Below are 115,343 nucleotides of genomic sequence, written 5' to 3' on the forward strand. Positions count from 1 at the left end.
TGGAACACCCGTCATAATAACTTTTTCCGAGGGAGTCAAGCACCTTCCGCTCCAATCCACTCTGCGTTTTTTATCAATGTACGGATGCAAGAGGATCGAATCTCCCAAACCATCCCTTCTTTACAAACCTGCCACAAAAAAAGAGAATACTAGATGGGCACATCACGCATTTTATGAACCCTCTTGAAATCCATCGCTACGACCTCAACACCATCCATCTTGAAACCAACCCAATAACTGAATCGTAAATAAGGAAAAGCAGCCAGCGAAAGGAGCAGCCACGTGAAAAAGATCATCCGCTTCCTCACCTTCAACGGCGTCTTCTTCATCCCGGCCATCATCCTGAGCGTTATGCTCTGGAACGGATACAACGACTCCATCTCAGAAGGTAAGCTCAAACCGGACGACATCAGCCGGCTCTACACATTTGATGAAGGGAACCGTGTCATCAGCATCACATACGACCATGTGCCAACGACGCAAACGACCGCCAGCATATACGATACGAAAACCGATCAAAAACTCAGATCCTGGACTTCCGGAAGCTACTCATTCGATGAAATGTGGTCAACCATCCAAGGGAATCAGCTCCTACTTGCTTCCAAAAGTCCGACTGAAGACCTTGAAATCCATACCTATTATCCAAACGACGACCGTAAAGAACTGGTCAACAAAAGGCTGACCATCCCTTCCTTCTTGAACTCGAATACATACCAATGGAATGGGCGATTGATCTTCTCCGGCGGAAGTGAAGGGACCGCTCTCATACTCGGGGAACTGGAAGATGGAAGATTCCTTCTTCACAATCTGAATGAGGAAGACCTCCCGGCAAGACCCGCCAGGATTGAACCTGTCATGAATACCTTTAACGGCCAGACCCGCATCCCGATCTTTGAAGTCACGCTTAAAAATGATCAAAAGGCCTTTGTCAGCGCCATATCAGACGACAAAGATCACCTCAGTGTCTACGTTGCCGACGAAGAGGACCAGTTCCCCATCATGGGAGATGCGGTCGAGAAGCAAATGCAGCGCGACATCGGCCGGGAGCAGGAGATGGCCGTGGATGTAGAATGGGAATACCCCAACAGGGCCCGACTGGTGAAGGCTGACGGGGAACTCGGAAAAGTCGTACCGACACCAGAGCCGGTTTATCAAACAAAGGTGTACCAGCTGAACGACGAGGAAGTGCTGATTACAGGATCCACCGAAGAGGACGATGCGAAAGGAAAACTGACCGGGTTCATATACAACCACAACACAGGCAAAGCCGCCTCTGTAGACCCCATTTTCAACTCGTTATCCTTTAAGTACCTTGAAGACAGCGGGCTTTCGTTCCATAAAAACTTGGAGAGTACCTCCCTTTACTATGCATACAACAACCGATCCACAGGTGTATACAATATGGATTCTAAGAAAATGAACGAATGGACGGCGGCAGATATTGTTGCTATGGAAAACGCCGATCCTTCCCATGAAAAATCGTTCAATTCCTTCAAAGGCTATATACTCGAAGGAGGGGCACTCGTGCTGAACTGGGTGATCTGGATTGTCATCCCGCTTCTGCTTCTTGCTGTCGTGTTCATTCTTCCTCCTATTTTCAGGATCATCAGAAGGAAGAAGCTTTCAGAAGGTGAAACAATGACTGCCGAGATCATAGAAATAGAGGAGACGGGCAGCTATCTGAACGAGCAGCCGGTTGTGACAATCCAGCTCAGATTCATACATGAAGGGGAGCGGATCGAGAAGACGGTCAAAACCGTCGTTTCCTATGTTCAGATGCCACGTCCGGGACAGCAGATCCTGATCCACTATCACCAGAAAAAACAAAAGGTGACGCTGCTTAAAGAAGGGGATGAGATCAGGAAGACCCAACCGGAAATGATCAACGGGGCCGTGTTGCAAAAAGTGGAGTCCTACGGGATGGTCGGACGGGGACATGTCGTCCTGCTCACATTTGAAGACAATCGGAAAAGCTATCCCATCCCTGCCGTCCAGGCTCCCGGATTTGCGTTTAAAGAGGGAGAAAAAGCCGATTTGATGCGAATCAACGGTCAACTGAAGATGGTCGCTTACGGTGACGAAATCATGAACCGATCCGGAAAAGACGTCACCGTCACGGGGACCGTCCTCCGTGCCCAGACGTTCCCGATCGCCCTGCATGATCAGACCCCGGTCCTCCTGGATCTGACGATATCCTCCAGTGGAAAATCCGTTCAAAGGACCGTGAGTCAGTTCATCCCGAGTCATATTACGGTCGAACCTGGCACCACCATCCAGATTCAAACCAAACAAGAAGACCTGGATAAAGAGCTTGCCCTCGCAAACGAAAAACAAGGAAGCGCCACGATCACCAGTGTGTCCTTTATCGGCGTGGTAGGAAACCTTCCTCTCGCCACCATTCACGCTGATCGAAACGGCATACAGTATGAAATCAAGCAGACGATCGACCCGATCACGGGTGTCATGCCAGGCGATGAATGCTGGATTGCCTATAACGAAAGGACGCATCAAGCACTCATCATCAAATACGCGTCCATATAAAAAAAAGCGTTCCTCTTCTGGAGGAGCGCTTTTCACCTTTATGCACGTGTTTCAAACTTGCGGAGGACCCTGTCATAGATAAAATTCCCGAACGGGATGAAGGCGACCAACACTCCTGCCACGGACCACTTCAAATGCCAGCGCACTTTGAACGTCACGTAAGCGAGGATCAACAGATAGATCACGAACAAACCACCATGAAGTGAGCCGACAATCGTGACGGCCATGGGGATATCCGCCATATATTTAAGCGGCATGGCGATCAAAAGCAGAATCAAAAGCGACATTCCTTCAACAAAACCGGCCTGACGAAGCCGACCGATACTCGTTGTATGCTGCATACTCAAACCTCCCTGAGCTAAAGCTTGTTTTCCTCCTTCTAATATAAACGAAAGAAGTGAGGTACATGCCTGAATCGGTCAAAGATTCGAAATTTGTTCATGATTAAGGAATGAAATCCCTTGTCCTGATCGAAGCAGAAAAAAATCGGGAACAACCCGCGACTCCTGGTAGAGCGACCAAAACAATCCGCAAGCCTGTCAAATATTCAACATGGGTCCTTTGTAAGAGAGTAGGACAATCCCAAAACGTGTTATAATAGAGGTACACAACATATATGGGGGCAGCGGCTCACCCACTCCTGATTTCATTCGGAAGGGGGTGATACGCTTATGATAGCAATAGGTGATGTGCTTCATCTGATGATTGCGTTTGGTTCGCTTATTGTGGCGATTATCGCGGTTACCGAAAAAAAGAAGTAACCATCGTCCCCATGACCTTGAGGAAAATCAATGATTACTTCACTTTCGATTGACTCTTGTGAGCCGCTGCATTCATGCAGGTTATGTTGTGAAGGAGTCCCGATGGCAGTCGGGGCTCCTTGTTTTATTTTGGTTTCGTACTTCTATTATATACGCTAAGCCTGGATTTAGTAAAGAAATTACACAACATCAGCCGAATGAGACAAGCTTTTTCGCTTCATTTCTTCCCTCTTTTGTCACCGTGCATCCACGAGCCCCTTTATGGATGGTGATCCAGCCCCGCTCCTTGAGCTCTTGAATGATTGATTTCACTTTGGATTCTCCGATCGACATGCCCTTTTGCCTGAGCTGGTCGACCATTTTTCTCCGTCCTATTCCATATGTATGATAAATCGTGAGCAGCACCTGCTCTTCTTCGGAAAGGGCAGATGATGAAAATCCCCGGCCCTCAGCCTCCCTGATCAAATATGGAGGGAGATCAGGAAGCTCAATTCGTTCACCAGGGGGTCTGATATTGATGACGTACTCCACTACATTAGTCAGCTCCCGGATATTTCCCGGCCAGGGGTGCTGAACAAGGAACTGAAGGGCTTCCTCTGTAAACACCTCGTGCAGATGATAATGTTCTTCCTCTGAATAAACATTCAGATAGCTCAGCAATAATGAGGTGATGTCTTCCCTCCTCTGCCTCAAAGGATGTGTCTGCAGGGGAAGGACGTTCAAGCGGTAATAAAGATCCTCCCGAAAACTCCCCTCCGCCACTTTTTCCTCCAGATTGATATTCGTGGCCGCAATGACCCGGACGTCGATCGGTACAAGTTCTGTTCCTCCGACTCTCCTCACGACCCCTTCCTGAAGGACGCGAAGCAGCTTCACTTGGAGGGACAGCGGCGCATCCCCGATCTCGTCCATGAAGATGGTCCCCCCATGGGCTTCCTCGAACAGCCCATGTTTCCCTCCTTTTTTCGCACCAGTGTAGGCCCCTTCTACATAACCGAATAGCTCGCTCTCGAGTATCGACGGGGAAAGGGCAGCGAAATTCACCGGCACAAACGCCTGCCCCGCCCGTCCCGAACCGTTATGGATCGCTTGGGCCAGCAGCTCCTTCCCTGTCCCGCTTTCTCCCTGAATCAGGATGGTGGAGTTGCTTTTGGCCATACGCTTCGCCATGTCGATCATCCGAGTGACCTCAGGATTCTTCGATGACAGTTCGTCGAATACGTGTCGCGGAATGAACCTGTGATGCTGGATCTTAGACCTGAGGGCCGTATCCAGGCGCCTGAAGCTATCATAATTCCGACATTCCACCAAATAGCAGATGACTCCCTCCTGATTTTCAACCCGGTCGACGGAGACAATGAACAAATTGCCGCCGATCTCGACGATTTCTTCCTCCCCCAGCTGATCAAGAGGCGTTTCTTCACCCATCAAGTCCGAAATCTTCTCCCCGTCGAAGATCCACTTCATTTTTTCGTTGGCGTAGGTAATGGTTCCATGCGGATCACAGAACATCAGGGCTTTGGAGTATTTATCAAAGATCGTCGTCAGCAACAGATTGGAGCGGTCCAGCTTACGGTTGAGGGTGGAAAGGTAGCGCGTGAGATGCACAATCTCACTGACGAACTCTGAAGAAGCCAAGGCTCCTGCGTCTTCCAGGATCTCAAGCTGGGCCATGACCTCCGTAATGGTGGTGATATCCACTTGCCGATGACCGATGTTGATGACCTGCTTGACCCCTTCAGGAACAAGATGAGGTTCACCTGGTGTAATGGAGACATCGCAAGGTCGGTATTCCTTGATTCCCGGGTAATACGGATGGAAGTTGAACGAGTGGAATCCCTGGCTCTTCAGTTGTGATATCGATTCGATGCAGCTTTCCTCTGTATCATTCACAAGAAGGATATCGGTCGTCTCCTGAAGGGAAAAGACGGGTTCAATGAACTCATAGCTCATGGTCCTCCTTGCCACGATGAGCTTTTGTCCGGAAGAAAGGTTGTTTGATATCATCCTGCCGACCAGGTCGCTTGTCACCAGGATGAGGGGACAGGACCGGTCTGGCTCCATCCCCTTCTCCAGTGCAAACCCCTTTACCTGTACCCGATCGCCCAGGTAGCGGTTCAACTGTTCCATCATGCTGTTCAATGTATTCTCCCCAAGGGAGACCACCGCTAATTCCTTCATCCATTACACTCCTTCTTTACTCAAACACACCACGCTTCACCACGTCATACCCTTCTACAAATACCTCACCATTTATAAAGACGTCGCGTACGGCCAACGCATCATCAAGGAAGATGAAGTCAGCAGCTCCTCCCTCCACGAGCATCCCCCGCCCATGCTCAAGTCCAAGTCCTTTTGCAGGGTTGGCTGTGAAAGGTTTGATGGCCTCCTCCAATGAGAGTCCTTCTTCAACAACGAGCTCCTGAAGGGCAGTCAGATTCGGTTCGACTCCAGCCACTTTCAGTCCGATCAGCTGACCGTTTTCATCAAAGGTGGGCAGGCTCCCATTCGCATCGGAGCTGACAGTGATCGCATCGATTGAAACGCCTTTATCGAGAAGGTAGGTGACGCCCTGTGCAGGCGAAAGACTCCCAGCTGACGTCTTTGTCTGGATATTCGACGTCAGGTCGATCAGCCCGCCCCGACCTGCAAATTCAACTGACGCATCGAGCAGCTCGCTTGTACGGTTGATATGGGTCGGACTGAACAAGGAGATCGGTAAATCCGTCGACTCCAGTACGTCGTAAATCTGTTGGTACCGTCCTTTTCCCGAACCCATATGAAGGTGGATGAATCCTTTTTTCTTGGACAGCATCGATGCCACCCGGACATAGGAGGCGAGTCGTCTCAGTTCCTCGGTGGTCACGTAGGAAGCGCGGTGGTCTTCGATGGCCAGCTTCAACCCAAGTACTTCACTGAAGAACATGATGTCTTCCCGGATATCACCGGTGATCGAGTTCGGCGGATAGCCGTAGCCCCCCGTCAGCATGAAGGCGTTCATTCCCTCTTCCCGAAGTGACTTCACTTTGGACAGCAGACTTTTCGTGCTCCTACCCACGTCGTTGGTCCCCAACAGCCCCACCACGGATGTGATACCGTTCTTCACAAGGGAACTGAGTCGGACCTCCGGCGTGCTGGATGAAAATCCGCCTTCGCCTCCCCCTCCGGTCAGATGGACATGCCTGTCAACCAATCCTGGGATCATATGCATCCCGTTTGCTTCAATCACAGTATGATCAGTGGAGCCGAGGCTCAGGTCCGTTCCGATCTCGATGATCTTACCGCCCCCGACCAATACATCCCGGACTCCGGCGAATTGTGGTGTATATACGTTTGCTTGTTTAATCAATTTTAACATGAGTGATTTCCTTTCTGTCGTTGAACTTTAGATCGCTGATTTCTTAGGGTCTTCCAATGTCACAGGCTCGGTCTTTGCAATTCCAAACCCCGTATATCCATAGATGATGGCGAACACAAAGCCCATGTAACACATCACTGCCCAAGGAAGATAGTCGAGAACGGGTACGCCGAGCGTACTGGACATGTAGACGCCTGCCAGTGACCACGGGACGATTGGAACAATGACCGTTCCGGAATCCTCCAATGTACGGGATAGGTTCTTGGCATCCAGCCCCCTCTCCGCATAGACTTTACGGAACAGCTCACCAGGAATGAGGATGGACAGATAGGAGCTCCCGGTTGTCACCGCCATCGTGATACACGAGAGGACGGTAGCGAGGATGAGACTGCCAGTGGACTTCGCCTTTTGATTGATTTTCTCGAGAACCACCTCCAATGATCCTGTTTTACTCAGGATTCCGGCGAACGAGAAGGCACAGAAGGCAATCAGCGTCGTGCCCATCATGGAGCTCATGCCCCCTCGATTCAGAAGGTTGGCCACTTCGGGTGAAATCCCTTCCGATCCCGGAAGCATATCGACGTTGAACCCTGATACGGATGAGAGCAGGGCGTTTTCAAGGCTTGCTCCCTGTATGCCCACCCCCAGGATGATGGCGACAATCGAGGATCCAAGCATGACCGGTATGGTGGGGTATTTCATGATCGAGCCAAGCAGGACGATGAGGACGGGAATGACCAAAAGGATATTCCACCCGAACATGGACGTGAGGGCCGACATCATAGCCTCCAGCTTGGCCGGGTCTCCGGCACCTTCTGTCATGGCAGATTTACCGACGAACAGATAGATCACCATACCCACCAATGCAGCCGGGATGGTCGTGTACAGCATATGACGGATATGATCATACAGATTGCTCCCTGCGGCAGCAGGAGCGAGATTCGTCGTATCAGAAAGTGGGGAGATCTTGTCCCCGAAGTATCCACCTGCCACAATGGCCCCTGCTGTAACCGGGAGGGACACTCCCTGCACCATGGCAATCCCGATGACCGCCACTCCGATGGTCCCTACCGATCCCCAGGATGTACCGGTAAAGGTCGAGACCACGGCCGTTACCAGGAAGGCCGTGATGATCAGGTAATCAGGATTGATGAAACGGATACCGTAGTAGATCATCATCGGGATCGTCCCTGAAATCATCCATGTGCCGATCAGGATTCCGACCGTGATCAGAATGAGGATCGCAGGCATGGATTTAGCCACTTTCTCCACAATCCCCTCCTGCATCTCCTCCCACGATAGCCCTAAAGCAAGGCCGATCAAGCCGGCAATGATGGTGGCTGTTATCAACAATGGCTCTGCTTTCAAATGGAATACCCCGTATCCGACACCCAAAAGCACGAGCATAGAGACAATTGGTAGCAGTGCAAGTAACAAACCTGGTTTCTTTGTCATCTTTCATTCCCCCTCTTCTTTATTCTTTTCACAAGCAAGAACCGTGCCAACTTCTCTTTTTACTGATTTATCTGAATCATTAAGAAAAACGAATACAATACACACACTTCAAATGGAGTCGAAACGGGATGAATGGGATGATTGAACACCCATTTATGTTGTACTGCATGATTCTGAACATAAAAAAAACGTTCCGAGCACCCTCAGAACGTTTCCATTTCCTTTATTCATTTACATTAACTCCACGCCAAGGACCTCAATGAGCGAAGGTAAAAACAGGTACAATGATCAGGACCCATCCTGACACCTCATCATCCTATCCATCGTACCCTATAGGTTCAAAAAAGGCCTGGCACATCTCAAATCTCAATTCAATGCCTCTCTCAGCGGTTCCTCCAACGGTCCGGCAAGCGTTCTGGAGAACAAAGTCGAGATATGGTGATAATCGCGGTATACATACACATTCCCGACCACAGGAGGGCAAGATCCATCCTGACAGAAAGAATCTGAAAGATCAGCGAACGTTACATTGGAAGGTTTTTCTTCGAGACTCTCCCATGGGGCTTTAGGGGAAAGGACGTCAGAGCGTTGGGCACTGCATCCCTCTATTCCATTCTTCTCCACACAGGCGACCGGGTCACCTTCCATGGCAGGGTTATCACGTACGGCAAAGATGTCCGTCACCCCCTCAAGCTTTTTCCACTGATCCAGATAGCCCTGAGGGACCGTATCCCCACTGCCGACATTCGCCGTCGTGAACACAAGGTCCGGTGGATCTTTTTTGATCATCTTCACCACCGATCTGTTCCAGTCCATGCAGGAGCTGTTCAATGCCCCGTCAAAATCATCAGCGGAGAATCGGCAGGCATCTTTATTGTAAATGTCGATCTGGAGGTGAAGTTCATCTGCCAGCTCCTCCAGTGCAGGGAACCAATGGCCGGAGTGTGAGCCTCCTACAAGGGCAATCGTATGTTCCGGATTCTTCGTTTCCCCCATGGAACACCTCGTCACCCGGTCATCCTCCATGTTGGAGAAGCAGTCAGCCTGGTCGTAAAAGGCGGGCAAATCTTCTTTCACGACCGTAGGTGACGGAGCGGGGGCTTTCCCTTTTGCAGGAGCGATGCCTTCCGATACCGCCCTCGCTCCCGGATAATCCGCGATGGCATACGTTTCTTCCCCTTTTTGATGAACGTAGTAGCCCCAAGCCGTATTAGAACCCATTACAGTAAAGAGAAAGAGCGCCAGCGTGAAGATGAGTTTCTTCTTCGATGTCCGGACGCTCATCTTGCGGACGGGCTTCTCCATCATCCTGACTGATATCCATGCCAGAAGGCCGGCCGATATCATAATGGCGAGACCCGGAATAAAGGTGATCTTATCGGCACCCGTTTTGGCATAATAAAAAATCAACAGTGGCCAATGCCATAGATAAAAACCGTAGGAAATCGACCCGAACGCCTGAAACGGTTTGGATCCCAGAAGCTTTTCTGCTCCGAAGCGGCTTCCATTCTCTGCTGCGATGATGATCATGATGACACCGCCTGTGGGAAGAAGCGCTGCATATCCCGGGAATACCGTCGATACCGGAAGCAGGATCCCCGTCAAGCAGATGATGGAGAGACCGATCCATCCGAAAACAAATCCCATGGCTTTCGTGAAACGCAGATACGGAAGCAGAAGGGCGAGAATTCCACCAAGGCTGAACTCCCATGCCCTGGCGAACGTATCAAAGTATGCCCAAGGCTGTTCCACGGCCGTCCGGTAGATCGAGTACACCATGGATAGCGTGAACACGACAAGAAGGACCCCGAGAAGCGTTTTCCTTTGCGGCCTATTCCACACCTTCCGGGCAAGCCAAAAGGAAAACAGGATCACAAACGGCCATGTGAGGTAAAACTGTCCCTGAATGGACAGAGCCCAGAAGTGTTGCAACGGGCTTGCCTGATTCGTCTGGCCGAGATAGTCAACGGCACTGGTCGCGAGATACCAGTTCTGAGTATAGGTGCCTGAAGCGACGACCTCTCCAATGATCTGTTTCCACTGACTTTCCGGAACAAACAGGATTGATCCCACCACTACAAACAGAAGCACCGTGAAAGCAAGCGGGAATAATCGCCGCGCCAGACCGAGCCAATACTCTGCAAACTGGATCCTCCCCTCACGTTCCATCTTGGACACAAGTGAGGTGGTGATCAGATATCCAGAGACGATGAAAAATACATCCACCCCTCCGGAGACCGCTCCAATCCAAATGTGATAGACTGCCACTAACAAGGCGGCAACCGTCCGAACCCCCTCTAATTCCGGGCGGAACTTTTTCTCGGGTACTCGTAAATCCATCTTCCCCACTCCCTGAAGTCATGTTGCTTCGATCATAGATCATGTGTGTAAAGAGAAGGTATGGAGAGTGTTAGATCTTTGTAAAGGATCTCTCTCCCCCTACCGGTTTTATCTGCAAAGCATCCTCGCTTTTATTTTGTACTGCTCGTTCCACACCCTCCGTGGTAAACTTTAACAAAGGAGGAGATGGGATGATTAAGATGATCAAGCAGACCGACGAGGATACGTTTTATTGGGAGATCTGGGAGGAGGAAGAAAACCAGGAACTCTTGGAGCACTTCGGTATCGTGGGAGATCAGGGTGAGTCCCGGCGTTTTGCACTACCAACTGGAGAAGATGCGGAGGTATGGATGGAAGAAATCGCAGAGGAAAAAGAATCAGAAGGCTATGAATACCTCGACGAAGAAGAACTGCATGAACTGGTCATTCAATACAGCTATGAAGAAGAGCAGATCGAGGAAGCCCTCGAACGGAGACATGCAGTGGAGGACCTGATGAACGAATGTCTTGGATGGACGGGGAACGGTCACTGTGACGGAGGGGACATCGGGAGCGGAACGACCAATATCTTCACTTATGTGGTCCATGTAGAGCGAGCCGTCAAGTCGATCCTCGATGATCTTCAGGAAAACGACTTGATGGAGGGCGTCAAGCTGGCATACGCCAACCCGGATAACGAAGAGTATGAAGCCCTGTATCCAAAAGGAGCTCAATTCGAGCTCATCTAAAAAACAGAGCCCTATCCCCTGAAGCTTCTTCAGGGGGAGGAACGAAAATCACCAATATGCAGCAACCGTCATCAGGATCGTCACGAGAACTATTCCGAAGGTTGCAGCCATGAAAGGTGTGACAGGAAGGGATATGCCCTTGACATTCCTGTCTGCCGATGCGGAGCTCGATATGTATCGCCGCTGAACGGTTTCCGTATTCAGTACCGGCCTGGCAAGAAACGGAGCTACCACCGCCGGAAGCACCAAAAAGAAACTGGAGATGAACATCGTGTTGAGGAGCTGGAAGTGATACGTGTAGTTAATCGCCACCACTCCACTCAAAAGCAGGAAGAAGATTAGGCCCGACATCAAGGTGAACTGGCCCTTGTACCCCCACCTCCCGTCCAGCTTTTTGTAAAACCAGGATTCAAACTTCACCCATCCCTTCGAGAGCAAGAAGATCAGGACTATGAGAAGTACTACATTCAGCACTCCAATCCACAGCAATTGGAACCCCTCCTTTTTTTACCATTATACCAAATGAACCCAATAAATGGCGTAGGATTTGTCCTCACGCCATCAAAAGATGGATATGAGCTCTTTTGTGTAGGTCTCCCGATTTGGAGAGAAGATGTCCCCTCTGTGAAAGTTGTCCACCAGCCTTCCATCCTTCATGACCATGATGCGATCGCTCATCTCATGAAGAGCGGCCAGGTCATGAGAGATGAAAAGATAGGATAGACCCAGCTCTTCTTTCAAATCAGTCAGAAGATCGAGGATGGAGGCCTGGGATACGACATCGAGGCTTGCTGTCGGCTCATCAAGGACGAGGACATCCGGTTCGATGCTGATGGCTCTTGCGATATTGACCCGTTGCCGCTGTCCCCCGCTCAGTTCATGAGGATAGCGGGCGGCAAGTTCTCCCGGCAGCTCGACTGCATCCAGAAGTTCTTTGACAAGGAGGGATTCAGAAACGGCCGAAAAATGATGGAGTCGGACATGCTTTCCAAGAAATAAGTAGGGATCGAGGAGGGAATCGGCAATTTTCTTCTTCGGATTCAGTGCTGCTGCAGGGTTCTGGAGGACAAGCTGCAGTCTTTTCCTGAAAGGTCTCAGCTTTCGATCAGATAAATGATCGATGCGTTCCCCCATCAAGTGGATCGCCCCCTTGTCCACCCGCTGCATTCCCATGATACAGCGGGCGAGGGTACTCTTTCCGCTTCCACTCTCACCCATGAGGCCGAGACACTCCCCTTTTTCCAGTTCAAACGATACATCATTCAACACCGGACTCCCGTGGAACTGCTTAGTGACCCCTTTCACCAACATTGCATTCATACCGTTTCTCCCCCTTCCACGCCAGAACGAAGGCCGCGTCCCAATACCGGGGCCGATTCAATCAAGCGCTTTGTATAGTGATGGTGTGGATGATCGAGGATCCGATGTTTTCCACCCGTCTCCACGATGACCCCTTCTTTCATGACGGCAATCCGGTCGGCGTATCGCCGGACGGTACGCCAATCATGTGTGATGAAGAGGATGCCGCAGCCTGTCTCCTTTTGCCTCGAGGCGAGGAGCTGCAAGACCCGATGCCCCGTCACGCTGTCGAGTGCAGTCGTGATTTCGTCCGCAATGACCAGGCAGGGTGAAAGGAAGAGGGCGAGGGCAATGGCGATCCTTTGCAGCTGTCCACCACTCAGTTCCGAAGGATATCTGGATACCATGTCTGCAGTCAGCCCCACTGACTCCAGGGCTTCTCCCGTTTTCCACATACACTCTTCGCGTCTCAGGCCGTGAGCTTTACCGTACTCCTTAAAATGTGCCCCTATCGTCAGGAAGGGGGTGAACGAGCCATGATAATCCTGTGAAATATAGGCGATATCCCTGCCGAGCATCGACCTCATTTCACTCTTTGAAAGTGAGCCGAGATCACAGTCACCCAGCATCAGCCTCCCCGACACCTCCATTCCCCGGGGGAGTATTCGCCCGATTGCCTGGGATAACAGGCTCTTCCCGCTTCCGCTCTCTCCGACAAGAGCGAGCCACTCCCCTTGCTTGACCAGGAGGGAGACATCATCCACGATCTTCTTACCTCTACTGGTTATCGAGACCCGTTCCATCGTGAGCATCAGCTCTTCACCTCTCTTTTCACATCGTACAGATCCCTTACATGATCACCCAACAGATTCGTCACAAATACCGTGATGACGATGGCCATGCCAGGGGCGAGCATGAGCTGCGGCATCGATTGGAAATATGGCCTTGCTTCATTGAGCATCGCCCCCCACTCCGGCGCCGGCGGCTGGGCACCCAGTCCGATGTAGGAGAAGGCAGATAGGAGCAGGATGATCTTCCCAAGGTCCAGACTGGCAAGGACCACGACATTCCCTACGAGATGGGGGAGGAGATGCCTCCTCATGATGGCGCCTTGAGTCAGCCCATTGACCTTCGCCATCAGGACATAGTCTTTTCCTGACTCTGTGAGTACCGTACTCCTGACCAACCGGGCGTAATTCACCCATTTCACCAGCATGATCGAAAGGACGAGGTTCACGATGCCTGGACCCATCATCCCCGCCAATACGATGGCCACGATGGTATCAGGAAACGACAGGAAGCCATCAGCTATCCGCATGAAGATCCGGTCGACAAGTCCTCCTTTATATCCCGCATAGATCCCCACCGGAATCCCGATCAACAGGGCCGCTCCAAGGGCGAGCAGGCTGAAGCCCACTGTCGTCACCCCTCCCGACAGGATTCTCGATAATACATCCCGGCCAAGATGATCCGTACCAAGCAGATGATCCATGCTCATCCCCTTCAAGCGTCGAGCCAGATCCGCGTCATCCGGGGCATGGCCCAGGATGAGGAAGGTGTAGACAGACAAGGACCCGAGGACCATGAGGGCAAAAAGAATCAACAGCGCCGGCTTATGCCATCCTTTCATATCAAACCCCTCCCCCTGCACGTCTCCACTCCGGTCTCAGAAGCCGGTAGGAGAGATCGACCGCTGTATTGACGACGAATACAAATAATGCCATGACCATGATATAGCCCTGGATGAGGGGATAGTCCCGCTGCCGAATCGCATCCACTACCATCTTGCCGATCCCCGGATAAGCGAAAAGGACTTCGATCACGACGACGCCTCCGATCAAGCTCCCAAGACTCACACCGAAAACCGTGATCACAGGAGGAAGGCTATACCGCAGGGCATGGGCAAAGAACAGCCGGGTTTCTCCGATTCCCCTCGCCCTCCCGGACCGGATGAATTCCTGGCTGAGGGCGTCCGATAGATTGGATCGGAGGAGCCTGACGTACACGCTCGATATGGCGACACCAAGCGTCAAAGCAGGAAGGATCAACGTGGACAGCCCCTCCCTCCCCATCGTAGGGAACCATTGGAGACGCACTGCAAAAGCATCGATGAAGATCAATCCAAGCCAAAAGCTCGGTACCGCAGCACCGATCACAGAGAGGAATCGACTCAGGGAATCGATCCAGCTCCCTTGGTACAGGGCGGAAAGAGACCCTAAAGGCAAGGCGATGAAGAGCATCACAAAGAGTCCCCCAGCCGTCAGCTCAATCGTGGCGGGGAGCCCTGCTTTGATCATGCTCATCACTGGCTGTCCTGTTACATATGAAGTTCCTGCATCGAGCTGGACAAAACGGAGGAGCCACTGCCCGTATTGCACAAGCAGCGGCTTATCGAAGCCCATTTCCTCACGGAGGGACTCCACCTGTTCCTGACTGACAGACACCTCGTCGACATTGAGGATGGTCAACACGGGGTCTCCCGGCGCCAACCTGACAAAAGCAAAGCTTGCAAACGTGAGGAAGAGAAGGAACAAGCCCGTTTCAGCGAACTTCCTCCCTATGATGCGGATCATGGTTCCTTCACATCCAGTTCATTGGTGATCATATAGTACTCACTCTTGGTCGTCACCCAATTCTTCACACGATCACCGTTGTACGCCACGATGGTGGATGGGTGGAGGATAAAGGAGTTGATCATATGATCATGCACATAATCTGCAGCCGCTTCCGACAGCTCTGCCCGCTTCTCTTGATCCACAGTACGATTCAGTTCATCGATGATGGAGGTAAGCTCAGGCTCTTCTGCTCCGCTGAAGTTCAGCGCCCCTTTGGGATGATACGTCGCATTCAGGTAATACCCTGCATCTCCCCTGGGGGCCGTCAGATTACTGTAAGTGGCCAGATCCCAATCACGATTCCCCCCCATATAGTCTTCCGGCACATCGATCTGACGGATCTTCACCGCGATCCCGATCTTCTTTGCATCAGATTGGAACACCTGGGCAATCAACGGAAGATCTGCACGGGCAGAGTAGGTAAGTAGCGTCAATGTGAGGGGCTTCCCATCCTTCTGCATCACTCCATCTTTGATGGTATAGCCCGCTCTCTTCAAATAAGCCACAGCCTCCTCTTGTCCATCCTCTTCATACGAAGGAGCAAACGGCAGTGAAGGCAGGAATGGTCCGATGGCAGGCTCCCCATGTCCAAGCAGGATCGTATCGACGATTTCCTTACGGTCGATCAGCGCATCAATCCCGCGGCGGACGTTTACATCCTTCATTTCCTCCCGCTGCATATTCATCGTCAGCTGATGAACACGGAAGGTCGAAGTGGAATCCACGATCATCCCCTTTTCCGCTTTGAGGGAATCAAGACTTTCCACTTCAGGACGATAGACGACATCCACCTGACCCGATTTGAGGGCAAGGGTCCGTGCGGAGGCATCTTCATTGAAGGCAAACGTTACAGCATCCAACTTTGCCGCTCCGTCCCAATAGTCCTTATATCTCTCGACTTCAAGCTTGCTTCCTGGGGAAAAAGAAGACAGCTCGAACGGTCCCGTTCCCACAGGACGATTGATGATATCATCCTCTGACACATCGATGATCGCCGTGTTCGGGTTCACAAGCTCCGAGATGAATTCAGGGAATGGCTCCGTCGTTTGGATCTTCAAAATCTGACCAGCCGCTTTCATTTCTTTGATCTTCAGGGCATTCTTCACCGCTATGCTCTCTTTCACCGCTCGCGCCAACGAATCCTTGACGGCATCGGCATCAAGCTCTTTCCCATTATGGAATGTCACACCTTCACGAATATGTATCGTCCAGTTCTGACCGTCCTCCCCTTCAAAACTTTCGGCCAGCCATGGCGTGACCGTGAGCTTCTCTTCATCCAATTTCATCAGTGTTTCCGTAATACCTGCCCTCAAAGGGACATAGCTGGAATCCACATGGGGGTCCAATGAATTCGTGGCAAAATTATAGAGGAAGGATAGATGCTTCCCTTCTGTTTCTTCTCCCTTTGTCGCAGTGGCACCCTGACAGCCCGTCAACATGAGGGCTCCTGCCAGTAAACCAACCAGTATCATAGATTGAAATGTGCGCATAACATCGGTTCTCCTTAATACGTAATGATTTCGATTTAAATATATCGTAACCATTACGATTTATCAACAAGAAAATAAAAAAGACTCCTAGAATAGAAGTCTCTCTCCCTTTAAGCCCCTGCAGCCACAAGCAACCAGAAGCCGAATTTATACACAAACGTCACGATACCAAGAATCAAGCCGGTGTAGCTCATCCCCTTTGATTGATTCTGCCTGATGCCCACCGCACCGAATATAATCGCCAAGATCCACGCAGGCATAAAGAACCAGCCGATGATTGGGATAATACCGATCACAAATCCCACGATTCCCAACACCAGCGACGTCACGGCCATACCGTTATGATGCGGATCCTCCACCACTACTGCTTTTTCCGTCTCCATTCCATCACCCCCAATTCACTTTATGAGGATGACTTTTGGATTATTCGTTGGTTTTTCAGAATGACACAAAGGGACGGTTCCTGTGCGTCATTTTTTGACGCATCGGAACCGTCCCGTGCTTCACTTATTGTTTCTTCTTCCACTCATCGTACTGTTTCTGGATTTCATCGAGTACTTTTTCCATTCCGGCTTCTTTCAGCTTTTTATTGAAAGCTGGGAGATATTCTTCCGGATCAACCGCGCCTTTGAGAAGGGCTGGTGAGAATTCGCTTGTTACGTTGGAGATGGCTGCAATTTCTGTACGTACGGGATTGGAGTCAAAATAGAATCCAAGAGCCGGTGACGGGGTAGAGTTCTTGTTGAACTCCTCGAATTTTTCCCATTTGTCCTTCGGATCATCTTCGTACAGCTTCAGGATCAGCTGGTTTCCGATGGCGAAGCTTGGCATGTTGTAGTTTTCTACACGTGCGGGAAGATCTTTGATTGTACCATCTTCGTTTTCTTCGTAGTGGGTTCCTTTAATCCCTTTATCAAGAAGGTTCCGGAGGTATTCATCGGAGTTCAATAGATTCAGGAACATCATGGAACGTTCAGGATTCTTCGATGTGGCAGAGATGGCCTGCATGGAGCCTGTGACAGAGTTATTGAAGATATAAGGCTCGTGAAGCTCCCTTGTCACAATCTCATAACCGGCAGAGCGGGACCATACGTCTTCAGCATACGGTTGATAGATTTCTTTGCGAACGAACCAGTTCGGCGTTTCAAGCGGCCAGGAATCCGTGCTAGTGGCAGCATCTTTTTGGATATAGCCTTTTTTATAGTACTCATGCATGGTTTTTAATGTTTCCATGGTGATCTCTTCTTCATATTTGTTCACGACTTCATCTGTATCCCCATCTAAGCGGAAAGCAAACGGAAGCTCTTCTTGAAGAATGGAATCGAATGGCAGATAGGCATCGAATGTTGCGATCGGTGTGACATTCTTCTCTTTCTCTTTGATGACTTTTAAAAGAGGCTCGAGATCTGCAATCGAATTCACATTCGAGATATCAAGATTATGCTTTTTAACGAGTTCATTGTTAAAGGAAAGCACCGCCTGCTGACCCACCTCTTTGTTGGCCGGGACCGCATAGAGTTCTCCATCGATCTGAGCCCCTTCCAGGAAGGCCGGGTCGATGAGCTTCTTCATGTCCTTCCCATACTTGTCCATAAGATCGTTCAGGCCAAGGAAGGCGCCTTTTCTTGCATTGAGGGCATAGTTATTCGCCCATGAGCTTGTGAAGGCGATATCATAATTTTCCCCAGAGGTCGTGATGACCTGCATGCGATCATTGTATTCGCCCCAATCGAGCATTTTCATATCGATGGTGGCGTTGATTTTTTCCTTTGTATACTTGTTGACTTCCTTCATGACGTCTTTTGTATCCTTTTGAGGCGTACCAATCATATACCATGTAAGTTTCACTTCTTCATCAGTCGAGTCTCCCGATGATTTTTCACTTCCCCCTCCGCTACATGCAGCAAGGACACCAGTGAGCAGAAGCAAGACGAGCGACAGAATTCCGATTTTCTTCATGTTTCATCCCCCAATTCATAGTTTTGTTTCAAAAACATACAGAGGTGATCAGTCTTTCACACCGCCGATGGTCAATCCTTTAATGAAATATTTCTGGAAGAATGGATAAGACAAGGCGATCGGCAGGGTCGCAATGACGACCATGGCCATCCTTGCAGAATCCTGCGGTATCGACTTCAAAATGGCACTGTTCTGGTTGGAAAGCATGGCATTCTGCTTAATGAAGTCCATGTTATTCTCGATCCGCATCAATAGGGACTGAAGCGGGATCTTGTTGGGATCATCAATGAATAGCAGAGCATTGAACCAGTCATTCCAATACGCGAGCGTACTGAAAAGGGCGATGGTAGCAATACCCGGTATGGATAACGGCAGTACGATCGTGAGGAAGATCCTCATCTCTCCTGCACCATCAATTCTCGCTGATTCGAGAATGGCCTCCGGCACTGAACGAAGGAAGAATGTCCTCATGATGATAATGTAGAATGCATTCACGGCCATCGGAAGGATGAGGGCCCACATCGTATTCTTCAGATCAAGGAACTGAGTCATGACGATGTAGAACGGGACCATCCCCCCGCTGAACAGCATGGTGAAGAAGGCAATGAATGTAAACTGTTTACGGAACTTGAATTGCTTGCGCGAGATAGCGTAGGCATACATGGAGATGACCGTCACGCTGAGGAAGGTTCCCACTACGGTCACAAAGATGGTGACACCATAGGCCTGTAACACTTGGGCCTTCATATCCCATAGATACTTATATGCATCCAGGCTCCACTGCTCCGGAATGAGCTGATAGCCATTCTCCGCAAGGGATTGCTCATTGCTGATGGAGATAATGATGACGTACAGGAACGGGAAGATGCACATGAAAGCAAAGCTACCGAGCAGCACATGCATGAGGACGCTTGTCTTACCTGTGAATCCATAGGGGTTATACGATTTGGGCTTCTTGACGGCCGGCTTCCCCTTAAGTCCGACCTCCGTGGTCTTGGTCGTCGTTTCCACCTGACACACTCCTTTCGTTCAGATTAGAAGAGGGCATTGTCTTCGTCGATCTTCCTGACAATGTAGTTGGTAATCAATATGAGGACGAATCCGACAGTGGCCTGATAAAGACCTGCGGCTGTGCTCATCCCGATATCCCCCATGGTCATGAGTCCACGATAGACATATGTATCAATGACATTCGTAACGGAGTAAAGCGGTCCGGAATCACGTGGAATCTGATAGAACAACCCGAAATCGGCGCTGAAGATGCTTCCGATGTTCAAGATGGTCAGGATGACGATAAGCGGCATGATCATCGGGATCGTCACATGGCGGATTTGCTGCCACTTGTTCGCTCCATCGATCATGGCGGCTTCATAATGCGTCCGGTCAATACCTACAATGGCTGCCAAATACACGATCGAACTGAATCCGACCCCTTTCCACTGGCTGATGAAGGTGATGAAATACGGCCAGTATTTGGGCTCGTTATACCAGGAGACGGGCTCGATGTTGAAGTAACCGAGTACGCTGTTGAACAATCCCCTATCGACGCTCAGGAAGGCGAAGACGAAGTAGCTTACGACCACCCAGGAAAGGAAATGCGGGAAAAGCATGCCCGTCTGGTAGATTTTCGCCAGCTTCTGCTTTGTAATTTCACTAAGAATGATGGCTACTGCTACGGATAGGATAAGGCCGACGACGATGAAAAGAATGTTATAAAGCAGGGTGTTCCGTGTGATGACGAATGCGTCATTCGTGCTGAACAAAAATTTGAAGTTTTCGAATCCGACCCATTCACTCGTAAAGACGCTGGCAAAGAATCCGTCCGGGTGAAACCGGAAGTTTTTGAAGGCGATCACTTGACCGAACATGGGAATGTACTTCATGACGATCAGCCAGATGAGGCCTGGCAGGATCATTAAAAGCCAGATCCGGTTGTCGTATAGATCTTTGAAAAATTGTTTGACTCTGTTCATGTTTCTCCTCCCCTCGGTGCTATACTCTCATTATATGAAAACCCTTTCATTTGAAATAGTTGAGATATCTTAGATTTACTGGTCAAAGTAAATAGTTGTTTTTTTCAGTCAAAGGAATGGTGGATACGGCTTTTGGATTTGGAGGTTTTTTTGTAATGAGTGCATCTGTTAAACCGTTTATCTTCAGCGGTTTTAAAGCTTCCAATCTACTTTCCTGAATCAAAACGCAGGAGATAGCTGAGTGCTTTACAGTGGAAGAATTCTAACCAATCATCATCCCCCGATTCCCCTATAAAAAAATCCCTTTAATAAAAGGGATCAAACTCGCTGCTTTCTCCATTCTGAAGGAGTGGCGTTTTCGTATTTTTTAAACTGCTTATAGAAGTAGGTGGCGTCGGTATAGCCTACACGTTTACCGATTTGGCCAGCTTTCTCATGAGAGTTTAATAGGAGTTTCTTGGCCCGGTCAATGCGAAGTTTATTCAAGTACTTGGTGAAAGAGTCCCCGGCTTCCTTCTGGAAGAGCTGGCCAAGGTAGATAGGATTGATGTGGAAGCGATGGCCCAACGTTTTGAGGGACATATCCTCCGAATAATGTTGATGGATATACGTCAGGACCGTCTGGATGATCGGACTTCTCTTTTCTTCACCTTGACCTTCTCTTTCCATCCATTTCATACACGTGTCAAGAAGCCTCATCGCATCCTCCTCTCCTTCTATATGGAGGATCTCATGGATGATCTGGACATACTGACCGTATTCCAAAGATAAGAGGAAGCGCCCTTTCATCTGGAAGAAGGTATCAAGAAACACACTTTTCAATAGGAAGGGGTCAGAGGAGAGCTGAATGAAGACGTTGCCGAGTTCCTCGCGTACTCGTCCATACTCCTCGTTTGCCAGCCCCTCGAGCATCTCCGGCTTCAAATAGTTCCGGACATCGATTGTCTTGATGGAAGGAGAGAGAATCATATCCTCTGCAAGGTGTTGCTCCTGATCGGGAAGGATCATCTTTAATTCACTCGCACGCTCCAGCTCCTTCATCACTCTTGGGGTTTCACCGATCTCTTCCACTCTTCCGCTTGTCACCAGGATCCCTTTCCTTTCGTCTACAATCGGGGTTATTCGCTCTAACTCAGCTTCAACATGTGCAGGGTCCCATAAGATCATCAAGTCCCCTTGTGGAGTGGTGACGCAGATGGATGGCCCGGTTTCAATCTGTTTCTGAACCTTTACACTGTCACTGTCCTCGACTTTGAGAAGCCCGAGATGAAAGGGGAACGGGAGAGTCAATTCAGGATAGAGCGCCAGCCTTTCCTGAAATTCACGGAGGGGCATCTTCCCCATCATGTACCTCCAGATGGAGTGATCCCGCAGGATGAGAATCGATTCCTCTCCAAGATCCTGCTGATCGAGTTTATCTTTTATATGAAGAAGGGAGGAGACCAGTTCATCCTCATTCACCGGCTTCAATAAATAGTTTTCGATTCCCAGGACGAGCCCCTTTTTAATTAAATCAAACTCCTGGAATCCAGAAAGGACAATGGCTTTCACTTCCTCCTGTTCTTCCTTCAGTGCTTCAATGAGCTCGAGCCCCGTCATTTCCGGCATTTTTATGTCGGTGATCAGAACGTCGAATGCAATCGTCCTGGATAATTCCAGAGCTTCTCTGCCGTTTCTCGCTTTGGCCACCACTTCAAATCCAAGGGACTCCCAATCCAATAGATAGGTCAGTCCATCCAAAATCAATGGTTCGTCGTCTACAATCATCACCCGGATCATTTATTGCACCTCTTTCATGAATGGTAGAGTGATCTGTACGGTCGTCTTTACACCCGCTATGCTTTTTATCTCCACCCCGTATCCTTCTCCATATTTCAGTCGGATCCGGCGATGGACATTCCCCACACCGATGGAGCTGGTGGATCCCACTTCCTCCTTTAACCTTTCCATGATGCTGTGAAGTCGATCCTGCTCAATCCCGGTACCATTATCTTCAATAATGATTCTGGCCGTATCGCCCATTTTATGGATCGAGACACTCAAGTGATTATCCTGCCTATCCCTCCTGAACCCATGAATCAAAAAGTTTTCGATGAAGGGCTGCAAGATGAAAGGTGGTAGATAAAGGGACTTCAGCTCCTCTTCCACATACAGTTCAGTCGTCAGCTGATCAGGGAAGCGGACCTTGAACAGCTCGATGTATTGATGGGCATGATTGATTTCATCCTCTACAGGCACCAGGTCTGCGGACTTCAAGGAGTAGCGGAACAGGTGGGCAAGCTGTACGATCATTTTTGCAGACGTCCTCCCTCCTTCAGATAGCGACTTCATGCGGATCGCTTCCAAGGTATTGTAAAGGAAGTGTGGGTTGATCTGTGCCTGAAGGTTTGCGAGTTCCGCTTCTGTCTGCTTGAGTTTGGAACGATACACTTTATCGATGTAATCATTCAGATCGTCCAATGTCTTATTGATGGTGTGCGAGATGTCAGTGAGATCATCGTCTACATGTGTCGTCTCGATACGTGCATCGATGTTCCCTTCCTGGACTTCCTTCATCTTGTTCATGATTTCATCCAACCGCTTGGAGTACCCCCTGAGTGCAAAGTAAGGAAGGATGATGGCTATGGTCGTAAGCAAGATCAAAAGGAAAAAGATCGTCGTTTTATACGTGAACAGCTGAGCGATCTCTTTCTCAGGTACAATGGCCGTCACCATGTGCCCGCTCACCGGCTCTATGGATGACTGGATATAATACCGGCCATGATCATCCACCTTCTTTTGCACGGCACTGTAGGAAAGACCGTCAATGAGGGATGTGGGGGCTTTTCCATAGCTGTACAGAATATCCCCCTCCTCATTCGTGATGATAAACGCACTTTTCGCAGGCATATCCGTAAGGGTGAGGAGACCGTCAATGGAGTCGTACCCGAAGTACACCATCGCTTTCCCAAGACGGTCCATGGAGACAGGATCATTGATCTGCTCCTCCACGACAAACATATCCTTAGGCTCTGATGGTTCATCGGTAATGGGAGAAGCTCCTTCTTTATAATGATTCCCCTGTTTCCATCGGCTATGGTCGAATAGATACATATATTCTGTCCCCAGACTTTCATTCCGGATCCGCAGGGCGATCGATTCAGGGTCTCTGGAAAAATAGTTCTTCACGAAGATATCAAAGTTGTATGGGACGAATGAATCACTGTTGGAAAACTTATCGAGCCGGTAGCCGATATAGTCTTGATAGTCATGCTGCAGGGCAAATGCCAGATCCTCGATGAGGGGCTGCTCCTGATACAGTTGCTGGATGCCCTGTCTTACGAACTGATGCTTGCCCTGCAGCTCCGATTTGATCTCGTTGATGATCGTTTCCTGGCGGTCAATTTCCCTTTGAACGATAAAATCAGAATAATAGTCTGTCAGAAAGACAAATAAGACGGTCATCGTCAGAAAAATGATGAGGGAGTATGTAAGAAAGACCCGGTAAAACATCCTTTTGCTGATACGTCTAATCGGCTGTAACGCTTTCATTTCATCACTTCCTCATCAAGGTAAAAAGGGAACAGGAGCTGTGAGCTCCTGTTCACCCTGAAATCACTTTTCCAGTTCGATTGTTTTTATTTCATATGGGTGGAAGGTGAGGTCGATTGGACCTGAAGTGTATTCCGAAAGATACTCATCTTCCATGAGGTTCACTTCCCGCCATTTCCTCACGTCCATGTTGATCCTGCAGGACGTGGTGGCTCCTTCCATTTCATGAAGGCGCACAATGAGCGTACCCCGCTCTTCCGCCTTCTTGACTGTATCGACGATGACGCCCGTTCCGCTGATGGAGAGGAGGGAATTTGTAAACTCCTCAGAGGCCGTTCCCTTCATGACCCTGATGGGGGCATTCAGGTAGGTGGCTTCCCTTTCTACATCATGCTTGGCCGTTTGTCCCGCAAATGGATACAGGGAGTAGACAAAATGATGGTGACCGATATCGGCCTTCGGATCCGGATAAACCGGACCTTTGAGAAGGGAGAGGGCCATGACATTGTCTTTGATCGAATAGCCGTATTTGCTGTCGTTCATGAGGCTGACGCCATAGAATGGTTCTGAAAGGGCCGCCCACTTGTGAGCGACGGATTCGAAGCGTGCCACATCCCAGGACGTATTCCAGTGGGTCGGTCGTTTGACGTTCCCGAACTGGATATCATAGATGGCTTCCGTCGACCGTATCGCTACGGGGAATTCCACCTTGAGGAGCTGTTGACGGGCTTCCCAATCCACATCCGTTTCAAAATCGATCCGTTTGGAATGGGCATAACAATGGATCCGCTGAATGATCTTCACCTGCGGGGCTTCCCACCTGAACTCGATGGTCGTCTGCAGGGGCCCATTATCAAGTATAGTACAGTCCTTCAGTAAATCAATAGACTTGGATTTTTCCATATAATACAGATCAAGATCCCAGGCATCATGGGCCATCGGCTTATCTTCATAGAGTTTCAGGACATTCCCTGCACGTCCCGGCTCGATCATTTCGCGCCCTTCCGCTTTATCGAATATGCTTGTGAATTGACCTTGTTCATTCCAGGATAATCGATAGAATGGCGTTTCCCATGATCGATGGGTAAGATCAATTTCGCTCAAAGGAGATTCCTCTGAAGGACTTGCTCCCGTTGCGGTCAGCGTGCCATATGCAAATGCCTTCACATCCGGCACCAGTACAAGCGTGCCCCCTCCTGACAAGGGTTGGGTCCGTACCGGTTTCCCCTCGTGTTCATAGGAGTCGTGCTCACCCGGGACTGTCATCAGGACCGGTGCTGTGTATTGATGGGGATGCATGAATGACCAGTTCTGCTTTTTGCTGATAATCTGTGATTCCAAGTCGGATACAACACCCTTTTGGATGATTCTCGCCTCATCATACTCAAGATGGGCGTCCTCATACACTTCGTTGATGGAGGAACCCGGGATGATGTCATGGAACTGATTGAGGAGGATTTTCTTCCACCCTTCTTCCAAGGCTTCCCCGGCATACCGCTCCCACCCGTTTAGCAAAGCATGCCAGGCAGCGAGGAACTCCGCTTCCCTGTAGGACAGTTCAAGCTGCCGATTCTGTTCTTTCATCCTGGCTTGGGATGTGTATGTTCCACGATGGTACTCGAGGTACAGCTCTCCGTCCCATGTGTGTACATACTGATCGGTTCCATCCACGGTCTCGTGAAGCTCATCAAAGAAATCCGAGGCACGCGTGGATTGAACTCGAGGCATGCCCGGCACATCAGACAGCTTCCGCTTCATCTCGATCATCTCGCGGTTCACTCCGCCCCCACCGTCCCCATAGCCGTAAGCAAGGAGCAGATTCCGGTTCACATCCTTATCCCGGTATTTTTCCCAGATGCCCTTCACCGTCTCTCCCGTGACGAGCCCGTTGTACGTATAGAACCAGGAGTCTGCAGGCCTGCCCGGCTCCGGGGTCGTGATGAAGTGGGTCAGGATCTCGGAACCGTCGATCCCCCGCCACCTGAACGTATCATGAGGCATGCGGTTATACTGATTCCAGCTGATCTTGGTGGTCATGAAGGTATCAATCCCTGATTTTCGCAGAATCTGCGGGAGCGACCAGCTGTAGCCGAAGACATCCGGAAGCCATAGCGTGCGATTTCGTCGATCGAATTCCTTCTGGAAAAAGGCCTTTCCATAGAGGAGCTGCCGGACGAAGGATTCGCCCGACGGGATGTTGCAGTCGGCTTCCACCCACATGGAGCCTTCCACTTCCCATTGACCCTCTTCGACTTTTTTTTGGATGGCTACGTAAAGCTCAGGCTCTTCCTCCTTCACCCATGCATACAGCTGCGGTTGACTCTGAATGTAGGTGTAATCCGGGTACAGCTCCATGAGGCGGAGAACGGTTGCGAATGTCCTTTTCGCCTTCTCCTTTGTATGTTTGGTGCGCCACAACCAGGCAAGGTCGATATGGGAATGACCAATCGCATGAACCGTCACTTCGGAGTGCTTCTGCCACTTGTTCTTTTCCGCTTCCAGGACAGCTGCTGCCTTCCTCACGCTTTCATAAAAAGACTCTCCCCGATCGGTCCAGTCAATTTCGTAAAATACCCTGTTCAGGAGGGCAATCAAGTTGGAGCGCACACCATCATGTTCGTCCAGCTCCTTGGCCGTTTCCAAAATGGCTTTGGATTTGAAATAGAAATCGTCGACCTCACCATCAAGGAAGCCCCACCACGCTTCTTTCAACCGGTAGTATTGCTCCGACGGGTTCCCACCGCCTTCAAGACCCGACCATAGCTGAATCGTCATATCGAATCGGCCTCCTTCAGGGAGGATCACTTCACGGTGATTGGAATCCACTCCCTGAAACGGTCGTCCGTTCAGGTAAAGGAGTGACTCGAACCCGGAGTTGTTTCCCCCGCCGGTTCGCCCGAGGTCGAGATAAAGCACTGCTCTTCGCTCATCCTCGGGTACATGCAGAGTAGTGTGGAGCCACACATACCGGTCCCGCCCGGACCACGTATCGTGTACATTCATTTCTCCCTCGAAATGGGTTGGAAGGAGATTCTCTTCTCCCTGCTTCGGTTCGTGGACGCCAAATGGGCCGAGCCCCCTGCAATCACGGTAACGAAGTCGATCCAGTTCGTTCAGTCTATTTTCGATTTTTTGGATTGAGTAAAACATACGGACCCTCCGTTATGAAGTGTGGTGTGATTGGGCAAGCGGGCTTTCCGGAACATGGATGCCCAGCTCACTCAGGATGAATTCACTGAACATCGAGTTCGCCCATGCGAACCAATCGCGTGTGAATTCTTCCGGACGATCGGCATCAAATCCTTCATGCATGAAACCTGTTCCCCCGTGGGTGTTCTTGAACATATCCACGATTGCGTCCCGTTCTTTCCTGGAGATGGCTGTCATCCCCTGAACTGCCAGGCCGATATGCCAAATGTAGTGATCCGGGGTATGCGGGCTGCCGATTCCGGAAGCCTTTTTGCCTTCGTAATAGTAAGGGTTGTGACGGCTGAGGATGAAGTTTCGGGTATTCACGTACGTCTCATCTTCTGCGTCTGCATACCCCATATATGGAATTGCCATGAGGCTGGGTACGTTCGCGTCGTCCATCAGGTTATATCGTCCTGCGCCATCTGTTTCGAACGAGTAGATCTTCCCGAATTCCGGATGATCCACTACGGCATGTGCTTCGATGCCATTGCGTATTTCACGACCGAGTGCCGCCATCTTCTCACCCAGATCAGATTCTCCCATCGTAACCAGCATTTCCTTTGCATAGCCGAGGACAACGGCTGCGAACATATTGGCAGGCACAAGATACCCGTATAGGCAGGCATCGTCACTCGGACGGAATCCGGACCACGTCATGCCTGTCGGTACGGAATAGCCGCCCTTTCCGTCGCGCAACAGCGTATCGGATACGCGGCAGTCATCACGTTGGAACCGGTAAGGGGAGTTTTCTTCATGGTCCTGCTCCACCCTCCATAGATCATGGATCACAGCAAGGACTTCCTTAAGCGTCTCATTCAGAACCGTCTCGTCTCCCGTTGCCTTCCAGTACAGATAAGTGAGCTGAATCGGATAGCAGAGGGAATCGACCTCGTACTTACGCTCCCAGATCCATGGTGTCATGTCGGTGTGATCCTGTTGATGCCCTTTATTGTCCGCTGTCCTGTTGAACGCATTGGCATAAGGGTCCATGAGGATGTACTTCCATTGGCGCTGGATGACTTCCTTCAGCATGGAGGCGATTCCCCTGTCCTCTTTGGCCAGGATCAAGTAAGGACGAACCTGTGCAGATGAGTCACGGAGCCACATGGCCGGGATATCACCTGTAATGACAAAGGTTCCCTCTTCATCCTTCTTCAAGGTGGTCTGGTACGTATTCAAAAAGCATTTTTCGAATAACGTATACACTTCGGGATCCTGCTCGTAGGCTTTCTTTACCTTCTCCAGTATGTGTTGAAATGAGGCTGGTATCACTTGTTCTGTCATCGTCTCCACTCCTTATTCTTCATCAATGATCATGGTGATGATTTCATACGGTCGAACGGCGCATGCCGCTTTTCCTGTACCGATCTGTTCCTTCTTTTCTTCAAGTATGGTAGAACGGTAGAGCACGCTGCCCTCTACGATCAACAACTGCTCCTCCGCTGTCGGATTGAACCAGCGGACGATGATCCCAGTTCCCTTCAGTGATGGTTTGATGGCCGTAAGCGTAAGGGACTCTCCTGTCCACTTGAAGGGGGCTTCAACTCTTGAGCCGTTCCCATCATTCCGCTCGACCTGGACCACGGTCGGATCGATTGGATAGCTGTACGCTCTGTTATACATGTTGGATTCAAGAACCGATCCTGCATGAGGAATGATCATGAAGGATGCCGATTGCTCCCCGATGCACTGTGCTTCCGGAGTATCGAACACACCCCAGTCACCCAGTTCCCCGACAGACCGCAATAAGGTGAGCTCCACGACGTTTCCTCCTGTGATCTCGTATTCATGGAGACCGATGCCTGCCACCGTGAGACCCTGCACCCCGTCATCAAGACTGGCGAATCGTTGCATATGGTGGTCGAATGTCGGATTCGCCCACTGCCTTTCTGGTTGATTGGGACGCTTGACGATTTCGAAGATACTGTCCGCATAGTGATGGTCATTTCCCTTGCCGACCGGGAATCGGGCCCGGATACGGTGATCCCTCACCTGGTTATCCATCTTCACATCCACCTTCAGCCCCTCTGCTCCTTTCAGGAGGGTGAGGGTCGTCGTGATCGGGAATTCCGTCAACTCTTCTGATCGAGTTGAAGTACGCTCAGGATGCCATACCAAGTTTTCACGTTCTTGCTGGAGATGTTCATGAGCGCTTTTCGGGATGATCATGGTTGTGCGGATCTCAACGATGGATTTGTATGGGGTATCCGTGACGACATCGATAGCAGACAGGGCATCTTCCGTCGTAAACCTGAGGCGATCGCCGGTTTCCTTGAACATGTATTCGTTCCCGATATCACCGCTATCCTCATAGACGCCGAGATTCGGATATTTATAGCCTGTGCGTTTATCCACAAGGCTATAGCTTCCATTCTCATGGATGGTCACCAGAAGGTTCCCGTTTTCAAGCTGACGCTTCTCCTCGTTCCACATCCCTTCTCCCACTATTCTTTCATCTGAAGGAATGAGGTGTACCACTTCATAGCCGAGAGCCGTCGTGAAGTCGATGGGGAACGTGATGCTGATCTCCCTGCCGTAGTAAGGACGCCTGAAGCCATCACGCGGCAGATCATATCCGAAGGAAACGCCATGGTCCTCTACATGGACCGGGATCAACGTCCCATCAGCGCGCTCCAATGCATATACCGGAAGCTCACGACCTTTTAATAACCCAGGGATCTCACGGAAATCCCTGTCGCTGAAGTAGATCTTATCCACCATCACCTTTTGGGTGATCACCCGGGATGATGCTTCCGTATGGAAAAGGATAAGGGGTACTGCCAACGGATCGGCATGCCCGGTATCAAGACCTGACGCCATGTCGCGGAGCTGCTCATGGATAAAGCGCTGCGCTCCCTTCTCCACCTTCTCGAATCGCGTCACCATCTCCCTGTGGACTTCATCGACACTGCACCCGCAGATGCTATCGTGTGGGTGATTCTCCATGAGGAGCTTCCAGTAGTATTCGGAGAAATCCCGATGCAGATCCCGATCCCCCACAAGAACACCAAGGGGTTCAAGCACTTTCTCCAGCAGCAGCTGGCAGTGGTCGTTCGCCTGTTTCAAATAGATGCGCGCTGAAGCCGTGTTCACAAGCGTTGACCAACCATCGGTCTTTTGATTCCTCATCTCCCCACGGATCGTTTGCAGATCATCGGGTAGCTCGTTTTTCACGTCGTCTATGTATGCTTTGAAGCTCGAATGCTTAAACGTCACATCCGGCATGAGTTCGTTGGCGACTTCAATGGCCGTCGTAATGTCTGCCTGCAAGGGTTGATGATCGCATCCGTTCATATACAGGAGCTGGGAAGTCGAGGCAAACCGCTCCGACTCCGCGAGCTTCTTCTCCCAATATGCTTTCGCCCCTTCACGGTCTGAAGGAACTTCATTTCCATTCGAGTACCAGTTGGCAAACAGGATCCCGAGCACCTGCGTTCCGTCCGGTGCTTCCCAAACCATCTCGGAATAAGGAGACGAGAACTCATCATGGTGCACCTGGTTATTAAAGCCCGTCGGGGTCACGCCCCTTCCGAAGGCGGCTGTATCTATGCCGGCCTGTTTCAGAAGCTGGGGTGCCTGACCGTAGACGCCGAATGTGTCTGGATAATATCCGAGATACCCGTCCTGCCCCCACTCTGCCGTATCCTTCATCCCATAAAGGAGATTGCGGACATTGGCCTCCGAGCTTGTAAGAAAGGCATCCTGCAGAATGTACCACGGTCCGACGATGAGCCTGCCCTCCCGGATATACGCCTTCACTTCCGCCTCCCTTTCCGGCCTGACGCCAAGGTAGTCATCTACCATGATGGTCTGCCCATCAAGGTGGAAACTATGAAAATCAGGATCTTCCTTTAATTTCGCGAGCAGATCATCGAACAGTTTGACCAGATAATATTTATGTTCTTCCAAGGACATGTACCATTCCCGGTCCCAGTGGGAATGAGAGATGATATGCGCTGTCTTTTTCCCCATCAAGCTTTTCCTCCTGTCGCTGCAAATTGGTTATAGCGGTTCATGGATACCTTCATGATCCAGTAGGCCGGCATGACGCCCAAGGCAAATGGAATCAACCCAGGCATCTGATAAATGAGATAGCCTACCATCGTGAGGCCGATCGTGATGACCAGGTTCTGCTTGAAGCTGATCAGGGTGAGGATGAATGGCTGGATCAAATAATGTTTGAGCGATTGCTCAAAATGGACGTAATACGGGAAAACATATAAAAATGAAAAAACATATAGGATTGAGAGGAATAGGATGATTGCCGTGCTGAACAACACGACGATTCCTTTCAGTTGGGTAACGAGATATAGATCCAGGGCAAGGAAAACACCGATTGATGTATAAATCCATCCGATTGCATTCGTCTTCCAGAAATGCGCCTTGTAGTAGCGATGATAGCCATCGTAGATCGGCTCTTCGAGACCGCCCTTCAGCCATCTCCGTGTGGTGGCGAATAGGGCCGTTGTGGCAGGAAAGAAGCCCAGAACGACTCCACCAAGAAGGATATGCATGAACCAGATCACATTGAGCTGCATCGTCTTCCAGATCCAGAGGCTCGCTTCTGTGAACAGACTTCCCAAGCGATTAAACATGTACATCTTCCTTTCCGTATGTCTTCCTCCACACATAGGCTGCCCCTATGAGCTGAGCCTGGTCCAAATGGGTACAGACTTCCACAGTCGGCTTCACCTTTGCAATCGGCTTGGCCGTCATGACATGATCAAGCTCAGTCTGCAACCGCTGAAGGAAGCTCGGCTGTCTCGTAATGCCTCCTCCCACGAGGATTTTCTCGGGATCAAGCATATATTGAAGATTGAATATCCCGACAGCCATGGTATGGAAGAACTGATTGAGGGATTTCTCTGCTGCTGCATGACCCTTTTCAGCCTCTTCGAACACACGCGAGCCGGTCCATGCGGCTCCATGTGGGGGCTCATCCTTCAGACGCTTCGTCAGGGCAAATGATGATCCACGTTCACTCCACGTTTCATGGCCTTCCATCAGGGAATAACCGAATTCTCCACCATGGAGGTTCGCTCCCTTATGCAGCCGACCGTTTATGACGATCCCTCCGCCGATCCCTGTGCCACACACGATGCAGGCAAATGTATCACAACCGGCACCAGCCCCGCTCCACTGCTCTGCAAGGGCCGCACAATTGGCGTCATTCTCCATTGTGACCGGCAACCCGTATCGTTCGTGGAATAAAGCACGCAGATTCACGACATGGATGAAATTCACCGCACTATGCCCGAGGACAAAACCGGCATCCGTTACGCTGCCTGGAGAACTGATGGCGATCCCCTCTATATGGTGGTCCCTCTGCCATCTTCCCAGGACCTGATCGACATGAACGCTGAATTCCTCTACACTGACAGGCGTCGGGACCTCCTCTTTCAGAACAATGTCAGCATGACTGGTGACCAGGGCGAATTTCGTCAACGTCCCACCGATATCAATGGCGAATAGATGTTTCATCACATGCCGCCTCTCCCGGTAATCGATTCGATTCCGCCAGTTTCCTGAACCAGTCAGCACTCTTCTTTTTCCTGCGTTCGCCACTATCAAGATCGAACTCAACAAGCCCGTAGCGGTTTTTGTATTCATTGAGCCATGACCAGCTATCGATATAGGTCCATACATGGAATCCATAGCAATTGGAGCCTTCACCAATTCCCTTATGGAGCCATTTCAGGTGCTCTTCAAAAAACTCGATCCGGTACTCATCCTGTATGGATCCCGCCTCGTCCCTGAAACGGCCTTCCCCCTCGACACCCATGCCGTTCTCAGCGATAAACCAAGGGATATTCCCGTATTCATCACGGATCTGAATGGCGATGTCATAGATCCCCTTCTCATAGATCTCCCATCCCCGGTGCGGATTCATCTTTCTATCAGGCCACTCGTAATGGAGGAAGGAACGATCCAAGACATGTTCAGCCCCCTCATCCCCTGCCTTCACCCTTCTCGGCTGATAATAATTGACCCCGAGAAAATCCACCGGGTTGTCTTTGATCAACTTCAGGTCATCGGGGTACATGTTGACACTGATGCTTTCATTCCGTATAAACTCACATAAGACATGTGGGTATTCACCCTTGACGACTGGGTCAAGAAAACTCTTATTGAATAGGGCGTCTGCTAGTTCTGCCGCCTTCACATCCTCCACATTCTCTGATCTCGGATAACTCGGCGTCAGATTCAGTACGATGCCGATCCTTCCCCGATGCTCATTCTTCCGGAAAGCCTGTACTGCCTTGACATGGGCAAGCAAGGTGTGGAACCCAGCCTGACAGGCTCTCCTGATGTTGAACACACCAGGTAGATGCTTATCATTCAAGTAGCCCATCTCTACAGGGACAATCGGTTCATTGAAGGTCACCCAGTCCTCTACAAGATCCCCAAAACATTTAAAAGCCGTTTCCGCATATAAGGCGAAAGCTTCCGCTGACTCCCTGATATCCCATCCACCTTTCTCATAAAGCCAATACGGCATGTCAAAATGAAAAAGATTCACCACGGGGCGGATGCCCTGGTCAAGCATTCTGGTGAACACATCACGGTAAAACTCCACTGCTTCGTCATTCAACGTGTGACCGTCGGGCAGCAGCCTCGTCCATGAAATCGATGTACGATAGGAATTGAACCCGAGCTCTTTCATCAGTGAAATATCTTTTTTATAATTGGCATAAAAACCTGTTGTCTCCTCAGGCCCAATCCTTTGATAAAAGACGTGTGGCTCTTTCTGGAACCAATGATCCCAAACGCTCGGAGACTTCCCCCCTCGGCTTGAAGCCCCTTCCATCTGAGGCGCCGATGAAGCCGCTCCCCACATAAAACCTTTCGGGAATTCCATTATCCCCACCCCCTTTTAGAAATCGCTTACATTTTCTCTTATCCCTATCATATAGACAAAAAATCAACCATGGAACTGCCTGGCAGGAAGTCCTTTAATAAAGGCAGGAAAACTTTAATATGGACAGTTTATGAGAGCGAATTGGTGGCACCCAAGAAAAAAACCTTCCACCATAAGCGGAAGGTTCACCTTGATTACTTCACATATTTCTCGAACGTCATGTTCTTGGAGTAAATCTCTTTAGCTGCATCTTTCCCAACATAGCGCAGATGCCACGGCTCGTAAGCATACCCGGTTTCATTTTCTTTTCCTTTAGGGTAACGGATGATGAATCCATATTTATGGGCGTTTTTCGCGACCCATTTTCCTTCTTTCGTGTTGGCGAATTTTTCTACGAGGTCATAGCCGACGGATGGACTGGTCACATCCATGGCAAGACCGGTCTGGTGCTCGCTTGTTCCCGGTTTAGCACTGATTCGGCTTGCGTACTTTTCCCCGTAGGTGCGTTTGTAGTAGTTATACAGTTCCGCCTGTCTGTCGTAGGAGCGGTAGCCGGACTGTGCGTAAAGCTTCACGTTATCTTTCCAAGCCGCCTTCATGAGGGCCTCGAAGTTCGGGACGGCGCGGCTGTCCATGAGACGCTTTGGATCGTTGTAGCTGAAGGCGAATTTAACCTTTGGTTCTACGAGTTTCGCAGCTTTATAGTCTTTCCCTACAGCGACTTTTTTGTTCACGAGGAGATGCTCGATCGGCTGTTTGAGCTCGGCGCCGACTTTGTTGTCAATGATATTCGTACCACCTATGACGGTGAACTGCGTCAATTTGTTTTGATCGATGACGACTTTGACAGGGGTGGAGACGTAGGTTTTCTCGACGAAGAGGAGCCCCCCTCCGTCTTTCGCTGCCAGAGCGGATGCCGATACTGCATCGGTCATATCCTTTCCAGTGACCACATACGATTTCTTTTTCGTGCCCATGAGCTTGGCGATTTGTGCAGATGTGTCGTAGCGATCGCTGCCACTGATCCTGATTGGTTTAGGAAGCTGTTTCTTCACTTTTTCCGAAACGGCTTTTGTACGACCGATCACGATGGTGCTTTTCTTCCCTTTCAGCGCTTTTTTCGTAGCGGCCGGAAGACTGTCGGACTTGGTTAATAGAATCGGCATCTTATTCTTAGCTGCATACGGGGCAGCAGCCAATACATCGTGCAGGTAACCGCTGTAAGCGACCACAGCCTTAGATGAAGCCGGAAGCTCCTTTGCCACCAAAGCAGCCGTCTCGTAGCTGTCTTTCCCGCCGATCCGCTTCACCTTTGCCTTGATCGTTTCATCGATCACCTTGTCAGAAAGGTTCTTTTTTCCACCAAGGAGAATGATGGTTTTCGGGTTCAGCCGTTGAATTTCCTTGCGTGTGGCTGAAGACAGTGCGGTTGGATTCGTCAGAAGCACCGGGGCATCCAGATGCTTGGCGAGCGGCGCAGCAACAGCGGCTTCCGAAAGATCCTTCCCATTCACGAGGATGACGGTCTTCGCCCCGCTCTTCCATCCTTTTTTGGATACAGCGACCGACGTTTGATACCGGTCATTGCCACTGACCCGATCAAGGGAATATGCAGACGCAGTCTGGCCGCCCACGATCATCAAGATGATCACGGCGAACAGGCTTGATAATGATATTTTATACATGCTCTTCAATTGTTTTCCTCTTTTCACTAATCAACTAGTTTCATGAAAAATATTCCTGTTCCCTAGTATAATAGTTTCATATGGAGATAACTAGCAAAATTTTCTTTTTTTCGACAACATGACACAAGGGGACGTTTCCTGTGCGTCATTTTTTTTGACGCATCGGAACCGTCCCCATGCTTCACTCTATTCTATTTTTTCCAGTAGTGTGTAGGCTTGTTCTTTTGTTTGGACGGCGAGGAGCTGGTTGCGGAAGTCGTCGTCCATGAGCTGGCGTGATAGGAGCTGAAGGATCTTCAGGTGTTCGTTGCCGGCGCTTTGCTTCGGTACGGCGATCATGAAGATGAGCTTGGCTTCGGATCCGTCGAGGCTCTTCCAATCTACTCCGTCCCGTTTGATGCCGAAGACGACGCTTGGTTTTTGGACCGAATCGGACTTACCGTGCGGAATGGCGATGTTCATGCCGATCCCGGTGGAGCTTTCTTCTTCACGGGCAATGATGGCTTCCTTGAAGTCTGCGGTGGAAGCGATGCTTCCATTGGCATGAAGCTTGGTGATCATTTCGTCGATGACGTCATCACGGGTCTCCCCGGCGAGGTCGATCTCGATCAGGTCGAGGTTCGTGATATCGGTCAGGCGGTTGATTTCAACCGGTACTGCAGCCTGTGTTGCCTCAGGCGCAGTTTTGTGTACGGCAGGTTCTTCACCTTTCTCCTCTTCCGGTACGCTGACTGAGACACCTTCAGGAGTAAGGGCTTCTTCCACAATGTCTTTTTTCAATAGATTCACAACGATGGCTGCGACGAATGAGCCGACGATGACGGCGACGAAGAACATGAATACATTATCCACGGCACCAAGTACGGCAACGATCGGACCACCGTGGGCGACGCGGTCTCCTACGTGACCGAGCATGGCGATGACGGAACCGGTCATGGATCCGATCATGATGCTCGGGATGACGCGGAGTGGATCTTGTGCAGCAAACGGGATTGCTCCTTCGGTGATCCCGAAGAGTCCCATCGTGAACGATGCTTTTCCTGTTTCTTTCTCGGCGGCATGGAATTTCTTGCGGCCGATGAATGTTGCGAGTCCCATGGAGATCGGCGGGATACAGATGGCCGCGGCAATCGGGCCCATGATCTCATAGTTTCCTTCTCCGATCATGGCAGATCCGAAGAGGAAGGCGACCTTATTGACCGGCCCACCCATATCGAATGACACCATGGCTCCAAGGATCAAGGCAAGAAGGATGGAGCTTGTTCCCTGCATACCGGCGAGCCAGTCTGTCAGGACTTCAAAGATATTCGCAACCGGCGCCCCGATCAGATAAACGAAGGCAAGGCCGACGATGAGGGAGGCGAGTACCGGGATGATGATGATCGGCATGATCGGCATGATGGCTTTTGGTACTTTGATCTTCTTGATCAAGAGAGCGGCATACCCTGCAAGGAAACCGGCGATGATCCCACCGATGAATCCGGCTCCTGCTTCACTTCCATAAAAACTTCCGTTGGCGGCGATGAATCCTCCGACGACACCTGGTGCAAGACCCGGCCTGTCGGCGATGCTGTAGGCGATGAACCCGGCGAGGATCGGCACCATGAACGTGAAGGACGCAGAACCGATGGCTTCGATATGCTTCCAGAATGAATCATCCGGAATGACGAGTCCGCCCGGCGTTTTCTGGCCTCCGAGTGTCAGGGCCACGGCGATGAGCAGACCGCCGATGACGATGAACGGAACCATGTACGATACGCCGTTCATAAGGTGACGATAGATTGGGTTTTCTTTCTTATCGGACTTCTTCTCGGTCTGTCCGCTTGATTGATGGATCGGAGCATCTCCGTCGATCACCTTTTGGATGAGTTCCTTCGGCTTGCGGATCCCGTCCTGCACGCCCGTGACGAGGAGCTGCTTGCCGTTGAAGCGGTCTTTATTGACGGTTTTATCAGCGGCGATGATGATGCCTGCTGCTTCCTGGATGTCTTTATCGGTCAGTTCGTTCTCGACACCGATGGAGCCCTGTGTCTCGACTTTTATTTCGACGCCCATTTCTTTGGCTGCTTTTTCGAGGTTCTCGGCGGCCATGTATGTATGGGCAATTCCATTTGGACATGAGGTGATGGCTAGTATTTTCATAGTGTTTGTCTCCTTTATCGAAATCGCTTACATTTACTATACACCGAGAATCCTGTCGAAAAAGGTCAAGTTGTTACCGGAGGTTGTGGTAAAAGTGGATATATTGTTTTTCCCGGGGTTATGATGCTTGGCTACAAATACCTTGGTTCCATAGATTGGACGTGTCTTTCCGCTCCGGTCGACCGCTTTCCTGCGAGGCGGGCGGTGAGCCGCTTCGGCAGGCCTGCAGGGTCTCACCTGCCCGCTACTCCCGCTGGAGTCGGTCGACCTCCACTGCAAGACACTTGTGCGAAATAGTAGAATAAATTCCTGACGATTGGTCTGTAAATAGAATCCCGCACGCATACTTATGTCTCTTTTCATCACGAGCCGAGGAATTACTAACCCTTTCATCTCTGTGTTTCATTTAAAATACTAAATAAAAAAAGAGGCCGTTTCACACGGCCCCGAGATGGGTCAGGAATGTCATGGCGTCACGGTCGGAGAGGAGCTGCTCGATCCGTTCCGGGTTCTCGGTGAGGTGCGAGATTTCCTGGAAGAGCTGGCGGGATTCGGCCGGTTCGGTGCTTTTGACGGCGAGGAGGAAGACGAGGGAGACTTTCTCCTCGCCCCATTCGATCGGTTCACGCAGGGTGGCGATGGCGATGGCCGACTGGTGGATGAGGTCGGGATGACCATGGGGAATGGCGATCCCTGCCCCGATGGTGGTTGCCGACATCCGTTCGCGGATCATGGCATTTTCTATGTAGGCATGATCGACGAACCCTTTGTCCACGAGGGTCCCTGCAAGCTTCCGGATCAACTCGTAGCGGCTGGAACCTTCCTGTTGAAGAAAGACGAGGAATGGGTTGGCGAACTTCAGGATGACCGATTCCTTTTGTCCCCTCTGCACCGGGTCCTCGAGGTACGTCAATCGCTCCTTCAGCCTTTCTTCATCTTGTTTTCCGAGCAGCGGGGAAACGACGATCGCCGGGACGCCCATGTCGGGAAGGCTGATCGTGGAAATGATGAGATCCGCCTCGCTTGTCTCGAGGAAGGACTGCAGCTCCCCTTTACCGATGCTTGCCAGCACAAGGACAGACGTGAATTTCCGCTCGATTTTTGTACGAAGGAGCTGGGACATCCCCATCCCCATATGACAGACGATGACGACTCTTTTCACGTCTGTTATGGGTTGTTGCAGGCGCTCGAGTGATGCCTGGAAGTGTAGGGTGATATAGGCGGCTTCCTCTTCCGGCACCTCGATGCCTTCCAGTTCTTCAAGGACGAGCATGATCCGGTCGAACATGAACGGATACATCCGCTTGATGTCCCCGAGCATCACATTTGTGACTGGAAGTCCGTATGTCAGGCGATTCAACGTGGAATTCAAGTGCACGGTCAGACCGTTGAAGAGTTCCGGGTCACTGTAAAAATCCACGCCGTGCATCTCGGACAGCTTCCCGAGAAGAAGATCCGTCACTTCCCCGAGTCGATTGTCGTGGCCGGTGAGCTCGCGGATCGCTTCGTCGTCCTGATATCGGAACTTCCCACCAAGGAAGTGCAGGGCCAGGTATGCCTGCTCCGCTTCGGGGAAGCGCACGGAAAAATACGGCTCGATTCCTTCGAGGAATGCCACCGTCCACCCATATTCTTTTTTCACCATAATCATCGTTTTTTCTTTTTCCGAAAGGGAGATCGTCTGCTGCAGCTTCGTCCGCTTGATCATGAGGAGGGTATGAACGACGATCCGTTCGAAGGTTTCATCGGTCAGATGAAGATCGAACCTCTCCTGCAGCTCTTCAAGCCTCCGCCGCACGATGGTGATCTCATGCTGGGTGAATTGAGCGCTAATGAAGGAATCCGCCCCATCATCCACGAGTTGTGAAAGCCGCGTCAAAGCCAGACGACGGTTCAGCTCGGTCCCTTCGATCGTGAGCCCCACCTTCTGCTTTGACAGAAGCTCCAGATCAAACCGTTTCAACCAGTCCCCGATCCGTTCGAGGTCCTTCCTGATCACCGACTTGCTTACATAATACCGGTCTACCAGGTTCTGCACGACGACAGGGTCTGTATTCATGAGAAGAAAGTACGCAATCTGGACGATCCGATCCTCCTCATCCACATGACTGCTTCCCCTCGTTTGCAGTTCGCGGTATAGCTCCGCACGGTCGCGTCCGCCGATTTCCAGGCAGATTCCCTGACCCGGCTTCCGGATCAACTCCGCCGTCGGATAGGCTGCAATGGATTCCTGTATCACCTTGAGGTCGTTCCGCACCGTTTTTTCGGAACAGTGCAGCTCCTCACTGAATTCTTTGATCAAGACATATTCATGATGCCGGCTCACCAGCATCCGCAAGATCTCCTGCTGTCTTTCATTCATGCTCGTCACCTTCTCTGTTTTGACAGGGAGTTTTATCTATTTATGATACTTTTTGCTTACGGAAATGTAAACAAACGTTTGGATGGGGGGCATGGATTGAGTACTGTCCCGGGTGGTGGGGTTAAACAGTTGTTTAGGTTTGGTGGTGGTATGAGATGCTCCACCCGTTTGTAGTGGGTGTGAACAATAATCGGAATGTAGAATGGCTGAGCGTGTTAGCAGAGCTCTTATTTGCTTCTTTTTGTAAGACCTAGCGGAATGGTTCGCTTATTTGCAAATAGGGTCCTGATATCAGCGATACTAAAGGTCGAAAACACTCCATCCCACCTTTATGACATCATTCGACAATTCTCGCAGCCGCTTTTCCCTGTTTTAAGGGTTCGGTCACTGTCTGGTAGGTCCAGTGGCCGCAAATACTTGCGAATTCCAAAAAAATAATTGCGAAAATCCAACACTTATTAGCGGAACTGAAAAATTTATTTGCGAGTCGGATTTCAGGTCTTTTTTTTATTTGCGAACGAAGGTGTTTACGTATGATTGAATGACATCTCTTGCACTCAACACGTTTTCCATACGAACCCCGCCCATTATTTGCAAACCCGAAATCGGACCCGAACCCACCCAACCCCCACACAAAAAAAGAAACGCAAAACCAAAAGGTCCTGCGCTCCCCCTTTATTCATTACACATGCGAAACAATCAATTCAACCTGACCTTCCACTTCAAACGTTTCCACATCGGCAGGGATGATGAGATGCATGCCCTTTTCCAAGACGTGGTCTTCTCCCTGCACGCGCAGTGTCCCGGCTCCGCTCAGTACGCTGGCGAGCTGGAACGGCTTGTCCTGGATGAAGGATGCGTGGCCGTTCACTTCCCATTTATGCACGGTGAAGTATTCTGCTTCGACGAAGGTGGTGATGGTCACGCCGTCGCGGCTGTCGACTTTCGGCTCCACAGATTCCGCGGTATGTGGGATCGTGGTCACGGCGATGGATTTGTCGATGTGAAGCTCACGGGTGTTGCCGTCTGCATCGGTACGGTCGTAGTCGTATACACGGTACGTCGTATCGGAGCTCTGCTGCGTTTCAAGGACGAGGGTCCCGGTGCAGAGGGCGTGGATCGTGCCGCTTGGTACATAGAAGAAGTCGCCGGGTTTGATCTTCACGCGACGGAGCAGATCACTCCACTCACCTTTTTCGATCATGCTTGTGAATTCTTCTTTTGAAAGGGCGTTGTGGCCGAAGATCATGTCGGCTCCTTCATCACAGTCGATGATGTACCAGCATTCAGTCTTTCCTAGCTCGCCGTTCTCATTGATATTTGCATAGCTGTCGTCCGGATGAACCTGAACGGACAGATCGGCGTTGGCATCGAGGATCTTCGTCAATAATGGGAATACAGGTGAATCGTAATTCCCGAATAATTCAGGGTGCTGATCCCAAAGTTCCCCGACGGTCTTCCCTGCGAATTCCCCGCTTCGGACGGTACTTTGTCCGTTCGGGTGCCCGGAAATGGCCCAGCATTCACCGGTCTTGTCAGAAGGAATGTCATAACCGAACTGATCCCTGAGGGCCGTCCCTCCCCAGATTCGTTCTTGGAACACGGGTGTTAAGAATAATGGTTGATTCATGATGATCCTCCTATGTATGTAAGAATGAACAGAGCCATTCCTTTTTTCTTCCCCACCTATTTTCTTACATTGTGAGAAGGGTTTCAATCTTTTTTATTCCATTGCCGTGTCGGAGCGGGATGCCAGGAATTGTTCATTGACTGTTCCACCGCACTCCCCTATCTTGGAGCCATATGACCAAATCATAAAATTCGCTTGCCTTGGCATTACTATATAGAGAGATCGGGTAAGGAATACTGTCAGTCTTAAATGAGGTGAAAAAGGTGAGGATCTTTTTATACATAGCACTTGCCGCGGTAGTGGTCGGTGGCATCCTTTTTGTGAATCAAGGAAAAGAAGAGAAGGTGAAGGAAAGGCACTGGATGGGCGCCTGGATGACGGCGATGCAGGAGCCCTTCGATGACGGTGAATCCCATGAAGGGTTCAAGGATCAGACCGTGCGCATGGTGGTCAAACCCCATGTGGACGGAGATCAGGTTCGAATCCGGCTGTCAAACGTGTTTTCTGATGAAGTGCTGAAGGTTGACAAAGTGAGTATAGGCATAACGAAAAAAGGGGCGGAAACAAAGGAAGATCCTGTATCCGTCTCCTTTGACGGTAAAAAGGATGTACGCATCCCGGCCGGCGAAAGGACCTACAGTGATTCGATCCCCATCAAGATCTCTAAAGATGAAGCTCTGACGGTGAGCCTTTATTTCAAAGGGGAATCAGGACCTGCCACCTGGCACCCGCGGTCGATGCAGACGACCTATTCAGCTGATGGAGACGCCGCTGGCAAGGCAGGAAAAGACGGATTCAAATCCATTGAAAAAGGATGGTACTGGCTCGATGGGGTCGATGTGCGGACCGATAAGAAGGTCAAAGGGTCCATCGTCGTCCTCGGCAGCTCCATCGATAACGGGAACGACTCAAAGGTCGACTCCAATCACAGGTGGACGGACTATCTGTCCGAGCGGATCAATGATGAGGCAGACGGAAAATGGACGGTCCTGAACGCAGGAATCTCTGCGAATCAGCTCCTCGACAGTCCTGAGGAAAAAGGGGAAAAAGCCCCTGATCGACTGAAGAGGGATGTGTTTGAACAAACAGGCGTGAAAGGCGTCATCGTCCATCAGGGAATCAACGATATCCGCCATCACCCGGAGACAGATGCCGTGACCATCATCGATGAAATGAAGGCCATGATCAAGGAGGCCCATAAGAACGGCGTCGAAATCTATGGAGTCACGATCTCCCCATACAATGACTCAGGAAAATACACCGCGGAAGGCGACCGGACGCGCCGCAAAGTCAACGCATGGATGCGGAATAGCGGTGCCTTCGACGGGGTGATCGACTTTGATAAAGTGCTGCGGAATCCCGATGATCCATCCAGACTCCAGCCGAAATACAATTCCGGAGACGGTCTGCATCCGAATGAAGCGGGGTACCGGAAAATGGCCGAGACGGTAAAATTGAAGATGTTTGACCATTGAGAGAGGGAGGCAGAGCCCTATCCCCAAAAATTAGTAAGGAGCGGTCCCACCTAGGAGGGACCGCTCCTTTCATTACCTCCTCACAAACGCCCTTCTCTCCGCATATTCCGTACACTTCCTGCACACGAGCACCGGCTCCCCGCGGTCATTCACGTAGCGTTGCGGTTGCACGGGCTTGCGGCCGCATACCGCGCATCGTGACGGCTTGAACCATTGCCTGATTGTATTGAACATTCCTGTTCCCCCTTGCATATGATCCGTTTAATCCAGTGTAGAAAAATCCTCCTCCATTATGCAATCATTTCTACTTCCGTAGTTTAGTTGGAAAGAAATAGTGGTAGAGAATGAAAGACATATACACCAGGAGGGAATACTTATGGCAAAAACGCTGGCAGGACATGCCGCTGCAGACGTCCTTCAAAACTGGGACGTTCAGCATATCTTCGGGATGCCCGGTGATTCGATCAATAACTTTGTTGATGTACTTCGCGGAAAGAAAGACGACATTGAGTTCATCCAGATCCGTCATGAGGAAGTGGCGGCACTGGCCGCCTCGTCCTATGCAAAGCTGACCGGGAAGATCGGTGTCTGCATGACAATCGGCGGACCTGGCGCGATCCATCTGTTGAACGGACTGTATGATGCAAAGGCCGACGGAGCACCGGTGCTGGTCCTCGCAGGTCAGGTGGCGACAACGGAATTGGGCCGTGATTCATTCCAGGAGGTTCATCTGGCACGCATGTTCGACGACGTTTCGGTCTATTCAGAGACCGTAGCCTCGGCGGAAGCTTTCCCTGACATGCTGAACCAGGCCATCCGCACAGCCTATGCGCGAAATGGGGTCGCCGTCCTCGTCATCCCGGACGACATCCCGAGGGACAAAATCAAGAATGCAACTTCTTTCACATCGAGTCTGACATCATTCTCAAGACACATCCCTCAAAAGGAGGATCTCATCACCGGTCTCAACTTCATCGAAAATGCCAAGCGCCCTGTCATCCTGGCAGGAACCGGAACGAAAGCGGCAAAGAAAGAGCTCGAGGCATTCGCCGATACGATCGGGGCCCCGATCATCTTCACCCTTCCCGCTAAAGGCGTGCTGCCGGACCGGCATCCTCTGAACCTCGGACAGCTTGGTCAGATTGGGACGAAGCCTGCATATGAAGCAATGGAAGAAACAGACCTCATGATCATGATCGGGACCTCCTTCCCGTACCGGGATTATCTACCGGATGATGCCGAAGCGATCCAGGTCGATGTGGATCCCGCCCAGATCGGGAAGCGGTACCCCGTTTCCGCCGGCATCGTAGGGGATACGGCCCTCGTACTGGAGGAATGGAATAAGCACCTCCAGCGCAGGGACGATCGCTCCTTCCTGGAAGAGTGCCAGAAGAATATGCAGAACTGGTGGACCCATATCGGGAAAGACACGGAAGAAACATCCACACCACTCAAAGCACCCCAGGTCATCCCTCACATCGAGCGGATTGCAGACGAGGATGCCGTCCTTTCTGTTGATGTCGGAAACGTAACCGTGTGGATGGCCCGCTACTTCAACATCACCAATCAGGACTTCATCATTTCCAGCTGGTTGGCCACGATGGGTTGCGGACTGCCGGGTGCCATTGCAAGCTCGCTCGCCTATCCGGACCGACAGGCCATCGCCGTCTGCGGAGACGGTGGTTTCGCGATGAACATGCAGGACTTCGTGACCGCCGTTAAATATAAGCTTCCGATCATCGTGGTGGTGCTCAACAACAGCCGCATCGGCATGATCAAGTATGAACAGGAAGCAGCCGGTCATCTTGAATACGCCACAGAGCTTCAGGAGATCGATTTTGCCCAATTCGCCAAGTCATGCGGAGGGGAAGGCTATCACGTGAAGACATACGAAGACCTCGGACCTGCCTTCGATATGGCGAAAGCATCGAATAAACCTGTCATCATCGATGTTGAAATCGACCTTGAACCTCCCCTTCCAGGCAAAATCACCTGGGAACAGGCCCAAGGCTATACGAAACATATGATGAAGAAATTCTACAAAGATCACAGCGTCGAAATGCCGCCTCTCAAGAAAGCTTTGAAGCGCCTGTTCTGACCATGATTCGGCCGGGCATCCGCCCGGCTTTTTTCCATTCAATCACTAAAGGGGGTCTTCCTCATGGAAACGATATTACTTTGGATCCTGCTCCTCCTCCTTGCCCTCGTCATCCTTGTTCCCGCCGCCTTTATTTTTTACATATGGCGGATCGATGAGCGCCAGGAGGAACATGCGATCCTGCGTCACTATCCCGTTCTCGGCAAGATGCGATATATCCTCGAAAAGATGGGACCAGAGCTCAGGCAATATTTCTTCAATAATGATTCTGAAGGGAAACCCTTCTCACGGAATGACTATACAAGCACCGTGAAATCCGGCAAGTATAACACCCGCATGCTCGGCTTCGGTTCGGAGCGCGACTTTGACGGGGAGGGCTACTTCATCCGGAATACCCTGTTCCCCGTCCAGCGCGATGAACTGAACGTGGACAATGAGAAAAAGGTGCCGACGAAAGTATACAAGATTGATAAGGACAACCTCTTCAACCGCAAGGAACACCGCGAAGAAACGTTGGCCGATCCCTTCCTCCTGAAAGATGAAGACGCTCCCATCATCGGAGAGCATACATGCCGTCACCCCTTCCGCGTCAAAGGGCTCGTCGGACAGTCGGCCATGAGCTACGGCTCCCTCGGGGGCAACGCCATCACCGCCCTGTCGACTGGCCTCGGACTTGCGGGCGGGACATGGATGAACACCGGGGAAGGCGGATTATCGAAGCATCATTTAAAAGGTGGTGTGGACATCATCTGCCAGATCGGACCCGGGCTATTCGGTGTGAGGACGAAAGACGGGGATTTCTCCTGGGAAGAATTCAAGAAGAAAAGCGCCCTGAAGGAAATTAAAGCGTTCGAATTGAAGCTCGCCCAGGGTGCCAAGACCCGCGGCGGCCATCTTGACGGCAAGAAGGTCACTCCCGAGATCGCTTCGATCCGGAACGTGGAGGCGTGGGAGTCCATCGACAGCCCGAACAGGTTCCGTGAGTTCAATTCCCCGGAAGGCATGCTCGACTTCATTGAACAACTTCGTGAAGTCGGCGGAAAACCCGTCGGCATCAAGCTCGTTGTCGGGAACACCGGGGATATCGAAGAGCTCGCTTCCTTCATGGCCAAAACGGGCCGTCATCCCGATTTCATCACCGTCGACGGTGGAGAAGGCGGGACCGGTGCATCGTATCAGGAACTCGCCGATGCCACGGGTGTGCCCATCAAATCGGCCCTTCCCTTCATCCATGATACCCTCGTCCGACACGGGGTCCGGGACAAGGTGAAGATCTTCGCATCCGGGAAGCTCCTCACACCCGACAAGATTGCGTACGCCCTCGCCCTTGGAGCCGACTTCGTCAACATCGCCAGGGGCCTCATGTTCTCCGTCGGCTGCATCCAGGCTCAGGTATGCCATACGAACAACTGTCCCGTCGGGGTTGCCACCACCGACGATAAGCTTCAGGAAGCACTCGTGGTCGAAGAGAAGTCCTTCCGTGTCTGCAACTACATCCTTTCTCTCAGGGAAGGGCTCTTCAATCTTGCAGCAGCGGCCGGCATTGATTCCCCGGCGAAATTCACCCGGGATCATATCGTCTACAAGGACCGGGACGGCCGGCTGATGCCCCTGTCCCCCGATGTCCCGCAGAAAGCCCTGTAAACACAGCAAAGCCCGGTGGGATCACCGGGCTTTCTTCTATTCCAGTATTCCATTCACAAGCCGGAGCGCTTCTTCCCACTTCTCCCGGTAAGAACCCGTGAGCGTAGTGAACGGAATGCCGTTTTCCTCCAGCAGCTCCTGTAGCCGCTCGTGATTCTTCCTTCGGACTGCCTCTTCCCCGTGCATCCGCCAGCCATCGTCCACCCACTCGACATCAGGCTCAAGGAACAGATACAGATCATATTCCTGCGCTTTGGCGATGGAATCCAGTACATCCTGATGCTTCGCGTTATACAATTCCGAATAAAATTGGGTCACCGTCGCCTCCGTATCCACGAACAGGACGCGATGGCTGACTACGGTGGCCTTCTCTACCTGACGCTGCTGCTCATAAGCAATCATGGGGTAATCCTCATCAAGCAGCACCCCGTCATATCCGCCGATCTCCTCACAGCGCGTCCGGCCATATTCCGCCACATAGTTGGTATTGAACGCCGTAGCCAGATTCCGCACGAGCGTCGATTTTCCGCAGCTCTCTGTACCGACCACCACGACTTTTTTCACGAAATACGATCTTGCCACAGACGGAATCATACCCCAATGACGGTACACCCCGTCAGTCCTGATCATAGTGGCAGAGATCGGGGCGACTATCCGCTCTTCATCCAGGATGATATGCTCGGCACCGGGATAGCACTCTCGGAAAATATCCGAGTATCCCCGTTCAGACGAAAAGACCGCATCAATGGGCTGGCCGATCGCCTCCTTGATCAGGGCTGCCCCGTCTCTCCAGTCATAGTCCTCATCCCCCGCATCGTCTTCGATCGACACTATATGAACATGCGGCATATCCTTCGTGAGCTGATGGAGCCAGCGCAGTCGGACCGTCGCCGGAACATAGGGGAAATCCGTTCGGGCACAGATCTCCCGGTCCCGCTTTTCAGAGTGTGACAGGACGACATACAGCTCCTCCACCATGGTGGACGCCTGAATGAGGGCATACACATGCCCCTGATGAAGCGGCAGGAATTTCCCTCCGTAGAATCCGATCTTCTTCATATCATGCTGCCTCCATCCCCTGTTGACTGCCGATCCGTCTCCAATTGATGTAGCCGTATACGCTGTTCACAAGGAACGCACTCCACATCACGAGCATGGCAAAGTCGTTGCCTCCCTGTGTCATCAAGGTGGTAAGCCATAGGACGATGGAGAGGACGTTCACCATGATCCAGACGAGCCACTGCTCCGTGAACCGCTTCAACATGAGGAGCTGCGCAATGACCGACAGCACCGTGGTGGCAGAATCGACCCACACATTGCGGCCCCCGATTTCCTGAAGGATGAGGGCATAAGCGGTGAACCCGACGGCGAATCCCGCAATCGTCCACATCCACCCGGCCTTACTGAGGGAATGGACGACCACATCCTCCCCACGCGCATCACTCTTCACGGTATGTCGGCTCCACAGATAGATCCCCACAAACTGGAGGGGGAAATAGAACAGGCCGTTCAGCATGACCTCCCCATACAACCCGTAGCCGTATGCGATGTACGCATACAGTCCGGTCTGGATGATCCCGAAATAGTAATTGGCGATCTTCCCCTTCGCCACCAGCACCACACACATCATTCCCGTCAGGGACACGATCAGTCCAAGGAGAGTGTCATCGAGGGCAACGAAAAGATACAGATTGATGACCGTAAAGACCGCCAGCCAGCACTTCTCAAATAGCGTCCAGTCCTTGAAGACACTCATCTGACATCAGCCCCCAGGGTGTGTTTGAAATGCTCCAGCGCCCATTCATGCCCCGCCTGATTGAAGCTTGCCACGGCGTCCCGGTGCACGACCATGCTGTACCCGAGATTGTAGCCATCCACTGCCGTATGGAGGACGCAAATGTCCGTACACACGCCAACAAGGTGGATCTCCCGGATGCCGCGCTCCCTCAGGCGCAGATCAAGCTCCGTTCCGGCGAACGCACTGTATCTGGTCTTATCAAATTCAAGGATCGAAGCGCCCGATGCTTTCACATCGTCATACGCTGTGCGGACGGCTCCATACAGCTCCCGGCCTTCCGTCCCCGCGATATTATGAGGCGGGAACAGTCTGGTTTCGGGGTGGAACTCATCCCCTTCGAAGTGGATGTCATTTGCCACGACCACATAGTCGCCCGCTTCAGCAAATTCCCTCATCAGCCCGGCAATCTTTCCTTGGATCACCTGCCCCGGCTCCCCGCACGTCAGCTTTCCTTCATCCGCTACAAAATCCACCGTATAATCAATCACAATCAATGCCCTCTTCATTGTTTCTCCCCCTAAAGATTAATAGATTGATGGTGCAGGTGCCTCTCCCCTGAAGCGGAACAATCGCGTCGCCCGCTTCGCCGTCCTCGTTGTGGTCTTCACATTTCCTTCCCTATCCGTGACAGGCTCCAGGAACGGGTACTTCGGTGCATCGCGGTTGAATGCCGACACATTGGCAATCCCCGGGTCATCCGTCATGAGAAGAAGAAGGCTCCTCAGCTCCGACAGCGTGAATGCCTCGGGCAAAAACTCTTTCGCCACCGTCGTCTGCAGCATCTCCCCCTGAATCATCCGGAAGGCATCATTCAGCATGTCACGGTGATCAAACGCAAGATCCAGCTCCAGCGCTTCCTCCCACGTGAACAGCTCCACCTCCGCTGCGTCTTCTGAGGCTGTCCGGCCAGCCAGGTATCCTGCCTTCACAATCGCATAGAATGCATTCGAGAGGATCCACCCACGGGGATCACGACCCGGCGCATCGTACACGGCAAAATGCTTCAGATGGATGCGATCGACCCCCGCCTCCTCCTTTAGTTCGCGGATCGCCGCTTCAGCCGCCGTCTCCTGCGGCCGGACGAAACCACCTGGCAGCGCCCACTTCCCGGCTTCGATATTCGGTTCCCCTTCAAGATTGGACTCTGCCCTTTGGATGAGCAGGATCTTCAGCGTCGGAACCGGCGGCTTATGTTCCTCCGGATAATGGAGGTCGATGGTGAACACCGCAATGTCGCTCGTGTATCCGTCCGGAGTGGTGAAGGATGGCTGGTTGGTGTGTGAGGATGTAGTGTGGTTCATGACAGACTCCTTTTTAATTTGCAATTTGTTAATTAATAATAGTGTACGCTGTGGAGGGAGGATTTGGCAAGTGTTTTTTTGGTGTGGCACGCAGTCTGGCACTCTATTTGCTACATTTTTTGTATCCTAGCGAAATGGTACGGGTATTTGCGAACGGAGGCCATTTACCATGAGTTCCAATCATTGATTCCGCCTCCAGAGCACCGAAATCCTTTAAAACTAGCTCATTTTGATTGAAATCGACCATTTTTAAGCTCTCTCAGTACCTCCCCCACCCCCATTCCCTTCATTTATTTGCGAAAATCAAAAATTTACTTGCGCGTTTTTGAAATTTATCTGCGAAAAATCCAATTCTATTTGCGAACTCATTTTTCTGCCATCCCTCTATTTGTATAAAAAATAAGATACATATGAACTAATAAGGTTATCATCGACCATCAGCGATTATTTGCGACTCCCCCCATCTCCCTCCCCCCACTCCAAACCAAATAAAAAAAGCAGAGGAATTCATCCCCTGCTTCCGTCAAACATGTATCCAATTAAATCCCGCTCAATGCATCCTCTACAGAATGATCGCCGCTCTTAATGAACACGGATTTCTTCTTCAGATTGTCCTTCCCGATCGCTCCTACAAGAACACGAGCCACGTCACCACGAGGAATCTCATAGCTTCCCGGGTCACCGGTCAGCTCTGCCTTCACGTCGACCTTCCCTGTTGGTTCATCATTTTTCAATGGTCCGGGGTGGACGGTTGTGTAGGCGAGCGACGATTTTTGCAGATAGTCGTCGGCCATATGCTTGGCAACGGCGTATGGTTTCATTTTGTCGCTCTCTGAATCCGGGTCAAGACTGTCGGTCGCGCTCAGCATGACGAAGTGTTTCACGTCATGTTTCTCTGCGTAGTTCACCGCTTTGACGGCACCCCACAGGTCGATGAGCATCGTTTTGTCAGCGCCTGTGCTTCCGCCTGATCCGGCCGCGAAGACGACGGCATCCACATTATCGAACGCATGGGAGAAATCTTCTTCAAGATCCCCCAGTACGACTTTATCAGCACCTGCTGATTCGAGATCTTTGATCTGTTCTTCTTTTCTCACAAGGGCAACGGATTGATGATCCAACTCCTTCAGCTGTTCGATCACCTGGGTTCCTACTTGTCCGTTTGCTCCGATTACTAAGACGTTCATGATATCCCTCCATAATGTACTTTACTGAATATGTTCATATCCTATCTATTCCCCTTTATTTCTCCATCAAACGTCACGACTCTCTCCGTCCATATCCCCTGTGACGACATTGAGAACTAGAAACCTACTAAAAACAGGTAAAAGGAACGATTCTACTTTCACTCAAAACGAAACCAAATACTTCCTGTTACCGTATGATTGGTATAAGGAGGAGATGTTCATGACATGCAAAGAATGCAACGGAACTGAATTCATCAAGGCAACGGACTTCATCAATCTTCGACCTCTTCATAAAAGAATGAGCGTGGGGACGGAGAAGATCTTCACGATCTGTGCCGGATGCGGAGAAGTGGTATCCATTAAAGTGCGAGACACCACCAAGCTGAAATAGATTGATTAGTGAGCGGTGGTATAATCCCCTTACATACCATATAATTTAAATTATCAGAAAAAACAAATGGGGGATTCCATGCTTTCACAGAATCAGATGGTGGACTGGCTAGAAGGCGTTATAGAAGCCATCCATGACGGAATACTGGTCATTGACCGGAGTGGAACCGTTCAATTGATCAATGAGGAATATACACAGATAACAGGAGTCAAACGAGAACAAATCATCGGAAAACCATTAATACAGGTACGTCCCAGTGCCAAGCTCCCTCAGGTCTTAAAAGATGGACGAGCCAGGGAAGGTGTCTTTCGCAAAGAAAAATCCATGGAATATGTAGTAGACATGGCTCCGATCATCAAGGATGACGAGGTCGTCGGGGCAGTATCGGTGTGCAAGAGCATTCCGGAGGTCTATCAGCTTTCTGAGGAATTAAAGCGAAGTCGGAAAAGGGTACAACAGTTGAAGCAGGCGTTCGGAAGGATTCATCAGGCCACCTACACGTTCTCGCACATCATCGGACAAAACAAAGACCTGCTCAACATGATCGAACGGGCAAAGAAAGCCGCCGCCACGAACCTGAGCATCCTGCTGACTGGAGAATCCGGGACGGGAAAAGAACTTGTAGCCCAATCCATCCACCATACCAGCAGTCGCTCCTCGTCTCCCTTCGTCCCAGTGAACTGCGCAGCCATCCCAAGTGCGCTATTGGAAAGTGAACTGTTCGGGTACGAAAAAGGGGCCTTCACCTCTTCTAATGAAGACGGAAAAATCGGCCTGTTCGAACTTGCCCACGGGGGAACGCTGTTCTTGGATGAAATTGGAGATATGCCGGTTGACCTTCAATCTAAGCTGCTTCGGGTACTTCAAGAAGGTACGTTCCGTAAAATCGGTGGTCTTGAAGAACAAAAGGTCGATGTACGGATTATTGCCGCAACAAATAAAGACCTGCCCAGTATGGTCTCGAACAAAAAGTTCAGGGAAGACTTGTTCTATCGGATCAATACCATCCAACTGGCCATCCCGCCACTCAGGAAGCGTAAAGACGATATTCCTGCCATCCTGACATCACTCCTTAAAGAGCAGGGGCACACGGGGATTCAGGTTGCCCCACAAGCATTGAACACACTTCACCAATATGAATGGCCGGGGAATATACGGGAACTGAAGAATGCCGTCCACTACGCCATCAGCATGTGTGAAGGAAGCACCATATCGGTGGAGCATCTTCCAGATACCATTCGCCCAACCACAGGCTACCGTCCAACAGACAGCCCTCGACTACTTGAAGACGTTTTAAGAGACACAGAGAGAGAAGTGATTGTAAGCGTTTTAAACAAAACCGGTACCTCTGTGATCGGAAAAAAAGCCGCCGCCAAACAGCTCGGTATTTCCCTTGCTTCCCTCTATAACAAACTATCAAAATTGAATATCACCTGACTGCTCGCGCATAAACAGACTGTTTGTGCGTTTTCCAGTTTTATAGAAACGCATTTCCAAGATGTTAGAATTCACTTCCCCCAATAGGTTTCTCCCCTTTTGCCTTAATAAAATTCCAACCTTTTAGAAATCCCCTTATCCGAACCCCTTATTCTCATGCGCTTTTTGTCTTGGCACAATTGTTGCATGTATAGTTGTAAGCGCTTTTATTAGGAGGAGAATACTATGTTGGCTTTACTCGGGTTTTTAACCATTGCGGTGTTTCTTTATCTGATCCTTTCTAAAAGAGTATCGGTCATCGTCGCTCTCATACTGGTTCCCATTGTGTTCGGCCTGTTCACGTCGTCCATTTCGGAACTTGGGGAAATGATTCTCGCAGGAATCTCGGGTGTGGCCCCAACCGGCATCATGCTGGCGTTCGCCATCCTGTTCTTCGGCATCATGAACCGGGCTGGACTGTTTGACCCGTTCATCTCAAACGTCCTGAAACTGGTCAAGGGCGATCCACTCAAAATTGTCATGGGGACAGCCATCATTGCCATGGCCACCCATCTGGATGGTTCAGGGGCTTCAACCTTCCTCATTACAATCCCAGCCTTATTGCCGATCTATGATCGACTGGGCATGAGCCGACTCGTCCTTACAGGGGTCACCGCACTTAGCTGTGGCGTCATGAATATGGTTCCTTGGGGAGGACCGACAGCAAGGGCTGCAAGTTCCTTAGGGGTCGATGTGTCGTTGATCTTCAATCCCCTTCTTCCTGCCATGGGCATAGGACTGATTTGGGTTTTATTCGTCAGCTACATCATCGGGAAGAGAGAGCGCAAGCGTGTTGGTGTAAAGGAATTTAACTACGACTTCCATGCTGAACTGAGTGAAGAGGAGCGAACGACCCGTCGACCGAAGCTTATCTGGCTCAATCTGTTGATTACGGTCATCACAATTGTTGCTCTGATCAAGATTTGGCTACCGCTTCCGGTGATTTTCATGGTGGCCTTTGCCGTCGCCCTCTTGAGCAATTATCCCAAACCGAAAGATCAGCAGGAGCGTATCACCGAGCAGGCGAACGGAATGGTCTCTGTCGTTTCCATCATCTTCGCTGCCGGTATCTTCACCGGCGTCCTATCAGGATCGGGGATGATCGAAGCAATGGCGACTGCCATGGTGAGTGTCATACCAGAAAGCACTGGGTCCTTTATGGCGCTTTTCGTTGCCATTACCAGCATGCCCCTGAGCCTGGTCTTCACCCCTGATGCGTATTACTTCGGTGTGCTGCCCGTCTTAAGTGAAACGGCAGCCGCATACGGGATTGCTCCTGAAGTCATCGGCAGGGCCGCTATTTTGGGGCAGATGACCACTGGCTTTCCATTGAGCCCCCTTACAGCAGCGACATTCCTGCTCATCGGATTGGCACGAGTCGAGCTCGGGGACCATCAGCGTTTCATCTTCCTATGGGCATTCGGATCCACCATCGTGATGACGATTGCCGCATTCATTACCGGAGCCCTTTCATTTTCGTAAATTAAGGAGTGTTCATTATGCTAAAAATCGGAGCTGGAACCGGGTTTGCAGGTGATCGGATCGAGCCTGCACTTGCCCTTGTAGAGAACGGGAACATCGACTATCTGATCTTGGAAGGCTTGGCGGAACGGACCATCGCCCTTTCACAACGACAAAAACGGATGAATCCTGATCTTGGATTCAATGAGTATCTGGAAGAAAGAATTCGGCTTCTACTCCCTTCCCTCCTCTCTCATAACGTTCGTCTGATTACCAATATGGGCGCGGCGAACCCTACTGCAGCGGCCAGAAAGATTCAAGAGGTAGCAAAGGAAATGGAGCTGGATTGTAAGGTAGCGGCCGTCATTGGCGATGATGTTCTGTCCAAACTAAATCCTCATGCCATCGTGCATGAAACTCAAAAGCCTGTTGAAGAATACACACCTCTGATAAGCGCGAACGCCTATCTTGGGGCAGAGGCCATCCTGCCAGCCCTGGAATCAGGAGCAGACATCATTGTGACAGGCAGGGTCGCGGATCCTTCCCTGTTCCTCGCCCCCATGATCCATCACTACCAATGGGATCAAACCAATTACCAGCTCCTAGGTCAGGGGACCCTGGTCGGACACTTGTTGGAATGTGCCGGACAGGTGACGGGAGGGTATTTTGCGGATCCATTGTATAAACCCGTCGATCACCTCGACAATCTCGGCTTCCCCATCGCTTCCGTCAAGGAAGATGGTACGGCCATCCTGACCAAATTGCGGGGTACAGGGGGAGTGGTAAACGCCATGACTGTGAAGGAGCAGCTCCTATATGAGGTACATGATCCGACAAGCTACTTCACGCCTGATTGCGTGGCGGACTTCAGCACGGTCATCATTGAAGAAGTCGGACCCGATACCGTCAAGGTCCAAGGAGCGACGGGGCGAAAACGCCCGGATACATTAAAGGTGTCCCTCGGCTACCATGCCGGCTATCTCGGGGAAGGGGAAATCTCCTATGCAGGTTCCACTGCCACTGAACGGGGACAACTGGCCGCTGACATCCTCGAGAAACGGCTGGGCGGGATGGGTGACGAAGTCAAAATCGATTTGATCGGTACGACCTCTCTCCATCATGGTGAACATGAAGGCTTTCGTCCATACGAGGTCCGACTACGCGTGGCTTCCCTATGTCCATCACGAAAAGAGGCTGTCAGGATAGGTCATGAAGTCGAAGCGCTTTATACAAACGGTCCAGCCGGTGGCGGCGGTGTACGCAAGCGGGTCGAAGAAGTGATCGGAGTGGTCTCCACCTTCATGGACCGCTCCCTGATCACGTCTCATTCTGAGCTACTGGAGGGATCCTCATGGCAACAATCAAATTGATCGAAGTGGCCCACAGCCGCACAGGAGACAAAGGAAATACGCTGAACTTCTCCCTCATTCCCTATAAGGAAGAAGACTACGATCTACTTAAAGCTGAGGCAACGGTTGAACGTTTTGCTGAACACCTGCGGCACATCGTGAAAGGGTCGATCACACGATACGAACTACCCACTATCAAAGCGTTGAACTTTGTATGCGAACAGGCTCTGCTCGGGGGTGTGACCACATCCATTGCGCTCGATACGCATGGAAAGAGCATAAGCAGCGCCGTCTTGGAAATGGAGATTGAGCGACCTTGAAACAACAAGGACCCCACCCGTCACAGGTGAGGTCCTTTTACATGCATGACGAACTTTCCAGAAGGTTCTCCATCCGGGGCCGCCCCGTCATGGATCTTTCGCGTAAAGCGGCCGTTACATCAATTCATTCTCCTTCTCAAAAGCCACTTTCTTTTCATTATCAAACGGAATATGGGTCTCATCTTCCTTCGGCTTGACCTCACGGAATGCGATGGCACCGGCGGCAATATACAGCCCTGCTGGAATGAACATCAGGAAGATCGATGGAGGAAAACTAAGGACTCCCACTCCAATCATTATTCCACCGAATACTTTATTATTCATGCGATTGGCAAGGCACCCGACCACGAGTCCCCCAACCTGCACCAAAAGGAAACCGATCGTCAAGAAAACGGTGATCATTCCTGCATCCGAGTCACCCTCATCGAAGAAGGCCCACCCCAAGAATAATCCAAAAAAGGACATACAGATTCCGAGAAGCCCTCCGATTAATCCTAATAAAAATTCTGGTAATCTCTTCATTTCCCTTCACCTCTCCGCACCGGTCTTGTTGTTTCATTACATTTGATCTCTCTTTTTCCCATTCTCTTACTCCTTCTATGTTGTTTGTGAGATTTGATGCCCTCCAGATCTCGGTCACAAATCCCTAATTATGTAAGTTTCTCATATCTTTACCCAGGTCGGTAGCTACTTAATCCCTAGGAGGAAATTCTTAGAACATTTTTTCGTTGTGGTAGTTCCTTTTTGAATTCTAAAGGTTCCCCAGCCGAAAAAGAGAACCCCTTTACACTCCCCCTGTTTTTCCCCATGCTGCCACAAAAGACACGGCCATCAGAATGAATACGATCCCAAATGCCATCACCCGCTCTTTCCTCACGAGTGAGATCAAGGCATACCCCGTGAACGATCCGGTGTACACGAGGTCAAAGATGCCTCCACCCGTGACCCATGACAAAAGCACTCCCACCAAACCGATGAAAAACAAAGCCCTTTTAATATAAACCGTTCCTTCCAACCATGGGGGTCCTTTCACCTTCCAGGTTCCCAATAGCTCTGTGACCCCTATGTCCCGGTATGGTATGTTGTCATCGAATTTTATGTACACCGGCTGAAGATACGGCGCCGCTCCGTCGAGTGACTGCTGCCCCCAGCAAAACGATTGCCCATTGATGGGCAGGACGTTGAATAGGACAGGATCTTCTTCGTCCTCATAAGCAGGCATCAAAGGCAGTTCCGCATCTTTTGAGAAGACGATGCGTCTTCCCTCTGTCCTTCCAAAATAACGTTCCCAGTACAGCGTGGGAACATCGCTGCCAAAGAAGCGAAGAGGCTGCCGCTTCTGAATATTCGCCATGCTTGTATCGACGGGGATCCATCCCTCCCCTTCAATGTAGCACTCATTCCAGACATGGGCGTTCATCTTTCCGTTTGCCCAGCTTCCCACGATGGTCCGTGCCGGCACCCCTGCCGCCCGGCACATGGCCGTAAACAGGAAGGAGAATTCCCCGCAGTCGCCCTTTCCCGTCTGAAGAAATGATGCCACACCCCTTTCGGAAGGGGGATAAACGTAACGGAACCCCTTGACGATGTGCATGAAGATCACCCGTGCTTTTTCCTTCGGATCCGTCAAATGACCCGTCAGCTCCTGTGTCTTCTCCTTCACCTCATCTATAGAAGAAAGCGTCGTATCCCTGAGGTAAAACAGACGCTCCCCAGCAGACAGCTCCTGTTGATCCGGCGTGTATTCGCCTTGCTCAAAGGTGACTTCCATTTCCGTCCCTTCTTCAAGAACAAAATAACCAAGCTCTTCGCCCGTGGGAAGGGCAGTCACCGTCTTGGGTTGCTCCCCTGTCACTACTGCACCTGAAGGAATCACCATCCAAAGGGAGAGTGTCGGGCACACTGAATTTTTATACGCATAACGAACATGGAAACTCTTCATCTTTTCATCAGTCCCTTTACAGTATCCTTATACGTTACCATTCCAGATTTCTTCCCATTCTCCTCCCAACTCTTTCAAGTTCCGCAGGACTTCCCTACCGATTCGGTAAAGTGTAATGCAAGTTGGTTGATATCCACATGGAAGAGGCGTAATCTTTCTCTCTGCTAACACGTTTGAGAGGATGATTGATATGTTGAAAGATGGATTCGTAAAAGTAAATGATGTCAACCTGCACTATGTAACGGAGGGCGAAGGAGAGCTCATGCTGTTCCTCCACGGGTTCCCCTACTTCTGGTACAACTGGCATCATCAGCTCGAGGAGTTCTCGAAGGACTACCGCGTCGTCGCCGTGGATATGCGCGGATACAATCTGTCCGAAAAGCCTGAAGGGATCGAGTCCTATGAGATGTCCACGCTCGTCGAGGACGTCAGACAGCTGATCGAGGCATTCGGAGAAAAGGACTGTACCCTTGTCGCCCATGACTGGGGCGGTGCCATTGCCTGGACATTCGCCTACACCCACCCTGAATATGTGAAGAACCTGATCATGTTCGATGCGCCACATCCGTACACATTCCGCAGGGAGCTTGCCAACAATCCGGCACAGCGTGAAGCGAGCAGCTACATGGGCTTCTTCCAACAGGATGATTCCCATGAGATCCTGCTGGCGAATGACGCCGGACGTCTACGGAAGATGATGACGGAGCCAGGGAAGAAAAAAGGCTATCTGACCGAAGCCGACGAAGACAAATACGTCGACGCCTGGACACAGCCGGATGCCATGAAATCCATGCTTCATTACTATCGCGCCATCTCCTTCTTCCCGTTCGAAGAGCATGTGCAAAAGCCTCTTGACCTGAAGCATGACATGTTTAACGCACCGACGCTCATCCTTTGGGGAGACGCTGATTCCGCCTTTGAAAACAGTAATCTCGATGGCCTCGGAGACTATGTGAGCGATCTGACCATCCACCGCTTCGAAGGTGTCGGACATGCGCCGCAGCACGAGAAGCCTGAAGAAGTAAATGCCTATATGAGGGCGTTCTTGAAGAAGGACTGACTCCAAAGGGCTGTTGTCACCAATTTGGAAATACGTGACGTACGATTCAAACGATGGGAAGGAGTCACCCCTTGAATAAACAAAGACTGAACCCAGTCCTGCTCTACGTAGCCGGCATGGTCATCGGTATGACCATCGGCCTCGTTGTATTTGCTCCCATATTCGAGGATATGGTCCTACGGATCGTCATGGGCATCGTCCTTGGCGTCACGACCGGATGTTTCCTTCAGCCCCTCGCTCCCAAGATCAAGCTATAATCATGAAACGGCGGTCCCTGTACCGCCGTTTTATTTTATTCCCGTACCTGCTTCAATAAGCATAGGGAGTCCTTGTTGCAGCCGACTGAACTTTTTTTGTCACCCCCCTTGAAAAAATACCCAGAATGCGGTTAGATAATAGATAGGTATTTTATATCATGCCATTATACATATCTATAAAAATCTGTATGTACCAAGAAAGGAGCCACCTCTTATGAGTGAACGCACAGTCATTGCCGTCCCGCGCAAAAGCGTCGGACTCTCCCTCGTCCTCACCTTCTTCTTCGGATCTCTAGGAATGCTCTACTCCACCGTAGCAGGAGCCCTCATCATGATTGCCATCGAATTCGTGGTCGGATTCCTGACATTCGGTATCGGCCTCTTCTTCACACACATCGTGTGTATGATCTGGGGAGCCGTTGCAGCAAGTAATTATAATAACCGGGTGTTTGGGCAGTAAAAACACGAGTAGGTCACCGCGATATGTGCGGTGGCCTTTTTGCTGGATTTTCTCCTTATCAAAAAGTGTATAGGTGTTCATTGTCATCAAACAAAAAGTGCCCTGTAGGGAGACTATTCACGTCTTTCCTACAGGGCACTTTTTAGGCACTACTTTGCTTATTCCTCTGTACCCGCTTCAGCTTCTTCTTTTAAATCATCCATCGCATCTGGATAAATGATTTCATCAAACTGCTTGCCTGTCGATTTATCCTCGACGGCTACTTTGATCTTGATCTTGTCACGGTCCTTCCCGTCAAATACCTGGTACATCATCCCCGTCATCCCTACTGTGATGGAGGCAAATGCATCCATGCTGTTTTTGTAGGATTCCTCATCCGTTACCAGCATGGTGAATTCAGTGAAGTCCTTATTGTAGGTGATATCTTCGATGGACTCAAAGCCGTCCTTTGCTTCATCAATCGACTCTTCCATACCCTTAGCCATTTCTTTCATCATCTTTTTATGATCAGCTTTGGACATGACGTATGTCAGGGAGCCGTCATCGTTCTTCTTGACTTCCTTCACGCCTTCTTCCTTCGCCTGTTTTATCATATCATCGACATCTTGCCCTTCGGTGAACTCAGCCGGCAATGTAATTTCCACGTTCAAAAGACCCTTTTTCACTACTTTTTCTTCCTTTTCATCTTTCTTTGTATCTGCTTTCCCGCTGCTGTCAGATGACGAGCATCCCGCCAGCAATAGAGCTAGAACAAGCATGCCCACCGCTAATTTCTTCACATTCCTTCACTCCCTATTTTTGGTTGCATTTTACACACATTGACCATTCTAGAGATTCTGGATAGGTTTGTAAATAGGGACTTTGGGATGATTTCAGCGCTTTACTACGATGCATTCTTACATGGAAAACTACCTGTACTTAAACGCTTATTGCTGCTGATCTGCCCATCACTTTCAGAATAAGTACCCATCCTAAATATCCCAAAAACCCCTTCAAAAAGATGGAAGAGAAGGTTTCGTTTATATAAGGACCGGGGAAAGAATACTAATTACTCTGTTCGTTCTTAAAGGAGGGGATTTTCGTGAACCGGGAAGAAGCACTTGAAAGGCTGGAGGAAGTCGAGTACCTCCTGAAAGAGGTCGAGCACTGCGAGGCGATCATTGTGAAGAGGCGGCGCATGACGGGGATTCTGTTCTTGTTACTGTGGACGATCGGCATCCTGTCACTGTTTTATTTCGTCTTATTACCTGTACTCGATATGCTCTGGATTTCCCTTCATGCGAAATTCTTCCATACAATGGACATCGCCCTCAGCTCGTATCCGTTCATCACCTTCACCATCGTCATCATTCCGACGATCTATAACGGACTGAAGATCTCAAGGGCCAATGAAGCAGCCGTCCTGTCGGCGCAGGAAACCATCAACACCCATTTCTCCCAGGCAGCCGACCTGCTCCCCCTTCCACCCGAGCTGCAGTACTCGGACGAAATCCCCGTCCTGAAGGACTTTTTGTATCTTGAGCAGGCCGACACCATCGAGGAGGCCATTGATATGCGAATCAGTGCCCTTCCCCCTTCCTCTGAGGAGGAAAAAGAAATCACTGTTCCCACCTTGATCGGGCAGTCCGCCCCCCTGCCTGTCAGACAAAAGAAATGAGTGAAGACCTTTTAATTTAGCGGAGGTCTTTTTTTGTTAAAGGCTTTGTTAAAGCTTAATGTTGTTTTTTATTATGACAAAAACACTTCTATTTTTTGTAAGTGTTTTCTTTGGTTTACTAAACTCCAAATTGTTTTAAATGATGGTCAAGGTGCTTATAAATTCCTTTTCCCCATTGCTCAGAAGTAAGTTTCCCGAAAAAAGGATGTGGGTGATTTGCACACTCTTGAGTACCCTTATTTTGAAAATTTATAATTTTTTGTTTTAATTTCTCCTTTTCTGTATCAAATTCTCTTTCATCTACAATCAAAATTGTAGGGATTGTGGACATATTTCGGGGTAATGGCTTGTCATTATAAAAAATTGGTTTCACAAACTTCCCAATTAATCTCCCTAATAAACCTTTCGAAGGAAAAGTGTTTCCCATTGCAATGTCTTGAAAGGATGAACAATGTGCCAGCATTTTTGCAACATCCATAGTGCCCCATTGTGGTTTGGAATTTGGGCTTAAATTGTTGATTCTATTTAGAATTTCTTCTGCGTGCGACTGATTAAAAATATCCTTCATTTTTGTGCCCCCTTTGCATATTTGTTACCACATATCCCTAATTAATTGTTCATCTATACTGCTCCGTTAGTTGAATAAAGAGTATGCTTATTGTGAATTTAAATAACCTCAGTTTATCAAATGTTTCAACAATTAGAATTAAATCCTCTTTTAATTATCATATCATTGACCGTAACTTCGTTAAGTTGATGTTGGATACTTTGCAAGGTAGTTATAAAGGTACTTAGTTGCCACGCCGTTAAATCGCTGTATCCATCTTTTCAGTTTACTGTGATAACTGTTGACGTTTTGAATATGATAAAGACCCTTTGTGCGGACCTTTCCGTCTGATTTGAATTGATAAATGGCCATACATTTGTCAGTAGCGTAGGTTCTGAACTCTCGACAGGAGTCTGTACATAATACATTTTGAGATGACAATTTTTGACCAATGCTTCTATCTATCTGCTCTTTTTTTATTCTCCCTACACCACGAGTTGTCGAAGCTGTATTTTTGTCACGGTCTATTGCTACTAATACACATACCTGTTGCTTGCTGATGCCACGTTTTTTTGCTTCTCCACCACGTTTACGAGGTTTTCTGCCAACGATTTTCTTCTGCCCTTTTTCAGAGTATAGTAAATAGGTCTCGTCCATTTTCAACGATACCTTGAAAATTTGATACTTAAATTTGTTTCAACGCTGATAATAATTTATGTCTCCAGTAAAACAACGTGAGGTGGGTTACCCCTTGGAGCAGCTCGACTTAATTACGAAGGGAATATCCATTAATCATACATTCAATAAATTTAATCCATTTGTTCAGATAAAGGTTTCTATTGAGGGCAGTGTTGGTTAAACAAGTAAAACTGGCAGTACAGGTTTTACAGCGATAACGTTGTTTTATTAGGCAGTGACGGCAGGTATACCCCTGTTTATTTGCCGTTCAGAAAACTCTTGTAAAGTGTTTCCTGTTGAAGATGAGGCAGTGAGAGCATCTATGAGAAATGCTCGCAGTCCTTGTTTTTCTGTTTAGAATATCTGTCGTTCTCATTTTCATCACCAGCCTTTAGTTGTTACCCTCATTGCAGAACGAATGTTCTAAAAATTCAATTATTAACAACAGTCTTTAACATAGCCTTGTTAAAAATAGCTTAGGCACGACTGGATCATCACACCCTAAAAAATGTTCTGCGGTCAAATAAATTGCAATTATGGAGCTGCAAAGAAAGGCGCCTTTTCCTTGTTCCACTATGTCACGGTAAATTTTTTGTTTTACTCCTCAAAAAAGCTCCCTTATACAGGGAGCTTTAATTACTTACCTTTCCCTCATCACCCAACCAAAGTACCCGTCAGAATAATCCGTTGGGTGCCGTCGAGGGTGCAGGTGACGAGGGTGATTTGATTTTTGTTTGGTTGATCGTCCAGGACGTGGGTGTCGGTGGGATCGATGATGGTGGTGCTGTCGATGATGTATTCGTATGTGGTGCTGCCCTGGTGGAGGAGGACCTTTTCGCCGGCTTCGACTTCAGGAAGCTGGCGGAAGTGACGGTCTCCCCTGTACCCCCTGTGCCCGGCGATGGTGAAGTTGCCTTTGCCGGGGGTTTGGTCCGATTTGATCTGGGTTAGGGCGATGCTGAGGTTTTCTTGGGTCGGTTCGGGCAGGACCTTTTCCTTCAGGTCGATGGCCGGGATTTCGAGTTCCAGGACATCCTTCAGCTGATCCTCTGACACCGATAAGTTCCGGACACTTGAGAGATCGACCGGTTCTCCTTCTGCCCGTTCGATAAGGGAAAGGGCCTCTTCCAGAGCGGCTACTTCTTTATCCTTTTGCCATTCATACACGAATGGGATGGAGAGCAGGATGAGTCCGATCAGTACAAGGGACAGTCCTGCCTTTGTTTTTTTCTTCATGGGCTCATCCTCCACTAGTCAGATCACTCTTCGATTCCGCGTTTCCTTCTGGCCGTGATGACGATCGTTCCTGCCGAGATGAACAGGAGACCTGCGTACATGAGGTAGCGCATCCACTCTTCACCGGTGTACGGCAGGGTGTTTTTCGGTGTGCCGGATGGGGTTGAGTCCATCGGGGTCCCGCTTGCAGGTTCGGATGGGCCGGATGGCTTGGTCGGTGTTGTCGGTTTTTCCGGTTCTTCTGGTACAGGCGGCTTTTCTTTGGCATCGTTTTTGACCACGATGGTGATCACGCCTTCTTGCCCTACTTCCACTGTGAATGGAATCGGCTCATCCGATGCGACATAGCCGTCCGGTGCTTTGGTTTCCACCAGGCTGTAGGTGCCTGGCACCAGACCTTCTATATAGGCTTCGCCCTCTTCATCCGTGGCGACGGACAGGAGGATTTCTCCGTTTTCATCGAGTATGTCGAACTCCGCTCCTTGCAGCTTACGATCGGTTTGGCTGTCGACTTTCAGGATTTTCAGGTTTCCAAGGATCATGAGATTTTCGAAGACGATCTCGAGGGTTTCTTGTTGACCCTTAACGATTTCGAATGGAATCGGTTCGTCATCGAGCTCATATCCGTACGGTGCCTGTGTCTCGATCAGCTGGTAGTTGCCCGGCTTCAGTCCGTCGATGAAGAGTTCACCGTCTTCATCCGTCTCGAGATCCTTTGCCAAGACGTTCCCTTCTCCGTCGGTCAGGTCGAACAGGGCGCCCTCAAGGAGGTAGCCTTCCTCATCGATCTTCGTCAATAGTACGGAGCCTGTTGTCAGGTCATTGATGACCTCTACGTTCAGTGCAGTCTCTTGGCCAAGCTCGATCTCAAATGGGATCGGCTCAGATGGGAGGTCATAGCCTGCGAGCGTTTCCGTTTCCACGAACTGATAGCTGCCCGGCTTCAGGTCATCGACTTTGAGCACGCCATTCTCATCGGTGGTCAGATTCTCTGCGATCAAAGTCCCGTCCGTTCTCCACAGATCGAACTTCACGCCTTCAAGTGTGTTGCCCTCTTCCCCTTTTTTCGTCAGGATGACGGACCCTGTGGCACGTTCGTTTTCCATGGTGACAGTGGCAGGGAGTTCTTGATCCGGGTCGAAGACCACTTCCACGTCCACCGGCGTTTCATCAAGTACGTGGCCGAACGGGGCCTTGGTTTCGATGAACTGGTAGTGACCAGGCTTCAGGTTGTCGACGGTGATGATGCCGTCTTCATCCGTGGTCAATCCCTTCCATTCTTCGCCTGTTTCTTTATTTAGGAGTGTGAATTCCGCTCCTTCCAGTGCTTCTTTCTCTTCCCCGACTTTTTGCAGCTGGACCGAGCCGGTCTTCAGCACATTGATGGCCTTCACCTTGGTTGCCGTTTCCTGCCCAAGCTTGATCTCGAATGAAATCGGGCCGGTTCCAAGGACATAGCCATCGATGCTTGCCGTTTCGATGAACTGATAGTTCCCTGGTTTCAGGCCATCGAATTGAATCCTTCCTTCGGCGTTCGTCTTCAATCCTGTTCCGCCTTGGACCGGCTCACCGTTCTCGCGGACAAGGTCGAAGGTGACACCCTCAAGGAGCTTGTCGTCCTCTCCCATTTTCTCCAAAACAACGGAGCTGGTGGAACGCTCATTTTCCTTCGTAATCTTCAACGGTTCCTGCGGATTGAATGGAATCGCAAAGGTCAGAGGGGTTTCATCGAGTACATGCCCCTTAGGTGCTGCGGTTTCCACGAACGAATACGTACCCGGCAGCAGGTCGGTCACGGTGATGATGCCGGACTCATCGGTCTTCAGGTCGGTCTTCACTTCCTTGCCGTTGGCATCAAGGAGCTTGAAGACGGCATCTGCGAGCTTTTCCTTGTCCTCACCCAGCTTTGTGAGTTCCACGGTTCCGCGTTTCAGATCGTTGGTGATGGTGATTTCAAGCGTTTTTTCCTGTCCAAGCTGGATGGTGAACGGATGTACGGGATCTTTGCCCACGAGATAACCATCCAGCGTCTGTTTCTCCACGAGCTTGTAATTCCCCGGCTTCAGATCTTCCACGAGCAGGATTCCGTTTGCATCCGTGGTGAGTCCTTTACGAAGCTCTTCTCCATTTTCTTTTTGAAGGTCGAAGGTGACACCTTCAAGCTTCTTCCCTTCTTCTCCTACTTTGAGGATCCGGACAGATCCCGTCGTCTGGTCATTTTCAAACGTCAGCTTCAGGTGCTCCGTTTGGCCTTTGACGATCTCGAATGTGAGCAGCTCACTTTTCAGATCATGCCCCTTTGGTGCTTGTGTCTCAATCAGTTCATAGCTTCCTGGTCTAAGGTCAATGATGACCAGCTTTCCATCCTCATCGGTTGTCAGATTGTCTCTACGCTCATCCACGTCCACCCCGACAAGCTTGAAGACGGCATCCTTGAGTGTGGTTCCATCTTCACTCACCTTCGTCAACTCGACGCCGCCTCTGATGATGTCATTGGTCACGGTGATGGTGGTGGATTCGGTTTGGTCCTTCTTGATGGTGACCTCATATTCTTTGCCTGATCCTTTGTATCCTTCAGGCGCCTGTGTCTCAACGAATGTGTAGGTACCCGGTTCAAGATCCTTCACGACGATCTTTCCGGATTCATCCGTTTTCAGGTCGGACCTGACCACTTCGCCATTGCTGTTCTTCAGATCGAAGACAGCGCCCGGGAGGACGGACTTCGTTTCTTCATCGATCTTGGTCAATTCCACCTGCTGCTTGATCTTGGTGTTATCCACGGTGATCGTATTGCCCGGCTTGGCATCATCTTTCGGGTCGTACGGCTGATCTATGGTCACTTCCTTGGACTCAAAGCCCTTCAGATAGCCGTCCGGAGCCGATTCTTCCATGAGGGTATAGTCGCCATAGAGCAGTCGGTTGAATGTGGCGATCCCGTCTTCATCCGACGTGGCAGTGGCGATGGTGACGCCGCTAACCGGATCTTTAAGGGAGAAGGTCGCGCCTTTCAACACATCCCCGGTCTCTTTGTCGACCTTCTTCACCTGAAGGCCACCGACTTCCCCGCTTCCGTCACCTTTTCCTCCGGTCCGCTGCACAATGATCGATGCTTCGCCTTTCTTCACATCTTCCCTGGCATTTTCACCTTTGAAGTCGACGGTGTTGCTGACCTTCCCACCGACCTTCTCCAGGATGAGTGATTGATACTCGAGGATGTAAGGGGTGGATACTTCTTCCTTGAAGTCGATCGTGAAGGAATCCGGGTCCTCCTTGAGCGTCAGGACGTAATCCTTTCCTTCCGTCAGCTCCTCCTTCTTCTTCACGTTCCCGTTCGCTTCCACGGTCGTGGAGTAAAGCTTGAAGGAATCCTTGATCAGCATCTGGTTCGGACTTGGGGTATCAAGGATCTTTGCTTTTTGAACGGTGGACTGACCGAAGTTGATGTTGATCTTCCAGTCGATGACCTTGCCGTTCTGCTTGCCTGACTTGGCTGTATACGTGTCTCCGTTCGGAATCGACACGGAGGCATTGAGATCGGTTTCCTTCTTCTCTCCATTGTAGACCGTGGCTGTATTCTTATAGGATGCCTGGACGAGGCCAACATCCTTCACACTAGTCTTGTACGTGATCTTGTATGGAGAGTCGACCGGGTTTTTGAAGATGATCTCGAAGCCCTGCTCCCCCTTGTCGTTATCGATCATCTTGACGGTATACTCGCTCGCCGGCACTCGTTCACCGTCCTTCGTGCCGTTGCCTCCACCTGTGAGATCCATCCGGTACACTGCGATGGAATCCTCCACGAGCTTCTGATTCCCCTGCATGTAATCGACCACGCGGAGCTGATCGAGCTGCTTCAGGTTATAGTTCACGCCGACATTCCAAGTCAGGAGCTTATCGACGGCATTATAGGACCCGTTCTTGAAGCCGTTGAACTGGGTATAGGAATCCGGGGTGAACCGGGAGATGGCCTCCAATGTCCGGTCTTTCCCCTGCTCATCCTTCCAGAACAGTTCGGCTTTGTTCTCCAGATACTTTTTCCCTATATCCGCTCTCTTCTCGTAATCGAAGGCGGTCGTATAGGTGATGCGATGTGAGGTGTTGATATCCTTCAGGAAGACGATTTCAAAGCCATCCTCCACTTCTTCGAGGGTATAGTCCGTCCCTTCGACGAGGGTTTTCCCTTTGGTCTCGATCTTCAATGTATCCCGTTTGAACGTGAGACCCTTATTCGTGAAATCATCCTTGAGGACGACATTCTTCATGAGTTGCTCATCCAGGTTGAAGTTGATCGTCCATGGGATCGTTTTGTCTTTGTAATTCGGTGAGCCGTGGTGCTTGAATAGGATCTGCTGGCCGATCGTCTGGCCTGCATCCTTCCTGATTTCACCCGTCGTCACCTCATTGACGATGTTTTCATTTTCATAGACGCGGTCGATGGCTTTCGTTTGATAGGTGATCTTGTAGGCAGCATCGATATCTTGCTTGAATTGAAGGGTGAACCCACTGCGGTTCCCATCGGATTTGTCCACCACGTCGTAGTTCGTGAACGGGGTGCTGCCGGATTCATTTCCGTTCTCATTGATCGTGATTTCATTGACCGTCAAGGTGTCCTTGAGCAGTTCCTGTGATCCATTGAAGAAATCCTCGAGGACGGCATCCTTTTGGGCGATGTTCTTTTGGTTATAGTTATAACGGACTTCCCACGTGATGAGCTGCTTGGCTGCATCATATCCAACGACACGCTTCTGGAGCGGCTGTCCCCTCTGTACCTTCACAGTGGCTTCTGCCGATTTCTCCCCGCCATCGGAGATCAAGGTCGCCTTATTCTTGAAGTCGGTTTGATCCTCGTCCGTCACATTCGTTTCGTATACGAGGCGGTAGGCAAGATGAATATCATCATTGAAGTCAATGGCGAAATCCTGACCGCCTGCCGTCTTCCCGATCGTATAGTCACCCGGTGATACTTCTGATCCCAGGGTCGTTTCTCCGTTCAGCTTCGTCTCGAGATGATAGAGCTTGATCGAGCCTTCCTTCAGCTCCTGACCCTCCCGGATCGGATCTTCGAGTCTCGCATTCTTCAAATCTCCAAGATTCTTATTAAAATCGACCGTCCACTTGATCGTTTCGGCATTATAGGCGCGATTCGGCTCCCCTTTCTTGCTGACATCAGCGCCTTTTGATGGATAGTCGATCTCGATTGTAATGGATTCCTGACCCTCGATTGGCGTGATGACAATCGTCTTGTCTTCCGTCACGACGGTCTCTTTATCAAGCTCGGTCCATACTTCCAGCGTTCCTTTGATGTTCGAAAACTGCTCGATAAAGTCCGTGAACTCGACGGTTGCTTCTCCCTGCTTGTTCACGGAGAAATAGCCGACAATCTCATCATTGAACCGCATCTCGGAACGGACGATCTCATCATAGATCTTCAGCTCCGGTGGCATGTTGAACTTGAACACGTCCCCACCCTTATAGCCATGACCATTCTTCAGGGCCCATTCGTACTTCACCGACACAAGAGAGTCGACGGTCGGCTTATCCTGTGGATTGCCTTGGCGGTCTTCGAAGGAAAGGGTCGCTTTGGTGAGGATGTTTTCTGTGATGATCCCATCCACGGCCGCGCTTTTCTTCACATCTTCTTTCTTTTCTTTCTCGTCCTCTTCTTTCACTTCCTCTTTGGCCGGTGCATCGGCTTCAGCGGTCTCGTCCTCGACCGTCTCCTCTTTCACCGCATCCTCTTCGGCGGGGGCCTCAGCTTCAGGCTCCTTCACCTCTTCGTTCACAGGTGTCTCCGTTTCTTCTTCCGCAGGAGGTTCCACTTCCTCTACTTCACTCACAACGGAAATGGAGATTTCCCCTTCCGCTTCAGGATGCTCGGCTGCCGCTTCATTGAACACTACGTTCAGGCCTTCCCCATCAGCCGTATATCGACCGATGGCCTCATCACCGGCGAGAAGCTCCCCTCCCTGGGCTGCTTCCACCTTAAGCGGTTCCGGGATTTCTTTGTGATAAGGTTGATCGGCTGTAACCGTTGAACCCTTGAGGGTCCAATGGATGTTCATGCTGGTAATGTTCTGTGTCCCATCGTTCTGTACGGATTCTCCCCCATCGGTCAGATATTCGACCGTTTGAAAGAGATCCTCTGCTGTTCCTTGTGCCTGCGCTCTAGGTGAAAAGATCCCTGTGGCCAATGTCTGGAGTATGAGCATGACAATCAGTGAAACGGATAAGCTTCTTTTCATCTTCCCCATCCTTTTTTGTGTAATTTTCCTTTCTTGCCAACAATCAGGACGTGACGTGGACATCACCTGAGCGGATGAGCATTCAAACGAGTAGAAAAATAGGTTTGATCAGAGCATGGTTCTTCAGGAATATGTATTCGTGCTGACCGCTTTTCCGAAAGCAGACGGGAAAGGCGGCAATATGATCCAAGCGAGTGATCTGTACGCACATCAGGAACCCACCATCCAAAAATCATCAACATCCATCTTATAAACGCCTTCAAAAACAAGTCAATGGACTCAACAAAAGCTCTCAAAACTCCTAAACAATCAACAAATACAGACGAGCCACCCGACAAAATACGATAAAAAGAACATAAATCACCTCATTTTGTTCTTTATAAAGAATTAACTAGATGCTACCATCCGGTTATCCGTATTGTCAATGTTGTTTGTGGATTGATTTTTGTTGGAATATAAATGGGAGTTTGATATGGGGGAAATGAGGAGTTTTCGAGGCAAAGGATATAAGTACAAGCCTTACACGGGAAATTTCAAGAATAAAAGGAGACGAATCTATGAAAACTGCCAAATGGCTGCCTTCACCTCGATAAGGTTTCTTACACAACCATGTTTTTTACATACCTTTCTCCAAAACAGCTCACAACAAAAAAACCTCGAATGGCGTTAGCCAATCAAGGTTCCCAATTTCAATAAATATATTTACAAAATGTTATTAACTTCTATAGTAAGTTATATCTAACATCAACTTTAAAATATCTCTAGAATCTTCTCTTTCCATATTATCAGCAAATCTAGAAATTCCTCTGTTTCAATTTTATTCTCACAATGTTCATCAATTCGGTAATGATGTTCAGCAATTGTGAAGTCTTTTTTGATCATTACACTTGTAGCATTTAATGTGATTTCAAAGTTTTCATTTATCCCTTCAAGAACATTCTTAACATACCCTATATACTCATCGGCTTCTTCTTCTGATGTAATATCTTGAATGAAATCCGAAAAAACACTTAATTCCTCTGGTAACACGAGCATTAGATCACCAAATGGATCTTCCTTAAATTCATATAAGTACTTCATATATCCGCGTCCTTTATTATTTTTTATACAATGGATAAGCTGTAGCTATTGAGCCATCTTTATTCAAGTACATTTCTATTTTTATTCCTGAAGATGTTACGCCTTTAAACTTATTAGGCCCTACTTGTTTTTTATTATCAAAAGCTTCATCTATAGCTTTTAGAACATCAACACGATTCCATTCCTTTGGGAAGAAGGTCGATTTGGCTACTTTCTCAACCCCATCAATATCAACTTTAGCTCGATAAACGCCATTTTTATCAGGGATACTTTCACTCCCTTGAATAATCTTTCCACCCCTCATGCTCTCATGATGATATCCTACTGCTTTTCCACGTCTATTAATTTCACCGTGATAAATATGTTTCATTGTTTGATTATTATATTTCCCCTTCCCACTAAACCGTACAATCGTATCCTTAGCCTTCCCAACTATCTCACGGGCTGACTTACCAATTCCCTCGGTTATCTCTCCAACCGTCTTCCCTGGTACATGACCAACGCCCTCCAACACCGGATCAAATCTATTTAGTTGGCCAAATACATTAAAGTTTAAGCTGAGTTCAATGTTCTTCACATTTTCCGCAGTCTGCTTCAAATATGCCGATGTTTTAGCAATTGGTTCCTTAATAACGATGTTGTAGCTGGCTTGTGCCATTTTCTTGAGGACGGCGGGGTTGAGGACGTTTTTGGTTTGTTTGATTACCTCGGCTCCGTTCTCGATGAGTTTAAGAGCTTTCAGGCCCTTTACTCCCATTTTCCCTAGGAGAACCACGCCTTTGGCTGGTGGGAACAGGGTGGCAAGGGTCATTCCGGTGGCCATGGCGCGCTGCCAACCGGTGATTTTTTTGCCGGTGACGGGGTCGTATTCGGCGAAGATCCGTTCTGCATCGTATACGCCTAAGAGTTCGAGTCCAAACTCTCCGGTTTTATCCCAGCCATTTTTGTCTGCTTCCAGGATTTGAGCCCGTGTGAGCATGACGCCCTCTTGGAGTTCATCGAGTTTGGATTGGTATTTCTTCATGTGGTGTTCAAGCTCTGCTTGTACGTCCTTGATTCGCCCAGTATTAGCCTGAGTGATACCAACGAGGAAAGAGCTGAACGTCCAACTCAGTTTACCCAGGGCATCGTCCACCTTGTCTTCTGATTTCTGGATGCCATCGGCCAATTCCTTTAACTGATCAGGATCGACTTTGATCTCTGTCATTTCAGCTCCCTCACTTTCTCAAAGAGCCGATCGATTTCGCTATTTATTTCAGCCATGAGTTCCCTATGAACATCATACACAATCTGCTCCGTCTGGTTCAATTCTTCCACTAACGAATCATATGCTTGTCGGGTTTTACCGCTCCATTCACTGGAATAAGTCTGATTAGTCTGGCGAAAGAGCCCCGCACTGTCTTCAAATTCTATGAGAGCTTCCCTAACATTCTCAAGATTATTGGTCAGGGCCGCCGCTTCGGCTAAATATTTACTCCGCTTCAGCTCACGTTCCACTTCTTTTAAGACGTCTAAGATAACAAGCCCTCCCTTTTACAGTATTCTTCCAATTCTATTCTACTGGAAAATCACTACCAATTGAATCCCACCGAAAATTCAGTTTTTATTTTCCATAAAAGGTTTTATTCTGGTAATATAAGGTGAGAAACGACGGAGAAGGATGACCCGGTTCAACCGTCCCCTGTTGTGAAGATAGTAGACAACCAGATGATCCTTGAGGATTTACATATATTTTGAAAGCTTAGGAGGAAGTGCAATGGCTCGGCGCAGACGATTGAATCGAAGGGGAAAGATTGCGGTGGGGCTTTTGGTTGCCTTGACCGCGGCTCTGTTCTTCTTCCTGGGGGGAAATGGTAAGGAAGAGTCGCAGAAACCTGTGAAGTCGGCTTCTGCTGGTGTGGTAGAAGAAAAACCCATTCTTGAAATAAGTGATCTTTACCTGACATTTGACGACGGTCCGTCTGAGGAGTCGGGTCGTCTTCTTGATATCTTGAATGAATTCAATATGAAAGCCACCTTCTTCATGCTCGGGCCCCATATGGAGAAGAATTCCGAGGTCGTCAAGCGGATGAAGGAGGAGGGATTCGGCCTTGCCCTTCATGGTACTTCTCATCAAACAGAGGAAATCTATAGCGCACCTCTGGCACCGCTTCATGAAATGGTGGAAGCGCAAGCCATCCTTGAGGAACAGACGGGGGTGAAGTCCTCTCTCATCCGCCTGCCCTATGGGAGCGTTCCTTACCTGACGGTGGAAATGCGCGGGAATCTGTCACAAAAGGGGTTCCGCATTTGGGACTGGGACATCGACAGCCGTGACTGGGAGCTGAAGGATGAGCGGTTTATCCAGCACACGATGGAACGGATCGAGCATATGATTGCGGCAGGGGAAGCACCGGTCGTCCTCCTGCATGACCGGCCAGAGCTTATTGATTATTTGCCTGAACTTCTTACTTTCATCAGGGATAAAGGATACAAAACGGGTATTTTGACCGAAGAGATGCAGCCGGTGACGTTTCATTGTGAGGGACGGTGTCATGCTTATGTGGCAAGTGAGGGGTAAATTGAACGAACCGAACGGAGGCAGTCCGTTCGGTTCGTTTTCATTCTAACAAGTTACTTCCCAGGTTGTGTTTTTCCGAGCTTTCTCCCCTTTATAGAATACAGTCCCCTGACTGAATACATGTAAAGGAATGAATGCATATCATGATCACCTTACTCTCGACCACCTACATCGTCCAGTCTGGAGATACCTTGTATAGCATTGCAAGGCGGTTCGATGTGACCGTAGCCCAACTGAAGGAATGGAATGGGCTGCCGACGGATACCATCCACGTCGGGCAGGTACTCGTCGTCAGCGCCACTCCGGAATCCGATCGTCCCCTTACGACCTATACGGTCAAAGCCGGGGACACGCTCTACAGCATTGCGGGGCGTTTCGGGATGACCCTTGATGAAATCATGAGCCTCAATCGCATCACCGATCCGAGCCGCATCCAAGTGGGACAAGTCCTTCAGGTGTATGACAACAGCGGGGAACCCGCTCCCGAGCTCACCACCTATGTCGTCCGAGCCGGCGATACCCTCTACAGCATTGCACGGCGCTTCGGCATGACCCTCGTTGAAATCATGAGTCTTAATGGCATTGCCGACCCGAGCCGCATCCAGATCGGGCAGGTCCTTCAGGTGTATGACAATGGAGGGAATGGCGACACACCGGTGCGCGTGACAGCTAGTCAGCTGAACGCGATCGGCTGGTCCTACAATTATCTATCTGACAGCATCCTCGCTGATCTGAATCTCTGCCTGGAGCGCTTCCAGATCACAACCAAATCCCGCTTATGCCATTTCCTGAGCCAGTGCAGCCACGAGTCCGGCGCCGGCCGCTATACAGCCGAAATCGCTGACGGCTGGGCATACGAAGGCAGGCAGGATCTCGGGAACATTTACCCGGGTGACGGGCCGAAGTTCAAAGGCGGAGGGTACATCCAGCTCACCGGGCGCTATAACTACACCCTCTTTTCACAGTCCGTCGGCGACCCGGAAATCGTCAACCAGGGAGTCTATTACGTTGCCGAGCATTATCCATGGCAAAGCGCGGGCTTCTGGTGGGAACTGAACAATATGAACGCCCTTTGTGATACCAACCCAACGGTGCGTCAGGTCACGCTGAAGGTCAACGGAGGAACCAGAGGGTTGGAAGAGCGGACGAGGTATTATGAGAGATGTGTGTCAATCTTTTAGTTATCGCGATTTTCATAATAATCGAAAGAGAGTGGTCCAACCGACATTGGGACCACTCTCTTTTTAACGATTTCTGCGTTTCGACCTATCCACCGATAAGCATGACCAGTTGATTCACCCCGTCATGGAATATCAGCGCCATGATGAGGAGGACGACCGTGATCAGCGCTCCAACCTCTCTAAGTGACCACTTCCCTGTAGCCAAGGCAGTTGACCTGTTAGCCCCTACAGATAGATCGGCCGGCAAATGATCTGTACCCCCTACCCTTCCCACTTTCAACCATTGCTTCAACTCTTGCTTCATCAGTTTTTGGATATCACTTGGTGTAAGAAAATCAAACTCCTTATCCGTTCTCACATCCTGTAAGGTCTTGTCGAAGAGGCTGTCCATGATGGCATGACTTAATCGACCGGTCTTGGTAAACTCAGTTTCAATAAGAGTAATAGAATGAGTACAATTCTTAAGGATGCTGTTGATCTTAACCCTGGCTTTATTTCTCTTCATAAGTGTTTCATCCAGCACACGCATCCCCCCTTTTAAACGAGACTATTGGTATCCCACTCTTACCACACCACAAGTTCCATATGTGTAAATATAAGTGGTTTTTTCTTTGGTCATTTGTCTAATCGTCTAAAATAGCCATATGGAGATCCCATACGACTTACCTGATTATTGAACTTAGGCAAGATGTTACCAGCAGCGCCATCCCCTTATCTCACACTCCCAACTCCCTCATCAATCGAAGGATCGTCTTCGGATCGTGGCGGATCCCCTTTCTCATCAAGTCATCGGTTACCCGGCGATACGCATAGCGTCCCTTATACAAGTGGGCGACCTGGAGGATTTCCTTTTTCACTTCGGCATATTTATCCGGCCGGTTCAAGCGCTTTTCCCAGTAGTAGTAGGTGCTACGGGGGATGTCAGCGGCTTTGACGAGTGCCAGTACATCGTATTGGTCTTTCAGCTCATAAATGACTTGGGCCTTGGTTTTGTTCGGGTAGTTCTCCTGCCTGCCTGCAAGAGTGTACAGCTGCTTTTGGTAGGCTTCTTTAATAAGGGAAAGCGTTTCTTCTTCTGAGCGTTTGGATGATGGGGTACTATGTGTATGCATCTTCTGGCGACTCCTTCATTTTCATTCGAGGAAGTAGTGTTCCCCTTTAATCTGATGGTTCACAAGCTATATTCAGTCTTATATCGGCATCTTTTGGTATACGATTAGGATGAATTTTCATTAGACGGGGAATCGTTAGCCCCACGAAACCGGCAGTAAATCCCTGCGGAGCCTTGATGGGTGTCTGGGGTACTTCCCGTTAGCAGTCCTGGAGAGGCAGAATTGCTTTTCGGTGGGAACGAGAGCTTTGACTTCGCCGGCCCGCTTCGGAAACCGCTTCTCTACTTCTCCCCACCCGAAGATTACCCGATCGGCTTCTTCAATGGAACGGATGATGTAGGAGTCATTTTCACCCTGCCTGGATTCCTGTGACTCTATTAAAGCCGATAGACCCGTTGTGATTTGCGAGAATAAATTGACGACGTCCAGTGACCCATACCCCCAGTTCCTCGCATAATTGACACATCTTCTCAAAGTCAAATCAGCCTGCACTTCATCCCCAATGGAGGGATTGCATAAGATAAACGTCACCTTTCCCCTACCCTCATCCCATGTACAATTCAGGACGAAGCGGTTCAGACGCTTCTCATCCATTTCCACTGTCGCCTTCTCGTCGTCCTTCCAAGCATACATTCCCATAAGAACCTCTCCTCTTCCTGCGGTATTTATACCCATATTATAGTATAATATTACCATAAATTAATCTTTTTTCCTATAAATAGAAGAATAAGTATGATTCATACTCGCACTTATCCTCACAGAAAGACGAGACCTCATTGTTGAATTATGGAACATCAGTTATAATGATGTCAGATTATGAAAGCGCTCTATTTAGTTAGGTTTTAAAAGTAACATTACATAGATCACGGTCATTTTTTATATAGCTGGGGGTACTTCGGATGGGATTTGAAATCACGGTCATTATACCGACCTATAACGTAGCAAAATATATTGGGGAAGCGCTTGATTCTGTGGTGAATCAAACATTTAAGGGGAATGTTGAGATTCTGCTTATCGACGACTGCTCCACAGACGAGACGCCTTCTATTCTTGAAGACTATAAAAACGATCACCCTGACCGGGCCATTACCGTCCTCCATCAGGAGACGAATGCACGTCAGGGGACGGCCAGGAACCGGGGGCTCGGGATCGCTCAGGGGAAGTATGTGTTCTTCCTGGACGGTGATGATACGATCGATCCCAACACCTTCGAGAAAATGATCGAGAAGGCGGAAGGATCACAGTGCGACTTCGTCATGTGTGACTGGGTGTATGCCTATGAAGATCGTAAACTGATGTATGTGAACTACGACCGGTTCCTCACCAACGAATATCTGGAAGGGGAGTATTGCGAGCGACTCCTTGAAGCCGCCACCTACTTCACCGTCAACAAGCTGTATAACCGGGACTTCCTCCTGAAGCACGGCATCACCTACGGGGAAGGCTATATCTATGAGGACTATGAGTTCTATGTAGAGGTCGCCCAGAGAGCGGAGAAGATCGGCATTGTCTCCAATCCGTTCTATCATGTGCGTGTCAATGAAGACTCGACGACCAAGAAGGACCGGAAGACCACGATCCATATCGACTCACTAGTGAAGGCTGTGGAAGCAACCATCACGAAGTTCGATCCAAGGTGGGAGCAATCGTATTACCATCTCTATAAGTATATCGTCAAAAAAACGATGAATTACATACGCGAACGGGCACCAATGGGACAGAAGCGCAAAACCATCAAGAAAGTGCTCACCATCCTGAACCGAAAACGTACAGATTACTATGTCCCGCGGGATGTCGTCCCACTCTTCTACTTCTACTTCAGGAGAAAATACGTCCAAAACAGTAAGATCAACCAGCTCATCCTCATCGATGACCTGCACCATAAGGGTCAGCTGACACCGCTCTTCCGGAAGGCGATGAAAGCCAAGGAAACTGAAAAATAAGACGCTCTCCAAACTGAATCAAAAGCGGCTAATCGCCAAGAAAAACAACGAACTGCAGCGGTACGAGGAGCTATCCATCAAGGAGAACGTCATCCTCTTCCTAGGCTTTGACTACCGGTACATCGGCAACTCGAAGTACTTCTTTGATTACATGATGAATCGTACAGACAACACGCACGAGCTCTACTTCGTCACCACCAGCAACGAGGTCCCGTCGAAATACCGGGTCACCCCAAGAAGCCTGAAGTTCTATAAGATCCTGAACCAGGCCAAATTTGTCATCGGAGAGAGCTGGATCCCCCTCGATTTCAAAAAGAAAGACGGACAGGAGTGGATACAGCTGTGGCACGGCACACCGTTCAAAAAGCTGTTCTTTGACAGCCACGAGCCGTTCATCACCACCTTCAACAAGAACCACAAACGGGATAAGCAGCGGGACATCTCCAGATGGGACTACCTCCTTGCCGACTCACCCAAAGCAAAAGAAAAATTCACCACGGCGTTCGCCTACCCAGAGGACCGGATCCTGAACATTGGATACCCTAGGGTCCAATGGCTGAAGGACAACCGGAACAATCAGAAGTTGATCAAGGAACTCAAACAGTCCATGGACATACCTGAACACAAAAAAGTCATCCTTTACGTCCCCACCTGGAGGGATTACAACTACAAAAAATCGGTATTGGATCTAGACTATACCCTGGACATCAGCCGGATGCAGCAGCTCTTGGGTGAGGACTATGTCTTCATCAACAAGGACCACAGCATGGGGCGCAACCAGCTCAAAAACCCGAACGTCATCACACCACCCAACACGCTGGAGGTCCAAAATCTGATTCTCTTGGCGGACGTCATCATCAGCGACTACTCCTCCATCGTCTTTGACGGATTGGCGATTGATAAGCCCTTCTACCTTTTCATCAATGACTTTGAAAAGTACGAAAAGGCGCGCGGGGTCTATGATGATATGGCCAGGGACCTGGGAGATTTCTTCGTCCATACGGAAGAAGAGCTTGCTGAGAAAATAGTGAAAGAAGATGTATGGCTGGATCACCTAATGAGGCTTAAGAGGGACTATGCTACTGGGGATGACCTGAATTCGAATGAATTGTTGCTAGAGAAATTAACCCGTACAAATCTGGTCAATTTTTAAAATATAAAACGGCTTGCACATTTAAAGGAGCAAGCCGTTTTTATCGTCTATTTAAAGGTTCTCATATTCTATAAGCTTTCCTTCAAGCAATTCCATATACTCTTTCAACTTCAACCAGCTGGCCTTTCATACTTCCCGACTTCCTTCATCCACTTCAAATTCACCCAGCCATCCCACCACTGTTTCCCCTCTGGTGACATATAAGGATAAACATACAGCTCAATGAGCAAACAGAAATCATAATCCTGAATGATTCCATAGACGGGAATCTTATATGTCCTCCCCTCAAATGTCTTAATCACAATCCGCTCCACAAGGGTAAGGCGATTTTGAAGAAGCTTTACTTCTTTAATGGACGTGAAGGGAACCCGACCTTTTTTCGTTTTGAAAGATCCATCCCTTCCTTTTTTCAGGGTCACGAGTGTCCTCCCTGGAATGAGACCGGGTAGGAAACAAAAGAACAGGTACAGGAAAATGGGGAATAGCGAAAAGCCCCCGTATAGATACCACAGGGAGTACAGCGAGTCGAATTTCAACCCTTCCTTTAAGCAGATGATTGTTCCGACCAGGCCTCCAACGATGAACATTTGCAGGATGACATAGTAGAATTTGCTTCCTTTAATTTGGACCTGTTGTCCTTGATGGCGCTCGTTTAGCACGATTCCTCTTCTCCCTTCAACAATCAATCATAAGCCATACACATTCATTACTTGGTGGAGCTAGGAGTTTAATACATTACAAACATATCCACTCCTTAAGAACATTCATTTCCTGCGTTTGTTCCGCCATCTCACTATTAAAAACACACCAATTGCCAATAATACCCCAAGCATATCTACGGACAATACATCAATAATATGACCGAATCGTCCTGGAATGAATGTCTGATGAAATTCATCAAGGCCGGCATAGCCAACTGATAGAATAAAGCTGAACAATGTAATCCATCGCAATGAAGAGATGAATCTGCTTAAAACAATCAGCCACACCATGGTGAGTACGAAATATCCAATGATATGACCTGATTTCCGAAGGATAAACTCTATAAAATCATATGGATCTGCTGTCGAGACAACATTGCCATCATAAGTGAACTCAAACGAAGAGGACCCTCCCAATTCGACATTCTCTTTAAGAAAAGGTTTTATATCCTGCTCCTCATAGGGCATATTTGAAAAGATGAATATGATTGCCATTAAGGCAACCGGAAAGATGAAGAGCCATTTACTCTTTTTCAAAACTGATCGACTACTTTCTATAAGACTTTTTATACACGAAAAAGCCCCTGCCAATCAGGCAGAGGCTATTAACCAGTTACATGAATACTTTAATGAAGTCTCTCATAAGTTTCACCCATCCAAAAAACGAAATCCAAAGTGGAATACTTAGCAATGTACCCCAGTACATACCTTTGATCAAGTTCCCTTCGTTTCTCATCTTGCAACACTCCCTACAAGTCATGACGTGGAGTTGCTGGATCAAAGTATAGTGCATCCATAACGAAAATACTGTCGCAATTCAACAGCGTTTTCCTTATTTTTGCCGACACTATTTGTCATTATACTTTTATAAATTCCCGGAGTGAGTGATGTGTAAACTTAGGTAAATGAGCAGCAAGTCAAGGGGCAATCACGTTAAATTATATTGCTTGTTAAAATAATTCTGATACTCTCCATTAATTATATTTGTCCACCATTCTTCGTTACTCAAATACCACTCAATAGTTTGGGAAATACCACTATTAAACGAATACTCTGGCACCCAACCTAACTTTTCCAACTTAGTAGGATCTATCGCATATCTCTTATCGTGACCTAAACGATCTTCTACATACTCAATTAAATCTGTAGATTTTCCTAATGCGTTAATAATAGTTTTGACAACTTCTAAATTTGTTTTCTCATTATGGCCACCAACATTATATACTTCTCCATCATTACCTTTATGCATTACTAGATCAATAGCTTTACAATGATCTAAAACATGAAGCCAATCTCTAATATTCTGGCCATTCCCATAAACAGGAACTCGCTGGTCGTTAAGAGCTCTAGAAATAGTTAATGGAATTAGCTTTTCCGGAAAATGGTACGGTCCATAATTATTAGAACATCTAGTTATGTTTACTGGTAAACCAAATGTTTCATGGTATGCCCTTACTAACAAATCTGATGAAGCTTTACTTGCACTATAAGGGCTATTGGGTTGCAACGGTGTATCTTCTGTAAAGAATGTAGTAGGATCAAAATCTAATTCTCCATAAACTTCATCTGTTGAAATATGTACAAACTTCTTCACGCCAACCGCTTTTGCAGCATCCAATAATACTTGTGTTCCTAAAACATTTGTCTTAATGAAAATCTCTGGTTCTGAAATGGACCTATCCACATGACTCTCAGCAGCAAAATGAACTACGTACTCAAATTCCTTCTCCTTAAAGAGGTTATAGATTGTTTCTCTATCTGCTATATCTGCTTTGACAAAGTAATAGTTATCTTTATCTTCTATAGATATATGTTTTGAAAGATCCCCAGCATAAGTAAGGAAATCTAAGTTATAAACCTCATACTCAGGATATTTACTAACCATATGTTGAACAAAGTTCCCTCCAATAAATCCTGCCCCACCTGTAACTAATACCTTTGTTTTGTCCATTACTTCACCTCATTATTTAATTCAATCAAATACCGTTCAAGAGCATCCTGCCAAGTTGGTAATAATGAAAAGCCTTGATCACTTAATTTTTGTTTAGAAAGTCTAGAATTTTTTGGTCTCTCAGCTTTTGTTGGAAATTGACTGGAGGAAATAGGATTGACCTTGGTTTGAATACTTGAGCGCTTAAATATTTCTTGCGCAAACTCAGACCAATTGCAATAACCTTCATTGGATACATGATAAATACCGTATTTATTTGTCTGTAGCATTCTAATAATAAGGGTAGCCAAATCTTTTGTATATGTAGGGGAGCCATATTGGTCACTTACAACATTTAATAGATCTCTAGTTTCCGAAAGCCGTAGCATGGTCTTAATGAAATTGTTACCATTAATTCCAAATACCCATGAGATCCGTAAAATGAAATATTCATCCAAATTTGACTGAACAACTTTTTCTCCTTCTAATTTGGTAAGCCCATAGTACCCCGAAGGATTGGGAAACATCTCTTCAGTATAGGGCTCCTGGCCTTTACCATCAAAAACATAATCAGTACTAATATAGATAAATTTTGAATTATTTCTTTTAGCCACAGTAGCTAAATATTCTGTCCCCGTTACATTTACTTTCCAACAAGTATCTCTATCTTCTTCTGCATTATCAACGGCTGTATAAGCAGCGCAATGTACGATCACATCAGGTTGAATCTTGTTTACATACCTGATAACCTCTTGTTCATTAGTTAAGTCAAATTCACTACGCGAAGCACCTATGACTTCATACCCATGCTCAGTGGCTTCTGAGACAACATCATATCCTAACTGACCGGTGGTTCCAGTAACTAAGATTTTCATGCCTTCGAACTCCAAATAAAATTATGCTCAGCCTCGCACAAGGATGGAGCATCCTCATCTTTTTTTGATAAAATAGGGTGACCAGAAGTTGGCCATTTAATCCCAATGGACTCATCATTCCACGCAATACCTCTATCATGTTGTGGAGAGTATACCTCATCAACCTTATACTGAACTTCCACATTCTCTGATAGCGTTAAAAAGCCATGAGCGAACCCTTTTGGGACCAATAGTTGTTTTTTATTTTCTTCATTTAACTCAATGCCGTACCACTTTCCATAAGTTAGACTTCCTTTTCTGATATCAACAGCTACATCAAAAATGGCCCCTCTGGTACATCGAACTAGTTTAGTTTGTGCTTTAGGTTCTAATTGATAATGAAGTCCTCTAAGCGTTCCCTTAGTTGCGGAAAAGGATTGATTATCTTGAACAAATGTTTGAACGATTCCTGCTTCTGCTAATTTACCTTCATTGTAGGTTTCTGAGAACCATCCTCTATGGTCACCAAACACTTGTGGTTCAATTACATATACACCTTCTAAAAAAGTTTCTACTACTTTCAACTTTATCATCCTTTCACTTAATAACGAATTTCACCATTTGCAACTTTTAATAGGTATTGGCCATACCCTGTCTTACTGAGTTTCTTTCCACAATTTAAAAGATCGCTCTTGTCAATCCACCCATTAATGTAAGCAATCTCTTCCAATGCTGCAATCTTAATTCCTTGGTGTTCTTCCACAGTCTTAACAAAATTCGTAGCATCAACTAAACTTTGATGAGTACCTGTATCTAACCAAGTATAACCCCTACCTAATAACTCAACGTTAAGTTCCTCCAATTGCAGATAGGCTTCATTGATTGAAGTAATTTCAAGTTCACCACGTTCCGACGGTTTGACATTTTTTGCAATATCTACTACTCGATGATCATAAAAATAAAGCCCTGTTACCGCATAATTAGACTTTGGCAACCTAGGCTTTTCTTCTATACTCAATACCTTCTCACTATCATCAAACTCGACAACCCCAAATCGTTCTGGATCATTTACATGATATCCAAATACCGTCGCGCCTTTATCTTTATTTGCTGCTTTCTGAAGTATCTTTCTTAACCCGCTACCATAATAAATATTATCACCAAGTACCATACAAACTGAGCTATTCCCAATAAACTCTTCTCCTATTATAAAAGCCTGTGCTAATCCTTCTGGTTTTGGTTGAACTCTGTAAGAAAGAGAGATACCAAATTGAGACCCATCCCCTAATAGGTTTTCAAATCTCGGAGTATCCTCTGGTGTAGAAATAATAAGTATATCTTTAATACCTGCCAACATTAATGTTGATAGAGGATAGTAAATCATAGGTTTATCATAAATAGGCAGTAATTGTTTACTTGTGACCATTGTGAGAGGAAAAAGCCTTGTTCCACTTCCTCCAGCTAGAATTATCCCTTTCATAATTGTTCCTCCCTAGTTTTTTCATTATTTTTATTTAAAGAAAAGACAATGTAAACATAAATAACCCAATATATTGAGTTGGGTTCTAAGAAATTAGACTCTGAAATATTAAGAGTACAAAAATATATTAAATAGCCTAAGATAAATAAATCAATCCTATTATTTTGATACCTAAGGTTTTTAATGACCCTATTAAAAGAAGAATATAATTGAAATAAGAAAAGTACAAATCCTATAACACCAATCTGAAGCAAGATATCTAAATACCCGTTATGAGCATGGGAAAATTCATAATTAAAGATTTCATAAATAGTTCTTGAATTAATACCGTCATAACCTAGCCAGAACGATTGATACCCATATCCAAAAAACGGTTTTTCAGATATAAAATCAAAAATATATCCCCAAAGAACGGTTCTACCTGTTAGCGTTGGGTCTCGTCCAAGAATAAGCATAATATGCTCGAAATTTGAATATAGTATTGCTCCTGATACTCCCATTATTAAGATCAAAAAAGCAGTTAGACTAAGAACCAAATGTATATTATATTTCACCAACTTACTTAAAGCGATAAATAAAAATACAACAAGTAAAATAACCAAAGAGGATATTGAGGATGAGAACACAATTAAACCTGTAAATAGTATAATTGTAGTCAAGATTATTATTTTGTGACTTTTGATTTCAAGAAAATATATACTTGCAGTAAGTATGGCTAACGCCATAATTCTGCCTAATATATTCTTATGTGTAAAAACACCTTTCCAGTCTCCCGTTAAATACTCAATATCGTGGTGAATCCCAAAAGACGGCAACATTATTGAAGTAAAATAACTACTTACACTTATAATAATAAATGCTATCAATAATATTCTGAGAAATTCTTTCTTATTAAAGAAATACGAAAGAAATATTCCAAAAATAGTTGACCCTATAAAACTTAATAAACTTCTAAACGATGAGCCTATATAGTCTGCCCAAAAAACCGAAAAAATAATAAATAACATGAAGGTCCAAAAGTGAAAATTCCCTTTATAATTTATCCCATTTAATTTAACTTTCAGTAGAATGAAAATCGTTGAAATAAAATATATTAAGAAGAATATTGCTTGCATAAATGAAGAGGGAAATAATTCAAATCCCCCTTCTCCAATAATAAATAGCGGATAAATAGCCCAACAATATATTATTAAACTTGCTATGGCGAAGTATGATATAAGCCAATTTTTTATTACCCCAGACAATTTTCCTCACCTTACTTTATTGGGATTTTGTAAAAATAATTCTTCATATTCATTGACTATTTTATCCCAAGTATAAGCTTTCCTAATTCTACAAATAGCCTTCTCGTGAATAGATTCTCGTTCAGTTTCACTAAGATTTTCAGCTGATTCTATACTCTTGGATAAATCACCTCTCAGCTTAGAAAAATATAATGCACCTTTCTCTGCAACCTCAGAGTTGAAGTTTACGTTTAACAATAGATTTAATTGAGTTGTGGATAGACTTTCTAACAAAGATGGATTTGTACCGCCTACTTCATGGCCATGAATATAAGCAAAAGCCCCAAATCTCACTAGAGTTAGAAGAGATTGGTCATATATAGTTCCAACAAATCTAATCCTCTTATCCGTTTCAAATGAAGTTTCATTAGCTAATTCATTATAATACTTCATATTATTCTCATTATTTGTAACGATCACAAGACTTTTTGATGTTTTTGATTCCATGAATTCTTGAATCATCAATTTATAATTATTTTCTGGCACAAACCGTCCAACTATTAAGTAGTAATCTTTCTCAATAAGAGACTTTTCAGTTAGCCAATTCGAATACAACATCTCTTGTTTCTCCAAATTATCCCGATTTATTGTATTAGCTCCATAAGAGATATAGGTTGTGTTAGGGGTGTATTTTTTATAAGACTCCTCAATATATCGTCGTATTTCTTTAGAATCACAAATTATTAATTCGCTATTCTTAACCATTAGTTTTTCAGATACTCGCCAATATTTTCTTATTGCCCAATTCCATTTAGATCTCTTCCATTCTAGTCCATCGGGATTCAAATAAACACTAACCCCTAGTTTCCTAAGTTTATTTTTAAACATACCTAAGAAAGGACCTATTCGACTTGCTAAAATATATATAGTGGAACCTTTTAGGTTTTCTTTTTGTATAAAATTCAGAATATACATTAAGCTCTTCAAATCGTATAATACAGCTGTCGCTCCACCGATATTAGGGACATTAATATTTATACATGTAGCGTTCGAATATTTGAACATAGAATTTTCGTTAGATAAACAAGTTACAAAATAATTAATACGACTTGATTTTCTCTTTTGAACAAGGTTATCTACAAAAGTCTCAAACCCTCCGTACTTTGCAGGTATTCCCTTTGATCCAATGATAAATACATTTTTATTATTCAATTGTATTTTCCCCTCTAGTTCCTTTGTTTTCATTTGACAATTTAAAGAACAACTCAAACTTTTCAAACCAGTCATGTTTCTTAGCGGTTAATTTTCTTTTATCTATTAATTTCTCACTGGAATTAACTTCAAGTATTGAATTACATGCATCTACAAATTCACTTTCAAGTGCATAGCGATATATATTTTCTTCATTGTATTTAGTAGTTCCAGGAATTCCACATCCAATTGCTTGAACTCCACACGCTAAGTATTCGAAAAGCTTCAATGGACTAACTGCCATATTATATTCAATACTTGTATAAGGTAATAAGCCTATTTGAAACTCTTTTATATATTCTGGAACTTTTGTTGGCTGAAGAGGTCCGAGGTAATATACATTGCCCATTGTTAATAATTCATCTAAATCATCTGGTCTTGTCTTAGGGATTGGACCAGCCAAGACAATGCTTCCACTTTCAATATTTTTTGCTAAGTCAATTAGTAATCTAAAATTAATTTTATGTTTTAAACCACCAACGAAACCTATTCGAGGCTTTGGTATATTCTCAAATTCCTTTAAAGTCTCACTAGAAACTATTGTATTTTCAAATAATTCATACTCTACTCCATTCTCTATAACAATTGCATTGACGCGAGCTAGATTATAGACATGCTCAGCTAAATATTCTGAGGTAGTAATGACACGATCAGAATTAGTTATTATTTCTAACTCGCTGCTCATAATTGTTTTACTTCTATATGTTTCAAGAAACTTAATACTCCGTAATCTGCTGAGGTATGGCCTTGCCCACAAATCACTACAATCATAAATAACACTATCCCAGTCATACAATTCTATAAGTTTTGCATACGCAGGATGGGTAAACCAAAGCTTCTTTTTATGAATACTGTGACGTAAGATGTTATTAATTTTATTTTTGTCATTATTAAATATAAAACTTTGATTTTTAATGAAACCTTTTAAATCCAGAAAGCTAATTAGGTGGACTTTAATTCCATTAATTTTAATATAATTTTTGTTTTCTTTTTTATATTTTTGCAATTGATTTTTATTATGAACGGATATTGGATAAATCCAATATATACAATTTGTATCTGATCTATTTGTCAGGTATTCAACTAACCTGTGCCTTCTAAATTTGAGTCCATCCTCTTCCCATGAAGAAGGAGCAACAATAAAATGATCATACATCTCCATAATATCCACTATCCTTTTATAGATATCTAACTAACTCGTAAATTCTAGAAGTTAAGGTAATTGCATCTTCCGTGTTCTTATCTAAACTTTTAGTTTTTGTATTGTAGTGCAGACTCATTTGTTTATCTATATAACTTTGTACGTTAATTTCTCTATTGAGCTTATTTTTAAATACCTTATATATAAACGGGATTTCAAATCCATATGGATTGTATGGGTAACCATATCTGTTAACAGTTATGACTTCTTTCATCGGTAAATTTGAAATATCCATATGATGATTGTTCTTCAATAACTCTTTCGAAATATCATTAGAAAATGCATATTCTAGCAATGATTTGAATTTTTCAGAATTAAAAAATTCATGATTGAACCCATTAGAATAGATCAATGCTAGAGCATATACATTGAAAGTATGATAACCAATTTCTTTGTACCTTAAAGAAGCTACTAATTTATTTTTAGTAATATTGGTTTTTAAATATTTTAACTTCCTTAAAGTCATTTGAACTTGATATTTTGGCTTACCAGTACTAGAAACATCATGTTTAATAAGTCCATTTCTATATAAGTTTAAATTCAAATCTAATTTATTGAAGAAAATATCTAATTTTTCTTTTAGATTTTCATCATTTGAATACCTATATAATATTGCTCCAGAGGCAGCAAACCATAATTGATGGTTAATAGTCATATCGTAATCATAAATACTTCCATCCACATTCACTGTTTTCCAAAGACCTAATTTCTCATCAAAGGGATGTAAGTGATATACTTCCAAAGCAATATCTAAGTAAATTTTGTTATTTGTTAAGCTAAATATTTCACACAATGCTTCTATTGCCCACGCTTGACCTATAACCCCATTTGAAAAGTCTTTCTTTTTATTTGTTCGAGCATAGAAAGTATTCTTCATTGGGCGGGAAGTACTAGAAGTTAAGTAGTCTCCTGCAAGGGTAACGGCTTCTAGGTATTCGTCTTTTTCGGTCGATCTGTAGAGATAAGAAAATATTATTAACCAATGGGCAGTATTACGAACTGGAGTTTCATAATCTACGTATGGCCCGTTATGTCCACCCCTTATAAAACCGTTTTTTTTCAATTGGTTATAATAAGGTTGTGCAATTTCTTCTATAATTTTTATCATATTTTACCTCTTTCAAAGAATTTAGGCAGCTTTTCTTCTGGTGATCTCCAACTTAATCTCATTGAATAGCTTCCTATTAAATAAATAATTCACGCTAAGATATGCAACGAAATATACACCAGTATACAGAAGCATGTAAGGGACTGAATAAATATCGATAAGAAAATATCCCGTTATTGTTAAAGCTATTGTAAATACAAATGGTAGGATTATTTGATCATAGTATTCTTTCCACCGAAGTGTACTGACTCTATTCACAAGATTTTGTAACACTACAGATTTAATTAGTACTGATATTACAAATGTACACGCTACAATTTCCAAAGATTGAAATGAAGCTATTGTAATTAAGAGAATTCTGAGAGGAGTTATAGCAAGATCTACATAAAATACCCAATTGGGCTTATTGAAAGAATATAAAGCACTGGACGCAAATCCAGCAGATAATATATCTACAACACCTTTAAGTGAAAGAATTTGCATGATTAGTATTGCTTGATCCCACTCTGATCCGAATATCACATCAACTATTCCTGGTAGAAGTAAAAAGAGGAGTGAAAAAACAGGAAAGCCTACAAAGGATATAATTTTTGTTAAACTTAAATAGACTTTTTTGAACTCAACCGAATTAGTATCTTCTTTTAGTATACTGCTATAAATTGGGTAAGTTACCTTTGAAACAGTAGAAGTTATGACCATTATTATTTTCTCAAGAAGTTGTTTAGCAAAGTGATATATCCCTAAAACTTCCATGCCCATTAATTTACCAATAATGATTTCATCAAAATCTTTACCTATAATATTCAAGATGTTTTTTCCAGTAACAAAGATTCCAAATGAGTAATAACTTTTTAATTCAGTCAATTTAAATCTAAAAGATGGTATCCATAATTTGTTTTTCGCAAAGAATATAAATACTATAAAAGTATAAATAATTACACCTAAAAGTTGGCCATATACAAAACTAGAAGCACCGAAATCCAATATTGCAAGTGTAATCATAGTTATATTTGTAATAACAATTCTGCATATATTAAAAATTGTAATAGATTTAAATTTCATTAACTTTTCTAAATATGCTACAAAAACCATGGTTACAGGTTCAAATAAAAAAATAAAGGATGCTACTTTAATAAGTCCTACTAAAGTGGAATCATTATAAAAACCTGCAATTAAATTTGATGAAAGAAAAATAAATATACAAATAATTGAACCTAAACAAATATGGATCCAAAATAGACTATCTAATTCTATCTTTTTGACTTTTTCTTTTTGTATAATTGCTTGTGCAATGCCGAATTGCCCAAATGTATTAGCTAAAGTTACGATTATAGTCAATATTGACTTTTGTCCAAACTGTTCTTGTGATAAATACAAGCCTAGAATTAGTATACTAAGAGGGTTTATTATAATATTTAACAAAGAGTAAATACTTACCCACTTAAATCCGTTAATTGTTGAAGATTTCACGTTACTCAAATTTCTCAGTCCTTGTCTTAAGGATTCTTGCAGGTACACCGGCGATTATAGAATTCTTCGGGAAAGATTTATTTACCACCGATCCCGCTGCTATTACACAGCCTTCGCCGATCGTAACTCCATCTAAAAATATTACTCCAGCCCCTACCCAACAATTGTTATTTATATTTATTCCTTTTCTTGATACACCTTGATCTTTAATCGGAATATTAATATCTTCAAAATTATGGTTTTCTGAATGTATGTTAACTCGAGGACCCATTATTACATTTTCTCCAATGTTAACTCCACCTTGACACCCTACAAATGACATTGCACCTATTGCAGATCCTTTACCAATAACAAGCCCTTCTCCAATTTCTGTTATTACACCAGTTCCTTGGATAATTGTATCTTTACAGATTGTTACATTATCACTAATCACCATTTTTTTTATAGAGATTGCATTTATAGTGACATTATCTTCTATTGTTACTCCTTGCCCAATTAACAAATTTGATTTATTTATTATTTTCACTCTTTTTCCCAGGAAAGATATTCTGAATCCGAATTTCAGGAAGAATCTCAAGAGAGAAAATATCCTTGTTAGAAAAATATCTAATAATCCATTAAATCCTATACCTTTGTCTATTTTATATGGACGTCCTTTTAATATAGTAACTGCACTCTCAACTATTTTAATCAACATTATTACCATATCCTTCAATTGGTGCTTTCAGTGTATATAGAAGGTGACTTACTTTATATTCCCATAGTTCTGTTTCAGGAATTTTAAAGTTGAAACTTATATCAGGATTATCAACAAAATATTTTATTCCTTCTGCAAATTCATCGATAGTGTTTGCTTTAATAATTTGATTTGAGTCGTATTTTTCACTTCCCTTTATGGGAGTAGTTACTACTGGCTTATTAGCTGATAAATATTCTAATAGTTTTAATGGACTTTGGGACTTAGTTAAGTCGTTGTTTAAATGGGGTACAATACACACTTGAGCTGCATTGATTATTTTGGGTAACTGTGAATAATGTATATCCCCAAGCCAAGTCATATTTACTGATTTTTTTAATATTTTTTTGAAATCTGATACCCCAATTAATGGACCACAAAAAACAAAATTATATGCTGGGTATTTGCCTACCAATTCTTCTACTAATCTAAAATCAATTCTCTTATGAATTTTTCCCGTATAGAGGATAATTGGTCCGGTTAAATCTTCGTTTAAGGATATTGTTTTATTTTCATTACCATCTTCTGAGATGTTAATGAAATTTGGATCAATACCATTTGTTATTTCAGTAATATTTCTTTTAACTATGGATTTAAGAGAATCCGAAGTCCCTATAAGAGAATCTGCTATTTTAGCATAAGCATCATAACCTTGGATTATACTTTTTAAATATTTTCCAGATGCAATTTTTGTTTGATCATCCACTAAATCAAAAACTAATTTACTTTTTACGAATTTTTTCTTTAATTCTTTGATTAAATCATAATTATTCACTACATTAGAATAAATTAGTGGAGAACTACTAATTTTCAGAATACAAATAGACTTTTCTACAATTTCTAAATACTCACTAGAATTGTAAGCTTTTGTCCACCAATCTTTTCTATACAAAATAGGAGACATTATTTCAAACGGAAAATAATCCAAACAATAAACCTTTTCTGATAGTTTAGTGATTGCGAATTTTTTTTCCTCATAAACCGCTTCACTAATATTAATTTTTTTACTAGTTTTCTTAAGAAGTATTTCGTAATTTGAGACTGGTCTATTAAGAACCAATATTCTTCCTATATCCTCCCTCTTGCTTAATTCTTTAAATATATGGGAGTCCCGCGTTCTAAATCCTTCTTTAACCCATTTTTTATAATCATGGAATGGAAAAAATAGAAGATCATTCATTTGATTACTCATTCCTTATGTTTAGTATGCATCTTTTGAATTAAACATTAATAAAATTGTCTTAAAAATAATAATTAAATCAAATAAGATATTCCTTTTCGCTATATATTTCAAATCAAGTTCGACCATTTGCTTAAACCCTATGTTACTCCTGCCGCTAACTTGCCATAAACCAGTACAACCTGGAACTACCAACAATCTTTGCAAATCATATTTAGAGTACTGTTCAACTTCTCTTTCAAGTGGCGGACGAGGACCAACAAGACTCATATTTCCTTTTAAAACATTAAAAAGCTGTGGGAGTTCATCTAAGCTTGTCTTCCTAATAAATCTTCCTACTCTAGTAATGCGGGGGTCGTTTTTCATTTTAAACATAGCACCTGATACTTCATTATGCTCCAGTAATTCTTGCAACCTTTCTTCTGCGTTAGATACCATGGAGCGGAACTTCAACATTCTGAATACCACTCCATCTTTGCCTATCCGCTTTTGAGAAAAGAACACGGGTCCCCTGGGATCTTCAATCTTGATAAAAATAGCGATTACTAAGAATACGCTACTGAGAAGAATAATGCCGGATAAAGCACCTATTATATCTAGTGTTCTTTTCTGTATTGAATAGAATCTTTTATTTTTAAATTCCATTGTTTGCTCTGATGAAGTAAGGATCACTTCTTCCTCAGCTAGGTTAGCCATCCACCTTCCCTACCTTTACTTAGTTTGTAGTTTTTTATTTTCTTCAACAATCCTGCTCATATAGTCCAAGATTGAATCACGAATTTCTTCATGTTGAAGAGCAAAATCAATGGTGGTTTTAACAAATCCCACTTTTTCTCCTACATCGTATCGATTTCCTTCAAAATCATAAGCATAGACAGATTGAGATTCATTTAATCGTTGGATCGCATCCGTTAACTGAATTTCTCCCCCTGCACCTTTCTCTTGATCTTCAAGTAGGTCAAAGATTTCTGGTGTTAATAGGTATCTACCCATAATTGCTAGATTTGAAGGTGCTGTACCTGCAGCTGGCTTTTCTACAAACGTTTTCACTTGATAGCGTCTGCCCTCAGATGCTGAAGGGTCAATAATCCCATAGCGATGTGTTTGGTTGTGTTCAACAGTCTGTACTCCAATTACTGATGATCCAGTTTCTTCGTATTGGTTAATTAGTTGCTTTACACAAGGAGTATCACTTACAACGATGTCATCACCAAGTAGAACAGCAAACGGCTCATCGCCAATGAAACTACGTGCACACCATACTGCGTGTCCCAAACCTTTTGGTTCTTTCTGTCTGATATAGTGTATATTCACAAGATTACTCGAATGCCTAACTTTTTCTAAAAGGTCAAACTTCCCTTTTTCTTCAAGGTTCCTTTCGAGCTCAGGTGCAAGATCAAAATGATCTTCAATTGCACGCTTTCCTTTACCGGTAACAATAATAATTTCCTCAATACCAGATGCAATTGCTTCTTCTACAATGTATTCAATAGTTGGCTTATCAACAATTGGTAGCATTTCCTTCGGCATAGCTTTTGTTGCTGGTAAAAATCTCGTTCCTAATCCTGCAGCTGGAATAATGGCCTTTCTGACTTTCTTCATTATAAAGTCTCCCCTTCTAATTCAGATATTTGCTTTTTCTCTTCTATTAACGGTTGGTCTCCCCATTGAATAATACTCAATATCATATTTTTCCATTTCTTTGGTATCAAAACAATTTCGCCCATCGAAGATCACAGACTCTTTCATATTTGCTACGATTTCATTAGGCTGTAAGTCTTTGAATTCGGACCATTCAGTCAAAATTAAGGTTGCATCCGCATTCATTAGTGCTTCTTGACTTGATGCTTCATACAGAACTTCTCTATTTAATATCTTTTTCGCCTGTTCCATGGCTACTGGATCATACGCCACGACCTCAGCACCTTGTTCAATAAGGTAGTTAGTAATTGGAATTGATGCTGCTTCCCTCATATCATCTGTTTCAGGCTTAAAGGCAAGCCCTAAAATGGCAAATCTCTTACCTTCAAGACTACCAAATCGATCGTGAAGCTTTTCAATCAAGATTTTTTGTTGCTTTTTATTTACTTCAATTACACCTTTTAACAATTCAAAATCATATTCTACATTGCCGGCAATTTGCACCAATGCTTTTGTATCCTTAGGGAAACAAGATCCTCCATAACCAATCCCCGCATTCAGGAAGCGGGAACCGATCCTCTGATCCATTCCCATGCCAATTGCTACATCTTCAACATTCGCATCTACTCGTTCGCAAATATTAGAGATTTCATTAATAAAACTGATTTTGGTTGCTAAAAATGCGTTAGCCGCATACTTAATCATCTCCGCACTTCGTATATCGGTCTTGAACACCGGAATACCATATGGCTTATTGATCTCTTCTATAACTGCTCCGGCCTTTTCATTATCCGATCCAACGACAATTCGATCCCCATAAAATGAATCGTTAATGGCTGCACCTTCCCGAAGGAATTCAGGGTTGGATACAATATCAACTTTAACTTGTTTTACCAAGTGCTCCTCAATCACATTCTTAATCCAATGATTTGTACCCACAGGTACCGTGCTTTTCGTGACCACAATGACATCTTTCTCTATATGAGTGGCAATATCAATGGCGACTTGCTCTACGAAAGCCAAATTGGCGGATCCATCCTCTTTTTCAGGAGTCCCAACGGCAATATAGATGACATCGGCTGAAAGGAAAGCTTTAGCATGATTAGTAGTAAAGCTAAGACGGTTTCTTTGTATATTTTTTTTCATCAAGTCATCCAAGCCAGGCTCAAATATAGGAGAAATTCCACTCCTCATTTTTTTAACTTTTTCTTGATCAATATCCACACAAGTGACTATATGACCTATTTCAGCTAGACATGTACCTGTCACCAGCCCCACATAACCTGTGCCTACTACTGCAATCTCCATTTTCTTCACCTTATCTTTCCTTCAATCTTTTTGACAAATTAAATACCTAAGGGAAATGTATAGGTATTCCTATATCCTTTCCTTAGGCATTCAAGAGACAATTATATTAATAGAACTAAAAACAGTTATATAGTACCACCGCAACTATTTTACATAGTTACGTAATTACTGTAGAATTTAATAAATAGGCATCTAACCCATCCTCACACCACCCCATTGACGACAGGCGTCTAAGGCAAGGAGTCTCCTCCCGCCCACAGGGTGACCGAGTGCCTCCGATTATAATGGATAGGAGACATTCCCAAAATTCTACTGTTGTCTACAAATCATGACTCATTTATACTCCCAACGACAATAGTACCTTAGGACCTTACCAAATATTCATATGAGTTAAAAGATTCCGAGGAATTTTTTCTTTTTGATCCGTTCGGGAATCTCTCTATATATGTTCTTACCATCAATAAGAAGTTCGGCATTCTCTGTAAAGTAGTAGATCATGTCGATGCCGTATTGTTTCTCGATGGTATCCATGGCTTCTGCCATCTTAAAGGTGCGGTTCTTAACGTTGTGGGCATCAGACGCGACGAAGTGCGTCAGGTTTGCTTCAATCATCTGCTGGGAGAACTTCTGGATGTTTTTTCCGAAATACCCAGTGAGGGACGCTGCGGTCACCTGCGTGGTCGCCCCATTCTTTACGAGCGTATACAGCTTGTCCGGTCTTTCCATCAGTTCGGCATTGCGCTCAGGATGTACGATCACTGGCGTCAGCCCTTCATTCTGCAGATCATAGAACAACCTTTCCGCATACCCTGGGACAGAGCTTGAAGGGAATTCCACAAAGAGATAGTGGGATACTTGGTTAAGTGTCAACAGCTCACCCTTCTGGTAATCCTCCACCATTTCACCATAGATCCTGGTTTCCTGTCCTGGAAGCACCTTCAGGGCGATCCGCTCTTCATTAAAAGTCTTATTCAATTCATCTACCCGATGCAGTATGTCGGTTCGTACATTCTGATATTTGCCGTTTCGATGATGCGGTGTCGCAAGGATCGTATGGATCCCTTCCGATACCGCCTTTTTGGCCAGGACAATGCTATCCGTATAGCTCTGCGCTCCGTCATCGATCCCCGGTAGGATATGACTATGGATATCGATCATGTAAGACCCCTCCCCCTACGGGTATTATCAAACCTCGTACCATTGTACTACATGTGCAGAAATTGTAAATAGGTGAAATTTGTCGAAACCTAGTTATTTTTTACCGTAGTAGTAATAATAGCTTGTATCTTTGATTTCACGGTTGTTTAAGATGACACCGAGTAGCTTCCCATTCGTTGTATCAAGAAGTTCTTTGGCCTTCTTGGCGCTGTCTATTTCCGTTGTTCCTGAGCTCAAGACAAGGACCGTGCCATCACACTGATTAGCGAGCACCTGGGCATCCGTAACGGCTAAAAGAGGCGGCGTGTCGAATACCACTAAGTCATAATCCTCATACATGTCGTTCAACAATTCATCCATTGATCTCGAGCTTAAGAGTTCCGCAGGGTTTGGCGGGACCGGTCCACATGTCAGAAGGTCCAGATTCTTGATATCAGTCTGATGAACCACTTCACGGAGCATTTTCTGGCGTGAAAGCGCAGAGGTTAGACCGAATGTATTATTCACATTGAATGTGTAGTGGGACGTAGGTTTTCTCATATCTCCATCGACCAGAAGGACATTTTTCCCTTCCTGGGCGAATACGACCGCCAGATTGGCTGCTGTCGTGGACTTCCCTTCTCCAGGACCTGAAGATGTGACCACGATGGAGCGGATCTGTTGATCGATGGATGAGAAGTTGATGCTCGTCCGGATGGTTTTGTACTGCTCTGATATAGGGGATTGCGGATTGTCATGGGTGACAAGCTTACGCCTTGTGGACATCATGAGCTGCTTTAGCTTTTTGCTCTTCTTATTACCCAATGCGCTCACCTCTTTCTTCGATGGTTCTTGATTTCTTCTCTGCTTTTGTTTCTCCGATTTTGGCAATGGAGCCGAGCACTGGAATCCCTAGGATTTTCTCTACGTCCTGCTCGGTCTTGATGGTGTTATCCAGGAATTCAAGTAGGAACGAGATTCCCACACCGATCATGAGACCGACAACCATTGCGATGGCAATATTCAGAAGCGGTTTTGGCTTCACAGGAGACTGCTTTTCCTCCACTTCCGCTTTCGTCAAGATTGTTACGTTATCCACATTCATGATGTCAGGAATGTCTTTTTGGAAGACTTCTGCGGTTTTATTGGCGATTTCAGCCGCTTTCGCCGGGTCGGTATCCTGAACGGCCAGACTGACTACCTGGGAATCATTTTGATTCGACACGGTCATCTTTGATTGGATATCGCTTGTCTTCATATCAAGATCCTTTGAGACTTTGTCCAGGATGACAGGACTCGTGATGATTTCTTTATAAGTATTGATGAGCTGTAGGTTGGTTTGGATTTGTCCGGGATTGTTGTAGGCGGATTGATCGGATTTAGACTGATTGACAAGCAGCTGGGTCGAAGATTGATAAACCGGGGTTAAAAGAAAAAAACTTACCCCTCCACTGACTAAGATGGCTGTAAGGGTAATGAGGATGATCAGACTCATTCTCTTCCTGAGGGTTTGCATTAACTCGCGTAAACTGATGGTTTCTTCCATGAAGTGCCTCCTGTAACTCTTGAAAAAATATGTAAGATTCTTTCAGATTTAGTTGTATTTCCGTGAAATTCTTGTCATAATTTTAAATAAATTGTAATATTGTTGCCATTACTATCTATTAAACTACAGATTTTTCTATTTGAAAAGGTTATTTTCAATTTTAGTACATATTTCTTGGCGGGACATTTATAGGGGGTATTTAGGATGAAGCATTTTTTATTGGTGGTCCTTGCGCTGGCATGTGGCGCCGTGTTGATCATGGGGAATCTTTATTGGCAGGATCGTACAGGACGAACGACAGAAGACCCTAAGGTCGAATCGAAACCTGTGTCGGCGGGGGCATCGAAAGATGAAGAAGTAAAAGAAGAGAAAAAGGAAGAAAAAGACCTGACGGCCAACTGGCCGGAGGAAGCAAGAGAGTTATATAAGAAGCGGGTAGAAGACGAAGAGGCCTTTAAGATCACCATTATCGGGTCACTCGCTCTAGGAGCCAGCGAAGGAGGATGGGCGCCTCAATTGAAGGAAGCCCTGCTTTCAGCCTACGGTGATTCCATAGAAGTAAAGATCGACGAATGGGACACTACTTCAGTTGAATTCGTGAACAGTTCCGACGTGGAAGATGCGTTGGAGGGATCTCCGGATCTTGTCCTTTGGGAGCCGTTTACGTTAGTCGATAATTCAAACGGCGTCGGACCGGTTCAGAATCATGACAGCATCCTCATATTTGATCGGAAGCTCCACGAAGTGAATGAAGAGGCCACTCTGATCCTTCAGCCCCCTCACCCAATTGAAGATGCAACCTACTATCCATTGAATGTGGATGAACTCAAGACGTTCGCCAAGGAGGAAGGATTCACCTACCTTGATCATTGGAGCGAATGGCCGGATGATGGCAGCTTGGCAGACTACTTGATTAATAGTCAAGATACCCCAAATGCCAAGGGCTATACCTTGTGGAAGGATTATCTGCAAGAGTACTTCATTGAGGACTAGCCTTAAGGCTGGTCTTTTTTTGCATATATAATAGAAGAAAGTAGTAAGCGTTTTCAACATATAAAAGTCTTGTCCTAAATGCTAACTAAAATTTAGAATATTTTCTATCCATATCTGACAAAATCTGATATGTTATTAACTAGGTTAAGGAAAAGGTAGGGAAACGTATATGAGATCAGATAAACATAGTGGTAAGAAGAAAAAAAAATGGCCTAAGGTTGTTGGTATCATTTTGCTACTGCTCGTTCTCGGAGGGGGCGTGTATGCCTACACCGTATGGCACTCACTGAATGATGCGGTTGGTGCCATGCATGATCCTGTTAAGAGAGAGAAGTCCGAGAAACGTGCTGAGAAAGTGACATTTAAGGAAAAGGATCCATTTTCAGTACTCCTGCTTGGAACAGACGGTTCCTTCGAACGGAAAGGTGATGTGGGACGCTCTGATTCCATGATTGTCCTGACAGTGAATCCGAACGAAAAATCAGTAAAAATGTTAAGTATACCCCGTGATACCCGTACAGAAATCGTGGACAAAGGAACTGTTGATAAAATTAATCATGCCTATGCTTTCGGATCCGCTAAAGGTGGACCATCTGAAGGTGCTGAATGGGCCATGAATACCGTTGAAAACATGCTTGATATCCCTATTGATTACTATGCAACGATCAATATGGATGGATTTAAGGACATTGTAAATGCAGTAGGCGGTGTGACCGTAAATAATGACTTAGACTTTACTTATGAGGGAATTCATTTCGCTAAAGGCCAGGTGGAGTTGGACGGAAAAAAAGCTCTCGCCTTTTCACGTATGAGATATGAAGATCCTAGAGGGGACTTTGGGCGTCAGCTACGACAAAGAGATATCATCCAGGGAGTTATCCGCGAAGGAGCCAGTCTATCAAGCCTCTGGAACTTTGATGATATTTTCGACGCTCTTGGAAAGAACGTAAAAACCAATCTATCGTTTAAAGAAATGGTGGATATTCAAAAGAATTATAAAGATGCTGCCGGTAAAATTGAGCAAATCGATATCAAAACTGGACAAGGTAGTAAAATTGATGGCGTCTATTACTACATCATTCCAGATGCTGAGCTTGGCGAAATTCAATCTACACTTAAAAAACATCTTCAAATTTAAAAAACCGCTTGGGAATCAAATCCCAAGCGGTTTTCTTATGCTTCTACAGCAACTTCCTTTTTCTTAAGCGTGAAGAATGTGATGGCGAATCCGACACCAAGGGCAAGCAGGATGCCGATGATGGCATACGGGAAGTACGGTCCGATGTAGGCGACGAGGCTTACGATACTGGACAGGATGTATCCGTAGATACGGACGCCCATGATGGCGAAGAATGCCGAACCGGCCATGCTGGCAAGTGTACAGGCGAGGAATGCTTTCTTATAGCGGATAAGGACACCGAATAGGGCTGGCTCCGTGATTCCGAGTAGCGCCGAGATGGCCGCTGATAGAATGATGGATTTTTCTTTCTTTCCTTTTGCCTTGAAGAAGACGGCGAATGTTGCTCCGGCGATGGCCATGTTGGTCATGAAGAACATCGGCATGAGCATGTCGAATCCATTGTCTGCGAAGTTCTGCAGGGCGATTGGCGTCATGGCGTGGTGCATGCCGAAGACGATGGCGATCGGGCGGATGCCGCCGACGACGATTCCGGCTAATACCGGCGATAGTCCGAATAACATTTCAATGAAGGCAGCAAGCAGGCTTCCTACATATGCTCCCAGCGGCCCGGTTGCGATCAGGGCAAACGGGATGGTGATGAACAGGGTGAGCGTCGGGGTGAAGACGGTACGGAGGACGCTCGGCATGAACTTGTCTACGTACTTTTGGATATAGCTCATGGCCCATATGGACAGGATGATCGGAATAACGGTAGCGCTGTAGTTGATGACCGGTACAGGCAGACCGATGAAGGTGAACTGGCTGACTTCTCCGAGCTTGGCTGCTTCAAGCAGGGACGGATACATGAATCCTCCTGCTACGGCAAGGGCCAGGTACTGATTCGTCTTGAAGATGTTCGCGGCCGATGCTGCCAGGAAGAACGGCAGGAAGTAGAACACGGCGCTTGCGACGAGGTCCAGGATGATGACGGCGTCGCTTTCTTTATTGAGGACTTCGAGAGCGATGAGCCCGGCGAGGATCCCCTTGATCATTCCCGCTCCGGCGATGGCCGGTACGATCGGTCCGAAAACGCCGGATACGATGTCGAGGAGTGCCCCGAAGAACCCTTTCTTTTTAGCAGGTGCCGCGCTTTTCACGTCTTTTGTCCCGAGCTCTGTGGTCAGGGCTTCGTGGACCTTCTGGACGTGGGTGCCGACCACGATCTGGTATTGATCGTTTGTGAACTGATCCCCCATGATGCCGTCGAGCTCTTTTACTTTGGCGCGGTCGATGGCGTCAAAGTCGTGGAGGTCGAAGCGCAGCCGGGTCATGCAGTGCCACACCTTCTTAATATTATCTTCTCCGCCGACAGCGGTGATGATCTGTTTGACCAATTGTTGATCTCCCATGTGAACCCCTTCTTTCTGTCTGTGATGGTGTCGTTGATTAGCCATATCGTAGCACAGGGATCCAAAATTGAAAACGTTTCATAAAATACCAATCATAACACCAAAACCCTTGATACATAAGGTTTTTTCGTTGTTATCATCAAAATTGGTACGGTAAATACCACCTATCCCTTGTGAAAACATGACCAAATTGACCGCGGTGATTTTCCTGTGTTTTACTTGAGTCATCGCAAACGAAATGGAAGGTGTGTCCACATGGAACCGAATCTTATTACACATATAGAAGCTGTCGTCACGAACCCCCACCGTCATAACTTTGTCGTCGTGAAGGTGGAGACGAGCAGCGGCATCACCGGCTACGGCTGTGCGACGTTCCAGCAGCGTCCTCTCCCCGTCCAGATGGTGGTGGAAGAATACTTGAAGCCGATCCTCATCGGCCGGAACGCCCACAATATCGAGGATCTCTGGCAGATGATGATGGTGAACTCCTACTGGCGGAACGGCCCGATCATCAATAATGCCATCGCCGGGGTCGACATGGCCCTTTGGGATATCAAGGCGAAGCTTGCCGATATGCCACTCTATCAATTGTTTGGAGGGAAATCGAAAAGTGCCATCGCCGCGTATGCCCACGCTGACGGTCTGACGCTGGATGAACTATTTGAAGGTGTCGATGCCCTGGTGGACCGTGGATTCCGTCATATCCGCTGCCAGCTCGGCAAGTACGGCGGGAAGAATCACGCCATGCATCTGCCGGATCAGCTCATGGACGGGGAATACTATGATCCCGATATCTACATGCGCGATGTCGTAAGGATGTTCAAAGCTCTACGTGAGAAGTACGGATATGAACTCCATTTCCTTCATGACGTCCACGAACGCCTCTCCCCGAATCAGGCGATCCGCCTTGCGAAGGAGCTCGAACCGTATCAGCCGTATTTCCTTGAGGACGTCCTCCCTCCGGATCAGAATGAGTGGCTCGATCAGCTACGGAGTCAGACGACGACGCCGATCGCAACAGGCGAGCTCTTCAACAATCCGATGGAATGGAAGGATCTCATTGTGAATCGCCGCATCGACTACATCCGCTGTCATGTGTCCCAGATCGGCGGCATCACGCCGGCGTTGAAGCTCGGGGCCCTTTGCGCGACGTTCGGCGTACAGATCGCTTGGCACGGTCCGTCGGACATGACCCCGATCGGTGTTGCCGTGAACACCCACCTCAATATGTTCCTTCATAATGCGGCCATCCAGGAGGTACAGGAGCCGGAAGATGTGATCCGCGAGATGTTCCCGGGTACTGTCGAGGTGAAGGAAGGCTATATTTATCCGATCGAACAGGCAGGAATCGGGGTCAGCTTTGACGAAGACATGGCGAAGGGGTATCCTTGCGTGTACAGGAAGCACGAATGGACCCAGTCCCGCCTGCCGAACGGGACGATCCATACTCCTTAACGGAAGGAGAGGATGAGATGAAGAAGCGGGAATTCATCTCCGATGACCTGCTGAGCAAGATCTATCAGAATAAGTACCCGCCTGGCGGCAAACTCCCGACGGAACGGGAGCTTGCCGATCAGTATGGGGTGTCGCGCTATACGATCCGGGAGGCGCTGAAGAAGCTCCTCAACATCGGGAGCATCCACGTTGTTCAGGGATCGGGCATTTTCGTCACCGATACGATCACCCAGAGTCCCCTGATCTCCAACTCCCTTCAGGAGAAGAAGTTCAAGGACATTGAATCCAAGGTCGTCTACTTGAAACGGGAAAAAGCGTCAGCTTCATCCCAGCGGATCTTCGACAGCCAAAGCGATGTCTGGTCCTTCAAGCGCGTGCGTCTCGTTGACTACCAAAAGGTACAGATTGAAACATCCCTTGTTCCCGTGGAGCTCTTCCCGGATCTCGATGAAGGCGTGATTGTCCAATCGGTTCATGAGTATGTACAGAAATGCGGATATGATATCTCTCATTTTATCACGAGCTACAGCGCCGTGAATGTATCGAAGGAAGATGCGGAGCTGCTGAACTGCAAGAAGGGGCTTGCTGCTATGAAGATCGTGAACCGCGGGATTCTGAAGGACGGTCAGGTGTTCGAATACAGCGAGTTGATCAACCTCGATTATTCGGTCTCCTACTTCACGCCGTTCAATACGAATAAGCATCAGTTCCGGAAGAACTGAAGAAGCGAGCCCCAGGGGCTCGCTTCTTTTATGTTCTCAGGATGCTTAAAACGTAGATAAGCACGGTTCCGCCCTGGATGATAGCCGGGACGAAGGCGTATTCGCGCGGTAGCACCCAGTACAGGGCCAGGCTGACGATGAGGATCGGGATGACCGCGAACAGCCACAGCCTCACCTTCCGATTGGACAGGTTGAATTCGAACCGTTCCATCCTTTCCCTCCTTTTCTTTATCGGGTTTCTCTCGTTTGCTTTTCAAGATAGTCTTTTTCCTGTTTGGGGGATAGAAGGCCCTTTGCCTTCCCAATATTGCCGCCCATGAGGCGCCAGACGGTGTTATGGTCGCTGACGGCCTGTGAGAAGTCCCCTTTTTGCCATCGGGTGAGGATCTCCCGGTACTCTTCATCGTTCTTGTATGTTTTCTCATCAAGCTGCTGCAGAAGGAAGGCGATCCGCTCATCGGTGATTTCGAAGAAGGACCATTTCTCCCCTGCCCTCACCTTCTGATGGCTCATGGCGTGGAGGTATTGGCGCATCAGCTTCTCCGATATCGGGGTCTTGACGTCTTCTTCAAATGGATTGCCGTCCACCTCGGCTGCAGATACCTTATTCGGTTTGACCGCAGCCGCCGGATCCCCGTTTCGATCTTCTTGAGCCGTCTTACGGTCCGGCTCGAGATTTCCAAGGGTCATATACACACCTGCGATCGTCACAAAAAGGATCGTTCCCAGAATGATTCCTATCCATTTTTTGCTCATAAACGTCCCCCTTTTTTTCTCTCATGGTAGATATTTCTATAATGGAGGTGCTCCCTCCTGCTTCCTGCAATAAAAAAAGAGCTCATCTAGAGTCCTTATCTTACATGACCTTCAAGGAAAGGTTCCCTTTATTCGTTTGATAGAGGACCGGGGTCAACCCCTTCCCCTCCAGTTCATATTTCCTCTCTGATTCTTTTGCTACCATGACCGATTCGTAGTCATCGTAGCGCAAGGATAGGATGTATTTCCCCTTCTCTAGGAACGCCAAGGTTTCTTTCGTGAATGTGAGCGTGACGAGATGTCCCGTCTGTTCCACTGCGTCTGCCACGATGAAGAGGTCTTCGATGAACTCCCGGTTTTGGAGTTCGACGGCTTGGATGTCAGGAATGCGGTGGCCGGTCAGTTCGACTTCCATGATGACATCCTTCCCACTTTTCCTTTCTTCGACTACCTCCGCCTGGACGGGGACTTCAATCGGAATCGTTGTGCCATCCGATAGCCTGGCGACGTTGTATGGCAGTCCGTCTCTCTTCTCCTGGCTGCTGTCTCCGTTGGTGGTGGCCCATTCGGCCAACGCAACGACCCGGTCATATTCCCTGTTCACAAGCAGGGAGAAGTATTCTTTGTTCAGTGGCTTTTTAATTGTTTCCTCCAGCGTATACGGACGATTGTAGCTGGAGAAGATCGAGAGGACCTCCTCAAACTTCGAGAAGTAGGCTTGCTGGTTTTCACTGTTCACGAAGTGCTTCCTGTTGAATAAGCGGGTGATGCTGTCAAACTCCACCAGGCGGTTGACGATCATCTTCTCTTGTTCCGGAGGCAGTCCTTTATCCAAGACATACTTCAGGACGGTGATATTGGTATCCATCTTTTCGATAATATCGGTCTGTTTGGTCAGTGATTGGTTCTCTGCATATCGATTGATGTAGTAGACAGGGGCGGTCGTGGTGGAGATCTCCCCTACGTGCGTGAGGATATCGATGAAGAACCGCTTATCCTCGGCATATTTCATCTCAGGGAACCGGAACTGATGCTTCCTGATGAAGGAGGTGCGCATCATCCTGGCCGTCGGTCCGAGGTGGTAGAAGATATGGGGGATCTCATAGGGTGACACGCTCTTCCTGACCTTGCAGGACTCATATCTCCCGATGAGCTTCTCCTTCTTCCCGTCCACCTGGATCGTCTTCCCGACAGCATAGTCGGTGCCTGCCTCTTCCATCACACTGTGCAGCTGACGGATTCCGTCGTGATCCAACCAGTCATCTCCATCCAGGAAGGTGACATAGGTTGAATTCGATAGATGCATACCCAGATTACGGGGATAGGCAGGGGTACCCGTATTCTCATCCAACAGCACGGCGACGATATTGGGATACAGCTTCGTGTACTTCCTCAGGATATGGCGCGACTTGTCTGTCGATCCATCGTCGACGAGAATCAGGGTGATTTGGGAGAACCCGATCGTCTGGACGATGACCGAATCGATCGTCTTCTTCACGTATTTCTCCGCATTGTAGACCGGGACGATGACGGTCACTTTGGCATGCTTACGCAATGCAGCCTGGTTGTATATGGTATAAGGGATGCGATCAAAGGTCGGATCTTCATTCCTGGTTGTAAAGGGTAGAATGTTTTTAAGAATCATGATCATTCTCCTACTGAATGGATTATGGTGCACCATGACCATACCCGTTTTCGGAGAAGGCGACACACACTGGACTCTGGTAGTTATACCCATACAAAAAGGAGCTGCCCATGAGCAGCTCCTTTTCTGATTTATTTCACTCGAAGAGACAGATTTCCCTTTACCGTGCGATAGAATTGATACGAATTCTTGCCGCTCTTCAGCTTGCAAACGGCTTCCGCATCTTTCAGCACCATGAGTCTCTCGTAATCTTCATACCGGAGGGCCATCATATACTTTCCTTTGCCGACCTTCTCCATATCTTCAGGCGTCAGGGTGATGGTCACCATACTGCCCGCCTGCTCGACTTGGCCCGCTACATTGTATACTTCCGTGATGTAATCACGATGCTGGAAGTCCACGCCTTGGATCTCAGGAATGTCATGCCCCTTCATCTCGACCGTGAAGGTGACGCCATTTCCGGTCTGCTTCTCACTGACGAGCTTGGCTTCAACCGGGATTTCGATGTTCACATCGGTGCCGTCCTCAAGATGCGCAACGGTGTACGGCAGTCCATCAATGACTTGATACGAGCGCTCGCCATTGAATTTCGACCAGGTCGACAGCTCGATGACTTTATCATAATCCTTCTGGGCAAGATAGGTGAAGTAGCGTTTGTTGAGCGGCTTCTTCATAATATCTTCCAGCTGATAGCTGCGGTTGAATGAATAGAAGACCCTCATCACTTCCTCGAACTTCTGGAAGTACGGTGTCCGGTCTTCACTGCGGATAAAGTGCTTCCGGTCGAATAGGCGCGTGATGCTGTCAAACTCCACAAGGCGATTGACGATCATTTTCTCCTCTTCTTCAGGAAGATTCTTCTGCATCACATATTTCAGCACAGCAATGTTCGTATCCATCTTCTCGACGATATCCGTTTGTTTCGTGAGTGACACATTATCCGGGATACGGTTCAAGAAATAGATCGGCTCCGTCGTAGTCGAAATTTTGCCTACCTGTGTAAGGACATCGATAAAGAATTGCTTGTCCTCGGCAAACTTCATCTCCGGATAGCGGATCTTATGCTTCTTGATAAACGATAACCTCAGCATCCGGGCACGCGGTCCGAGATGGTAGAAGATATGCGGAATCGAATAAGGCGATACATTCCTACGCTCCATGCACGATTCATAGCGACCGATGATCTTCTCTTCCTTGGAATCGATCTGTACCGTCTTCCCGACGGCATAATCACATTTGGTTTCTTCCATGAGCGTATGAAGCTGACGGATCCCGTCGTGCTCCAGCCAGTCATCGGCATCCAGGAACGTGATATATTCCGAGTTTGCAAGATGGGCCCCGAGATTACGCGGGAACGCAGGCGTCCCTGTATTCTTCTCGAGGAAGATGGCGACGATATTGGGATAGAGCTCCGCATAGCGCAACATCATATGCCTAGATTTGTCCTTCGAACCGTCATCCACAAGGATCAAGGTAATGTTCTGAAATCCGTGTGTTTGGACAATAACCGAATCCACGGTCTGTCTCAGGTATTTCTCTGCATTATAAACCGGGACGACGACAGCAACGTCAGTCTTCTTGGTGAGTGCTTTATGATTATGAATGCTGTATGGAATCCGTTCGAAATACTTCTCGTCTTCACTCTTCGTGAAGGGTAAAAGGTCTTTTAATTTCATATTCATAGTCTCCTAATTCGTGATATGTTCACAAATATTATGGTCGTCTGCTAACAGCCGGACCAATAGTTCATTCTATCAGGACTTCAAATAAATAACAACTTGCAGAGGAATCCACCTTTTCAGATATTCATTAGACGCATAGAGGTCCTAAAAGGTTTCGTTCATTTTACAAAAATCTACAAATGAATCTTTTCTCCTATTATACAAAAAAAGCTGTGAGACAGCACCAGCGTGCCATTCTCACAGCTCTATGTTCCATTTAGAAACGTTTATATCCGACAAACTTCGGAGCCCAATACGTATTATTCAGCTTCGTCACCACAACGCCGCTGTCAGATGCATGGATGAATTCCCCGTTGCCGAGGTAGATTCCCATGTGGCTGATGCCGGCTTTGTAAGTATTTTCGAAGAATACGAGGTCACCAGGAACCGGATTGGAGACGGATTTTGCCTGGCTGTAGTAGCCTTCCGTGCTCGTACGGGAGATGGAGTAGCCCGCTTCGTTGAATACATAGTAGATGAACCCACTGCAGTCGAATCCGGACGGCGTCGTACCGGCCCATTTATACGGGGTGCCGAGGTACTTCTTCGCCACGTTCACGACCGTGGATGATGACGGAGTCTGAGTGCCCGTAGTCGCGGTGTTGACTGTTCCGGTTGAAGTGGAAGTAGAGGTCGAGCCGCTCACCTTGAGCTTCTGACCGACATAGATCGTGTTGGACGTAAGCTTATTCCATGACTTCAATTGTGAAATGGTTACATCATATTTGTACGCGATGTAGGATAAAGAGTCACCGGATTTGACCGTATAGCTTCCGGACGTCGACGGTTTTGAAGCCGTAGTGGTCGAGGTCGAAGTGGACTTCGAGCTTCCGGACACGATCAATTTTTGACCAGGATAAATCAGGTCACTCTTTAGATTGTTCCATTTCTTCAGATCCGCTACATACACATTGTACTTCTGGCCGATCTTCGACAGGTAGTCCCCGGATTTCACGGTGTATGTTGTAGTGGATGATGATGACGTTGTCGATTTCGACACTTCCAATACCTGATTCACATAGATCATATCGGAATTGAGTTTGTTCATGGATTTCAGACTTGAGACACTTGTATTGTATTTAACGGCGATTCCAGAAAGCGTATCCCCAGACTTTACTTTATAAGAGGCAGCCTCAATCGAATCGACAGCCATAGATGACAGAACAGCAGCAGTTGTAAAAGCGATTATCGTTTTCTTCAAGATCTTTCTCCTTCGCAAATAATGTCGTTTTTGCACGCCTACCCATTATCTCCGAACTAGTCCGATAGGTTAATAGGCTTATTTTCTTATGTGAAGAAAAACATGGAAGAAAGCCCAGTATAATCACGTTTAGTAATTTGTGGTAATGATGGTAGTTTGGTTTGTTCATAGGTGGTTTGGGGTATTTATGGGGGCTGTTTCCTATATTGGGGGTGGAATAAGGAAGTATTTAACATGTTTTGGGATAATAAGGTATAATACTAATCAGAACGGTTTACCGTATTTTGAAGGGAAATGGGGTTGAGTGTTGAAGAGGATTTTGCTTTTTTCTTCTATATTGTTTATTGGGATTGTTGTGGGGGTTGTGGTGTGGGTACAGAACGAGGGGCAGACTGCTCCCCTGTCGATGAAGGATAAGATCGAGGCCGCCGCTCAGGAGATTCATGTCCAGGACATTCTGCAGAGCCACTCGATTGATGATGGGTTAGAAGCGGTCTTATTCCTTCTGAAGGACGGTCGGATCGGATATGCCCTCGTAAAGGATGATGAGATTCACCACGTATTTTGGACGGATACAAATCAAACCTATGATCAATACCAACATCACGTCATCTTACTGGGGAAGAAGGAAGATCCCGCCCATACACGTTTGACGGCGACGATTATACGGCCCCTTGACCAGCCGAAGTACTATCGTACGGTTGAGTTGGGAGAGGGCGAGTATTATCTGGCATCCTTTGAGATTCCGAAAGAGGATGAGCAAGTTCGTTTTGGGGAAGATGGATGGCGGTTTAACTAATGTTGATTAGGAAGCCTTAGTTGGATGGGCTTCTTTTTTTATGGATTGTTGAATAAGGGGACTGCAAGCGCTACTCAAATGCACGAAAATCGGCTGAAATGGAAGGCTGGCGGGGTGATTGCTCCTGTACGCTAGCCCTTTTCTTTCAACTCTAATGGATTTACTTTCAACTGTCGCCGATTTACTTTTAACTTTCGATGATTTACTTTCAACTTTGATGTTCGACTCATTTCCCATTTTCAACTATGCTACATTACGTTCAACTTCAAGTGATTACTTTCAACTTTCATTGTTTATTTTCAAGTCTCGTGACAGCTCCTATCTAATAGGAAACTCCACCACAAACATCGTCCCTTCAGACGAGCTGCTCTCCAGGCGAAGGCTGCCTCCGTGGGCCTGGGCGAGCATCCGGGAAAACGGCAGTCCCAGCCCGAGGCCGCGCGTCTTGAGCTTCTTATCTTCCCCGCGGTAGAAGCGTTCGAATACCAGCGCTTGTTCCGCTTCCGGTATCCCGCTCCCGGTATCGCTGACCGATACGGTGCAGGTGTCCCCTTTCCGCTCGAGCTTCACACGCAGACTGCCTTCTGCTTCTGGTAGGGCCTGGCGCGCGTTGTTCAAGAGGTTGATGAGGATCTGTTCGATCCGCAACGGATCCACGTCTGCTTCCATGTCTTCAGGGGGTGTCTCCAATTCCAGCTGGAACGACTCCTTCACCTGGGTCTGCTTCCACTGACTCACGATATCGTCCACAAGGTCGTTCATGGCGACGGCCTCTTTCCGCACGGGAATGGCCCCTGATGAGAAGGAGTTGAAGTCAAGAAGGTCGCCGATCATCCGCTGCAGGCGGTCCACTTCCTTCAGGGAAATGTCGAGGAATTCCTTCGCTTCGTCCTCGGTCACGACCTCGTCCTTCACCGCCTGGATGAGGCCGCTGATGGAGGTGACCGGCGTCTTCAGATCATGGGTGACACCGGCAAGGAGCTCCGACCTGAGCTGCTCCAGGTGCTGGAGCTTCTCGGCCATCTGCTGGAAGGAGTCCACGAGCTCGTAGATTTCCTTTTCCTTGGCGGGTTCTTTCAGGCTGACGTTGTAGTTCCCTTCGCTTACAACTCTCGCGGCACTCGCGACTTCCGAGATCGGAGCCGACAGCTTGCGTGATAGATAGTAGATGACGAGCCAGCCAAGCAAACCGAGGCTCACCAGGAGGATGGCGAGTAGCCGGTACTCCTGGTTCACTTTCCCAAGGTCCTTCTCGAGGTTCAGCATGACCACATAGCCGAGGACATCGTCTCCGTTTTTCACCGGCTGGCTGATGGCGTACGCCTTCCCTTCTTCACCGAGGTCGATTTCCACTTTCCTCTTCTCAAAGAAAGTCGTCGAGATCTTTTGTGCCTGTGGCTGAGCTCCCGGTGGTCCCCCGCGGAAATGGTTCTTGTCGGAGAGGACGTTGCCTTCGGGGTCGACGACGAAGGTGGACGGCGGCTCATCAAGGTTCAGGAGCTTGCTCCGCTCTTCGACGACGTCCTTCAAGACAGGCGGAATGAGGATCTGTCCGTCTTCCGTCACGATCCGGTCGGCGAGCTCCTGGGCCATGACCTGGGTCAGATTCAGGCGGTTATCGATCGTCGTCTTCCGGATCCAGATCGCCGAGATGAGGGCGATGACGAGGAGCCCGACGACGAGGGTGATGAGGTAGCGGGTCGTCCAGTAGCGGAGGAGCGTCTGGCGGCCAGGCTCTTTAGCTTTCGTGAACACTGAACTGATACCCCAATCCCCTGAGCGTGCGGATCTCCCCCTGCTCCTTCGGCCACTCCTCCAGTGACTTCCGAATCCGCTTCACGGCAAGATCCACGGCGCGGTCGCTTCCTTCATAATCCATGCCCCACACCCGGTCGATGAGCTGCTCGCGTGTGAACGTCTGATTCGGATGGTCAGCGAGAAAAAGGAAAACGGAAAGATCCCGCGGCGTCAGGGTGATCTCCTCCCCTTTCAAGTGAACAGTATGGGACTGGCGATTTATTTTCAGATCACCATAGAGCCTTACACTTCCCGTATCGTACACGGGGCCGCTCCGCCTCAGGACGGCCTGCACGCGCGCGACGACTTCATCCCCGATGAACGGCTTCGCTATGTAATCATCGGCACCCGAAGTCAGCCCCTTGAGGCGGTAGTCCACGTCGCCGAGGGCCGTGAGCATGATGACAGGCGTCGGCGCAAGAGTCCTGATCGACTCCAGGACCGACCAGCCATCTCCGTCAGGCAGCATGACATCAAGAAGCACAAGATCCGGCTGCACATTGGTATAATCCTTCATGGCTTCCCTACCTGAGTACGATTGCACAACGTCAAAGCCGCTTTTCGCCAGGTACGCCTTCAGGACCCTGGATATGGTGATTTCATCTTCAACGATCTGTATGGTTTTCATATGAGAAATCCTCCTATAGAAGCATTATAAAGGAAAAACGGGTGGGGAAGAAATGCTTGGGGAAAAAGAAAGAGTGCCAGGGGGACGGCACTCTCATTTATATGAAAGGGGTCAAAGGGTCACGCTGGTCTGGGATGCATCCAGATCGGTCTTGTCTTCAGACTGATCGCCTTCCTTCGTACTGCTGTCTGGACCGTGATCACCGCCACCGCGCGGACCTTTCATCTTCACGCCTAGATTCTCAAGCTGCTCATGCGCTTCTTCCCGGGTGATGGTCCCTTCGACCGCCTTCTTCAGGATGGCCTGGGCTTTTTTCTTTGTTGCTGCATCCAGATCGGCAAACGGATCCGGCATCTTGTCGAGGTCCAAGTCGACATTGAGCTCATCCAGCTCCTTCTGCGCTTCTTCCTTTGTGATCATGCCCGCCATATAGCGGTCGCGGATATCATGGGTCTTCTGGTGAGTCTCCTCATCCATCCCGTGGCGCTGCGGCATCTCGATACCAAGGTCAGCAATCTTTTCCTTCGCTTCTTCCTCCGTCAGATCACCCGACTTCACTTTGTCACGGATGTCATCCAGCTTCTGTCTGGTCTCATCATCAAGCTCCATGCCAGGTCCGCCGTGATGACCACCGCGTCCCGGAGGACGGATCCCCAACTCATCGAGCTTTTCTTTCGCCTCATCCCTCGTGATGGTCCCATCCTCCACCTGGCCCTTGATATCATCCAGCTTGGACTTTGTTTCCTCATCAAGCTGCTGCTTCTCCTCCACCTGCGGCTGATCCGCCGTGTCCTGTGTCGTCGCCGTATACGCGGCCGGCGCCAGGATTCCCAATGACAATGCACCCGCCACCACTTTTGCCGATAGTACATTCAACATCTTACCTACCTCCAGTTCATTTTGAATTTGTAGATTTTAGCCTTGCAAGATTGAGTGTAGGGGTGGAATGTGTCAGGAGGATGTCGGGGGAGAAACTTTGTCTATTTCAATAGTAAGGAACGAAGACAGGTTTAGAACTGTCCTCACCAGTGCATATACCTATATATGTAAATTCCTCTTCGAACACCCCATCATGCGAGAGGGATGTCCCTATCCTAGAATGGGGTAGTGGATCGAAGGGTGAAGGAAGATGATTATTACGATTAAAAATTTAAACAGGAGGCCAGCTTAATGAGTTTTGAAAATGAACTAAACAAACTATATGAAAAAATCGCGTATCAGGTACATGACACCATCCCTACAGAATGGGATACATTCTGCTTCAATGGTGAGGTTAAAGAGAAAGATGGAGGAGTATTTTTCTTTTTCAAGCCAACAGAGAAAGAGGAATATGTATTCTCTCACTCCATTCCAAGCTTATACGGTGTGGATAATAAGGTTTACAGCAAAGAACTTCACCGGTTGTTTCAACTAACAGTTGACCTCCAACGTGTTTTTATAGAGAACGGCCAAGAGCCCTGGTTCTCTGTGACATTGATACTGGAGCGCACAGGAAAATTAAACGTGAAGTTTGATTATACAGATTGGCACTCCAGTGAATTCGGTCCTTCAGACCGCATCATGTACTTTGAATATAAGTATGTGCGTCAGAGTGATGAACCCTTGGCTATGCGCTTAATCGAGAACATGAAGGCATTTGAAGGCTTGTGATGGATGATGAGGTTAGTGAACAGTTATCTCTCCAAACAGCCATTAACAGAGCAAGAGATTTCAACGATTACTCACCTATTCACAAAGCATTATGAGGAAGAAATCGAAATCAATAGCTATAAATATGATCACCGAATCCATTATGAAACGGATTTCGATTTAGTGGGAATAGAATTCCAAGTGCATACGATTCACTCAGAGCTGGATAAGCTGATTACCATACACGAACAAGCCATGCTACTCCTTGATCAGCCTGTAGAAGTCATTGTAGCGAATGATGATACGGATACAGAGATACAAATGTTTGAAACTGATTCCAATGATGTATCGGGATTCGGATTGTTCATTACTCAAAAATCCTTCCCTGATATAAAACCATACTATGCATCAGAAAACTGTTATGCGTATGTGAACTTTGAGTATGTTAGTTTCGGTGTACTATTTTAGGATTCTGATTGGCAGTACTCTATTTAACTTACCATCTACCATTAAAACGAAAATGATTATGGAAAGGACACTATAGTTCATGAGGAGTTTTACAGAGATTGATGACAAATTGCGACTACTCGGAATGACAAGTAAATATGAACTCAACCCAATTGACAGCATAAAAGAAGCAAAACTTTTCCCCCTGCCCCTTCCCTTGGACTATAAAGATTTTCTTATAAAATACGGCCCGTTAAACTTTTACGATGCTGCCATCCACCTTATCCCCACCCTTTCTATTGATGAACCCTTGTCACTCATCAATTTCTATGGATTCAGTCCAGGCACATCCAATTTCCTTACCGTAATGAAGCGTTATCGAGACAGGATTCCGGAGGATATGATTCCTATCGCCGAATGTCCCGGCGGTGACCAAATCTGTATAGGCACAGGCAACAAGGTATTCGGTAAGATCTATTATTGGGATCACGATAAAGAGAAACTGCATGTGAACTCCCAAGAAGATATGTGGGGGCCCGTTACACTCATTCATCCTTCTTTTTACGATTTAATCATGAGTGTTCAAAAGGTTGAAGAAACTGAAGACACGGAGAATCCAACGATTGTAGAAATGAAAATAAGCGATGCATTTCTTGCCAGAATAAAAAAATAGGTTTCCGATCATTCCTCGAGCGGCCATAAGCTGTCGAGGTTTTTTGATTTAATT

Annotated in this window: 100 protein-coding genes and 1 pseudogene; 28 read left to right on the top strand and 73 right to left on the bottom strand. The window is 47.4% G+C overall.

Annotated elements, in window-relative coordinates:
- Together ACNA6I_RS19640 and ACNA6I_RS19645 are read left to right on the top strand one after the other, a co-directional pair.
- Window positions 1–187 (top strand): hypothetical protein (locus ACNA6I_RS19640; RefSeq protein WP_416314009.1); only part of this gene is annotated, 187 nt, incomplete at its 5' end.
- 95 nt (window positions 188–282) lie between these two features.
- The gene (locus ACNA6I_RS19645; protein ID WP_416314010.1) at window positions 283–2,541 is read left to right on the top strand and encodes a hypothetical protein; all 2,259 of its coding nucleotides are present in this window, start codon (window positions 283–285) and stop codon (window positions 2,539–2,541) included.
- Window positions 2,542–2,579: 38 nt separating this feature from the next.
- Here ACNA6I_RS19645 and ACNA6I_RS19650 read toward each other — a convergent pair whose 3' ends face one another.
- Window positions 2,580–2,882 (bottom strand): DUF3817 domain-containing protein, encoded by a 303-nt coding sequence (locus tag ACNA6I_RS19650; RefSeq protein ID WP_048006498.1) that lies wholly within the window; start codon window positions 2,880–2,882, stop codon window positions 2,580–2,582.
- Between the two features lie 360 nt (window positions 2,883–3,242).
- On the opposite strand from ACNA6I_RS19650, the gene ACNA6I_RS19655 reads away from it, so the two are divergent.
- Window positions 3,243–3,302, top strand: coding sequence for a putative holin-like toxin (locus ACNA6I_RS19655; protein WP_231578717.1), 60 nt, complete (start codon window positions 3,243–3,245; stop codon window positions 3,300–3,302).
- A 189-nt stretch (window positions 3,303–3,491) separates the two neighbouring features.
- Here the strand turns inward: ACNA6I_RS19655 and ACNA6I_RS19660 are convergent, their stop codons facing one another.
- From ACNA6I_RS19660 to ACNA6I_RS19675, 4 genes are all read right to left on the bottom strand, one after another.
- A complete protein-coding gene (locus ACNA6I_RS19660) occupies window positions 3,492–5,483 on the bottom strand; it encodes a sigma 54-interacting transcriptional regulator (protein ID WP_416314011.1) in 1,992 nt (663 codons plus the stop codon).
- A 16-nt stretch (window positions 5,484–5,499) separates the two neighbouring features.
- On the bottom strand, window positions 5,500–6,660 hold the full coding sequence (gene iadA / locus ACNA6I_RS19665) for a beta-aspartyl-peptidase (protein WP_048006497.1): 1,161 nt from the start codon (window positions 6,658–6,660) through the stop codon (window positions 5,500–5,502).
- A gap of 27 nt (window positions 6,661–6,687) precedes the next feature.
- A complete protein-coding gene (nhaC, locus tag ACNA6I_RS19670) occupies window positions 6,688–8,115 on the bottom strand; it encodes a Na+/H+ antiporter NhaC (protein WP_416314012.1) in 1,428 nt (475 codons plus the stop codon).
- A 366-nt stretch (window positions 8,116–8,481) separates the two neighbouring features.
- Window positions 8,482–10,455 carry an acyltransferase family protein gene (locus tag ACNA6I_RS19675; RefSeq protein WP_416314013.1) on the bottom strand — a complete coding sequence of 658 codons (1,974 nt, stop codon included), beginning with the start codon at window positions 10,453–10,455 and terminating at the stop codon, window positions 8,482–8,484.
- A 191-nt stretch (window positions 10,456–10,646) separates the two neighbouring features.
- Between ACNA6I_RS19675 and ACNA6I_RS19680 the strand changes: the two genes are divergently transcribed.
- Window positions 10,647–11,183 (top strand): hypothetical protein, encoded by a 537-nt coding sequence (locus tag ACNA6I_RS19680; protein ID WP_416314014.1) that lies wholly within the window; start codon window positions 10,647–10,649, stop codon window positions 11,181–11,183.
- Window positions 11,184–11,231: 48 nt separating this feature from the next.
- Here the strand turns inward: ACNA6I_RS19680 and ACNA6I_RS19685 are convergent, their stop codons facing one another.
- The 22 genes from ACNA6I_RS19685 to manA form a co-directional block, all read right to left on the bottom strand.
- The gene (locus ACNA6I_RS19685) at window positions 11,232–11,672 is read right to left on the bottom strand and encodes a hypothetical protein (protein ID WP_048015888.1); all 441 of its coding nucleotides are present in this window, start codon (window positions 11,670–11,672) and stop codon (window positions 11,232–11,234) included.
- Window positions 11,673–11,744: 72 nt separating this feature from the next.
- Window positions 11,745–12,503: an ABC transporter ATP-binding protein gene (locus tag ACNA6I_RS19690; RefSeq protein ID WP_063190699.1), complete on the bottom strand. Its 759-nt coding sequence runs from the start codon at window positions 12,501–12,503 to the stop codon at window positions 11,745–11,747.
- A complete protein-coding gene (locus ACNA6I_RS19695) occupies window positions 12,500–13,294 on the bottom strand; it encodes an ATP-binding cassette domain-containing protein (protein WP_416314015.1) in 795 nt (264 codons plus the stop codon). The genes ACNA6I_RS19690 and ACNA6I_RS19695 overlap by 4 nt, the downstream gene beginning before the upstream one ends.
- A complete protein-coding gene (gene nikC / locus ACNA6I_RS19700) occupies window positions 13,294–14,112 on the bottom strand; it encodes a nickel transporter permease (RefSeq protein WP_048015891.1) in 819 nt (272 codons plus the stop codon). The genes ACNA6I_RS19695 and nikC overlap by 1 nt, the downstream gene beginning before the upstream one ends.
- 1 nt (window position 14,113) lies before the next feature.
- Window positions 14,114–15,055, bottom strand: a complete 942-nt coding sequence (gene nikB, locus ACNA6I_RS19705) for a nickel ABC transporter permease (protein ID WP_048015892.1) — start codon at window positions 15,053–15,055, stop codon at window positions 14,114–14,116.
- Window positions 15,052–16,569, bottom strand: coding sequence for a nickel ABC transporter substrate-binding protein (gene nikA, locus ACNA6I_RS19710; protein ID WP_416314016.1), 1,518 nt, complete (start codon window positions 16,567–16,569; stop codon window positions 15,052–15,054). Before nikA ends, nikB begins: the two co-directional genes overlap by 4 nt.
- Before the next feature lie 128 nt (window positions 16,570–16,697).
- Window positions 16,698–16,970 (bottom strand): hypothetical protein, encoded by a 273-nt coding sequence (locus tag ACNA6I_RS19715; protein WP_053072174.1) that lies wholly within the window; start codon window positions 16,968–16,970, stop codon window positions 16,698–16,700.
- Window positions 16,971–17,094: 124 nt separating this feature from the next.
- Window positions 17,095–18,546, bottom strand: coding sequence for an ABC transporter substrate-binding protein (locus ACNA6I_RS19720; RefSeq protein ID WP_048006492.1), 1,452 nt, complete (start codon window positions 18,544–18,546; stop codon window positions 17,095–17,097).
- A 48-nt stretch (window positions 18,547–18,594) separates the two neighbouring features.
- Window positions 18,595–19,449 (bottom strand): carbohydrate ABC transporter permease, encoded by an 855-nt coding sequence (locus tag ACNA6I_RS19725; RefSeq protein WP_082139787.1) that lies wholly within the window; start codon window positions 19,447–19,449, stop codon window positions 18,595–18,597.
- A 131-nt stretch (window positions 19,450–19,580) separates the two neighbouring features.
- The gene (locus tag ACNA6I_RS19730; protein ID WP_048006490.1) at window positions 19,581–20,519 is read right to left on the bottom strand and encodes an ABC transporter permease; all 939 of its coding nucleotides are present in this window, start codon (window positions 20,517–20,519) and stop codon (window positions 19,581–19,583) included.
- Window positions 20,520–20,837: 318 nt separating this feature from the next.
- A complete protein-coding gene (locus ACNA6I_RS19735; RefSeq protein WP_416314017.1) occupies window positions 20,838–22,298 on the bottom strand; it encodes a response regulator transcription factor in 1,461 nt (486 codons plus the stop codon).
- On the bottom strand, window positions 22,299–24,050 hold the full coding sequence (locus ACNA6I_RS19740; RefSeq protein ID WP_048006488.1) for a sensor histidine kinase: 1,752 nt from the start codon (window positions 24,048–24,050) through the stop codon (window positions 22,299–22,301). It lies immediately after the preceding gene.
- A 63-nt stretch (window positions 24,051–24,113) separates the two neighbouring features.
- Complete coding sequence (locus ACNA6I_RS19745; RefSeq protein ID WP_416314018.1) at window positions 24,114–27,200, bottom strand: alpha-mannosidase; 3,087 nt, start codon at window positions 27,198–27,200, stop codon at window positions 24,114–24,116.
- Between the two features lie 12 nt (window positions 27,201–27,212).
- On the bottom strand, window positions 27,213–28,526 hold the full coding sequence (locus tag ACNA6I_RS19750) for a glycoside hydrolase family 125 protein (RefSeq protein WP_048006486.1): 1,314 nt from the start codon (window positions 28,524–28,526) through the stop codon (window positions 27,213–27,215).
- A 12-nt stretch (window positions 28,527–28,538) separates the two neighbouring features.
- Window positions 28,539–31,214 carry an alpha-mannosidase gene (locus ACNA6I_RS19755; RefSeq protein WP_416314019.1) on the bottom strand — a complete coding sequence of 892 codons (2,676 nt, stop codon included), beginning with the start codon at window positions 31,212–31,214 and terminating at the stop codon, window positions 28,539–28,541.
- Complete coding sequence (locus tag ACNA6I_RS19760) at window positions 31,214–31,837, bottom strand: YesL family protein (RefSeq protein WP_053429510.1); 624 nt, start codon at window positions 31,835–31,837, stop codon at window positions 31,214–31,216. The genes ACNA6I_RS19755 and ACNA6I_RS19760 overlap by 1 nt, the downstream gene beginning before the upstream one ends.
- Window positions 31,830–32,723 (bottom strand): ROK family protein, encoded by an 894-nt coding sequence (locus ACNA6I_RS19765; RefSeq protein WP_416314199.1) that lies wholly within the window; start codon window positions 32,721–32,723, stop codon window positions 31,830–31,832. The genes ACNA6I_RS19760 and ACNA6I_RS19765 overlap by 8 nt, the downstream gene beginning before the upstream one ends.
- Complete coding sequence (locus tag ACNA6I_RS19770; protein WP_416314020.1) at window positions 32,701–34,101, bottom strand: glycoside hydrolase family 1 protein; 1,401 nt, start codon at window positions 34,099–34,101, stop codon at window positions 32,701–32,703. The genes ACNA6I_RS19765 and ACNA6I_RS19770 overlap by 23 nt, the downstream gene beginning before the upstream one ends.
- Before the next feature lie 194 nt (window positions 34,102–34,295).
- On the bottom strand, window positions 34,296–35,813 hold the full coding sequence (locus ACNA6I_RS19775) for a cell wall-binding repeat-containing protein (protein WP_416314021.1): 1,518 nt from the start codon (window positions 35,811–35,813) through the stop codon (window positions 34,296–34,298).
- 159 nt (window positions 35,814–35,972) lie between these two features.
- On the bottom strand, window positions 35,973–37,928 hold the full coding sequence (locus ACNA6I_RS19780) for a PTS fructose transporter subunit IIABC (RefSeq protein ID WP_063190692.1): 1,956 nt from the start codon (window positions 37,926–37,928) through the stop codon (window positions 35,973–35,975).
- Between the two features lie 436 nt (window positions 37,929–38,364).
- Window positions 38,365–40,290: a BglG family transcription antiterminator gene (locus ACNA6I_RS19785; RefSeq protein WP_063191884.1), complete on the bottom strand. Its 1,926-nt coding sequence runs from the start codon at window positions 40,288–40,290 to the stop codon at window positions 38,365–38,367.
- Between the two features lie 682 nt (window positions 40,291–40,972).
- Window positions 40,973–41,920 carry a mannose-6-phosphate isomerase, class I gene (gene manA / locus ACNA6I_RS19790; protein ID WP_416314022.1) on the bottom strand — a complete coding sequence of 316 codons (948 nt, stop codon included), beginning with the start codon at window positions 41,918–41,920 and terminating at the stop codon, window positions 40,973–40,975.
- A gap of 263 nt (window positions 41,921–42,183) precedes the next feature.
- Here manA and ACNA6I_RS19795 point away from each other — a divergent pair, with 263 nt between their 5' ends.
- The 3 genes from ACNA6I_RS19795 to ACNA6I_RS19805 all read left to right on the top strand — a co-directional run bounded on the left by ACNA6I_RS19795 (window position 42,184) and on the right by ACNA6I_RS19805 (window position 47,137).
- On the top strand, window positions 42,184–43,395 hold the full coding sequence (locus ACNA6I_RS19795; RefSeq protein WP_416314023.1) for an SGNH/GDSL hydrolase family protein: 1,212 nt from the start codon (window positions 42,184–42,186) through the stop codon (window positions 43,393–43,395).
- 376 nt (window positions 43,396–43,771) lie between these two features.
- A complete protein-coding gene (locus tag ACNA6I_RS19800) occupies window positions 43,772–45,493 on the top strand; it encodes a pyruvate oxidase (RefSeq protein ID WP_048012449.1) in 1,722 nt (573 codons plus the stop codon).
- Between the two features lie 63 nt (window positions 45,494–45,556).
- Window positions 45,557–47,137, top strand: coding sequence for an FMN-binding glutamate synthase family protein (locus ACNA6I_RS19805; RefSeq protein WP_416314024.1), 1,581 nt, complete (start codon window positions 45,557–45,559; stop codon window positions 47,135–47,137).
- Window positions 47,138–47,173: 36 nt separating this feature from the next.
- Here the strand turns inward: ACNA6I_RS19805 and nadR are convergent, their stop codons facing one another.
- The 5 genes from nadR to ACNA6I_RS19830 all read right to left on the bottom strand — a co-directional run bounded on the left by nadR (window position 47,174) and on the right by ACNA6I_RS19830 (window position 51,423).
- A complete protein-coding gene (gene nadR / locus ACNA6I_RS19810; RefSeq protein ID WP_416314025.1) occupies window positions 47,174–48,196 on the bottom strand; it encodes a multifunctional transcriptional regulator/nicotinamide-nucleotide adenylyltransferase/ribosylnicotinamide kinase NadR in 1,023 nt (340 codons plus the stop codon).
- A 1-nt stretch (window position 48,197) separates the two neighbouring features.
- Window positions 48,198–48,893 carry a nicotinamide riboside transporter PnuC gene (gene pnuC / locus ACNA6I_RS19815; protein WP_048015902.1) on the bottom strand — a complete coding sequence of 232 codons (696 nt, stop codon included), beginning with the start codon at window positions 48,891–48,893 and terminating at the stop codon, window positions 48,198–48,200.
- Entirely contained in the window at window positions 48,890–49,441 is a 552-nt protein-coding gene (locus tag ACNA6I_RS19820) for a cysteine hydrolase family protein (RefSeq protein ID WP_048006473.1), read from the bottom strand. The genes pnuC and ACNA6I_RS19820 overlap by 4 nt, the downstream gene beginning before the upstream one ends.
- A gap of 18 nt (window positions 49,442–49,459) precedes the next feature.
- Window positions 49,460–50,236 (bottom strand): NUDIX domain-containing protein, encoded by a 777-nt coding sequence (locus ACNA6I_RS19825; protein ID WP_148794640.1) that lies wholly within the window; start codon window positions 50,234–50,236, stop codon window positions 49,460–49,462.
- A gap of 539 nt (window positions 50,237–50,775) precedes the next feature.
- Window positions 50,776–51,423, bottom strand: a complete 648-nt coding sequence (locus tag ACNA6I_RS19830; RefSeq protein ID WP_416314026.1) for an SDR family oxidoreductase — start codon at window positions 51,421–51,423, stop codon at window positions 50,776–50,778.
- Between the two features lie 220 nt (window positions 51,424–51,643).
- On the opposite strand from ACNA6I_RS19830, the gene ACNA6I_RS19835 reads away from it, so the two are divergent.
- The 5 genes from ACNA6I_RS19835 to ACNA6I_RS19855 all read left to right on the top strand — a co-directional run bounded on the left by ACNA6I_RS19835 (window position 51,644) and on the right by ACNA6I_RS19855 (window position 56,420).
- Window positions 51,644–51,814 carry a hypothetical protein gene (locus tag ACNA6I_RS19835; protein ID WP_187427033.1) on the top strand — a complete coding sequence of 57 codons (171 nt, stop codon included), beginning with the start codon at window positions 51,644–51,646 and terminating at the stop codon, window positions 51,812–51,814.
- A gap of 78 nt (window positions 51,815–51,892) precedes the next feature.
- Window positions 51,893–53,251 carry a sigma-54 interaction domain-containing protein gene (locus tag ACNA6I_RS19840; protein ID WP_053072493.1) on the top strand — a complete coding sequence of 453 codons (1,359 nt, stop codon included), beginning with the start codon at window positions 51,893–51,895 and terminating at the stop codon, window positions 53,249–53,251.
- A gap of 225 nt (window positions 53,252–53,476) precedes the next feature.
- Window positions 53,477–54,772 (top strand): CitMHS family transporter, encoded by a 1,296-nt coding sequence (locus ACNA6I_RS19845; RefSeq protein WP_416314027.1) that lies wholly within the window; start codon window positions 53,477–53,479, stop codon window positions 54,770–54,772.
- 17 nt (window positions 54,773–54,789) lie between these two features.
- Window positions 54,790–56,121, top strand: coding sequence for an acyclic terpene utilization AtuA family protein (locus ACNA6I_RS19850; RefSeq protein WP_416314028.1), 1,332 nt, complete (start codon window positions 54,790–54,792; stop codon window positions 56,119–56,121).
- Window positions 56,103–56,420 carry a hypothetical protein gene (locus ACNA6I_RS19855; RefSeq protein ID WP_048012459.1) on the top strand — a complete coding sequence of 106 codons (318 nt, stop codon included), beginning with the start codon at window positions 56,103–56,105 and terminating at the stop codon, window positions 56,418–56,420. Before ACNA6I_RS19850 ends, ACNA6I_RS19855 begins: the two co-directional genes overlap by 19 nt.
- Window positions 56,421–56,534: 114 nt before the next feature.
- On the opposite strand, the gene ACNA6I_RS19860 is transcribed toward ACNA6I_RS19855, so the two are convergent.
- Window positions 56,535–56,942 (bottom strand): hypothetical protein, encoded by a 408-nt coding sequence (locus ACNA6I_RS19860; RefSeq protein WP_053072179.1) that lies wholly within the window; start codon window positions 56,940–56,942, stop codon window positions 56,535–56,537.
- A 262-nt stretch (window positions 56,943–57,204) separates the two neighbouring features.
- A complete protein-coding gene (locus tag ACNA6I_RS19865) occupies window positions 57,205–58,362 on the bottom strand; it encodes a transglutaminase-like domain-containing protein (RefSeq protein ID WP_416314029.1) in 1,158 nt (385 codons plus the stop codon).
- A gap of 181 nt (window positions 58,363–58,543) precedes the next feature.
- Between ACNA6I_RS19865 and ACNA6I_RS19870 the strand changes: the two genes are divergently transcribed.
- From ACNA6I_RS19870 to ACNA6I_RS19880, 3 genes are all read left to right on the top strand, one after another.
- Window positions 58,544–59,422 carry an alpha/beta fold hydrolase gene (locus ACNA6I_RS19870; protein ID WP_416314030.1) on the top strand — a complete coding sequence of 293 codons (879 nt, stop codon included), beginning with the start codon at window positions 58,544–58,546 and terminating at the stop codon, window positions 59,420–59,422.
- Between the two features lie 71 nt (window positions 59,423–59,493).
- The gene (locus ACNA6I_RS19875) at window positions 59,494–59,679 is read left to right on the top strand and encodes a hypothetical protein (RefSeq protein ID WP_416314031.1); all 186 of its coding nucleotides are present in this window, start codon (window positions 59,494–59,496) and stop codon (window positions 59,677–59,679) included.
- A 214-nt stretch (window positions 59,680–59,893) separates the two neighbouring features.
- Window positions 59,894–60,139: a hypothetical protein gene (locus ACNA6I_RS19880; RefSeq protein ID WP_048012464.1), complete on the top strand. Its 246-nt coding sequence runs from the start codon at window positions 59,894–59,896 to the stop codon at window positions 60,137–60,139.
- A gap of 158 nt (window positions 60,140–60,297) precedes the next feature.
- On the opposite strand, the gene ACNA6I_RS19885 is transcribed toward ACNA6I_RS19880, so the two are convergent.
- On the bottom strand, window positions 60,298–60,918 hold the full coding sequence (locus ACNA6I_RS19885) for a hypothetical protein (protein ID WP_079514432.1): 621 nt from the start codon (window positions 60,916–60,918) through the stop codon (window positions 60,298–60,300).
- Window positions 60,919–61,220: 302 nt separating this feature from the next.
- On the opposite strand from ACNA6I_RS19885, the gene ACNA6I_RS19890 reads away from it, so the two are divergent.
- On the top strand, window positions 61,221–61,796 hold the full coding sequence (locus tag ACNA6I_RS19890; RefSeq protein WP_048012465.1) for a hypothetical protein: 576 nt from the start codon (window positions 61,221–61,223) through the stop codon (window positions 61,794–61,796).
- Window positions 61,797–61,914: 118 nt separating this feature from the next.
- Here the strand turns inward: ACNA6I_RS19890 and ACNA6I_RS19895 are convergent, their stop codons facing one another.
- The 7 genes and pseudogenes from ACNA6I_RS19895 to ACNA6I_RS19925 form a co-directional block, all read right to left on the bottom strand.
- Window positions 61,915–62,364 carry a DUF1569 domain-containing protein gene (locus tag ACNA6I_RS19895; RefSeq protein ID WP_416314032.1) on the bottom strand — a complete coding sequence of 150 codons (450 nt, stop codon included), beginning with the start codon at window positions 62,362–62,364 and terminating at the stop codon, window positions 61,915–61,917.
- 49 nt (window positions 62,365–62,413) lie between these two features.
- Window positions 62,414–63,360, bottom strand: a pseudogene (locus ACNA6I_RS19900) (IS1595 family transposase).
- 315 nt (window positions 63,361–63,675) lie between these two features.
- The gene (locus ACNA6I_RS19905; protein WP_159130137.1) at window positions 63,676–64,257 is read right to left on the bottom strand and encodes a class D sortase; all 582 of its coding nucleotides are present in this window, start codon (window positions 64,255–64,257) and stop codon (window positions 63,676–63,678) included.
- A 23-nt stretch (window positions 64,258–64,280) separates the two neighbouring features.
- Window positions 64,281–70,499 carry a SpaA isopeptide-forming pilin-related protein gene (locus ACNA6I_RS19910; RefSeq protein WP_416314033.1) on the bottom strand — a complete coding sequence of 2,073 codons (6,219 nt, stop codon included), beginning with the start codon at window positions 70,497–70,499 and terminating at the stop codon, window positions 64,281–64,283.
- 750 nt (window positions 70,500–71,249) lie between these two features.
- Window positions 71,250–71,579, bottom strand: coding sequence for a tRNA-Val4 (locus tag ACNA6I_RS19915; protein ID WP_159130139.1), 330 nt, complete (start codon window positions 71,577–71,579; stop codon window positions 71,250–71,252).
- A gap of 16 nt (window positions 71,580–71,595) precedes the next feature.
- On the bottom strand, window positions 71,596–72,786 hold the full coding sequence (locus ACNA6I_RS19920; RefSeq protein ID WP_416314034.1) for an EndoU domain-containing protein: 1,191 nt from the start codon (window positions 72,784–72,786) through the stop codon (window positions 71,596–71,598).
- Window positions 72,783–73,076, bottom strand: coding sequence for a hypothetical protein (locus ACNA6I_RS19925; protein ID WP_416314035.1), 294 nt, complete (start codon window positions 73,074–73,076; stop codon window positions 72,783–72,785). The genes ACNA6I_RS19920 and ACNA6I_RS19925 overlap by 4 nt, the downstream gene beginning before the upstream one ends.
- A 259-nt stretch (window positions 73,077–73,335) precedes the next feature.
- On the opposite strand from ACNA6I_RS19925, the gene ACNA6I_RS19930 reads away from it, so the two are divergent.
- Entirely contained in the window at window positions 73,336–74,139 is an 804-nt protein-coding gene (locus ACNA6I_RS19930) for a polysaccharide deacetylase family protein (RefSeq protein ID WP_416314036.1), read from the top strand.
- Window positions 74,140–74,282: 143 nt separating this feature from the next.
- Window positions 74,283–75,320 carry a LysM peptidoglycan-binding domain-containing protein gene (locus ACNA6I_RS19935; RefSeq protein ID WP_416314037.1) on the top strand — a complete coding sequence of 346 codons (1,038 nt, stop codon included), beginning with the start codon at window positions 74,283–74,285 and terminating at the stop codon, window positions 75,318–75,320.
- Between the two features lie 85 nt (window positions 75,321–75,405).
- Here ACNA6I_RS19935 and ACNA6I_RS19940 read toward each other — a convergent pair whose 3' ends face one another.
- The 3 genes from ACNA6I_RS19940 to ACNA6I_RS19950 form a co-directional block, all read right to left on the bottom strand.
- A complete protein-coding gene (locus ACNA6I_RS19940; protein ID WP_416314038.1) occupies window positions 75,406–75,825 on the bottom strand; it encodes a hypothetical protein in 420 nt (139 codons plus the stop codon).
- A gap of 211 nt (window positions 75,826–76,036) precedes the next feature.
- Window positions 76,037–76,432, bottom strand: coding sequence for an IS3 family transposase (locus ACNA6I_RS19945; protein WP_416314039.1), 396 nt, complete (start codon window positions 76,430–76,432; stop codon window positions 76,037–76,039).
- A 135-nt stretch (window positions 76,433–76,567) separates the two neighbouring features.
- A complete protein-coding gene (locus ACNA6I_RS19950) occupies window positions 76,568–77,071 on the bottom strand; it encodes a DUF1643 domain-containing protein (RefSeq protein WP_416314040.1) in 504 nt (167 codons plus the stop codon).
- Between the two features lie 260 nt (window positions 77,072–77,331).
- On the opposite strand from ACNA6I_RS19950, the gene ACNA6I_RS19955 reads away from it, so the two are divergent.
- Together ACNA6I_RS19955 and ACNA6I_RS19960 are read left to right on the top strand one after the other, a co-directional pair.
- Entirely contained in the window at window positions 77,332–78,375 is a 1,044-nt protein-coding gene (locus ACNA6I_RS19955) for a glycosyltransferase family 2 protein (protein ID WP_416314041.1), read from the top strand.
- 76 nt (window positions 78,376–78,451) lie between these two features.
- On the top strand, window positions 78,452–79,528 hold the full coding sequence (locus tag ACNA6I_RS19960) for a CDP-glycerol glycerophosphotransferase family protein (protein WP_416314200.1): 1,077 nt from the start codon (window positions 78,452–78,454) through the stop codon (window positions 79,526–79,528).
- A gap of 110 nt (window positions 79,529–79,638) precedes the next feature.
- Here ACNA6I_RS19960 and ACNA6I_RS19965 read toward each other — a convergent pair whose 3' ends face one another.
- The 19 genes from ACNA6I_RS19965 to ACNA6I_RS20055 all read right to left on the bottom strand — a co-directional run bounded on the left by ACNA6I_RS19965 (window position 79,639) and on the right by ACNA6I_RS20055 (window position 98,294).
- Window positions 79,639–80,187: a DUF5381 family protein gene (locus ACNA6I_RS19965; RefSeq protein ID WP_416314042.1), complete on the bottom strand. Its 549-nt coding sequence runs from the start codon at window positions 80,185–80,187 to the stop codon at window positions 79,639–79,641.
- Between the two features lie 105 nt (window positions 80,188–80,292).
- On the bottom strand, window positions 80,293–80,766 hold the full coding sequence (locus tag ACNA6I_RS19970) for a VanZ family protein (protein ID WP_416314043.1): 474 nt from the start codon (window positions 80,764–80,766) through the stop codon (window positions 80,293–80,295).
- Between the two features lie 391 nt (window positions 80,767–81,157).
- The gene (rfbB, locus tag ACNA6I_RS19975; protein ID WP_416314044.1) at window positions 81,158–82,180 is read right to left on the bottom strand and encodes a dTDP-glucose 4,6-dehydratase; all 1,023 of its coding nucleotides are present in this window, start codon (window positions 82,178–82,180) and stop codon (window positions 81,158–81,160) included.
- Window positions 82,180–83,034, bottom strand: a complete 855-nt coding sequence (gene rfbD, locus ACNA6I_RS19980; RefSeq protein WP_416314045.1) for a dTDP-4-dehydrorhamnose reductase — start codon at window positions 83,032–83,034, stop codon at window positions 82,180–82,182. Before rfbD ends, rfbB begins: the two co-directional genes overlap by 1 nt.
- The gene (gene rfbC / locus ACNA6I_RS19985; RefSeq protein WP_416314046.1) at window positions 83,031–83,597 is read right to left on the bottom strand and encodes a dTDP-4-dehydrorhamnose 3,5-epimerase; all 567 of its coding nucleotides are present in this window, start codon (window positions 83,595–83,597) and stop codon (window positions 83,031–83,033) included. Before rfbC ends, rfbD begins: the two co-directional genes overlap by 4 nt.
- Before the next feature lie 17 nt (window positions 83,598–83,614).
- Window positions 83,615–84,493, bottom strand: coding sequence for a glucose-1-phosphate thymidylyltransferase RfbA (gene rfbA / locus ACNA6I_RS19990; protein ID WP_416314047.1), 879 nt, complete (start codon window positions 84,491–84,493; stop codon window positions 83,615–83,617).
- Entirely contained in the window at window positions 84,490–85,737 is a 1,248-nt protein-coding gene (locus ACNA6I_RS19995) for an O-antigen ligase family protein (RefSeq protein WP_416314048.1), read from the bottom strand. Before ACNA6I_RS19995 ends, rfbA begins: the two co-directional genes overlap by 4 nt.
- A 6-nt stretch (window positions 85,738–85,743) precedes the next feature.
- On the bottom strand, window positions 85,744–86,928 hold the full coding sequence (gene cps2T / locus ACNA6I_RS20000) for a beta 1-4 rhamnosyltransferase Cps2T (RefSeq protein WP_416314049.1): 1,185 nt from the start codon (window positions 86,926–86,928) through the stop codon (window positions 85,744–85,746).
- Window positions 86,921–88,123 (bottom strand): glycosyltransferase, encoded by a 1,203-nt coding sequence (locus ACNA6I_RS20005; protein WP_416314050.1) that lies wholly within the window; start codon window positions 88,121–88,123, stop codon window positions 86,921–86,923. Before ACNA6I_RS20005 ends, cps2T begins: the two co-directional genes overlap by 8 nt.
- 22 nt (window positions 88,124–88,145) lie before the next feature.
- Window positions 88,146–89,276 (bottom strand): hypothetical protein, encoded by a 1,131-nt coding sequence (locus ACNA6I_RS20010; protein WP_416314051.1) that lies wholly within the window; start codon window positions 89,274–89,276, stop codon window positions 88,146–88,148.
- A gap of 21 nt (window positions 89,277–89,297) precedes the next feature.
- On the bottom strand, window positions 89,298–90,746 hold the full coding sequence (locus ACNA6I_RS20015) for a lipopolysaccharide biosynthesis protein (protein WP_416314201.1): 1,449 nt from the start codon (window positions 90,744–90,746) through the stop codon (window positions 89,298–89,300).
- A gap of 1 nt (window position 90,747) precedes the next feature.
- Window positions 90,748–91,443, bottom strand: a complete 696-nt coding sequence (locus ACNA6I_RS20020; RefSeq protein ID WP_416314052.1) for an acyltransferase — start codon at window positions 91,441–91,443, stop codon at window positions 90,748–90,750.
- On the bottom strand, window positions 91,433–92,662 hold the full coding sequence (locus tag ACNA6I_RS20025) for a glycosyltransferase (RefSeq protein WP_416314053.1): 1,230 nt from the start codon (window positions 92,660–92,662) through the stop codon (window positions 91,433–91,435). The genes ACNA6I_RS20020 and ACNA6I_RS20025 overlap by 11 nt, the downstream gene beginning before the upstream one ends.
- Before the next feature lie 21 nt (window positions 92,663–92,683).
- Window positions 92,684–93,307, bottom strand: coding sequence for a sugar transferase (locus ACNA6I_RS20030; RefSeq protein ID WP_416314202.1), 624 nt, complete (start codon window positions 93,305–93,307; stop codon window positions 92,684–92,686).
- Between the two features lie 66 nt (window positions 93,308–93,373).
- Window positions 93,374–94,264: a UTP--glucose-1-phosphate uridylyltransferase GalU gene (galU, locus tag ACNA6I_RS20035; RefSeq protein ID WP_416314054.1), complete on the bottom strand. Its 891-nt coding sequence runs from the start codon at window positions 94,262–94,264 to the stop codon at window positions 93,374–93,376.
- 21 nt (window positions 94,265–94,285) lie between these two features.
- Window positions 94,286–95,611 carry a UDP-glucose dehydrogenase family protein gene (locus ACNA6I_RS20040; protein ID WP_416314055.1) on the bottom strand — a complete coding sequence of 442 codons (1,326 nt, stop codon included), beginning with the start codon at window positions 95,609–95,611 and terminating at the stop codon, window positions 94,286–94,288.
- Between the two features lie 390 nt (window positions 95,612–96,001).
- Window positions 96,002–96,769, bottom strand: a complete 768-nt coding sequence (locus ACNA6I_RS20045) for a tyrosine-protein phosphatase (protein ID WP_416314056.1) — start codon at window positions 96,767–96,769, stop codon at window positions 96,002–96,004.
- A gap of 93 nt (window positions 96,770–96,862) precedes the next feature.
- Window positions 96,863–97,573, bottom strand: coding sequence for a CpsD/CapB family tyrosine-protein kinase (locus ACNA6I_RS20050; RefSeq protein ID WP_416314057.1), 711 nt, complete (start codon window positions 97,571–97,573; stop codon window positions 96,863–96,865).
- Window positions 97,566–98,294 (bottom strand): YveK family protein, encoded by a 729-nt coding sequence (locus tag ACNA6I_RS20055; RefSeq protein WP_416314058.1) that lies wholly within the window; start codon window positions 98,292–98,294, stop codon window positions 97,566–97,568. Before ACNA6I_RS20055 ends, ACNA6I_RS20050 begins: the two co-directional genes overlap by 8 nt.
- A 204-nt stretch (window positions 98,295–98,498) precedes the next feature.
- On the opposite strand from ACNA6I_RS20055, the gene ACNA6I_RS20060 reads away from it, so the two are divergent.
- Window positions 98,499–99,287, top strand: a complete 789-nt coding sequence (locus ACNA6I_RS20060; RefSeq protein ID WP_416314059.1) for an SGNH/GDSL hydrolase family protein — start codon at window positions 98,499–98,501, stop codon at window positions 99,285–99,287.
- Between the two features lie 169 nt (window positions 99,288–99,456).
- Window positions 99,457–100,425, top strand: coding sequence for a LytR family transcriptional regulator (locus tag ACNA6I_RS20065; protein WP_416314060.1), 969 nt, complete (start codon window positions 99,457–99,459; stop codon window positions 100,423–100,425).
- Between the two features lie 35 nt (window positions 100,426–100,460).
- Here the strand turns inward: ACNA6I_RS20065 and ACNA6I_RS20070 are convergent, their stop codons facing one another.
- Window positions 100,461–101,816, bottom strand: a complete 1,356-nt coding sequence (locus ACNA6I_RS20070) for a PTS transporter subunit EIIC (protein ID WP_416314061.1) — start codon at window positions 101,814–101,816, stop codon at window positions 100,461–100,463.
- Window positions 101,817–102,071: 255 nt separating this feature from the next.
- Here ACNA6I_RS20070 and ACNA6I_RS20075 point away from each other — a divergent pair, with 255 nt between their 5' ends.
- Both ACNA6I_RS20075 and ACNA6I_RS20080 read left to right on the top strand, forming a co-directional pair.
- Window positions 102,072–103,271, top strand: coding sequence for an enolase C-terminal domain-like protein (locus ACNA6I_RS20075; protein WP_416314062.1), 1,200 nt, complete (start codon window positions 102,072–102,074; stop codon window positions 103,269–103,271).
- A gap of 17 nt (window positions 103,272–103,288) precedes the next feature.
- Window positions 103,289–103,993: a GntR family transcriptional regulator gene (locus tag ACNA6I_RS20080; protein WP_416314063.1), complete on the top strand. Its 705-nt coding sequence runs from the start codon at window positions 103,289–103,291 to the stop codon at window positions 103,991–103,993.
- A gap of 28 nt (window positions 103,994–104,021) precedes the next feature.
- Here the strand turns inward: ACNA6I_RS20080 and ACNA6I_RS20085 are convergent, their stop codons facing one another.
- The 5 genes from ACNA6I_RS20085 to ACNA6I_RS20105 form a co-directional block, all read right to left on the bottom strand.
- Window positions 104,022–104,204: a hypothetical protein gene (locus ACNA6I_RS20085; RefSeq protein ID WP_367258410.1), complete on the bottom strand. Its 183-nt coding sequence runs from the start codon at window positions 104,202–104,204 to the stop codon at window positions 104,022–104,024.
- A gap of 17 nt (window positions 104,205–104,221) precedes the next feature.
- Window positions 104,222–104,749, bottom strand: coding sequence for a DUF6241 domain-containing protein (locus ACNA6I_RS20090; protein WP_416314064.1), 528 nt, complete (start codon window positions 104,747–104,749; stop codon window positions 104,222–104,224).
- A gap of 100 nt (window positions 104,750–104,849) precedes the next feature.
- Window positions 104,850–106,394 carry a glycosyltransferase family 2 protein gene (locus tag ACNA6I_RS20095; protein WP_416314065.1) on the bottom strand — a complete coding sequence of 515 codons (1,545 nt, stop codon included), beginning with the start codon at window positions 106,392–106,394 and terminating at the stop codon, window positions 104,850–104,852.
- Between the two features lie 131 nt (window positions 106,395–106,525).
- Complete coding sequence (locus ACNA6I_RS20100; RefSeq protein WP_416314066.1) at window positions 106,526–108,070, bottom strand: glycosyltransferase family 2 protein; 1,545 nt, start codon at window positions 108,068–108,070, stop codon at window positions 106,526–106,528.
- A gap of 262 nt (window positions 108,071–108,332) precedes the next feature.
- On the bottom strand, window positions 108,333–109,316 hold the full coding sequence (locus tag ACNA6I_RS20105; protein ID WP_416314067.1) for a LysM peptidoglycan-binding domain-containing protein: 984 nt from the start codon (window positions 109,314–109,316) through the stop codon (window positions 108,333–108,335).
- Window positions 109,317–109,653: 337 nt separating this feature from the next.
- Between ACNA6I_RS20105 and ACNA6I_RS20110 the strand changes: the two genes are divergently transcribed.
- The gene (locus ACNA6I_RS20110; RefSeq protein WP_416314068.1) at window positions 109,654–110,115 is read left to right on the top strand and encodes a hypothetical protein; all 462 of its coding nucleotides are present in this window, start codon (window positions 109,654–109,656) and stop codon (window positions 110,113–110,115) included.
- 318 nt (window positions 110,116–110,433) lie between these two features.
- Here ACNA6I_RS20110 and ACNA6I_RS20115 read toward each other — a convergent pair whose 3' ends face one another.
- The 3 genes from ACNA6I_RS20115 to ACNA6I_RS20125 form a co-directional block, all read right to left on the bottom strand.
- Window positions 110,434–111,870, bottom strand: coding sequence for an ATP-binding protein (locus tag ACNA6I_RS20115; protein WP_416314069.1), 1,437 nt, complete (start codon window positions 111,868–111,870; stop codon window positions 110,434–110,436).
- Complete coding sequence (locus tag ACNA6I_RS20120; protein WP_063191932.1) at window positions 111,854–112,540, bottom strand: response regulator transcription factor; 687 nt, start codon at window positions 112,538–112,540, stop codon at window positions 111,854–111,856. The genes ACNA6I_RS20115 and ACNA6I_RS20120 overlap by 17 nt, the downstream gene beginning before the upstream one ends.
- Window positions 112,541–112,651: 111 nt before the next feature.
- Window positions 112,652–113,419 (bottom strand): hypothetical protein, encoded by a 768-nt coding sequence (locus ACNA6I_RS20125; RefSeq protein ID WP_416314070.1) that lies wholly within the window; start codon window positions 113,417–113,419, stop codon window positions 112,652–112,654.
- A gap of 291 nt (window positions 113,420–113,710) precedes the next feature.
- Between ACNA6I_RS20125 and ACNA6I_RS20130 the strand changes: the two genes are divergently transcribed.
- The 3 genes from ACNA6I_RS20130 (at window position 113,711) to ACNA6I_RS20140 (ending at window position 115,289) form a co-directional block, all read left to right on the top strand.
- Window positions 113,711–114,190 carry an immunity protein YezG family protein gene (locus tag ACNA6I_RS20130; RefSeq protein ID WP_414130978.1) on the top strand — a complete coding sequence of 160 codons (480 nt, stop codon included), beginning with the start codon at window positions 113,711–113,713 and terminating at the stop codon, window positions 114,188–114,190.
- A gap of 3 nt (window positions 114,191–114,193) precedes the next feature.
- Window positions 114,194–114,637 carry a hypothetical protein gene (locus ACNA6I_RS20135; RefSeq protein ID WP_416314071.1) on the top strand — a complete coding sequence of 148 codons (444 nt, stop codon included), beginning with the start codon at window positions 114,194–114,196 and terminating at the stop codon, window positions 114,635–114,637.
- Between the two features lie 79 nt (window positions 114,638–114,716).
- Window positions 114,717–115,289: an SMI1/KNR4 family protein gene (locus ACNA6I_RS20140; protein ID WP_416314072.1), complete on the top strand. Its 573-nt coding sequence runs from the start codon at window positions 114,717–114,719 to the stop codon at window positions 115,287–115,289.
- The last annotated feature ends 54 nt before the right edge of the window (window positions 115,290–115,343 follow it).

Source organism: Rossellomorea sp. FS2, assembly GCF_047915635.1.
GTDB classification, from domain to species: Bacteria; Bacillota; Bacilli; order Bacillales; family Bacillaceae_B; genus Rossellomorea; species Rossellomorea marisflavi_A.

Bases quoted from the DNA above. Each gene is read 5' to 3' on its own strand.
- ACNA6I_RS19940 (WP_416314038.1), bottom strand. From the start codon at position 75,825: ATGAAGAGAAATAAAGCCAGGGTTAAGATCAACAGCATCCTTAAGAAT.
- ACNA6I_RS19755 (WP_416314019.1), bottom strand. From the start codon at position 31,214: ATGGGGAAAAAGACAGCGCATATCATCTCTCATTCCCACTGGGACCGG.
- ACNA6I_RS20010 (WP_416314051.1), bottom strand. From the start codon at position 89,276: ATGATAAAAATTATAGAAGAAATTGCACAACCTTATTATAACCAATTG.
- ACNA6I_RS19850 (WP_416314028.1), top strand. From the start codon at position 54,790: ATGCTAAAAATCGGAGCTGGAACCGGGTTTGCAGGTGATCGGATCGAG.
- ACNA6I_RS19740 (WP_048006488.1), bottom strand. From the start codon at position 24,050: ATGAAAGCGTTACAGCCGATTAGACGTATCAGCAAAAGGATGTTTTAC.
- ACNA6I_RS19680 (WP_416314014.1), top strand. From the start codon at position 10,647: ATGATTAAGATGATCAAGCAGACCGACGAGGATACGTTTTATTGGGAG.
- ACNA6I_RS20140 (WP_416314072.1), top strand. From the start codon at position 114,717: ATGAGGAGTTTTACAGAGATTGATGACAAATTGCGACTACTCGGAATG.
- ACNA6I_RS19695 (WP_416314015.1), bottom strand. From the start codon at position 13,294: ATGCTCACGATGGAACGGGTCTCGATAACCAGTAGAGGTAAGAAGATC.
- ACNA6I_RS19915 (WP_159130139.1), bottom strand. From the start codon at position 71,579: ATGAAGTACTTATATGAATTTAAGGAAGATCCATTTGGTGATCTAATG.
- ACNA6I_RS19835 (WP_187427033.1), top strand. From the start codon at position 51,644: ATGACATGCAAAGAATGCAACGGAACTGAATTCATCAAGGCAACGGAC.
- ACNA6I_RS20085 (WP_367258410.1), bottom strand. From the start codon at position 104,204: ATGGAACGGTTCGAATTCAACCTGTCCAATCGGAAGGTGAGGCTGTGG.
- ACNA6I_RS19935 (WP_416314037.1), top strand. From the start codon at position 74,283: ATGATCACCTTACTCTCGACCACCTACATCGTCCAGTCTGGAGATACC.
- ACNA6I_RS19765 (WP_416314199.1), bottom strand. From the start codon at position 32,723: ATGAAACATCTATTCGCCATTGATATCGGTGGGACGTTGACGAAATTC.
- ACNA6I_RS20090 (WP_416314064.1), bottom strand. From the start codon at position 104,749: ATGAGCAAAAAATGGATAGGAATCATTCTGGGAACGATCCTTTTTGTG.
- ACNA6I_RS20135 (WP_416314071.1), top strand. From the start codon at position 114,194: ATGATGAGGTTAGTGAACAGTTATCTCTCCAAACAGCCATTAACAGAG.
- ACNA6I_RS19910 (WP_416314033.1), bottom strand. From the start codon at position 70,499: ATGAAAAGAAGCTTATCCGTTTCACTGATTGTCATGCTCATACTCCAG.
- ACNA6I_RS19690 (WP_063190699.1), bottom strand. From the start codon at position 12,503: ATGAATGCAATGTTGGTGAAAGGGGTCACTAAGCAGTTCCACGGGAGT.
- ACNA6I_RS19650 (WP_048006498.1), bottom strand. From the start codon at position 2,882: ATGCAGCATACAACGAGTATCGGTCGGCTTCGTCAGGCCGGTTTTGTT.
- ACNA6I_RS19865 (WP_416314029.1), bottom strand. From the start codon at position 58,362: ATGAAGAGTTTCCATGTTCGTTATGCGTATAAAAATTCAGTGTGCCCG.
- ACNA6I_RS20030 (WP_416314202.1), bottom strand. From the start codon at position 93,307: ATGGAATTTAAAAATAAAAGATTCTATTCAATACAGAAAAGAACACTA.
- iadA (WP_048006497.1), bottom strand. From the start codon at position 6,660: ATGTTAAAATTGATTAAACAAGCAAACGTATATACACCACAATTCGCC.
- nikC (WP_048015891.1), bottom strand. From the start codon at position 14,112: ATGAAAGGATGGCATAAGCCGGCGCTGTTGATTCTTTTTGCCCTCATG.
- ACNA6I_RS20130 (WP_414130978.1), top strand. From the start codon at position 113,711: ATGAGTTTTGAAAATGAACTAAACAAACTATATGAAAAAATCGCGTAT.
- ACNA6I_RS19825 (WP_148794640.1), bottom strand. From the start codon at position 50,236: ATGAACCACACTACATCCTCACACACCAACCAGCCATCCTTCACCACT.
- ACNA6I_RS19905 (WP_159130137.1), bottom strand. From the start codon at position 64,257: ATGAAGAAAAAAACAAAGGCAGGACTGTCCCTTGTACTGATCGGACTC.
- nhaC (WP_416314012.1), bottom strand. From the start codon at position 8,115: ATGACAAAGAAACCAGGTTTGTTACTTGCACTGCTACCAATTGTCTCT.
- ACNA6I_RS19770 (WP_416314020.1), bottom strand. From the start codon at position 34,101: ATGGAATTCCCGAAAGGTTTTATGTGGGGAGCGGCTTCATCGGCGCCT.
- ACNA6I_RS19735 (WP_416314017.1), bottom strand. From the start codon at position 22,298: ATGATCCGGGTGATGATTGTAGACGACGAACCATTGATTTTGGATGGA.
- ACNA6I_RS19730 (WP_048006490.1), bottom strand. From the start codon at position 20,519: ATGAACAGAGTCAAACAATTTTTCAAAGATCTATACGACAACCGGATC.
- ACNA6I_RS20060 (WP_416314059.1), top strand. From the start codon at position 98,499: ATGAAGCATTTTTTATTGGTGGTCCTTGCGCTGGCATGTGGCGCCGTG.
- ACNA6I_RS19800 (WP_048012449.1), top strand. From the start codon at position 43,772: ATGGCAAAAACGCTGGCAGGACATGCCGCTGCAGACGTCCTTCAAAAC.
- ACNA6I_RS19745 (WP_416314018.1), bottom strand. From the start codon at position 27,200: ATGTTTTACTCAATCCAAAAAATCGAAAATAGACTGAACGAACTGGAT.
- nikA (WP_416314016.1), bottom strand. From the start codon at position 16,569: ATGATACTGGTTGGTTTACTGGCAGGAGCCCTCATGTTGACGGGCTGT.
- ACNA6I_RS19855 (WP_048012459.1), top strand. From the start codon at position 56,103: ATGGCAACAATCAAATTGATCGAAGTGGCCCACAGCCGCACAGGAGAC.
- ACNA6I_RS19785 (WP_063191884.1), bottom strand. From the start codon at position 40,290: ATGAATGAAAGACAGCAGGAGATCTTGCGGATGCTGGTGAGCCGGCAT.
- ACNA6I_RS19860 (WP_053072179.1), bottom strand. From the start codon at position 56,942: ATGAAGAGATTACCAGAATTTTTATTAGGATTAATCGGAGGGCTTCTC.
- galU (WP_416314054.1), bottom strand. From the start codon at position 94,264: ATGAAGAAAGTCAGAAAGGCCATTATTCCAGCTGCAGGATTAGGAACG.
- ACNA6I_RS19725 (WP_082139787.1), bottom strand. From the start codon at position 19,449: ATGCATGTGCTGCTCGGTAGCTTTGCTTTCATGTGCATCTTCCCGTTC.
- ACNA6I_RS19660 (WP_416314011.1), bottom strand. From the start codon at position 5,483: ATGAAGGAATTAGCGGTGGTCTCCCTTGGGGAGAATACATTGAACAGC.
- ACNA6I_RS19750 (WP_048006486.1), bottom strand. From the start codon at position 28,526: ATGACAGAACAAGTGATACCAGCCTCATTTCAACACATACTGGAGAAG.
- ACNA6I_RS20100 (WP_416314066.1), bottom strand. From the start codon at position 108,070: ATGAAATTAAAAGACCTTTTACCCTTCACGAAGAGTGAAGACGAGAAG.
- ACNA6I_RS20095 (WP_416314065.1), bottom strand. From the start codon at position 106,394: ATGATTCTTAAAAACATTCTACCCTTTACAACCAGGAATGAAGATCCG.
- pnuC (WP_048015902.1), bottom strand. From the start codon at position 48,893: ATGAGTGTCTTCAAGGACTGGACGCTATTTGAGAAGTGCTGGCTGGCG.
- ACNA6I_RS20065 (WP_416314060.1), top strand. From the start codon at position 99,457: ATGAGATCAGATAAACATAGTGGTAAGAAGAAAAAAAAATGGCCTAAG.
- ACNA6I_RS20025 (WP_416314053.1), bottom strand. From the start codon at position 92,662: ATGAATGATCTTCTATTTTTTCCATTCCATGATTATAAAAAATGGGTT.
- ACNA6I_RS20020 (WP_416314052.1), bottom strand. From the start codon at position 91,443: ATGTTGATTAAAATAGTTGAGAGTGCAGTTACTATATTAAAAGGACGT.
- ACNA6I_RS20055 (WP_416314058.1), bottom strand. From the start codon at position 98,294: ATGGAAGAAACCATCAGTTTACGCGAGTTAATGCAAACCCTCAGGAAG.
- ACNA6I_RS19760 (WP_053429510.1), bottom strand. From the start codon at position 31,837: ATGTTTAATCGCTTGGGAAGTCTGTTCACAGAAGCGAGCCTCTGGATC.
- rfbA (WP_416314047.1), bottom strand. From the start codon at position 84,493: ATGAAAGGGATAATTCTAGCTGGAGGAAGTGGAACAAGGCTTTTTCCT.
- ACNA6I_RS19820 (WP_048006473.1), bottom strand. From the start codon at position 49,441: ATGAAGAGGGCATTGATTGTGATTGATTATACGGTGGATTTTGTAGCG.
- ACNA6I_RS19805 (WP_416314024.1), top strand. From the start codon at position 45,557: ATGGAAACGATATTACTTTGGATCCTGCTCCTCCTCCTTGCCCTCGTC.
- ACNA6I_RS20075 (WP_416314062.1), top strand. From the start codon at position 102,072: ATGGAACCGAATCTTATTACACATATAGAAGCTGTCGTCACGAACCCC.
- ACNA6I_RS19830 (WP_416314026.1), bottom strand. From the start codon at position 51,423: ATGAACGTCTTAGTAATCGGAGCAAACGGACAAGTAGGAACCCAGGTG.
- ACNA6I_RS19675 (WP_416314013.1), bottom strand. From the start codon at position 10,455: ATGGATTTACGAGTACCCGAGAAAAAGTTCCGCCCGGAATTAGAGGGG.
- ACNA6I_RS19720 (WP_048006492.1), bottom strand. From the start codon at position 18,546: ATGAAGAAAATCGGAATTCTGTCGCTCGTCTTGCTTCTGCTCACTGGT.
- rfbD (WP_416314045.1), bottom strand. From the start codon at position 83,034: ATGAAAATCTTAGTTACTGGAACCACCGGTCAGTTAGGATATGATGTT.
- ACNA6I_RS19780 (WP_063190692.1), bottom strand. From the start codon at position 37,928: ATGAAAATACTAGCCATCACCTCATGTCCAAATGGAATTGCCCATACA.
- ACNA6I_RS20120 (WP_063191932.1), bottom strand. From the start codon at position 112,540: ATGAAAACCATACAGATCGTTGAAGATGAAATCACCATATCCAGGGTC.
- nadR (WP_416314025.1), bottom strand. From the start codon at position 48,196: ATGAAGAAGATCGGATTCTACGGAGGGAAATTCCTGCCGCTTCATCAG.
- ACNA6I_RS19945 (WP_416314039.1), bottom strand. From the start codon at position 76,432: ATGCATACACATAGTACCCCATCATCCAAACGCTCAGAAGAAGAAACG.
- ACNA6I_RS19955 (WP_416314041.1), top strand. From the start codon at position 77,332: ATGGGATTTGAAATCACGGTCATTATACCGACCTATAACGTAGCAAAA.
- ACNA6I_RS20045 (WP_416314056.1), bottom strand. From the start codon at position 96,769: ATGATCGATATCCATAGTCATATCCTACCGGGGATCGATGACGGAGCG.
- ACNA6I_RS19840 (WP_053072493.1), top strand. From the start codon at position 51,893: ATGCTTTCACAGAATCAGATGGTGGACTGGCTAGAAGGCGTTATAGAA.
- manA (WP_416314022.1), bottom strand. From the start codon at position 41,920: ATGAATCAACCATTATTCTTAACACCCGTGTTCCAAGAACGAATCTGG.
- ACNA6I_RS20070 (WP_416314061.1), bottom strand. From the start codon at position 101,816: ATGGGAGATCAACAATTGGTCAAACAGATCATCACCGCTGTCGGCGGA.
- ACNA6I_RS20005 (WP_416314050.1), bottom strand. From the start codon at position 88,123: ATGTATGATCATTTTATTGTTGCTCCTTCTTCATGGGAAGAGGATGGA.
- ACNA6I_RS19870 (WP_416314030.1), top strand. From the start codon at position 58,544: ATGATTGATATGTTGAAAGATGGATTCGTAAAAGTAAATGATGTCAAC.
- ACNA6I_RS19715 (WP_053072174.1), bottom strand. From the start codon at position 16,970: ATGGAGACGGAAAAAGCAGTAGTGGTGGAGGATCCGCATCATAACGGT.
- rfbB (WP_416314044.1), bottom strand. From the start codon at position 82,180: ATGGACAAAACAAAGGTATTAGTTACAGGTGGGGCAGGATTTATTGGA.
- ACNA6I_RS20080 (WP_416314063.1), top strand. From the start codon at position 103,289: ATGAAGAAGCGGGAATTCATCTCCGATGACCTGCTGAGCAAGATCTAT.
- ACNA6I_RS19920 (WP_416314034.1), bottom strand. From the start codon at position 72,786: ATGACAGAGATCAAAGTCGATCCTGATCAGTTAAAGGAATTGGCCGAT.
- ACNA6I_RS19845 (WP_416314027.1), top strand. From the start codon at position 53,477: ATGTTGGCTTTACTCGGGTTTTTAACCATTGCGGTGTTTCTTTATCTG.
- nikB (WP_048015892.1), bottom strand. From the start codon at position 15,055: ATGATCCGCATCATAGGGAGGAAGTTCGCTGAAACGGGCTTGTTCCTT.
- ACNA6I_RS20040 (WP_416314055.1), bottom strand. From the start codon at position 95,611: ATGGAGATTGCAGTAGTAGGCACAGGTTATGTGGGGCTGGTGACAGGT.
- ACNA6I_RS19880 (WP_048012464.1), top strand. From the start codon at position 59,894: ATGAGTGAACGCACAGTCATTGCCGTCCCGCGCAAAAGCGTCGGACTC.
- ACNA6I_RS19895 (WP_416314032.1), bottom strand. From the start codon at position 62,364: ATGAAGGATATTTTTAATCAGTCGCACGCAGAAGAAATTCTAAATAGA.
- ACNA6I_RS19930 (WP_416314036.1), top strand. From the start codon at position 73,336: ATGGCTCGGCGCAGACGATTGAATCGAAGGGGAAAGATTGCGGTGGGG.
- ACNA6I_RS19950 (WP_416314040.1), bottom strand. From the start codon at position 77,071: ATGGGAATGTATGCTTGGAAGGACGACGAGAAGGCGACAGTGGAAATG.
- ACNA6I_RS20125 (WP_416314070.1), bottom strand. From the start codon at position 113,419: ATGTTGAATGTACTATCGGCAAAAGTGGTGGCGGGTGCATTGTCATTG.